At 35.6% G+C, this 115,343-nt stretch carries 122 protein-coding genes and 1 riboswitch (1 of these 123 running past the window's edge); of the genes, 87 read left to right on the top strand and 35 right to left on the bottom strand.

What is annotated here, in order from left to right; genetic code table 11:
• Positions 1–758, top strand: the 3' portion of a protein-coding gene (locus tag HCJ45_RS09395; RefSeq protein WP_187124629.1) for an AI-2E family transporter. Its footprint begins 289 nt before the window's first position; 758 of the gene's 1,047 nt are visible here — the last part of the coding sequence; its start codon lies off the left edge, out of view; its stop codon occupies positions 756–758.
• An 8-nt stretch (positions 759–766) separates the two neighbouring features.
• Here the strand turns inward: HCJ45_RS09395 and HCJ45_RS09390 are convergent, their stop codons facing one another.
• Together HCJ45_RS09390 and HCJ45_RS09385 are read right to left on the bottom strand one after the other, a co-directional pair.
• Positions 767–1,678 (bottom strand): alpha/beta hydrolase, encoded by a 912-nt coding sequence (locus HCJ45_RS09390; protein ID WP_187124628.1) that lies wholly within the window; start codon positions 1,676–1,678, stop codon positions 767–769.
• 19 nt (positions 1,679–1,697) lie between these two features.
• The gene (locus HCJ45_RS09385; protein ID WP_187124627.1) at positions 1,698–2,519 is read right to left on the bottom strand and encodes an alpha/beta hydrolase; all 822 of its coding nucleotides are present in this window, start codon (positions 2,517–2,519) and stop codon (positions 1,698–1,700) included.
• Between the two features lie 156 nt (positions 2,520–2,675).
• Between HCJ45_RS09385 and HCJ45_RS09380 the strand changes: the two genes are divergently transcribed.
• The 15 genes from HCJ45_RS09380 (at position 2,676) to HCJ45_RS09310 (ending at position 16,084) form a co-directional block, all read left to right on the top strand.
• On the top strand, positions 2,676–3,134 hold the full coding sequence (locus tag HCJ45_RS09380; protein ID WP_187124626.1) for a DUF4064 domain-containing protein: 459 nt from the start codon (positions 2,676–2,678) through the stop codon (positions 3,132–3,134).
• A gap of 94 nt (positions 3,135–3,228) precedes the next feature.
• Positions 3,229–3,453 carry a hypothetical protein gene (locus HCJ45_RS09375; RefSeq protein ID WP_187124625.1) on the top strand — a complete coding sequence of 75 codons (225 nt, stop codon included), beginning with the start codon at positions 3,229–3,231 and terminating at the stop codon, positions 3,451–3,453.
• A gap of 230 nt (positions 3,454–3,683) precedes the next feature.
• Positions 3,684–3,998 (top strand): lmo0954 family membrane protein, encoded by a 315-nt coding sequence (locus tag HCJ45_RS09370; RefSeq protein WP_185346424.1) that lies wholly within the window; start codon positions 3,684–3,686, stop codon positions 3,996–3,998.
• 15 nt (positions 3,999–4,013) lie between these two features.
• Complete coding sequence (locus HCJ45_RS09365) at positions 4,014–4,859, top strand: PspA/IM30 family protein (protein WP_187124624.1); 846 nt, start codon at positions 4,014–4,016, stop codon at positions 4,857–4,859.
• 311 nt (positions 4,860–5,170) lie between these two features.
• Positions 5,171–6,304 (top strand): N-acetylglucosamine-6-phosphate deacetylase, encoded by a 1,134-nt coding sequence (gene nagA / locus HCJ45_RS09360; RefSeq protein ID WP_187124623.1) that lies wholly within the window; start codon positions 5,171–5,173, stop codon positions 6,302–6,304.
• A 16-nt stretch (positions 6,305–6,320) separates the two neighbouring features.
• Positions 6,321–7,025, top strand: a complete 705-nt coding sequence (gene nagB / locus HCJ45_RS09355; protein WP_187124622.1) for a glucosamine-6-phosphate deaminase — start codon at positions 6,321–6,323, stop codon at positions 7,023–7,025.
• Between the two features lie 15 nt (positions 7,026–7,040).
• Positions 7,041–7,763: a GntR family transcriptional regulator gene (locus HCJ45_RS09350; RefSeq protein WP_187124621.1), complete on the top strand. Its 723-nt coding sequence runs from the start codon at positions 7,041–7,043 to the stop codon at positions 7,761–7,763.
• A 146-nt stretch (positions 7,764–7,909) separates the two neighbouring features.
• Positions 7,910–8,965, top strand: a complete 1,056-nt coding sequence (locus tag HCJ45_RS09345) for a glycosyltransferase family 4 protein (RefSeq protein WP_187124620.1) — start codon at positions 7,910–7,912, stop codon at positions 8,963–8,965.
• A 113-nt stretch (positions 8,966–9,078) separates the two neighbouring features.
• Positions 9,079–9,987 (top strand): peptidase U32 family protein, encoded by a 909-nt coding sequence (locus HCJ45_RS09340; RefSeq protein WP_187124619.1) that lies wholly within the window; start codon positions 9,079–9,081, stop codon positions 9,985–9,987.
• Between the two features lie 13 nt (positions 9,988–10,000).
• The gene (locus HCJ45_RS09335; RefSeq protein WP_187124618.1) at positions 10,001–11,227 is read left to right on the top strand and encodes a peptidase U32 family protein; all 1,227 of its coding nucleotides are present in this window, start codon (positions 10,001–10,003) and stop codon (positions 11,225–11,227) included.
• 84 nt (positions 11,228–11,311) lie between these two features.
• Complete coding sequence (locus HCJ45_RS09330) at positions 11,312–11,869, top strand: LemA family protein (RefSeq protein WP_185346408.1); 558 nt, start codon at positions 11,312–11,314, stop codon at positions 11,867–11,869.
• A gap of 22 nt (positions 11,870–11,891) precedes the next feature.
• A complete protein-coding gene (gene htpX / locus HCJ45_RS09325; RefSeq protein WP_185346406.1) occupies positions 11,892–12,806 on the top strand; it encodes a zinc metalloprotease HtpX in 915 nt (304 codons plus the stop codon).
• A gap of 141 nt (positions 12,807–12,947) precedes the next feature.
• Positions 12,948–14,177 carry an efflux RND transporter periplasmic adaptor subunit gene (locus HCJ45_RS09320; protein ID WP_187124617.1) on the top strand — a complete coding sequence of 410 codons (1,230 nt, stop codon included), beginning with the start codon at positions 12,948–12,950 and terminating at the stop codon, positions 14,175–14,177.
• Positions 14,161–14,847 (top strand): ABC transporter ATP-binding protein, encoded by a 687-nt coding sequence (locus HCJ45_RS09315; RefSeq protein WP_185397598.1) that lies wholly within the window; start codon positions 14,161–14,163, stop codon positions 14,845–14,847. Before HCJ45_RS09320 ends, HCJ45_RS09315 begins: the two co-directional genes overlap by 17 nt.
• Positions 14,840–16,084 (top strand): ABC transporter permease, encoded by a 1,245-nt coding sequence (locus HCJ45_RS09310; RefSeq protein ID WP_187124616.1) that lies wholly within the window; start codon positions 14,840–14,842, stop codon positions 16,082–16,084. Before HCJ45_RS09315 ends, HCJ45_RS09310 begins: the two co-directional genes overlap by 8 nt.
• A 41-nt stretch (positions 16,085–16,125) precedes the next feature.
• Here the strand turns inward: HCJ45_RS09310 and yjbH are convergent, their stop codons facing one another.
• From yjbH to HCJ45_RS09295, 3 genes are all read right to left on the bottom strand, one after another.
• Complete coding sequence (yjbH, locus tag HCJ45_RS09305; RefSeq protein WP_185346396.1) at positions 16,126–16,947, bottom strand: protease adaptor protein YjbH; 822 nt, start codon at positions 16,945–16,947, stop codon at positions 16,126–16,128.
• Positions 16,948–17,191: 244 nt separating this feature from the next.
• On the bottom strand, positions 17,192–17,776 hold the full coding sequence (locus tag HCJ45_RS09300; protein ID WP_187124615.1) for a CYTH domain-containing protein: 585 nt from the start codon (positions 17,774–17,776) through the stop codon (positions 17,192–17,194).
• A 15-nt stretch (positions 17,777–17,791) separates the two neighbouring features.
• Complete coding sequence (locus HCJ45_RS09295; protein WP_187124614.1) at positions 17,792–18,259, bottom strand: tetratricopeptide repeat protein; 468 nt, start codon at positions 18,257–18,259, stop codon at positions 17,792–17,794.
• Positions 18,260–18,418: 159 nt separating this feature from the next.
• Here HCJ45_RS09295 and yjbM point away from each other — a divergent pair, with 159 nt between their 5' ends.
• The 4 genes from yjbM (at position 18,419) to fabI (ending at position 21,687) form a co-directional block, all read left to right on the top strand.
• The gene (gene yjbM / locus HCJ45_RS09290; protein ID WP_187124613.1) at positions 18,419–19,084 is read left to right on the top strand and encodes a GTP diphosphokinase; all 666 of its coding nucleotides are present in this window, start codon (positions 18,419–18,421) and stop codon (positions 19,082–19,084) included.
• A 34-nt stretch (positions 19,085–19,118) separates the two neighbouring features.
• Positions 19,119–19,913: an NAD kinase gene (locus HCJ45_RS09285; RefSeq protein ID WP_185346383.1), complete on the top strand. Its 795-nt coding sequence runs from the start codon at positions 19,119–19,121 to the stop codon at positions 19,911–19,913.
• A 17-nt stretch (positions 19,914–19,930) separates the two neighbouring features.
• Entirely contained in the window at positions 19,931–20,821 is an 891-nt protein-coding gene (locus HCJ45_RS09280) for an RluA family pseudouridine synthase (protein WP_185346381.1), read from the top strand.
• Positions 20,822–20,898: 77 nt separating this feature from the next.
• Positions 20,899–21,687, top strand: coding sequence for an enoyl-ACP reductase FabI (gene fabI, locus HCJ45_RS09275; protein WP_185346379.1), 789 nt, complete (start codon positions 20,899–20,901; stop codon positions 21,685–21,687).
• Between the two features lie 31 nt (positions 21,688–21,718).
• Here the strand turns inward: fabI and dltD are convergent, their stop codons facing one another.
• From dltD to HCJ45_RS09250, 5 genes are read right to left on the bottom strand one after another with little or no spacing between them, the layout of a single operon-like run.
• Positions 21,719–22,993, bottom strand: a complete 1,275-nt coding sequence (dltD, locus tag HCJ45_RS09270; protein WP_187124612.1) for a D-alanyl-lipoteichoic acid biosynthesis protein DltD — start codon at positions 22,991–22,993, stop codon at positions 21,719–21,721.
• Positions 22,993–23,229 carry a D-alanine--poly(phosphoribitol) ligase subunit DltC gene (dltC, locus tag HCJ45_RS09265; RefSeq protein WP_011701783.1) on the bottom strand — a complete coding sequence of 79 codons (237 nt, stop codon included), beginning with the start codon at positions 23,227–23,229 and terminating at the stop codon, positions 22,993–22,995. Before dltC ends, dltD begins: the two co-directional genes overlap by 1 nt.
• 24 nt (positions 23,230–23,253) lie before the next feature.
• Positions 23,254–24,438: a D-alanyl-lipoteichoic acid biosynthesis protein DltB gene (gene dltB / locus HCJ45_RS09260; protein ID WP_187124611.1), complete on the bottom strand. Its 1,185-nt coding sequence runs from the start codon at positions 24,436–24,438 to the stop codon at positions 23,254–23,256.
• A complete protein-coding gene (gene dltA, locus HCJ45_RS09255) occupies positions 24,435–25,967 on the bottom strand; it encodes a D-alanine--poly(phosphoribitol) ligase subunit DltA (protein ID WP_187124610.1) in 1,533 nt (510 codons plus the stop codon). The genes dltB and dltA overlap by 4 nt, the downstream gene beginning before the upstream one ends.
• Positions 25,968–26,003: 36 nt before the next feature.
• On the bottom strand, positions 26,004–26,150 hold the full coding sequence (locus tag HCJ45_RS09250; protein WP_185346371.1) for a teichoic acid D-Ala incorporation-associated protein DltX: 147 nt from the start codon (positions 26,148–26,150) through the stop codon (positions 26,004–26,006).
• A 205-nt stretch (positions 26,151–26,355) separates the two neighbouring features.
• On the opposite strand from HCJ45_RS09250, the gene rpiA reads away from it, so the two are divergent.
• On the top strand, positions 26,356–27,030 hold the full coding sequence (gene rpiA / locus HCJ45_RS09245) for a ribose-5-phosphate isomerase RpiA (RefSeq protein WP_187124696.1): 675 nt from the start codon (positions 26,356–26,358) through the stop codon (positions 27,028–27,030).
• A 37-nt stretch (positions 27,031–27,067) separates the two neighbouring features.
• Here rpiA and HCJ45_RS09240 read toward each other — a convergent pair whose 3' ends face one another.
• Positions 27,068–27,502, bottom strand: a complete 435-nt coding sequence (locus HCJ45_RS09240) for a GNAT family N-acetyltransferase (protein WP_187124609.1) — start codon at positions 27,500–27,502, stop codon at positions 27,068–27,070.
• Positions 27,503–27,518: 16 nt separating this feature from the next.
• Complete coding sequence (locus HCJ45_RS09235) at positions 27,519–28,268, bottom strand: alpha/beta hydrolase (RefSeq protein WP_185380926.1); 750 nt, start codon at positions 28,266–28,268, stop codon at positions 27,519–27,521.
• 218 nt (positions 28,269–28,486) lie between these two features.
• Here HCJ45_RS09235 and HCJ45_RS09230 point away from each other — a divergent pair, with 218 nt between their 5' ends.
• Positions 28,487–29,506 (top strand): branched-chain amino acid aminotransferase, encoded by a 1,020-nt coding sequence (locus HCJ45_RS09230; RefSeq protein ID WP_185397603.1) that lies wholly within the window; start codon positions 28,487–28,489, stop codon positions 29,504–29,506.
• 45 nt (positions 29,507–29,551) lie between these two features.
• Here the strand turns inward: HCJ45_RS09230 and HCJ45_RS09225 are convergent, their stop codons facing one another.
• Positions 29,552–31,021, bottom strand: a complete 1,470-nt coding sequence (locus HCJ45_RS09225; protein ID WP_185397604.1) for an LM6179_1298 family efflux MFS transporter — start codon at positions 31,019–31,021, stop codon at positions 29,552–29,554.
• A gap of 140 nt (positions 31,022–31,161) precedes the next feature.
• On the opposite strand from HCJ45_RS09225, the gene HCJ45_RS09220 reads away from it, so the two are divergent.
• The 12 genes from HCJ45_RS09220 to HCJ45_RS09165 all read left to right on the top strand — a co-directional run bounded on the left by HCJ45_RS09220 (position 31,162) and on the right by HCJ45_RS09165 (position 42,357).
• On the top strand, positions 31,162–32,214 hold the full coding sequence (locus tag HCJ45_RS09220) for a M42 family metallopeptidase (protein ID WP_187124608.1): 1,053 nt from the start codon (positions 31,162–31,164) through the stop codon (positions 32,212–32,214).
• A 12-nt stretch (positions 32,215–32,226) separates the two neighbouring features.
• Positions 32,227–32,703, top strand: a complete 477-nt coding sequence (locus HCJ45_RS09215) for a glutathione peroxidase (RefSeq protein ID WP_187124607.1) — start codon at positions 32,227–32,229, stop codon at positions 32,701–32,703.
• A gap of 132 nt (positions 32,704–32,835) precedes the next feature.
• Entirely contained in the window at positions 32,836–33,282 is a 447-nt protein-coding gene (locus tag HCJ45_RS09210; RefSeq protein ID WP_187124606.1) for a LytTR family DNA-binding domain-containing protein, read from the top strand.
• Positions 33,279–33,704: a DUF3021 family protein gene (locus HCJ45_RS09205; protein WP_187124605.1), complete on the top strand. Its 426-nt coding sequence runs from the start codon at positions 33,279–33,281 to the stop codon at positions 33,702–33,704. The genes HCJ45_RS09210 and HCJ45_RS09205 overlap by 4 nt, the downstream gene beginning before the upstream one ends.
• Positions 33,704–34,615 carry an ABC transporter ATP-binding protein gene (locus HCJ45_RS09200; RefSeq protein WP_187124604.1) on the top strand — a complete coding sequence of 304 codons (912 nt, stop codon included), beginning with the start codon at positions 33,704–33,706 and terminating at the stop codon, positions 34,613–34,615. The genes HCJ45_RS09205 and HCJ45_RS09200 overlap by 1 nt, the downstream gene beginning before the upstream one ends.
• Positions 34,608–35,462 carry an ABC transporter permease gene (locus HCJ45_RS09195; protein ID WP_187124603.1) on the top strand — a complete coding sequence of 285 codons (855 nt, stop codon included), beginning with the start codon at positions 34,608–34,610 and terminating at the stop codon, positions 35,460–35,462. The genes HCJ45_RS09200 and HCJ45_RS09195 overlap by 8 nt, the downstream gene beginning before the upstream one ends.
• 81 nt (positions 35,463–35,543) lie before the next feature.
• Positions 35,544–37,112, top strand: a complete 1,569-nt coding sequence (locus tag HCJ45_RS09190) for a peptide chain release factor 3 (RefSeq protein ID WP_185380918.1) — start codon at positions 35,544–35,546, stop codon at positions 37,110–37,112.
• 106 nt (positions 37,113–37,218) lie between these two features.
• Positions 37,219–37,644, top strand: coding sequence for a MarR family winged helix-turn-helix transcriptional regulator (locus tag HCJ45_RS09185; RefSeq protein WP_187124602.1), 426 nt, complete (start codon positions 37,219–37,221; stop codon positions 37,642–37,644).
• A 53-nt stretch (positions 37,645–37,697) separates the two neighbouring features.
• Positions 37,698–39,059, top strand: coding sequence for an MATE family efflux transporter (locus HCJ45_RS09180; RefSeq protein ID WP_187124601.1), 1,362 nt, complete (start codon positions 37,698–37,700; stop codon positions 39,057–39,059).
• A gap of 79 nt (positions 39,060–39,138) precedes the next feature.
• Positions 39,139–39,243, top strand: a riboswitch (yybP-ykoY riboswitch).
• Between the two features lie 98 nt (positions 39,244–39,341).
• Positions 39,342–40,109, top strand: a complete 768-nt coding sequence (locus tag HCJ45_RS09175; protein ID WP_187124600.1) for a TerC family protein — start codon at positions 39,342–39,344, stop codon at positions 40,107–40,109.
• A gap of 102 nt (positions 40,110–40,211) precedes the next feature.
• On the top strand, positions 40,212–40,979 hold the full coding sequence (locus tag HCJ45_RS09170; protein ID WP_187124599.1) for a TerC family protein: 768 nt from the start codon (positions 40,212–40,214) through the stop codon (positions 40,977–40,979).
• Positions 40,980–41,031: 52 nt separating this feature from the next.
• Positions 41,032–42,357: a TrkH family potassium uptake protein gene (locus HCJ45_RS09165; RefSeq protein WP_185346541.1), complete on the top strand. Its 1,326-nt coding sequence runs from the start codon at positions 41,032–41,034 to the stop codon at positions 42,355–42,357.
• Between the two features lie 81 nt (positions 42,358–42,438).
• On the opposite strand, the gene HCJ45_RS09160 is transcribed toward HCJ45_RS09165, so the two are convergent.
• Positions 42,439–42,807: a DUF4064 domain-containing protein gene (locus tag HCJ45_RS09160; protein WP_185346339.1), complete on the bottom strand. Its 369-nt coding sequence runs from the start codon at positions 42,805–42,807 to the stop codon at positions 42,439–42,441.
• Between the two features lie 30 nt (positions 42,808–42,837).
• Positions 42,838–43,869 carry an acyltransferase family protein gene (locus HCJ45_RS09155; protein WP_187124598.1) on the bottom strand — a complete coding sequence of 344 codons (1,032 nt, stop codon included), beginning with the start codon at positions 43,867–43,869 and terminating at the stop codon, positions 42,838–42,840.
• A 183-nt stretch (positions 43,870–44,052) separates the two neighbouring features.
• Between HCJ45_RS09155 and HCJ45_RS09150 the strand changes: the two genes are divergently transcribed.
• Positions 44,053–44,520 carry a methylated-DNA--[protein]-cysteine S-methyltransferase gene (locus tag HCJ45_RS09150; protein ID WP_187124597.1) on the top strand — a complete coding sequence of 156 codons (468 nt, stop codon included), beginning with the start codon at positions 44,053–44,055 and terminating at the stop codon, positions 44,518–44,520.
• A 133-nt stretch (positions 44,521–44,653) separates the two neighbouring features.
• On the top strand, positions 44,654–45,178 hold the full coding sequence (locus tag HCJ45_RS09145) for a GrpB family protein (protein WP_187124596.1): 525 nt from the start codon (positions 44,654–44,656) through the stop codon (positions 45,176–45,178).
• 108 nt (positions 45,179–45,286) lie between these two features.
• On the opposite strand, the gene HCJ45_RS09140 is transcribed toward HCJ45_RS09145, so the two are convergent.
• Both HCJ45_RS09140 and HCJ45_RS09135 read right to left on the bottom strand, forming a co-directional pair.
• Positions 45,287–47,455: an ATP-dependent Clp protease ATP-binding subunit gene (locus HCJ45_RS09140; protein WP_187124595.1), complete on the bottom strand. Its 2,169-nt coding sequence runs from the start codon at positions 47,453–47,455 to the stop codon at positions 45,287–45,289.
• A 159-nt stretch (positions 47,456–47,614) separates the two neighbouring features.
• Entirely contained in the window at positions 47,615–48,226 is a 612-nt protein-coding gene (locus tag HCJ45_RS09135; protein WP_187124594.1) for a CPBP family intramembrane glutamic endopeptidase, read from the bottom strand.
• 144 nt (positions 48,227–48,370) lie between these two features.
• Here HCJ45_RS09135 and HCJ45_RS09130 point away from each other — a divergent pair, with 144 nt between their 5' ends.
• Positions 48,371–49,162: a carotenoid biosynthesis protein gene (locus tag HCJ45_RS09130; protein WP_187124593.1), complete on the top strand. Its 792-nt coding sequence runs from the start codon at positions 48,371–48,373 to the stop codon at positions 49,160–49,162.
• A gap of 4 nt (positions 49,163–49,166) precedes the next feature.
• On the opposite strand, the gene HCJ45_RS09125 is transcribed toward HCJ45_RS09130, so the two are convergent.
• Together HCJ45_RS09125 and HCJ45_RS09120 are read right to left on the bottom strand one after the other, a co-directional pair.
• Positions 49,167–50,633, bottom strand: a complete 1,467-nt coding sequence (locus HCJ45_RS09125; protein ID WP_187124592.1) for a phytoene desaturase family protein — start codon at positions 50,631–50,633, stop codon at positions 49,167–49,169.
• 107 nt (positions 50,634–50,740) lie between these two features.
• Positions 50,741–50,956, bottom strand: coding sequence for a YkvS family protein (locus tag HCJ45_RS09120; RefSeq protein ID WP_185346326.1), 216 nt, complete (start codon positions 50,954–50,956; stop codon positions 50,741–50,743).
• A 369-nt stretch (positions 50,957–51,325) separates the two neighbouring features.
• Between HCJ45_RS09120 and HCJ45_RS09115 the strand changes: the two genes are divergently transcribed.
• The 4 genes from HCJ45_RS09115 (at position 51,326) to HCJ45_RS09100 (ending at position 55,327) form a co-directional block, all read left to right on the top strand.
• The gene (locus HCJ45_RS09115; protein ID WP_003719221.1) at positions 51,326–51,592 is read left to right on the top strand and encodes a phosphocarrier protein HPr; all 267 of its coding nucleotides are present in this window, start codon (positions 51,326–51,328) and stop codon (positions 51,590–51,592) included.
• Positions 51,592–53,310, top strand: a complete 1,719-nt coding sequence (ptsP, locus tag HCJ45_RS09110; RefSeq protein ID WP_185381214.1) for a phosphoenolpyruvate--protein phosphotransferase — start codon at positions 51,592–51,594, stop codon at positions 53,308–53,310. The genes HCJ45_RS09115 and ptsP overlap by 1 nt, the downstream gene beginning before the upstream one ends.
• A 109-nt stretch (positions 53,311–53,419) precedes the next feature.
• Positions 53,420–54,454, top strand: a complete 1,035-nt coding sequence (locus HCJ45_RS09105) for an ElyC/SanA/YdcF family protein (protein ID WP_187124591.1) — start codon at positions 53,420–53,422, stop codon at positions 54,452–54,454.
• Positions 54,455–54,466: 12 nt separating this feature from the next.
• A complete protein-coding gene (locus tag HCJ45_RS09100; protein ID WP_187124590.1) occupies positions 54,467–55,327 on the top strand; it encodes an NAD(P)-dependent oxidoreductase in 861 nt (286 codons plus the stop codon).
• Positions 55,328–55,443: 116 nt separating this feature from the next.
• Here HCJ45_RS09100 and HCJ45_RS09095 read toward each other — a convergent pair whose 3' ends face one another.
• Entirely contained in the window at positions 55,444–56,589 is a 1,146-nt protein-coding gene (locus tag HCJ45_RS09095) for an aminotransferase class I/II-fold pyridoxal phosphate-dependent enzyme (RefSeq protein WP_187124589.1), read from the bottom strand.
• 219 nt (positions 56,590–56,808) lie between these two features.
• Between HCJ45_RS09095 and HCJ45_RS09090 the strand changes: the two genes are divergently transcribed.
• From HCJ45_RS09090 to HCJ45_RS09065, 6 genes are all read left to right on the top strand, one after another.
• Positions 56,809–57,030 (top strand): hypothetical protein, encoded by a 222-nt coding sequence (locus HCJ45_RS09090; protein ID WP_185346309.1) that lies wholly within the window; start codon positions 56,809–56,811, stop codon positions 57,028–57,030.
• Positions 57,031–57,336: 306 nt separating this feature from the next.
• Entirely contained in the window at positions 57,337–57,570 is a 234-nt protein-coding gene (locus tag HCJ45_RS09085) for a YkuJ family protein (protein ID WP_003719227.1), read from the top strand.
• Positions 57,571–57,771: 201 nt separating this feature from the next.
• A complete protein-coding gene (gene cbpB / locus HCJ45_RS09080) occupies positions 57,772–58,224 on the top strand; it encodes a cyclic-di-AMP-binding protein CbpB (protein WP_187124588.1) in 453 nt (150 codons plus the stop codon).
• Positions 58,221–59,099 (top strand): transcriptional regulator CcpC, encoded by an 879-nt coding sequence (ccpC, locus tag HCJ45_RS09075; RefSeq protein ID WP_185346305.1) that lies wholly within the window; start codon positions 58,221–58,223, stop codon positions 59,097–59,099. Before cbpB ends, ccpC begins: the two co-directional genes overlap by 4 nt.
• Before the next feature lie 47 nt (positions 59,100–59,146).
• Entirely contained in the window at positions 59,147–59,857 is a 711-nt protein-coding gene (dapD, locus tag HCJ45_RS09070) for a 2,3,4,5-tetrahydropyridine-2,6-dicarboxylate N-acetyltransferase (RefSeq protein WP_187124587.1), read from the top strand.
• Positions 59,858–59,920: 63 nt separating this feature from the next.
• Complete coding sequence (locus HCJ45_RS09065; protein ID WP_187124586.1) at positions 59,921–61,036, top strand: N-acetyldiaminopimelate deacetylase; 1,116 nt, start codon at positions 59,921–59,923, stop codon at positions 61,034–61,036.
• Positions 61,037–61,080: 44 nt separating this feature from the next.
• Here the strand turns inward: HCJ45_RS09065 and HCJ45_RS09060 are convergent, their stop codons facing one another.
• Entirely contained in the window at positions 61,081–61,926 is an 846-nt protein-coding gene (locus HCJ45_RS09060; protein WP_187124695.1) for a mechanosensitive ion channel domain-containing protein, read from the bottom strand.
• Positions 61,927–62,298: 372 nt separating this feature from the next.
• Between HCJ45_RS09060 and HCJ45_RS09055 the strand changes: the two genes are divergently transcribed.
• The 12 genes from HCJ45_RS09055 (at position 62,299) to HCJ45_RS09000 (ending at position 72,758) form a co-directional block, all read left to right on the top strand.
• Entirely contained in the window at positions 62,299–63,492 is a 1,194-nt protein-coding gene (locus tag HCJ45_RS09055) for a quaternary amine ABC transporter ATP-binding protein (RefSeq protein WP_187124585.1), read from the top strand.
• Positions 63,485–64,333 (top strand): ABC transporter permease, encoded by an 849-nt coding sequence (locus HCJ45_RS09050; RefSeq protein WP_187124584.1) that lies wholly within the window; start codon positions 63,485–63,487, stop codon positions 64,331–64,333. Before HCJ45_RS09055 ends, HCJ45_RS09050 begins: the two co-directional genes overlap by 8 nt.
• A gap of 13 nt (positions 64,334–64,346) precedes the next feature.
• Positions 64,347–65,249 (top strand): glycine betaine ABC transporter substrate-binding protein, encoded by a 903-nt coding sequence (locus HCJ45_RS09045; RefSeq protein ID WP_185346295.1) that lies wholly within the window; start codon positions 64,347–64,349, stop codon positions 65,247–65,249.
• A 114-nt stretch (positions 65,250–65,363) separates the two neighbouring features.
• Complete coding sequence (locus HCJ45_RS09040; protein ID WP_185346293.1) at positions 65,364–65,855, top strand: PTS sugar transporter subunit IIA; 492 nt, start codon at positions 65,364–65,366, stop codon at positions 65,853–65,855.
• Positions 65,856–65,969: 114 nt separating this feature from the next.
• Positions 65,970–66,665, top strand: coding sequence for a copper homeostasis protein CutC (locus HCJ45_RS09035; protein WP_187124583.1), 696 nt, complete (start codon positions 65,970–65,972; stop codon positions 66,663–66,665).
• Between the two features lie 78 nt (positions 66,666–66,743).
• The gene (locus HCJ45_RS09030) at positions 66,744–67,616 is read left to right on the top strand and encodes a S1-like domain-containing RNA-binding protein (RefSeq protein ID WP_187124582.1); all 873 of its coding nucleotides are present in this window, start codon (positions 66,744–66,746) and stop codon (positions 67,614–67,616) included.
• Positions 67,617–67,752: 136 nt separating this feature from the next.
• Complete coding sequence (gene liaF, locus HCJ45_RS09025; protein WP_187124581.1) at positions 67,753–68,466, top strand: cell wall-active antibiotics response protein LiaF; 714 nt, start codon at positions 67,753–67,755, stop codon at positions 68,464–68,466.
• Complete coding sequence (locus tag HCJ45_RS09020; RefSeq protein WP_185346285.1) at positions 68,463–69,521, top strand: sensor histidine kinase; 1,059 nt, start codon at positions 68,463–68,465, stop codon at positions 69,519–69,521. The genes liaF and HCJ45_RS09020 overlap by 4 nt, the downstream gene beginning before the upstream one ends.
• A complete protein-coding gene (locus HCJ45_RS09015; protein ID WP_185346283.1) occupies positions 69,518–70,156 on the top strand; it encodes a response regulator in 639 nt (212 codons plus the stop codon). Before HCJ45_RS09020 ends, HCJ45_RS09015 begins: the two co-directional genes overlap by 4 nt.
• A gap of 17 nt (positions 70,157–70,173) precedes the next feature.
• Entirely contained in the window at positions 70,174–70,833 is a 660-nt protein-coding gene (locus HCJ45_RS09010; protein ID WP_003719245.1) for a potassium channel family protein, read from the top strand.
• A 156-nt stretch (positions 70,834–70,989) separates the two neighbouring features.
• On the top strand, positions 70,990–71,910 hold the full coding sequence (locus HCJ45_RS09005; RefSeq protein ID WP_187124580.1) for a hypothetical protein: 921 nt from the start codon (positions 70,990–70,992) through the stop codon (positions 71,908–71,910).
• The gene (locus HCJ45_RS09000; RefSeq protein WP_187124579.1) at positions 71,907–72,758 is read left to right on the top strand and encodes an FUSC family protein; all 852 of its coding nucleotides are present in this window, start codon (positions 71,907–71,909) and stop codon (positions 72,756–72,758) included. Before HCJ45_RS09005 ends, HCJ45_RS09000 begins: the two co-directional genes overlap by 4 nt.
• A gap of 42 nt (positions 72,759–72,800) precedes the next feature.
• Here the strand turns inward: HCJ45_RS09000 and HCJ45_RS08995 are convergent, their stop codons facing one another.
• The 3 genes from HCJ45_RS08995 to HCJ45_RS08985 all read right to left on the bottom strand — a co-directional run bounded on the left by HCJ45_RS08995 (position 72,801) and on the right by HCJ45_RS08985 (position 75,758).
• Positions 72,801–73,766, bottom strand: coding sequence for an LCP family glycopolymer transferase (locus HCJ45_RS08995; RefSeq protein WP_187124578.1), 966 nt, complete (start codon positions 73,764–73,766; stop codon positions 72,801–72,803).
• Positions 73,767–73,874: 108 nt separating this feature from the next.
• The gene (gene rnjA, locus HCJ45_RS08990; protein ID WP_187124577.1) at positions 73,875–75,542 is read right to left on the bottom strand and encodes a ribonuclease J1; all 1,668 of its coding nucleotides are present in this window, start codon (positions 75,540–75,542) and stop codon (positions 73,875–73,877) included.
• Between the two features lie 6 nt (positions 75,543–75,548).
• A complete protein-coding gene (locus HCJ45_RS08985) occupies positions 75,549–75,758 on the bottom strand; it encodes a DNA-dependent RNA polymerase subunit epsilon (protein ID WP_003722652.1) in 210 nt (69 codons plus the stop codon).
• Between the two features lie 500 nt (positions 75,759–76,258).
• On the opposite strand from HCJ45_RS08985, the gene HCJ45_RS08980 reads away from it, so the two are divergent.
• Entirely contained in the window at positions 76,259–77,029 is a 771-nt protein-coding gene (locus HCJ45_RS08980; RefSeq protein WP_185381207.1) for a Cof-type HAD-IIB family hydrolase, read from the top strand.
• 52 nt (positions 77,030–77,081) lie between these two features.
• On the opposite strand, the gene HCJ45_RS08975 is transcribed toward HCJ45_RS08980, so the two are convergent.
• Positions 77,082–78,110 (bottom strand): LacI family DNA-binding transcriptional regulator, encoded by a 1,029-nt coding sequence (locus tag HCJ45_RS08975; RefSeq protein ID WP_187124576.1) that lies wholly within the window; start codon positions 78,108–78,110, stop codon positions 77,082–77,084.
• Between the two features lie 264 nt (positions 78,111–78,374).
• On the opposite strand from HCJ45_RS08975, the gene HCJ45_RS08970 reads away from it, so the two are divergent.
• The 6 genes from HCJ45_RS08970 to HCJ45_RS08945 are packed head-to-tail and all read left to right on the top strand — an operon-like array spanning position 78,375 to position 86,163.
• Positions 78,375–79,778, top strand: coding sequence for an L-fucose/L-arabinose isomerase family protein (locus tag HCJ45_RS08970; RefSeq protein WP_187124575.1), 1,404 nt, complete (start codon positions 78,375–78,377; stop codon positions 79,776–79,778).
• A 15-nt stretch (positions 79,779–79,793) separates the two neighbouring features.
• Entirely contained in the window at positions 79,794–80,618 is an 825-nt protein-coding gene (locus tag HCJ45_RS08965) for a transketolase (RefSeq protein ID WP_185348924.1), read from the top strand.
• Positions 80,611–81,564: a transketolase family protein gene (locus tag HCJ45_RS08960; protein ID WP_187124574.1), complete on the top strand. Its 954-nt coding sequence runs from the start codon at positions 80,611–80,613 to the stop codon at positions 81,562–81,564. Before HCJ45_RS08965 ends, HCJ45_RS08960 begins: the two co-directional genes overlap by 8 nt.
• Positions 81,561–83,024, top strand: coding sequence for an FGGY-family carbohydrate kinase (locus HCJ45_RS08955; RefSeq protein WP_187124573.1), 1,464 nt, complete (start codon positions 81,561–81,563; stop codon positions 83,022–83,024). The genes HCJ45_RS08960 and HCJ45_RS08955 overlap by 4 nt, the downstream gene beginning before the upstream one ends.
• Entirely contained in the window at positions 83,021–84,877 is a 1,857-nt protein-coding gene (locus HCJ45_RS08950; protein ID WP_187124572.1) for a PTS beta-glucoside transporter subunit IIBCA, read from the top strand. Before HCJ45_RS08955 ends, HCJ45_RS08950 begins: the two co-directional genes overlap by 4 nt.
• 20 nt (positions 84,878–84,897) lie before the next feature.
• Complete coding sequence (locus HCJ45_RS08945; RefSeq protein WP_187124571.1) at positions 84,898–86,163, top strand: glycoside hydrolase family 140 protein; 1,266 nt, start codon at positions 84,898–84,900, stop codon at positions 86,161–86,163.
• 104 nt (positions 86,164–86,267) lie between these two features.
• Here the strand turns inward: HCJ45_RS08945 and HCJ45_RS08940 are convergent, their stop codons facing one another.
• The 4 genes from HCJ45_RS08940 to HCJ45_RS08925 all read right to left on the bottom strand — a co-directional run bounded on the left by HCJ45_RS08940 (position 86,268) and on the right by HCJ45_RS08925 (position 89,048).
• On the bottom strand, positions 86,268–87,083 hold the full coding sequence (locus HCJ45_RS08940; protein WP_185397619.1) for a DUF817 domain-containing protein: 816 nt from the start codon (positions 87,081–87,083) through the stop codon (positions 86,268–86,270).
• A gap of 66 nt (positions 87,084–87,149) precedes the next feature.
• Positions 87,150–87,740 carry a molybdenum cofactor guanylyltransferase gene (locus HCJ45_RS08935; RefSeq protein WP_187124570.1) on the bottom strand — a complete coding sequence of 197 codons (591 nt, stop codon included), beginning with the start codon at positions 87,738–87,740 and terminating at the stop codon, positions 87,150–87,152.
• Entirely contained in the window at positions 87,712–88,374 is a 663-nt protein-coding gene (locus HCJ45_RS08930) for an ATP-binding cassette domain-containing protein (protein ID WP_185348938.1), read from the bottom strand. The genes HCJ45_RS08935 and HCJ45_RS08930 overlap by 29 nt, the downstream gene beginning before the upstream one ends.
• 2 nt (positions 88,375–88,376) lie before the next feature.
• Positions 88,377–89,048: a molybdate ABC transporter permease subunit gene (locus tag HCJ45_RS08925; RefSeq protein WP_187124569.1), complete on the bottom strand. Its 672-nt coding sequence runs from the start codon at positions 89,046–89,048 to the stop codon at positions 88,377–88,379.
• Between the two features lie 107 nt (positions 89,049–89,155).
• Here HCJ45_RS08925 and modA point away from each other — a divergent pair, with 107 nt between their 5' ends.
• The 7 genes from modA to moaA all read left to right on the top strand — a co-directional run bounded on the left by modA (position 89,156) and on the right by moaA (position 93,888).
• A complete protein-coding gene (modA, locus tag HCJ45_RS08920) occupies positions 89,156–89,926 on the top strand; it encodes a molybdate ABC transporter substrate-binding protein (protein ID WP_187124568.1) in 771 nt (256 codons plus the stop codon).
• A gap of 95 nt (positions 89,927–90,021) precedes the next feature.
• On the top strand, positions 90,022–91,245 hold the full coding sequence (locus HCJ45_RS08915) for a molybdopterin molybdotransferase MoeA (RefSeq protein WP_187124567.1): 1,224 nt from the start codon (positions 90,022–90,024) through the stop codon (positions 91,243–91,245).
• Positions 91,224–91,709, top strand: coding sequence for a molybdopterin-guanine dinucleotide biosynthesis protein B (gene mobB, locus HCJ45_RS08910; RefSeq protein ID WP_185348946.1), 486 nt, complete (start codon positions 91,224–91,226; stop codon positions 91,707–91,709). Before HCJ45_RS08915 ends, mobB begins: the two co-directional genes overlap by 22 nt.
• Complete coding sequence (locus tag HCJ45_RS08905; RefSeq protein WP_187124566.1) at positions 91,706–92,128, top strand: molybdenum cofactor biosynthesis protein MoaE; 423 nt, start codon at positions 91,706–91,708, stop codon at positions 92,126–92,128. The genes mobB and HCJ45_RS08905 overlap by 4 nt, the downstream gene beginning before the upstream one ends.
• A complete protein-coding gene (gene moaD / locus HCJ45_RS08900; RefSeq protein WP_187124565.1) occupies positions 92,112–92,360 on the top strand; it encodes a molybdopterin converting factor subunit 1 in 249 nt (82 codons plus the stop codon). The genes HCJ45_RS08905 and moaD overlap by 17 nt, the downstream gene beginning before the upstream one ends.
• Before the next feature lie 15 nt (positions 92,361–92,375).
• Positions 92,376–92,858 carry a cyclic pyranopterin monophosphate synthase MoaC gene (gene moaC / locus HCJ45_RS08895; RefSeq protein WP_187124564.1) on the top strand — a complete coding sequence of 161 codons (483 nt, stop codon included), beginning with the start codon at positions 92,376–92,378 and terminating at the stop codon, positions 92,856–92,858.
• A 28-nt stretch (positions 92,859–92,886) separates the two neighbouring features.
• The gene (gene moaA, locus HCJ45_RS08890; RefSeq protein WP_185397622.1) at positions 92,887–93,888 is read left to right on the top strand and encodes a GTP 3',8-cyclase MoaA; all 1,002 of its coding nucleotides are present in this window, start codon (positions 92,887–92,889) and stop codon (positions 93,886–93,888) included.
• 38 nt (positions 93,889–93,926) lie between these two features.
• On the opposite strand, the gene HCJ45_RS08885 is transcribed toward moaA, so the two are convergent.
• From HCJ45_RS08885 to def, 3 genes are all read right to left on the bottom strand, one after another.
• Positions 93,927–94,415, bottom strand: a complete 489-nt coding sequence (locus tag HCJ45_RS08885; RefSeq protein WP_187124563.1) for a MogA/MoaB family molybdenum cofactor biosynthesis protein — start codon at positions 94,413–94,415, stop codon at positions 93,927–93,929.
• Between the two features lie 13 nt (positions 94,416–94,428).
• Complete coding sequence (locus HCJ45_RS08880) at positions 94,429–95,433, bottom strand: ThiF family adenylyltransferase (protein ID WP_343068881.1); 1,005 nt, start codon at positions 95,431–95,433, stop codon at positions 94,429–94,431.
• 303 nt (positions 95,434–95,736) lie between these two features.
• Positions 95,737–96,288, bottom strand: a complete 552-nt coding sequence (gene def, locus HCJ45_RS08875) for a peptide deformylase (RefSeq protein WP_187124561.1) — start codon at positions 96,286–96,288, stop codon at positions 95,737–95,739.
• 816 nt (positions 96,289–97,104) lie between these two features.
• Here def and pdhA point away from each other — a divergent pair.
• The 11 genes from pdhA to HCJ45_RS08820 all read left to right on the top strand — a co-directional run bounded on the left by pdhA (position 97,105) and on the right by HCJ45_RS08820 (position 107,756).
• Positions 97,105–98,220, top strand: coding sequence for a pyruvate dehydrogenase (acetyl-transferring) E1 component subunit alpha (gene pdhA / locus HCJ45_RS08870; protein WP_185348962.1), 1,116 nt, complete (start codon positions 97,105–97,107; stop codon positions 98,218–98,220).
• A gap of 2 nt (positions 98,221–98,222) precedes the next feature.
• A complete protein-coding gene (locus HCJ45_RS08865; protein WP_185348964.1) occupies positions 98,223–99,200 on the top strand; it encodes an alpha-ketoacid dehydrogenase subunit beta in 978 nt (325 codons plus the stop codon).
• Between the two features lie 111 nt (positions 99,201–99,311).
• The gene (locus tag HCJ45_RS08860; protein ID WP_187124560.1) at positions 99,312–100,940 is read left to right on the top strand and encodes a dihydrolipoyllysine-residue acetyltransferase; all 1,629 of its coding nucleotides are present in this window, start codon (positions 99,312–99,314) and stop codon (positions 100,938–100,940) included.
• Between the two features lie 4 nt (positions 100,941–100,944).
• Positions 100,945–102,348 (top strand): dihydrolipoyl dehydrogenase, encoded by a 1,404-nt coding sequence (lpdA, locus tag HCJ45_RS08855; protein ID WP_185348966.1) that lies wholly within the window; start codon positions 100,945–100,947, stop codon positions 102,346–102,348.
• 161 nt (positions 102,349–102,509) lie between these two features.
• A complete protein-coding gene (locus tag HCJ45_RS08850) occupies positions 102,510–102,821 on the top strand; it encodes a hypothetical protein (protein ID WP_187124559.1) in 312 nt (103 codons plus the stop codon).
• A 129-nt stretch (positions 102,822–102,950) separates the two neighbouring features.
• Positions 102,951–103,904, top strand: a complete 954-nt coding sequence (locus HCJ45_RS08845) for a Rossmann-fold NAD(P)-binding domain-containing protein (protein ID WP_185348968.1) — start codon at positions 102,951–102,953, stop codon at positions 103,902–103,904.
• Positions 103,904–104,176 carry a UPF0223 family protein gene (locus HCJ45_RS08840; protein WP_185348969.1) on the top strand — a complete coding sequence of 91 codons (273 nt, stop codon included), beginning with the start codon at positions 103,904–103,906 and terminating at the stop codon, positions 104,174–104,176. Before HCJ45_RS08845 ends, HCJ45_RS08840 begins: the two co-directional genes overlap by 1 nt.
• Positions 104,177–104,197: 21 nt before the next feature.
• Positions 104,198–104,728 carry a DsbA family protein gene (locus tag HCJ45_RS08835; RefSeq protein WP_187124558.1) on the top strand — a complete coding sequence of 177 codons (531 nt, stop codon included), beginning with the start codon at positions 104,198–104,200 and terminating at the stop codon, positions 104,726–104,728.
• A gap of 384 nt (positions 104,729–105,112) precedes the next feature.
• On the top strand, positions 105,113–106,390 hold the full coding sequence (locus HCJ45_RS08830) for a helix-turn-helix transcriptional regulator (RefSeq protein ID WP_187124557.1): 1,278 nt from the start codon (positions 105,113–105,115) through the stop codon (positions 106,388–106,390).
• 12 nt (positions 106,391–106,402) lie between these two features.
• Complete coding sequence (locus tag HCJ45_RS08825) at positions 106,403–107,206, top strand: hypothetical protein (protein WP_187124556.1); 804 nt, start codon at positions 106,403–106,405, stop codon at positions 107,204–107,206.
• A 43-nt stretch (positions 107,207–107,249) separates the two neighbouring features.
• Entirely contained in the window at positions 107,250–107,756 is a 507-nt protein-coding gene (locus HCJ45_RS08820; RefSeq protein WP_187124555.1) for a hypothetical protein, read from the top strand.
• Between the two features lie 67 nt (positions 107,757–107,823).
• Here the strand turns inward: HCJ45_RS08820 and HCJ45_RS08815 are convergent, their stop codons facing one another.
• Both HCJ45_RS08815 and HCJ45_RS08810 read right to left on the bottom strand, forming a co-directional pair.
• Positions 107,824–108,768, bottom strand: a complete 945-nt coding sequence (locus HCJ45_RS08815; protein ID WP_187124554.1) for a magnesium transporter CorA family protein — start codon at positions 108,766–108,768, stop codon at positions 107,824–107,826.
• 202 nt (positions 108,769–108,970) lie between these two features.
• On the bottom strand, positions 108,971–109,585 hold the full coding sequence (locus HCJ45_RS08810) for a YktB family protein (protein ID WP_187124553.1): 615 nt from the start codon (positions 109,583–109,585) through the stop codon (positions 108,971–108,973).
• A gap of 130 nt (positions 109,586–109,715) precedes the next feature.
• Between HCJ45_RS08810 and HCJ45_RS08805 the strand changes: the two genes are divergently transcribed.
• The 3 genes from HCJ45_RS08805 (at position 109,716) to HCJ45_RS08795 (ending at position 113,578) form a co-directional block, all read left to right on the top strand.
• The gene (locus tag HCJ45_RS08805) at positions 109,716–110,489 is read left to right on the top strand and encodes an inositol monophosphatase family protein (RefSeq protein ID WP_187124552.1); all 774 of its coding nucleotides are present in this window, start codon (positions 109,716–109,718) and stop codon (positions 110,487–110,489) included.
• A gap of 191 nt (positions 110,490–110,680) precedes the next feature.
• The gene (gene typA / locus HCJ45_RS08800) at positions 110,681–112,519 is read left to right on the top strand and encodes a translational GTPase TypA (protein ID WP_187124551.1); all 1,839 of its coding nucleotides are present in this window, start codon (positions 110,681–110,683) and stop codon (positions 112,517–112,519) included.
• Between the two features lie 177 nt (positions 112,520–112,696).
• The gene (locus HCJ45_RS08795) at positions 112,697–113,578 is read left to right on the top strand and encodes a DUF5068 domain-containing protein (RefSeq protein WP_187124550.1); all 882 of its coding nucleotides are present in this window, start codon (positions 112,697–112,699) and stop codon (positions 113,576–113,578) included.
• A gap of 1,087 nt (positions 113,579–114,665) precedes the next feature.
• Here the strand turns inward: HCJ45_RS08795 and HCJ45_RS08790 are convergent.
• On the bottom strand, positions 114,666–115,343 hold a 678-nt coding region (locus tag HCJ45_RS08790), incomplete at its 5' end, for an SH3 domain-containing protein (protein WP_187124549.1).

Genomic DNA, 115,343 nt, shown 5'->3' with positions numbered 1-115,343 from the left:
CGTTAGTGAAAATTTATAATAATCCAAGTGATAATGCGGTAGTGAATTGGATAATTGGATTTTTAAAAGAATCTAATATTCAAAAATACTTACAAACTGGCGTTGATTTTATCATCGCTTCGCTTTCAGGGATAGGATCAATTGGATTATCTTTCTTTTTAGCACTAATACTAAGTTTATTTTTCTCACTTGAAAAAGAACGTGTCGCTTCTTTTACTGGACAATTTTTATCAAGTAAGATTGGCTTTATTTTTAAAGAAGCAGCATTTTTTGGGAAGAAATTTGTTTCCACTTTTGGAGTGGTACTAGAGGCACAATTAATGATTGCACTTGTAAATACAGTTATTACAACTATTGCGTTATATTTAATGGATTTTCCGCAATTATTAAGTCTTTCTATAATGGTGTTTGTTCTTGGATTAATTCCAGTAGCTGGAGTTATTATTTCTTGTATACCACTCGTTCTTATTGCATATTCTGTTGGTGGATTTCAAGATGTTTTCTATATTTTAATTACAGTTGTGATTGTTCATGCAGTGGAAACGTATATTTTAAATCCAAAACTAATGTCTTCCAAAACCAATTTGCCCGTCTTTTATACGTTTATCGTATTAATTTTTTCTGAAACATTTTTTGGCGTATGGGGATTAATTGTAGGGATACCAGTATTTGTATTTTTATTAGATATTCTAGATGTGAGAAATGCAGAGGACAAAGAAAAACGTACGATATTTGGGCGTAAGAAAAAAGTAGATTAAGCCAGTGCTTAATCTACTTTTTCTGTTTTCCAAAGAAATTCTGCTACCATTGTATCAACATCGTTATTTTCGTGGAGTTTACTATGAGCAGCATTTTTTCCAGTAAAAACTTTCTCTTCATAACTGGCTACTTGGTTTTCAAAGATAAATTTACCAGAAAGAGCACTTGCAACCGAAACACTACCATCGCTTTTAGTCCCATCCAGTGTATCACCGGCAATATTTAAAACATTTAACTGAGTAGGGATATTTTGTTTATTCTTGATAAAATTGCTATAGCGTTCAGAAGATTGCTTTGGTCCATCTTCTGTTAAGTCATAAGCTGTAATACCATTATCACCAATGACTAGCCCATTTAGCGGCGCACCTATCAAAATAAGCTTTTCAATAACCGGATAAGCTGTATCATTCCCTGTTTTTTCAATATAGTTAGTTAAACTCACACCTCCCATGGAATGACCAAGCGCATTAACTTTTTCAATGTGATAATTATGTTTCAGTTCTTTCATAACGCTTTCTATCCATAGTGTTTGATTAACCATCGAACTTTTATTATTTTCAAAAATAACTTGAATGGTAGGGTTGTGGCTAAATTTATCATAAGTACCTGTTGTCGAAATCTCACCATCAGTTGCTACTGTCATAACTAGTGATTTTGTCACATCACCATTACTTGCAAAGCGATTAATCATCCCTCCAAGTGAGTTTTCTGTACCTGAATAGCCGTGAACAAAAAGTGTTGGTATAGCTATTTCTGATGTAGATGTTGTCTCTTTAGTAGCTGTTTCTTTTTTCTTTGTCTCAGCAGTTGCTGTATTTAGAGTTGCATTCTTTTTAGTTGGTTCGAAATGAAGGAATATCACACCAAAACCAGTAATAATTACGGCAAGCATCATAATTCCGATAATAATTTTTTTCATAATAAACTTCCTTTAACTTTTATTTCCGTCCCCATAAAAATGAGCCAACATATTTATCTACAACAGTAGATTCATGCATGCTACTATGAGTTGCTTGTGGTCCTTTAATTACATGAGTAGTCACTTTTTGATGTGCAAATAATTTTTGACCATATAGCACACTATCTAATTTAACTTCTCCGTCACTATTAGAACCATCTTCTAGGTTTCCTCCAATAATCATAATTTCTGTATTAGTAGGCAATACTTTTGCCATTTTTTCAGCAAATTTTGTATGCACATTGTTGGCATTTTTAATATCCACTTGTTGATCGCCGTTGACATACTCTTCTGGATAAAATGGTACAGCTAGAAATACAATTTTATTTACTTGTGGATAGGATTTGTTTTTTTCATAACTTGCTAAATAAGCTACCCAAGCGCCCCCGCCCATCGAATGACCAACTGCATTAAATTTTTTGATTTCGTAGTTTTGCTGTAGGTAGGACATAACTTTTTTCGTCCACATAGATTGTTGTGGTAAAGTTGCCCGATTATCTTCAAACACAATATTTATAAGTGGATTTTTTGTTGATTTATCATATGTACCTGTAGTCGAGATATTTCCATCAGGGCTTACATTTACAGTTAATGTCTCTTTTGCCCAATCATATTTTTGATCAAAGCGACGTATCATTCCATGAAGTGAGCGATCAGTACCACGATAACCATGAATAAAAATCGTAGGAATGGTGTCTTGTGCTGCTTTTGGATAGGAAGTATTGATGGTTAATAGTATAAATAGTGCTCCAACTAAACAGCCTAGTGGTAAGATAATGGAGAAGAACACACGCTTTAGCATTATTTTACGCCCCTTTATATTTCGTTATGAACAAATTATACATTTTTTTACTTAAAAACGCACGATTGGTCTTCTTTTTCTGTAAAATTAATGGTTTATTCTCAGGAACACATATAGTATACTGTAAAAATAAGCGAAGAAACGGAGGCATTTAGAATGATTAAACGAACAGGTGAAGTTGTACTTGCTATTATTGGTCTAGTTTTTAGTGTATTAATGCAAGCTGCAATTGCTACTATAGGATTTTTAATGGTAAATGGTTCTAAAGCCAATGAAGGATTAACTACTTATTATAATAATTACTATCAAACAATGGCTGAATGGGATATTCCAAAAAGTGAAATTCCAGATGCTGATAGAGTATTAGATTTTGTACATACGTTGTCGTGGGTAGCTTTATCAGGTGGAATAATCACTTTAATTCTTGGGATAGTTGGTATATTCTACATTGTTAATAACAAAAAGCCCGTTCTATCTGGTTTTTTATTCTTATTAGCGGGAATTGTATCGCTTGTTTCAACTGTTTTAATAGGCTTTTTCCCAGCATTAATCTTTGTAGTTGCAGCAATGCTTTGTTTTATTCGCAAACCAAAAAGCAACTATTTACATTTTTAGCAAGAAAGAGGGAGTTGGAATTTCCAGCTCCTTTTTGTTTTGCCTTTCTTTTTTTAGGGAATAATATAGAGGATTTCAAGAGGAGGTTGATAGTGTGAAAAGTAAAGTTGGTATTATTGCTGGAACAATTGCTGGGGTGGTTGCCTGTGTAGCAGTTTATGTGGTGAAAAAACAACATCCACCTACCCCTTTTGATGAAGTAAATGATATTAGGTCGCGCTATGAGGAAGCCGATATTTCAGAAACGGAACTTGAAGAAGCCAACATGGTTTCAGAAGGTGGGGTTTCATCCATCCAATATGAAGAAAAAATTAAATAGTTCTTAAAACAGTTTGTTTCTTGTGTTTAGCAAGAGACAAACTGTTTTTTACTTGGAATGTTTCCTAATTGTCATGAAAATATGTTATCCTTTAAGTAGATAATAGGACTCAGGTTGTAGGTGAATTTCCTTCTACAGCGGGTTCTTCAAGTTGATACATAGCGTTATGATAAGTACAGTAATAAAAGAAAGATAAATTAGCTACTCTTGGAAGTAAGGAGGTAGACGTATTGAGAGCAATTTTGATCGGTGTATTAATAGTTTTACTAATTTCAATGATACTTATAGTACTATGGCCAGCAATTATGGCAACAATTGGTGCAGTACTAGGCTTTTGGTCATTAAAGAAACTTCTCGAAGCACGTTCTTTAGGAGAGAAAATCTTATATGGAGTTTTAATCGGCGTTGGTGCCTTGATTATTCTAGCTAACTTAAAAGGAATTTTGGTTGTCGTGATTATTGGCGCAATTATTTACTTCCTAACTAGAAATAAAAATAAACCTAAAAAAAATGATGATATCTTTGACTACCCATACAATAAATAATTGGAGGAGAAAAAAATGGCAAACCTTTTTGAAAAAATGAAACAATGGAATAAAGAAGTAAGCGAAAAGATTGAGAAACGTGAAGAAAAACGTCGTAATTCAGTGAGCTACTATATGGATAAAACCAAACAAGAAATGAAAGATGCAGAACGTATGGTTGAAAAACAACGTGAATTAAAATCTCTTTTCTACAAAGAATATAAAGAAATGGAAGTTTATGTTGAAAAACGTCGTCACCAAGCTGAAATTGCAAAAGAAGCAGGTGAAACTAAGTTAGCAGATTTTGCTCTAGAAGAAGTGGCTCAATATGAAGAACAATTAGAAGCTACAAAAGGTCATTATGAACAAGCATCAGAGCAACTTGAAAAATTGGAATTACGGATGCACGAAATGCGCTTAAAATGGAAAAATCTTAAAACACAACATCTAGCTGAAATGGCGGAAAAAAATGCCACAGAAACATCTGAAAAAATGGATAAAGTAATTCATGATATGAGTTGGGGTAGCGTAAGTGATTACCATGAAGCGCAAAAACAACGCGATTTAGCAGATGAAGCTGAGAAAAAAGCAGATATGAACAAAGAACTTTCTCAATCCTTTGATGATCTTATGGATGAGTTAGAAAAGAAAACGAAGAAAAGTAAAGAAGTCATCAAAGATAAAGCACAAAACTTTACAACAATGGTAGATGAAATTATTGAACGCGAAAAACAAAATTTCAAAAAGCCTGAAAAAGCATCTATGGAAGATCAATTAAATGAGCTGGAAAAAGAAGCAGCAAAAGAAAAACCAAAAGAAGAAAAAGAAGTGCTTATTCCAGAATTAGAGAAAAAAGAAGAACCAAAAGAAGAAGATAAATAAAAAGTGCGACACTTAAGATTGTTGGCAAAGTGAGAAATCATTTTGCTTACAATCTTTTTTTATATTCGAATGTAGGGGTTGTTTTCAAACTAACTAGAAATTGATACAGCTAGTATTTTACCTAAATAAGCGCTATATCATTTTTTATAATATGGAATAGGCTAGCTATAATGCTTGAAATTATTTTTTCAAAGTTTTATTTTTGCTTATTTTTATATCGTTCGGGGTAAATAGGAAAAGATAAGTTGCATTTTAATAGATACATGTTATAATAATTGGTATAGACCGATTTAACGAGGAGGCAATATGTAATGGCTAATAAAGTAATTACAAACGCTACAATTTATACTGGTAAAGGAGTTCTTGATAACGCTTTTGTTAGGTTTGACAAACAGATTTTGGAAGTTGGTTCCATGGCTGATTTTCAAGCAGATAATATAGAAGAAGTCATTGATGCTAAAGGACAAAAAATTGTTCCAGGATTTATTGATGTTCATTCCCACGGTGGTTATAGTTTTGATGCAATGGATGCAGATCCAGAAGCGCTTAGAAAACAAGTGAATGGTATGTTAAATGAAGGGATTACTACTTACTTCCCAACAACAATGACACAATCACATGAAAATATTGAAAAAGCATTAAAAGTAATCAATGAAGTAGCACAAACAGAGCCAGTAATTGGTGGAATTCACTTAGAGGGTCCATTTGTTTCAAAGGTCTTTAAAGGCGCGCAACCAGAAGAATACATTCAAGCACCTGATTTAGAACTTTTTAAAAAATGGTTTGATATTTCTGGTGGTTTAATCAAATTAGTAACCTATGCACCAGAACATGAAACTTCTGCGGACTTTGAGAATTTTTGTTTTGAACTAGGTGTTGTTCCGAGTATTGGACACTCTAATGATGTTCGGGAACACTTGAAAACAAGTAAAGCAACCCATGCCACTCATTTATATAATGCTTGTCACCGAATGACGCACCGCGAGCCAGGTGTTCCAGGGCACGTTTTACTTGAGCAAGGTATTAATGCTGAAATAATTGTTGATGGAATTCACGTTCACCCCGATATGGTGAAATTAGCTTATAAAATGAAAGGTGCAGAACATCTTTGTATCATTACTGATTCCATGCGCGCAAAAGGTATGCCAGAAGGAAAATCTGAACTTGGCGGTCAAACAGTAATCGTAAAAGATAAACAAGCTCGTTTAGAAGATGGAACACTTGCAGGCAGCGTGTTAACTTATGATGATGGTTTCCGTAATATGATTAAATTTACTGGTTGTACTGTGGAAGAAGCAGTTCTTATGTCTTCTGGAAACCAAGCTCGGGAGTTTAATTTAACACAAAAAGGTGCTATTCAAGCAGGTAAAGATGCAGATTTCAATATTTTAGATGATGATTTACAAATAACTGCCACATATTCATTCGGAAAAAAACATTCTTGAGAGGAAGATAATTACTATGCAACTTATCACAACAGAAAATAAATTAACAGGTTCAAAAAAAGCTTTAGAATTGATTGAAAAAGGCATTACCTCTGGTGAAGTAAAAACATTAGGGCTAGCAACAGGAAGTACGCCAGAAACCCTATATGCAGAGCTTGTAAAGAGTAATGTAGATACTAAAAATGTAACAACAACTAACCTAGATGAATATGTAGGTCTTGCAGCAGACGACCCAAACAGTTATCATTACTATATGAACGATTTATTATTCTCTAAAAAAGCATTTAAAGAAAGTTTCTTACCAAATGGAGAAGCGACCGATGCAGAAGCAGAATGTTCTCGTTATGAAGATATTTTGTCAGAGCATCCAGTAGATATTCAAGTATTAGGTATTGGTACAAATGGCCATATCGGCTTTAATGAACCAGGAACTTCCTTTGATTCACTTACACATAAAGTCGTGTTAACTGATTCCACTCGCGAAGCCAATAAACGCTTTTTCGAAAGAGAAGAAGATGTACCGACGCATGCTTATTCTATGGGAATTAAATCTATTATGAATGCAAAAAAAATTATCCTACTTGCTTTTGGTGAAAACAAAGCACAAGCAATCAAAGAAACTATTAAAGGACCTGTAGATGTGAATTGTCCTGCTTCTGTACTTCAAAATCATCCAGATGTTACAGTGATTCTTGACAATGAGGCGGCGTCACTTCTATAAGAAGAGGGCGGGAAAATGATCGATAAACAATCAGGAATACCGATTTACATTCAAATTCAAAGTGAAATTAAAAAGAAGATGGAAGATGGCATTTGGAGTGTTGGAACTTCTATACCTGCTGAACGCCAACTTGCAGAAATGTTCCATGTTAGCCGGATGACAGTTAGACAAGCAATTCAAGGCTTAGTGGATGACAATATTTTGCAAAGACGTATTGGTGCAGGCACATTTATTGCGGAAAAGAAATTGACAGAACGACTGGAGGCAGTCACGAGTTTTACTAATTTGATGCTGCAAGAGGGTAAGGTTCCTTCGACACGCATTGTATCATATGGGATTCGTCCAGCAAGTACGCAAGAACAAGAAGCACTACAACTACCAGAAAACAGCAATGTGATGAAAATTGAGCGGATTCGTTACGGCGACCGCGTTCCAATACTTTACGAGGTTGCTGCAATTCCAGAAAAAATTGCTTCACTGCTTACAAAGGAAGATATTATGGACTCCCTTTATAAAGCGATTGAATTAAAGCTTGGTCAACCAATTGGAGAAGCAGAACAAATCATGGAAGCTTCTTTAGTCTCAGAAAAAATTGCGCCATATCTTGATGTAAAACTCGGCTCACCTGTTATGAAACTTCGACAAATCACTATGCTAGAAGATGGTCGACCATTTGAATTCACACGTTCCCAGTATGTTGGAAGTAGATTTCAGTTTGTAGCAAGGATTAAACAATAAAAAAAAGCTTGAAATGATTTTAACTCGTTTCAAGCTTTTTTGTATAAAAATGAGTTAAGTGTAGCAAGAATAATGATTTTCGTTGTTTTTTTATAAATAAAAAAGTATAATGAGATGAATGAAAAATTTGGCGGGGAGGACTAGCCATGAACTGGATGATTATAGTGATTTGTTTTGGCGTGTCCGTGTTAATTACACCGCTAATTCGAAAAATAGCGCTTTATTTTGATATTACAGATAAACCAGATAAGCGACGAATTAATATTAAACCTATTCCAAGTTTAGGTGGTTTAGCTATATTTATTAGTTTTGTGGTAGGGATGCTACTACTCCCGATTGATAATATGTTTTTATGGCCACTTCTGATTGCAGGATTTGTTATGGCATTAACAGGCTTTTTAGATGATATTTTAGAATTAAAAGCAAGATATAAATTAATTGGTCAAGTGTTAGCAGCCTTTATTATTGTTTTCTGGGGCGGGATTAGCATAGATTTCATTAATTTACCATTTGGTGGCGAGATTCATTTTGGGGTATTAAGTATTCCTTTAACGATCATTTGGATTGTTGCGATTACTAATGCAATTAACCTAATTGATGGACTAGATGGTCTTGCAGCGGGTGTTTCAACCATTGCCTTACTGACTATTTTAGGAATGGCATTTATTATGGGAGATGCACTTGTAATTATGATTGCCAGCGTATTAATAGCAGGCACACTTGGATTTTTACCATACAATTTCAACCCAGCTAAAATATTTATGGGTGATACAGGGGCACTTTTTTTAGGTTTTATTATCTCTGTGTTATCAGTGATGGGTTTCAAAAACGTTACCTTTATCTCACTTATCGTACCAATTTTAATTTTGGGTGTACCAATTTCAGACACTGTGTTTGCAATCGTTCGAAGACTAGTTACCAAACAACCAATTGCAATGGCAGATAAATCTCATTTACATCATTGTTTATTACGACTTGGCTTTACACATCGACAAACGGTAATTTTAATTTATGCGATAGCAGCATTGTTTTCTTTATTCGCCTTTATTTTTACGATGTCAACGTTGTGGGGTTCCATGCTATTAATAGGTGTGTTATTACTTTTAATCGAAATAATGATCGAAACACTTGGATTAATAGGAAGTACATATCGCCCTTTACTTAAACTTTTCAAAATTTCAAAAGAAGATAAAATAGATTAGAGACTAAAAGCACTTCTTAGTCTCTTTTTTCTATGCCAAAATTCTTATTGAGTAAGCACTCATCTTGTGATACATTTATCAAGTAACGTTTTTGTAGAAATGAGGAGAAAATCATGGAAATCATTGCGACAGCAGATTCAATTATTCAAGCTGAAAAATTGCTTCGCGCGGGGGTAGACAGATTATATGTAGGAAATAGCCAATTTGGCTTGCGATTACCACATTCTTTTTCTGTCGAGGAATTACGTGAAATAGTTAATTTAGCGCATCAACAAGGAAAGAAGGTAACTGTAGCTGTTAATTCGCTGATGCATAATGAGCATATGGAGTTATTGCCGCCATTTTTGGAACAACTTGCAGAAATGGACGTTGATACTGTGGCGTGTGGCGATCCGGGAGCAATTATGCTTTTAACAGAAATGAATAAGCCGCTACCATTTATTTATGATGCCCAAACATTTGTGACTAGCGCAGAGCAAATTGCTTTTTGGGAAAAACAAGGAGCAGTTGGAGCAGTACTTGCTAGAGAATTAACAGAAGGCGAAATAAAAGATATTACTAAAAATCTTTCAATTCCAACTGAAGTTTTGGTTTACGGACCAACGTGTATTCATCAATCTAAGCGCAAATTGGTGACGAATTATAATCGGATTGTAGAAATGGAAGAGGATACTTCTCGAGAACGAGGTCTTTATTTACGTGAGCCTAATGATGAAACGAGTCAATTGCCAATTTATGAAGATGAATCTGGAACGCATATTTTTGCTTCTGAGGATATTTCATTGGTGCCATATTTGGCCGATTTATATGAAGCGGGTTGTAGAACGTGGAAATTAGATGGGGTTCTTGCTAATTCAGATAACTTTGTTGAAATTGCTGCGCTTTTTGTTCAAGCAAAAGAAGCAATTATTCACAACCAGTTCGTTGCAGAATATTTTGTGAATAAATTAACGGAATTACAACCGTCGACAAGAAAATTAGATGCTGGATTTTATTTGAAAAATCCGGATGATGTGAAGTAGGGGGAATAGCATAATGACTAGAATAATGAAAAAACCAGAAGTGCTAGCTCCGGCTGGTAACTTAGAAAAATTAAAAATCGCCATTCGCTATGGGGCGGATGCTGTTTATATTGGTGGTCAGGCATTTGGTTTAAGATCACGAGCTGGAAATTTTACTTTTGAAGAAATGGAACAAGGTGTTAGTTTTGCACATGAAAGAGATGCCAAAGTATATGTAGCTGCTAATATGGTAGCTCATGCAGGGGATACAGAAGGTGCAGGGGAATTCTTTCGGACACTTCGAGATATTGGTATTGATGCAGTAATCGTTTCTGATCCTGCTTTAATTAGTATTTGTTTTGAAGATGCTCCAGGTTTACCAGTACACTTATCAACACAAGCTTCTGCTACAAACTATAAGACACTCGAATTTTGGAAAAAACAAGGTTTAGAACGTGTTGTACTGGCACGTGAAGTGAGCATGCAAGAAATCCAAGAAATTGGCGCACAAACAGATGTTGAAATGGAAGCTTTCATTCACGGAGCTATGTGTATTTCCTATTCTGGACGTTGCACGCTATCGAATCATATGGCAAACCGAGATGCAAACCGTGGAGGCTGTGCGCAAAGTTGTCGTTGGAAATATGATTTATTTGAAATAGATAATGGCGTATCAAAAAATTTGGTGGATTCAGATGAAGAACCATTTTCGATGAGCGCAGTAGACTTATCAATGATTAAGTATATTCCTGATATGGTGGATGCGGGTGTAGATAGCTTAAAAATTGAAGGGCGAATGAAATCCATTCACTATGTTTCGACGGTTGCAAGTGTTTATCGTCGTGCTGTAGATGCTTATTGTGCCGATCCAGAAAACTATGTATTTGATCCAGCTTGGGAAGAAGAGTTATGGAAAGTAGCACAACGCGAACTTTCCACAGGCTTTTTCTATAAAGAACCTACTGAGGACGAACAGTTATTTGGGAAAACGCGTAAAATTCCACAATATGCTTTTGCTGCCCAAGTGTTGGAATATGATGAGGAAACCAAAATTGCTACTTTACAACAACGAAATAATTTTGGTGTTGGAGAAGAAATTGAGTTTTATGGACCAGGGGATACTGGCTTTAAACAAGTTGTAAAAGAGCTTTGGAATGAAGATGGAGAAAAAATTGATCGCGCACCAAATGCGATGATGACAATAAAAATGCCAGTGGACAAACCTGTAAAGCCATTTTATTTTATGAGAAAGAAAAAATAAAAAAGCTCATTCTGCAGTAGGATTGTTGTCTTTCCTTAAAGTAAGGTATAATGAAATAGACTATATTAAAAGGAGGAGATTTATATGATAGGATGGATTATTACTATTGTTGTAGTGGTTGTTCTAGTCTTAATTTACTTTGGACTTTACAATAGCCTTGTAAAATATCGCAACCGTGTAGATGAAACATGGGCACAAATTGATGTACAATTAAAACGTAGATTTGATTTAATTCCTAATTTGGTGGAAACTGTTAAAGGATATGCTAAACACGAAAAAGAAACATTAACACAAGTAATTGAAGCACGTAATAAAATGATGGAGATGCCTGCTGATAATCGTCAAGGTCAAATCGAAGCAGATAATATGCTAAGTGGTGCATTAAAATCTATCTTTGCATTAGGTGAGGCTTATCCTGATTTAAAAGCAAATACATCATTTATAGAATTACAACATGAATTAACTACTACGGAAAATAAAGTAGCTTATTCTCGTCAATTGTACAATACAACAGTTATGAGCTATAACACAAAAGTTCAATCTGTACCGACAAACATCATTGCAAAACTGCATAACTTTACTGAACGTGAAATGCTTTCTATTCCAGAAGTAGAACGTGTTGCTCCTAAAGTAGAGTTTTAAGCCGTGAAGGAGAGCGAAAAGCATGCTATTTGAACAAATCGCAGCAAATAAGCGAAAAACTATTTTTATTGTAATTGGCTTTTTTATTTTCGTTCTTATGGTGGGTGCTGCTATAGGGATTATTGTTTGGAATAATTATCTAAATGGGCTTATACTTGCGGCTGTTATCGGTGTGTTTTATATTTTGATTATGATTATGAGCAGTTCATCTGTGGTTATGGCGATGAACCGTGCGAAAGAAATAAAATCAAAAGATCAAGCTCCTATTTTATGGGATACTGTAGAAAGCATGGCTCTAGTTGCCGGAATTCCAATGCCAAAAGTATATATTATTGAAGATGAAAGTCCAAATGCCTTTGCTACAGGTATTTCACCTGAAAAAGGGGCAGTTGCAGTTACTCGAGGATTATTAAATAAACTAGAACGATATGAACTTGAGGGCGTTATTGCCCATGAAGTTTCTCATATTCGTAATTATGATATCCGTTTATCCACAATTTCGATTGCCCTTGTTGCAGTAGTTGCTATTCTTAGTGATTTAGCTATGCGTCTGATTTTTTGGGGAAGTATAACAGGGAGTCGAAATAGTCGTAAAAGCGATAATAATAATGGTGGCGGGGCACAGATAATTATTTATGTGGTTGCACTTATTTTCGTTATATTGGCCCCGATTATCGCTACTGCAATTCAGTTTGCTCTTTCTAGAAACCGGGAATATTTAGCAGATGCAAGTGCAGTTGAATTAACTCGAAATCCAGATGGACTGATTGAAGCATTAAAAAAAATTAGTGGTGATTCAAAGAAAATGGAAGAAGTTAGTGCATCTAGTGAGTCTATTTATTTCGCTTCACCGCTTAAATCTAAAAAAGATAAACCAGGATTATTTGATTCTCATCCGCCAATCAGTGCGAGAATTGAACGTCTAACCAATATGTAAAGAAAAGCAATCTAGCAATAGGTTGCTTTTTTATGTCATTTTATTGTAATTTATGTCATTTTTTTGTAATAAAGTGATTGACTTTTTATTTTCTATCAGCTAATCTTAAATAGTAAGAATTTTTTAAAGGGAGTGAATATGGTGAAGAATCAACAACAAAAAAAGAACAAGAAAAAAATCATCCTCATTATTCTTTCTGTTGTACTATTAATCGCTGCAATAATGATAGCTATTTTTATTACCAACATAAAAAAGAGTGATGAAACCGTTGACGGGGACGAAACGACCATCATTGCAATGCAAGTCAAAGATATTTTAGGTGAAGGTGACGTGGATTCAGGAAGTTATTTCACAGGTGTCATCGAGCCAAAAGCAACAAGCAAATATAATATTGATAGTTCTAAAGGTACCGTAAATAAATGTTACGTCAAAGTGGGAGATACAGTCCAAAAAGATCAAAAATTGTATAGTTACTCTAATCCTGAGGGTGATTTAGAAGTTCGAGAAGCTGAACTAGAATTAGAAATGCAAAAAGCAACAGTTAGCCAACAACAAGCGGCTATAAATAAGTTAACTAAACAAATAAAAGAGGCAACACCAGAAGAGCAGGAAGAATTAAAACAAGAAAAAGGACAAGCCGATTTAGAATTAAAACAAGCCACTTTTGGTGTTGAAAAAGCAGAGGCGGCACTAGAGGCAGTTCGCTCTAAAAATAATAACAATATTGTTTATTCGACTGTAAGTGGTGTAGTAAAAAAATTAGATCAAACACAAATGAATAAAACCGTTACAACAGAAGAAACTAATCCAGCCATTTTTATGGAAATTGTGGATATGTCTACATACTACATCAAAGGTTCTGTTGATGAATTCCGTCGTGATGAACTAAAAAAAGACCAAAAAGTAACTATCATAAACCGTCAAGATGAATCGGAAACATGGCAAGGTAAAATTAGTGAAATTGGTGAGCTACCGAATGAAGGCATGGAAGAGAATGCTGGAACAGAAGATATGGAAGCGGAAGAAAATCCTAATTTAACAAAGTATCCTTTTACAGTGGAGTTAAGTGCAGCTAAAGGATTAAATATTGGAAGACACGTCTTTATTAGTTTAGATGTGGAAGCAAGTGAAGGTAAAAGTAGTGTTCCTTCTATCCCGTCTGATTTTATTGCTAAACAAGATGGTAAATCCATTGTTTGGACGGCAAATGATGGTGTAGCTAAGGCGACAGAAGTTAAATTAGGAAAAGAAGATAAAGAAATGATGACAGTAGAAGTAACAGAGGGACTTAAAAAGGACGACTATATTATCTACCCAGATTCATTTGTGAAAGAAGGAATGGAGGTCCAAACGGATGCTCCAACTGAATAATGTCTATAAATCGTACTGGCAAGGAAAAAATGAGATTCCGATATTAAAGAATATTAGTTTAGAAGTACAAGAAGGGGAATATATTTCTATTATGGGTCCTTCTGGTTCGGGAAAATCTACTTTAATGAATATTATCGGTTGCCTTGACAAAGCGACAACTGGAGATTATTTGCTTTATGGTAAAAATGTTCGGTTGATGTCAGAAAAAGAACTAGCCAAATTACGTAATCATTCCATTGGCTTTGTCTTTCAAACATTTAATTTGATGCCACGGTTGACGGCGCTACAAAATGTGGAGTTACCATTAGTTTATGCAGGTGTATCGAAAAAAGAACGGACAGAAAGAGCTCGGATTGCATTACAAAAAGTTGGTTTAGAAGATCGAGAAAGTTTTAAACCGCCAACGCTATCTGGTGGTCAAAAACAACGGGTAGCAATTGCTCGAGCATTAGTGACAAATCCAGCTTTTATTTTAGCAGACGAACCAACTGGCGCACTTGATACAAAAACCGGGGAACAAGTGATGTCGCTTTTCTCTAAATTGAATAAAGATGGTGTTACAGTTATCGTCATTACTCATGAAGCGGAAGTCTCTGCATATACTAATCGGAAAATAATGATTCGTGATGGAGAATTAACGCATGACGAGGGGAGCGAAATCCATGCTTGAAAATATAAAGCTCTCTTTACAATCTATTTGGGCACATAAACTTCGCTCCATTTTAACCATGTTAGGGGTAATTATTGGGCTAGCGGCGATTATTGCTATTGTTAGCTTGATTCAAAGTAGTAGTGAAGCGTTAAAGAAAGAGATAGTTGGTGGCACGAATAATTCATTAGAACTTTCCTTTGCACCGGAAGCGGAATTCAGTGGCGCAGGGGGAGAAGGGTATACTGGTGAAGAACGCCCACCAGAATATATGACAGAAATAAGCCAAGAAAAAATAGATGAAATGAAAAATATTCCAGGAATGAAAAATGTGGTAGTTTCTTATAATAGTTGGGGATCGGTTTTTCGGGAAAATATATCTTCGGAAGTGGATATTCGAGCAGTGAATTCGGATTATTTTCACTTAAATACGATGAAAATAACAACAGGACGTGGCTTTAACCAATCAGATTATGCGAGTGGATCTCAAGGAATCGTATTAAATCAATTTGCTTATGATACACTTTTTCCAGAAGGTGATGGTATCGGGAAAATAATTGAGTATGCGGGCTATCCTTTCCGTATTATTGGTGTAATGGAGCCAACTGGTGATACTGCAAAAGAATGGTCAATGATGAATGGTGATGAGGAAATGGGAGCGGCATATGTGACAACAAAAAATTGGCCACTTATACAAGAAAGTATTAACCCTTCACCAACAGTAATGATTCAAACTGAAAAAACGGATGATTTACAAAGGATAGCTGAGGAAGCAGCAGCCCTTTTAAATGCAGATTTGCCTGAATCAGATTTTATTTATGGTGTATATAATATGGGAAATATTGATGAAGAAATTGAGGAGTTTAATAAAGCACAATTTTATTTACTTGGAGGGATTGCGAGTATTTCTCTATTAGTAGGGGGAATTGGTGTGATGAATATTATGCTTGTTTCAGTAACGGAACGAACTCGAGAAATTGGTATAAAAAAGGCACTTGGAGCAAGACGAGGCACAATTTTATGGCAATTTTTAGTAGAAGCGATGGTACTGACGTTATTAGGTGGGTGCATCGGTATTGGGCTTGGTATTGGTATCGGTGTGGGGCTTACCAATATGACGGGGTATCCATATATTATTTCTATTCCTGCAATACTAGGCGGGTTGAGTTTTTCCATTTTGATTGGAGTAATATTCGGTCTTGTGCCAGCAATTAAAGCTTCTAAATTAGACCCAATTGAAGCATTGCGTTATGAATAAAAAAATAGACATCCGCTTGGAAAAGTGCGGATGTCTATTTTTTATTGAACGTTGCCGATATATTTCCAATGAGACTGTCCGTCTGCTGTATCGATTAATTCTACTTTTTGTTGAAGACGCCATTTTTTCATTTGCCGCTCGATTTGTTGTTCCGTTACACCATAAAAATCTGCCATGGAAGCAACAGAAGCAATTTTCACTTTAGCTAAATATTCTTCCATTTGCGGGCGTTTTTCTGGTTCTGGATAATGGTTTAAAAGCTCAGATAAAACATGAACATACACTTCATAACGATGAAGCCCACTAAGTTTTAAGCCAGCATCTTCTATATTTTTATTGAAAAAAACGACTGTAGGGTTTTCGCGAATTTCCATTTCTTGCGCAACTTTTTGATCACCAATGTAGGCGCGTTTAGCAGCTGTTGAAGCTAAATCTTTTTTGAATTCAGCTAAATCTAGCCCAGTTGCCACTGCAATTTCATATAGGATATCATCATTAGCGATATCTTTATTTTCAAGAAAATAAGCTTCTTGGATTTTACGCAAGAATGTGATACCTTGCTTCTTTCCTTGAAGTTCAGCAGCTTTTACAGCAAGACAAGAAATATAGGAAAGGTGCGCCCCTATCTGTTGTTCTTTTAAGCTTAAATTACTATTTCCAGCTCGTCTTTGTTTACATACAAATGTTTGCAAATTGTTATGTAAAACATAGCGTAGTTTAAAATAGTTGCCATATTCAATTTGCAATCGTAGCATATTGGCTTCAATATTCCAACAGTCATCACAAGCCGGATCGAAAAATAGATAAATTTCGATTGGTTTAGAATTAGCTACGGACTGATAGTATAAATTTTGGTTAATCATTTGTTATCACCTGATTTTCAAATTCTAAATATCTTTCAGCAGATATTGATTTCAATGTACCAGTGTGAAAAAACAATTCACTGCAAAGTAAAAGCTGATACAAAATTTAGTGTTATATTTATATATCTATTTTATCAGCGTAATGTAAATTTAACAAATAATTGTCATTGACTTAACGTAGATATTCATCATATTTCAATAATTTGTGACATTTAAAGCGATAAAAACCATTTTAGATACAAATTTAATCATTATTACGGTAGACATGGTTATAAAAACGAGCAACTTTATTTTCTGCAGGTTGATTAGGTATTTGGTAATCATTCAATAATTTAGCGAAAATTTCTTTACCTTTGTCATAATCAGCCACTTCATATTCTAAGTCGAAGTCAGAAATTGTCCCATAAAAGTTTTTATCAAATACTAGAAGTCCTTTTTTGTACTCTTTTTCCGCACGAATCGTTTTTAGAGAACCAAAGAGTTGCAATGCTTCGTGATTGATGCCAATTTCTTTTAGGCTATCTCGAACTGGACCAACTGGAATATTGGCACCATCTAAAATGGCAGTTGCTTGATCTGCCCCTAAGATTTGTGTTGTTTCCATTAATCCACGTGATTCAGGGGTTTTAAGTGTTAGTTGGAATTGTGTTTCTAATTTGCGAATACGAAGCGCAGACTGCCGTTCTTTTAACCCAAATTCAGCTGTGTCTAGATAATAATTTGTTTGTTCAAAATAATCATCCTCTTTTATGTGAAAAGCATCAATAAGTCTAATATATTCATCTTGTGTTAAAAGATTGCGAAACTCGATTTCTAATTCTTTTACCATGTGGTTCAGCTCCTCTTAATGAAATAATGCATCCAAATCTTTGGCATAAAATTGAATAGCTTTTTTATAATTTAATATATCTTTATTTTCTGTGGTCTCTGTAAGTAGCATTAAGGCATCTTCTAGTGCTTCTTTCGCAAGACCTTGGCTATATTTTGTCATAATGAAAAAGGTTTGAAGTGCTTTGTTTTCAGGGAATTCTAGTAAGGCTTTTTGAAATAAGGCAGCAGCTTTTTCAGGAGATCCAGTGATACGATAAGTACTGCCAAGACCAACATAGGCTTCCTGACGATCAATTTCAGATAGCCCATTATGTAGTGCTTTTTCATAAAAGGGAATGGCGGATGATTCTTTTCCAAGGGCATCATGCGCCCATGCAGCAAAATAGTTTAGTTCAGCGTTTTCTGGATCAGCTTGAAGTTTTAGAAGTGATTTCGTACGAGCGGATTCATATTCGCCGTTTTGAAGTAACAAACGTATCAATTCAGCTCCTCCTTTTTTTGGTGGATTTAGCGCTTCGGTTTTATTTTACCACGGGAAAGAAAAAAAGGTTACTTTTAGCAAGCTGGATGGTGTGCTTTTGTGTTAAAATATAACTGATGTTGCATTAATTTAATCAGGAAGATACTTGAGGTGAGCAATTTGAACCGTTGGGAAGATTTTTTAGCGCCGTATAAACAGGCTGTTGAAGAACTGAAAATTAAACTTAAAGGAATGCGTTCACAATTTGAGCTTGAGAATAACCATTCACCAATTGAATTTGTTACAGGTCGAGTGAAGCCGGTTGCGAGCATATTAGACAAAGCGAATCAAAAGAAAATTGCGTTAGATCATTTAGTAGAGGAAATGCAAGATATTGCCGGGCTTAGAATGATGTGTCAATTTGTTGATGATATTGAGGTGGTGGTTCGTCTTTTACGGCAACGAAAGGATTTTCGGATTGTGGAAGAGCGAGATTACATTACAAATAAGAAACCTAGTGGATATCGGTCATATCATGTAGTTATTGAGTACCCAGTAGAAACAATTCAAGGGGAAAAGAAAATTCTTGCGGAAATTCAAATCAGAACTTTAGCAATGAATTTTTGGGCAACTATTGAACATTCAGTAAACTATAAGTATCAAGGAGAATTTCCAGAAGCAATTAACACTAGATTAAAACGGGCGGCAGAAGCAGCTTTTCAACTTGATGAGGAAATGTCTCAAATTAGAGAAGAAGTACAAGAAGCGCAAGTCTATTTTTCGCAAAATAAAGATGTAGCTAAAGATAAAAAATCAGCACATCATGAAATGCCAAAAAAAAAATAAGTAATAGGCGTAAGAATAGGGGCGAATAGGAATAATGAAATATATGATTACTTCCAAAGGGGACGAAAAGTCTGATTTACTTCGATTAAACATGATTGCTGGTTTTGGAGAACACGATATGGAATATGACGAAGAGGAGCCAGAAATCGTTATTTCAATTGGTGGAGACGGAACATTTTTGTCCGCTTTTCATCAATATGAAGCTAGACTTGATGAGATTGCTTTTATTGGAATTCATACCGGGCATCTTGGGTTTTATGCAGATTGGCGTCCGGCAGAAGCTGAAAAATTAGTAAAACTTTTAGCTAAAGGAGAATATCAAAAAGTTTCTTATCCACTTTTAAAAACGACAGTAAAGTATGGTATTGGCAAAAAAGAAGCAGAGTATTTAGCGCTAAATGAATCTACTGTGAAGAGTTCTGGAGGGCCTTTTGTTGTGGATGTAGTTATTAATGATATTCATTTTGAGCGTTTTCGTGGGGATGGACTTTGCATGTCAACACCAAGCGGAACAACGGCTTATAATAAGTCATTAGGTGGGGCATTAATGCATCCATCCATTGAAGCAATGCAGTTAACGGAAATGGCTTCCATTAATAACCGTGTATACCGGACGATAGGTAGCCCGCTTGTTTTTCCAAAGCACCATATGGTTAGTTTGCAACCAGTAAATGATAAGGACTTCCAGATTTCTGTGGATCACTTAAGCATTTTACACAGAGATGTACAGGAAATTCGTTATGAAGTATCGCCAAAGAAAATTCATTTTGCCAGATTTCGTTCATTCCCATTTTGGCGCCGTGTACACGATTCATTTATTGAAGATTAAATAGCAGGAGGAAGCATGTGTTTTTAGAATGGCGAGTAGATAAGGAAGAAAATGACTTACTTCTTAGGACTTTTCTTAGAAATAAGCATATTTCAAAACAATTATTAACTGCAGTGAAATTTAGTGATGATGGAAAAATAGAAATCAACGGCAAAGAACAAAACGTGCTTTATCAGGTGAAAACAGGAGATGAAGTGCGGCTTACTTTTCCAATGGAGCAGAAAAATGAACGGCTGCTAGCAGAACATACTGAGCTGGAAATTGTTTTTGAAGATGATTTTTTGTTAATTATTAATAAACCAGCAGGGATGGCGTCTATTCCTTCGCAGTATCATCCTAGTGGCTCGGTAGCAAATTTTGTCAAAGGGCATTATGAAGCGCAAGGACTTACTAGTGCCATTCATATTGTAACTCGATTAGACCGAGAAACTTCTGGTTTAATGCTAATTGCGAAAAATAGATTTTCTCATGCAAGATTAAGCACTTTTTTACAACAAGGTTTACTAAAAAGACGTTATCAGGCGTTTACTTCCGGGGTTTTAACAGACCAATTAGGATCTATAGAAGCACCTATTGGGAGGAAAGCAGTAAGTATTATGGAGCGTTTTGTTACTCCAGAAGGAAAATATGCCAAAACAAATTATGAAGTGATAGAGCGTTATGATACATTTGATCATGTGGCTATTCAGCTGGAGACTGGACGAACGCACCAGATACGTGTCCATTTTTCCTATATTGGTCATCCATTAATTGGTGATGACATGTACGGTGGGGACACCACTTTATTAAAAAGACAGGCACTTCACTCTTGTCATCTACATTTAATCCATCCACTTACAGAAGAATATTTAGCATTTGATTTACCATTACCCAAAGATATGGAAGAGATTATTCCAAAATCGAAGTAATAAGAGTTTGAAAAAGTTATTGGGTCATGTAAAATAAAAGAAGCGAACGAAATCGCATCAATTTTAGGAGGAATAACATGAATTTATCATTAGAGGGAAAAACATATGTAGTAATGGGAGTTGCGAATAAACGTAGTATTGCTTGGGCTATTGCTCGCTCATTAAACGAAGCGGGAGCGAAATTAGTATTTACATATGCAGATGATCGTGCGAAAAAAAGCATTACTGAGCTTGTACCATCTTTAAATGAAGTAAATCAATCACCGCTAATTTTGGCATGTGATGTGACTAGTGAAGAAGCAATCACAGAAACTTTTGAAACAATTAAAAATAAAGTTGGTAAATTAAGTGGGTTAGCACATTGTATCGCTTTTGCCAATAAAGATTTCTTAACTGGGGATTATTTGGAAGTAGATCGTAAAAGCTTTTTACAAGCGCATGAAATTAGTGCTTATTCGTTTACAGCAGTTGCTCGCGCCTTAAAACATTTAGAAATGCTTACAGAAGATGCAAGTCTATTAACACTAACTTACTTAGGTGGGGAACGTGTTGTGGAAAACTATAATATCATGGGTGTAGCAAAAGCTTCCCTTGATGCAAGCGTTAGATATTTAGCAATGGATCTAGGTGCAATTGGAGTTCGTGTAAATGCTATTTCAGCGGGACCAATTAGAACAGTTTCTGCACGTGGAGTTAGCGGTTTCTCAGATTCTATTTCTTTAGTAGAAGAAAGAGCACCACTAAAAAGAGCGACACAGGCAGAAGAAGTTGGCGATACAGCCTATTATTTATTTAGTAATTTATCCCGCGGTGTCACAGGTGAAGTGATTCATGTGGACAGCGGCTATCATATTATCGGATTCTAAAAAGCAAAAAAATCCAGAAGTAGTTTCATAACTATTTCTGGATTTTTTTTGGTTCAAAGTCAGGATGATTTTTTATATAGAATTCATTTGCTGTTGGTGTATAGTTTGTTTTCACAGGGGCTTTGACAAAGTTAGCAAGAACTTGGTCGATTTTTACCCAACCTCGCCAGCTTAAATGGATTGGATCTTCTAAATAAAAGGGTTCATTTTGGTAGGATTCTAGTGAGTAATAGTGGAAACCTTGACTTTCAATTTGTTGTTTTGTTTTTGCATAATAGTTTTCCAATCCTTGTTTATTTAAACCGATATAGTCCACCCATTTTCCGTTGATAGGAGGATTGATGAAAATAACATCAGCACCAGCTTTTTTGAAGGCATCCATTAAAAGTTGTAAATCACCATATTCAGGCGATTCATCGTAGCGTAAGTTTATTCGGCTGTTTTTTAATTTGGCTTCAATTGGTTGGATTTTCTTTTTATAATATTTTTCTTTTACTTGAAAAATATTGGGACCAGTTCCTTTTTCGCCAAAATCTTTTGCTAATTGATCCAGTTGATAATAGTCTAGTTTTTCAGGAAGTTTTTTTACTTCTTTATCAACACGATCTTGCTTGGAGCCAGCTATGATTTTAGATTCTAAATCATCTTTGCGTTCTAAAATTTTAAGCTCGATATTGCCAGCTAAGTTAGTAAGCTGGCTATCATGTGGCTTTTTAGGACCTTTTGTAACTATATTTTCTAATAGATTTTTTAAAGTTGAATCGCTTTGTACTACTTGGAAACTTAATAATCTTTTGGCTGCATATATTCGTTCTGGTGTGTTTGGTGTATCCTCTAATGCAAATTTGTACGCATGAAGTGGAGAGAAATTTGCTCCGAAAGAGGGGTCAGAAACTCCTTTTGGTCCAAACCATTGCGGAGATAGGATAACAGCCACTTTTTTACCTTTAAGTTCATTACCAAGTGCATTTACATCTAGAAAATGACTTAGACTTTGTGTTCCTGGACGCCCAAGAAGAAAGGGAGTATAGCCTTGATTGTATTTTTTTGAAACGACGCTAGGATGAAAAGGATCGACACGAGAAAGCTCAGATGAACCAAAAATTGGTAAATAATTTCCTTCTTGCATCGCTTTTTCTTGGATGTCTAGACCTTGGATGACGGATTCGTTCATAGAAGTAGCGCTTTTTTTCACCGTATCAGAAGAAACATGTGAAAATAGGCTGCTAGGTCCAAATAGAACGAAAAGGAAAACCGCGAATGCCACCAATAATGGGCCAAATGTCATCCACAGCTTTTTTTTCATTATTTAAGCGCCTCAAGTTGTGTAATAATCATTTCAGGAGTAGCCCATTCATCGCGGTCAAATTCGGAAACGGGTACGGTAATATCTAATTTTTCTTCTATCTCAATTAAAAGCTGAACGGTCGCCATTGAATCAAGCAAACCTTCATCAAATAATTTAATATTTGTATTTTGTACTACTTCTTCTGTTTCTGTAATTTCTTCTAAGATTTCTAATACATTTTCACGGAATGCCATTTAAATTACCACCTTTAGTTAGTTTTAAAAATTAATTTTATCTAAAATACCTGAGAAAATCAGGAATCCGAAACAAACAAAATGAAACGTTAGGATAATACTGATAACATAGGTTACCTTGTTTTTTGGATAGATCTTATGTTTTTTATTCAATCGTTCGAAAAGATCAAATCCGACAATTAGAGTCGCTTGATAAAGTCCATAAACAATGTAATACCAATGAAGTCCATGCCATACACCCATGATAAAAAAGTTAACAAAATAGGCTAGGTAGGCGATGGTAAACTTGCTTTTAAACCATTTCTTTTTTGTTAGCCAAAAGACAAAACGCATAAATACATAATCACGGAACCAAAACGAAAGCGTCATGTGCCAACGATTCCAGAATTCTTTAATATTTCGTGCGGCAAACGGCTTGTTAAAGTTCATCGGGGTTTGAACACCAAGCAAATAACTAACTCCGACTGCAAAGGCACTATAACCAGCAAAATCAAAGAAAAGATACATACTATAAGCATACATATAACCAAATAAACTTAGTGTTGTGTCAATATGATGTGTAATCGCAAAATCTAATGGAACAACAAAATGTTTATTCACTAAATAGGCGATGATGAATTTATAGAGAAAACCGAGGAAAATAAGGAATATTCCCCGATTTAGTAAAGCCAGATAAGCTTCCTTACTAGGTGGGTTATCTATATCTTTTTTAAAGCGACGAAAACGATCGATTGGACCTGATGAAATGGTTGGGAAGAATAGTAAGAAATGAACAAAATCCCATGCGTTGTATTGCTTAATTAAGTTATCACGTATTTCCATAATCATTTGTGCTGCTTTAAAAGTTAAGTAGGAGATACCCAAGAAGCCAATCATCGTAACATGGTCTCCTAAAATTGGAACGACTTTAGAGATAACTAACGGAAGAATAGAGAGAACTATGGCAAGAATAAATACGCCACCATGATTCTGTTTTCGTTCTTGCCGGTAATGAAAGTAAAGTCGAACGAGTGCAAGCTGCCAGAAGACAAAAACAATAAAAGTGACAGCTTGAACAGTACTAGTTGAAAATAAAAAATATAAGAATACAAGTGTGACAAAAGCATTATAAATAGGTAATCTCTTTCCTAACAAACCAGCTACAATGATAGGAAGTAAAAATAGGAGAAGTACACCAAAATAAAGAATTGTACCGTAGGGTGTGCTCACTTGTTAACCTCATTATGCAGCATTTTGCGATCAATTTTACCGTTCATTGTAAGCGGGAATTCTGTCTTATATATCCACTTTCTTGGAATCATATATGCAGGCATAAATTTTTTTAATTCTTTTTTGATTGCTGCACTTAGCTGGTATTCTTTTTCAAAGTCGTTAGTAGAAGGAGTGACCTGAGCGACTAACATTTCGACTTTATCATCTTTTATTTTAGGAATGATGGCGCAGTTATGAATCAAACTTACTTTTTTTAAATTATTTTCAATATCTTCTAGCTCAATTCGGTAACCATGAAGTTTAATTTGGAAATCAAGACGTCCTTGGAAGAAAAGATAGCCATCTTTTATTAGTCCTGCATCGCCCGTATGATAAGCTTGGTAGCCTTTATAATCAAAGAATACTTGGGCTGTTTTTTCCGGTTCATTTAAATAACCTTTAGAGACGCTTGCACCAATTAAGACGATTTCGCCTTTTTGACCATCTGGAACTAGTTCACCAGATTCTTGATCAACAATGTGAAGACGCATATCTGGCTTAATAACACCAAGCGGTAAGCTAGGATAAGCCTCGAGTAGCTCACGTGTAACTTTCACCTGAGTTACAGCAACAGTTGCTTCTGTTGGGCCATACGTATTATAAATTACTGCATCTGGAAAACGATTTAAAAGTTCGAGTGCGGTTTTCTTTGCAAGGACCTCGCCGCAAAATAAAAAGCGGGTTAGGTTTGGATTGTTCTCCTGATTGAAATTGGCGTCTAGTAAGCATAATTCTGCAAAGGAAGGAGTTGAAATCCATACATCTAAATTTTGTACGGGTATTTCAAAATATAAATCTTTCAAATTAGCAGAAATTGTTTTATCAAGAGGTACAAGAGTTCCGCCTGAAAGTAAACACGGGTATAAATCCATCACGGATAAATCAAATGAAAAGGGGGCTTGATTTAAGAAGCGCAACCCTTGCTCTAAAGAAAAATCTTGTAAAATCCAGTTACTAAAACTAACTAAATTATTTTGACTGATTTGAACCCCTTTAGGATTTCCAGTACTTCCAGATGTGTATATAATATAGTAATTATCATCATTCTTTACACATGCTTCTGGATGGGGTATTTCATCTAAATGGTTTTGCAAGGAATCTACTAGATTTTCAGAGCTTAAAATAGGGCAATCTGAAATAATTAGATTACTTGGAAGCGCCTCTGTACAAATAAATAACGCTGGATTAGCAGCCTTTTTTATTTGTTCTATTCGTTCAACTGGCATCGAAACATCTACGGGTACATAAGCTCGACCTGATTTGATAGAGCCTAAAAATGCGATTATCATGAGTGGCGACATATGTCCATAAACAATAATGGGTCTTTGTTTGTCAGTTGTCACGTTTTTAAGTAAATAAGAACCTAATGCATCAGATTGACGCTTTAATTCTTGGTAGGAAAGACGTGTTCCGGCATATTCATAGCAAGGGAAATTAGGTGTATTTTCAGCCCATGCATCAATTCTCTCTATAATACTTGTCGTCATTATCGAAGTTCCCATTCTTACACAGTCCTTTCTTTTTTAAAATTCATTGTAAATAAATTTAGCGCCTTCAGGGTTTTTGAAGCCATAAAACCATAGTAATCCAAGCAATATTGCAAAGTAAAAACAAGTTTTTAAAGTGAAAATGGTTGCCGGATGATTTAGAAATAGCTTTATTTTATTCATAAATCCACCTCATTATTATTTCATTTGTGTAACAAATATTAAAATTAAACCTTAATACTTAGTTTACTGTAATACATTTGACTTCAAATGTCTAATTACATTTTTGTAAGGTTGAAATAATTTACTTGTTTTGCGTTTGAAAGCAGTGAGGGTATAATAAAAACCATAGAGAATACTGTGTTTTTGGTAAGAATGGAGGAGAAAAATAATGGATCAGAAAAGAATTGCTGGTGAGAAGGCGTGTGAATGGATAAAGGATGGAATGATTATTGGTCTTGGCACTGGGAGTACGGTTTACTACACGATTGAAAAATTAGGGGAAATGGTGCAAAATGGTTTGAATATAACAGGAGTCGCTACTTCAGAACAAACAGCAGAGCAAGCAGAAAATTTAGGAATACCGTTAAAATCGTTAAATGATGTATCGATGATTGATCTAACTATTGATGGAGCCGATGAAGTGGATACGCAATTTCAAGGAATAAAAGGCGGGGGTGGGGCACTTTTACGTGAAAAAATGGTGGCAGAAGCAAGTTTGTTAAATATTTGGGTTGTCGGTGAAGATAAGCTAGTTGATACCTTGGGCAAATTTCCGTTACCGATAGAAGTTGTTCCTTTTGGTTGGAGACAAATCGAACAAACACTGAAAAAAGAAGGGATTCAAACTAAACTTCGCAAGCAAGAAAATGAAGAAATCTATCAAACTAATAATGGGAATTATATTTTGGATATTATCAATCAAACCTATACGAATCCAGTGAGTTGGCAAGAAAAGTTAGCGCAAATTCCAGGAATTGTAGAACATGGGCTATTTTTAAATTATGTGGATATTGTAATTTGTGGAAAGGAAAACGGAGAAATAGAAATCATAAAAAAATAGTTATTTCTTCTATAATAAAAGAAATAACTACTTTTGATTAATTTAATGTTTTTTTCATTTCTTTATGTTTAATACCTGCATCTAGAAAAATATCTGAACAAGTTTCATAGCCAAGTTTTTCATAGAAAGGGATGGCAGTTAGTTGTGCGCCTAGCTTTAATTTAGTTAAGCCGCGCATTTTTGCTTCGTTTTCAATTGCCTCCATAATTCTACGTCCGCTACCAGATTCCCGAGCGATTTTTTGTGTACAGATACGCTCGATTTTGCCATAGCCGTCTTGCTCGCGAAATCTGCCGGTTGCAAGTGGGGTGCCGTCCTTTGCATAGTCGACAAACATAACAACGGAATCCATTTCATCAAATTTGTCCCATTCTAGCGCTGGATCAACATTTTGTTCAACAACAAAAACATCATTTCTGATTTTGAGTGCAGCTTGTTTACCTACTTCATCTATTACTTTTTTTACAGTCAATATATTTCGTCCTTTCTTATGCACGCATGCTTTCTAAGTCAAATGTATTTACTGGCAACATAAATTGAAGCGATTCTTTGATGAAAGGCTGCCAGTATTTCCAGCGATGATCGCCATTAAATACATGGAAATAATAATCAAACCCACGAGAGGTTAATATTTGTTCTAATGATTTATTTGGTGAAAGAAAATCTAGTACTTCATTACCGGTTGTTTCCACTGCGGTTTCTTTATCACCGATGATATGATAAATTTTCACTTTGGAAGGATCTGCTTTTTTTGCTAGCGTTAGAATGGCCTCATCCACGTAAGGTGAGTGTAAAATAACATTACCGAATGTGAACGGGAATAATAAGGCTGCTTTTAATGATACAGAAGCACCTAGTGAGTCACCCATTAGGAATCTACTAGTTGGCATTTGGAAAGAAGGAAAGCGCTCTTCAAGATAAGGAATGAGTTCAAAAGCTAAGAAGCGGATATAAGCATCGTTTTGTTTACCATCTGGATGATATTTTTCCCGACGATCTATGACAGTTTTGTAAGGAATACCAATGAAAATAGCTTTTTGAATTTGCTCATTTAGCGCAAGTTCTTCTGCGTTTCTGGCTAATTTCCCAAACTGAAAATAATCTTTGCCATCTTGCACGATAAATAATGGGTATTTATATAGAGGCGAAAAATCTGGCGGTAAGCAAATAATTAAATCTAGTTCCTCTCCTAGCGTCTTACTATAAAATTTTTCATCGAACATTTTGTGAGCTGTCATTTTCATTCTCTCCTTTCTAGAAATCTTTCCTGTTAAGTGGATTGTTTTTTGAAAAGTTACTCTATTTTAGCATGAAACTAATAAAAAGAAAGAACATTTTGCCTATTTATAGAAAAAAACTTTTCTTTTGTCCTTACTTCACTGCAATATTGCTATGTAATGTGCTATACTGGAACGTACAATAATTCAGTTTTTATGATAGAAAGTGGGGATTTTGAATGAGTAAAGATATTGACTGGAGCAATTTAGGATTTAGTTATATTAAAACGGATAAACGTTACATTTCTTATTGGAAAGACGGGGAATGGGATGAAGGTTCACTTACAGAAGATAACACGCTACATATTAGTGAGGGATCTACAGCACTTCATTATGGCCAACAGTGCTTTGAAGGCTTAAAAGCATACCGCTGTAAGGACGGTTCGATTAATCTTTTCCGCCCAGACCGTAATGCTGCTCGAATTCAAAAAAGTTGTGAGCGTTTATTAATGCCGCATATTCCAACTGAAAAATTTATTGATGCTTGTATGCAAGTTGTTCGAGCAAATGAAGAATTTGTACCTCCATATGGTTCAGGTGCAACGCTTTATTTACGTCCATTTGTTATCGGTGTTGGTGATAATATTGGTGTACATGCTGCACCAGAATATATTTTCTCTGTTTTTTGTTCGCCAGTAGGACCTTATTTTAAAGGAGGAATGGCGCCAACGAACTTTATCGTTTCGGATTATGATCGTGCGGCTCCAAATGGTACTGGTGCAGCAAAAGTAGGTGGTAACTATGCTGCTAGTTTGTTACCAGGGAAAAATGCACAAACTCGTAATTTTGGTGATTGTATTTACCTAGATCCAGCTACACATACAAAAATTGAAGAGGTTGGAGCTGCGAATTTCTTTGGAATTACAAAAGACAATAAATTTATTACACCATATTCTCCATCCATTTTGCCAAGTATTACAAAATATTCATTGCTTTATCTAGCAGAGCATCGTTTAGGGCTTGAAGTAGAAGAAGGCGATGTATTTATTGATAAGCTAGATGAATTTAAAGAAGCCGGGGCTTGCGGGACTGCAGCTGTTATTACGCCTATTGGAGGAATTCAAACAAAAGATGACTTCCACGTTTTTTATAGTGAAACAGAAGTAGGACCAGTAACAAAACAATTATTTGATGAATTATACGGAATTCAATTTGGGGATATTGAAGCACCTGAAAACTGGATTTATAAAGTGAAATAAGAAAACAGGGTTGGCGCACACGTAGCGCCAACCCTGTTTTTAATTTTAACCCGAAATATGTTTTTTAGGTAAGATGAAATGTAAAATATAGCTAACAATACAACAAGCAAACATTACCCAGAAAACCATATGAAGTCCACTATATAGAATGTCTCGAAGTGGTTCAACAAGATCGGCACTGACATTTCCAGAAGTTTGTGGACTGATTAATTGGTTTAAATTGTCACGGTTTACTTCACTTCCAGCAACTTCACGGAATTGACTAGTTAGTACAGAGTTGAAAATGGTACCAAAGACTGCTACACCAATTGTTTGACCAACTGTTCTAAAAAGCGTATTGGAGGCGGTCGCAATACCTGTTTGAAACCTCGGTACAGCATCTTGAACTGTCACTGTAGTGGTAGTAAAGATAATTCCAAAGCCAAATCCCATAAAGGCACTATTTAAATAGAAGAAAATATCATTTGTACTAGCTGGGAATAAAGCAAGAATTAATCCACTCATGGCAGTAATTATAACCCCAAGTCCAACAGTATGGCGGTTTCCTAGGGTCATTAATAATTTTCCACCTATGAAAGAGCCAATAATCCAGGTGACAGAAAGTGGTGCTAACATAAATCCAGCGATGGTCGCACCGTGTCCAAGCATTCCTTGTGCCCACATAGGAATATAAACATTGATTCCAATTAAAAAGGCGCTAATTAAAAAGCCAATTAAATTACCGATTAAAACAACGGGATTCTTAAATAAAACAAATGGCATAATTGGATCTTGAGCCCTTTTTTCCACAAAATAAAAAGCAATAAATAATCCTATAGAAATGACAAACAATATAACAACGAGTGGTTCTGTCCAGTTGAGCGATTCGCCTGCTCGTTGAAGGGCAAATAACAATCCAAGTAACGCAACTGTAAATAACGAAGCGCCAAGAAAATCAATGGGTAGCTTCACATGCTCCACATTTTCACGTAAGTAAAGTAAAATGAGTAAAATAGTTAAAAGTCCGATTGGTACATTAATAAAGAATATCCAGTGCCAAGAAAGTTGATCTACTAAAAACCCACCTACTAACGGTCCAAATACGCCAGCGATTCCCCATGCAGAACCCATAAATCCAAGTACTTTTGCTCGTTTTTCAAATGGGTAGACATCGGCAATAATCGTCATAGTCGAAGGTAAGATCCCGCCTGCACCAATACCTTGAATTGCGCGAAAAATAATTAATTGTTCCATATTTTGTGCAAATCCACAAAGTGATGAACCAATAATAAAAATAATTGTCGCAATCACAAAAATATTTTTTCGTCCATACAGATCAGATAGTTTTCCATAAATCGGAACTGTCACTGCTGATGTTAGTAAATAAACAGAAAAAATCCAGTTCATTAACTCTATACCGTCCAACTGACTTACAATCGTTGGCATCGCAGTACTTACGATGGTACCCTCAATAGCTGCCATAAATGTGGCTACAAATACGGCGATGGTAACGGCTTTCACTTTTGTTTGTTCCAAAAAATTCCCTCCCTTTTCATCTACCGAATTATAGCATAGAAAAGAAGGAAAGTGGGAAAAAAGTTGGTCATTAGAAATGCGATTTATTCGGATAAGCGCTATAATATAGTAGAGAAAAGCGAACTAAAGGAGGAATTTTTTTGACTTACGAACCAAATACAAACAAAACAATGGAAAGAATTACTAAATTAACATCTATCCCAAGTCCAACTGGAAATACTGGGAACATTATTGAAACGATTGCGAAGGACTTAGCTGCCTCCAAAATCCCATATAAATTAAATAATAAGGGTGGTTTAATTGTCACTCTTGCTGGTAAAGATGATACAAAACAGCGGATGTTAACTGCTCATGTCGATACGCTTGGTGCCATGGTGAAAGAAATTAAAGCAGATGGTCGCTTGCTTTTAAGTTTAATTGGTGGATACCGTTTTAATGCGATTGAAGGAGAATATTGTACGATTGAAACAAGTAATGGCGATGTATATAGTGGAACGATTCTAATGCATCAAACCTCTGTTCATGTATATAAAGATGCAGGAACAGCAGAGCGTAATGAAAAAAATATGGAAGTTCGTTTAGATATGCGAGTTTCGGATGCAGAAAGTGTTCGTGCACTAGGGATAGAAGTGGGAGATTTTGTTTCCTTTGATCCAAGAACACAAATAATTAATGATGAATATATTAAATCTCGCCATTTAGATGATAAAGCAAGTGTCGCGATTTTATTACAAGTAATTGATTTTATCAATGATAATCAATTGGAATTACCGCACACAACCCATTTTTTAATTTCCAATAATGAAGAAATTGGTTATGGTGGAAACTCTAACATTCCAGAAGAAACGGTGGAATATTTGGCTGTAGATATGGGGGCGCTAGGAGACGGACAAACATCTGATGAGTATACAGTATCCATTTGTGCCAAAGATGGTAGTGGTCCATATCATTTAGGATTACGTAAACATTTAGTGGAACTTGCTGAAAAAAATAACATTAATTATAAAGTAGATATTTACCCGTATTATGCTTCTGATGCAAGTGCTGCAATCCATGCTGGAAATGATATTGTACATGGTCTAATCGGCCCAGGTGTTGATGCAAGTCACGCATACGAACGAACTCATCGCGATTCACTTTACCATACAGAAAAATTAGTCTATGCATATTTATTTTCGAATATATTAAAATAGGAGGAACAAATCATGAATGTTCACGATTTTTCTGAAAAAGCAATGAATGGCAAAGATATACCGCTAAGTGATTATAAAGGAAAAGTATTATTAATCGTTAATACAGCCAGTAAATGTGGTTTAACACCTCAGTTAGAAGGTCTTGAAGCAATGTACAAAAAACTTGGCGGGGATCATTTTGAGATTCTTGGATTTCCGTGCAATCAATTTTTACACCAAGATCCAGGTAGTGACGAAGCAATTTTGGAATTTTGCCAAATGAATTATGGAGTGACATTCCAAATGTTTTCTAAAATTAAGGTTAAAGGCAAAGACGCAACACCACTTTATAAATATTTAACAGAGCAAACTGGTGGAAAGAAAATAGAATGGAATTTTGCTAAATTTCTAATTGACGAAAATGGGAATGTAGTCGAACGCTTTCCTTCAAAAATGAAACCAGAAGATTTTGAGGACAAAGTTGCAGCATTGGTTGCAAATGTAAAATAATAGATAGAAAAACTCGGTAGCAACATTATACCGAGTTTTTTTGCATCTTAAGGAGGATAAAATGCAGGTTACTAATATTAGCTTGTAGTTTTTATAAGACTATTTATAATGAAATAGAGAGGCGGTGGCCAGATGGAATTTCGGGTGAAACAGGATAATAGCAGGACGGTTGGCGAAGTGGATATACATTGCCACCCAAATGATGTCGATAAGGTAACTAATATTGTTTCCAATTTAAAAGAAAAAATTTCTGTGAAAAAAGATGCGGAAACCTACTTGCTCGAACCGAATGTTATTTTATATTTTGAAGCTGTCGAAAATAAAATTTTTGTTTACACTGAAACAGAGGTTTATGAAACCAATTGGAAATTGTATGAATTAGAAGAACGATTTAAGGAAAGCTCTTTTTTTAGATGTTCCAAGTCAATGATTTTAAATATTAAATGGATTGAAAAAGTTGCCCCTGGGTTTAATGGCCGATTGGAAGCGCGCTTGTTAAACAATGAAAAAGTCATTATTTCTAGGCAATATGCGAAAGTGTTAAAACAAAAATTGCAGATTGGAGGGAAAAAGAAATGAGTGGAAAAGTCGTACAACTTGTCCAAACTTTTAGTATTATTTTTACAGGCTCTATTTTAACAACAATTTTTTCTTATACTTTTCTGGCTAAAATGGATGGGGTACCAATTCAAGACATTTTTGTATTAATTCTTTTTAGTATTATCGTGGTTGTTGTGGATGAACTACTTTTTAAAGAATCAAAGAAAGTAAAAGAAACTTTCCGTTTTCGCATAATTATTTTCTTTCTTTTTATTGAAGCAGCGATTTTAGGAATTGGCTGGATGCTTAATTGGTATGATTCAATTAATGGATTTCTGATTATTTTCGGATCTGTTTGCATTACCTTTTTTATTATGTATCTTTTTTTCCATATGCAAGCAGTGAAAGTAAGCAATGAAATCAATCAAAAACTAGCAGCAATGCGAGAAAAGGAGAAATAATGATAAAACTAGTAAATGTCGTTAAAAATTATGGAAAAGTGGCAGCAGTAAAAGGAATTGATTTGGAAGTTGAAAAAGGAGAGTTATTCGCCTTTCTTGGTGAAAATGGTGCGGGTAAATCAACAACGATTAGTATGATTTGTACCGAAAGTGAACCAACATCGGGAGCCATTTTTATTGATGGTGAAAAATTAACTGCAAAAAATAGAACTGCTTTCCGGCAAAAATTAGGGGTTGTTTTTCAGGAGAATGTTTTGGATGATTTATTGACTGTTAAAGAAAATTTGTATAATAGAGCAAGTTTATATGGAAAGACTCAAGTGGAAATTTCCGAACGACTTAAGTTAGTTTCTGCGATTATGGGGATTGAGGATATTTTAAATCGTCGTTTTGGAAAATTATCTGGTGGACAAAAACGGCGGGCGGAAATTGCTAGGGCGATTATGCATGATCCAGAAATTTTACTACTGGATGAACCAATAACTGGTCTTGATCCGAAAACAAGAGTGAGTGTCTGGAAGATTATTGATTATTTACGGGAACAATTTGGAATAACTGTTTTCTTGACAACTCATTATTTAGAAGAAGCAAGCGATGCCGACCAGTTGGCTGTTATTAATAAAGGGAAAATCATTGCACAAGGGACACCAGCTAATATTAGAAATCGTTTTTCCATGGATAAAATTTTCTTTTATGAGGCTAATGTAGCGGGACTTCAGCCAATTATTGAAAAAGCCAATTTGCCATTTCAGTTATCAAAAGGAACTATGCAGGTAGATATTACAGAAGGAAAAGTCGGAATTTTGGAACTATTAAACCGAACAGCTGGCTTGTATAGCTCTTTTGAGGTGATTAAAGGGAATTTAGATGATGCTTTTATTTCGATGATTAAGGAGGATTCTAATGATTAGTCGAAATTTAAAACTATATTTTCGTGATCGAACTTCTGTTTTTATGTCGTTACTGACGATTTTAATTATTATTGGCTTATATGCGATTTTTTTAGGAAACAATATGGAACAAATGTTTAAAGAAGCATCCGAGAAAACGATAGGAGTTGCAGAATTAGTTAATTCTTGGGTAATTGCTGGGATTTTATCGATTACGCCTGTGACTGTATCGTTAGCCGTGTTTTCTTTGAAAGTTCACGATGAAGAATTAAGTATCGCTCGAAGTTTTGCGATTTCTCCTGCATCAAGATGGCGAATTGTTTTAAGCTATATTGCTAGTGGGCTGATTGCTTCTTTTTTGCTTTCGTTAGTGACTTTATTTGTTGGAGAAATGTATATTTGGTTGACAGGTGGAGCAATTTTACCACTGGATAGTTGGCTGAGTTTAATTGGTATTATGTTGATTAATGTGCTTTGTTGTAGCAGTATAATGTTTTTTATCACTAGTTTGGTAAAAAAAGCGAGCGCGTTTAGTTCTGTTTCTACTATTGTAGGTACAGTTATTGGTTTTATCGCTGGGATTTATTTGCCAATTGGTTCACTTCCAGATACTGTACAAACAATTATGAAGTGTTTCCCGTTTACATACGGAGCATCGGCTATTCGTGAAATTATGACGAAAGAGCCATTGCAACAAGTTTTTTCAGGTAATGCGGAAGCTCTCAAAACGACGAAAGAAATGATTGGTGTGACAATTTATTGGGGGGATAATAATGTAGCAATGGCGCTAAGTTTGCTTATTTTAGTAGGGTTTGCACTCATTTTTGGTATATTATCAGTGATTCTAATGAAACGACAAACAAAATAATTTTTGGATAAAAAAACAGCCGAAATACTCCTAATTATGCTATACTTATGAAATGTGAATGAATCTAGGAGGAAAATAACAATGAGTCAAGATTTGCAAAAAGAAGTTGCTTCACGCAAAACATTTGCGATTATTTCTCACCCGGATGCTGGAAAAACGACCATTACAGAGCAATTATTGCTATTTGGTGGCGTTATCCGTTCAGCAGGGACAGTAAAGGGAAAGAAATCTGGAAAATTTGCGACAAGTGATTGGATGGAAATTGAAAAACAACGTGGAATCTCCGTAACGAGTTCTGTGATGCAATTTGATTATAAAGGATCAAGAATTAATATTTTAGATACACCAGGTCACTCTGACTTTAGTGAAGATACGTACCGGACTTTAATGGCAGTTGACAGCGCAGTAATGGTAATTGATGCGGCGAAAGGTATTGAAGCACAAACACTAAAACTATTTAAAGTTTGTCGAATGCGTGGAATTCCGATTTTTACTTTTATTAATAAAATGGACCGTCAAGGGAAAATGCCACTGGAATTACTTGCGGAGTTAGAAGAAGTTCTTGGAATTGAATCATATCCAATGAACTGGCCGATTGGTATGGGGAAAGAGCTTGCTGGGCTGTATGACCGCTATCACCAGGTGATTGAGCAATATCGTTCAGAAGAAGAGGAGCGTTTCTTGCCACTTGGGGAAGACGGTGATTTGAAAGAACCGCATGCTATTCAGAGTTCCCTTTACTATGATCAAGCTTTGGAAGAGATTATGCTACTAGATGAAGCGGGTAACGATTTTAGCCGTGAACGAATTATTTCAGGAGAGCAAACGCCAGTGTTTTTTGGAAGTGCGCTTACTAATTTTGGAGTAGAAACATTCTTACGGACTTTTGTTGACTTTGCCCCATCCCCATCAAGCCATGAATCAAACGAGGGTATTATTGAAGCGGATAATCCGAAGTTTTCAGGTTTTATCTTTAAAATTCAAGCAAATATGAATCCAGCTCACCGTGATCGTATCGCTTTTATTCGGATTTGTTCTGGGGAATTTGAGCGTGGGATGAATGTGACGTTAACTCGAACTGGAAAAAATATTAAGCTAGCTAACTCTACTCAGTTTATGGCAGATGATCGGGAAACTGTTAATCGGGCTGTGGCTGGTGATATTATTGGTTTGTATGATACAGGAAATTATCAAATCGGTGATACTATTACGAATGGTAGCAAAAAATTAGAATTTGAGAAACTACCACAATTTACACCAGAATTATTTATGCGTGTTTATGCAAAAAATGTCATGAAACAAAAACATTTTCATAAAGGTGTTGAACAACTCGTTCAAGAGGGCGCCATACAGTTGTTCAAAACTTGGCGTACGGAAGAGTACATTATTGGAGCTGTTGGTCAGTTGCAATTTGAAGTATTCGAACATCGGATGCGCGGGGAGTATAATTCGGAAATTCGGATGGAGCCAATCGGGAAGAAAATTGCTCGTTGGGTAAAAGAAGAAGATGCGGATGAAAAACTTTCCACTGCAAGAAGTATGCTAGTGAAAGATCGCTTCGACCAACCATTATTCTTATTTGAGAATGAGTTTGCAATCAATTGGTTTAATGATAAAAATCCAGATATTGAATTAACTTCTTTACTATAAAAGTCGCAACCTATTTGTTTTTAGCAAATAGGTTGTTTTTTTGCTTGACAATTTTAAAAATCGCGCTATAATTAGTTAGAATTCTAATTAATAAGGAGGCAGCTGTATGAGAAGAGAGAAGACGATGGATACACTTATTCGCTCGATAATGATTAAATCAAAGCGCAAAATGGATGCCAAAGTGGCTCAATTTGGATTAACAGCACAACAGGCTAGAGTACTTGGATTTTTAAATGATAATGATGCGAATGAAATTATCCAAAAAGATCTTCAAAAAATCTTCCAAACACGTGGCGCGAGTATTACTAGTTTGATTCAAGGCTTGGAAAAAAAGAAGCTAATCACGCGTAAGTCAAGCCTCCGCGATGGCCGAGAAAAAGTCGTGATATTAACAAAAGAAGGGAAGGAGATTGTAGATGAATTTAATGCATTCTTTCCGCGGGAAGATGATAAGGCAAAAAAAATATTATCAGCCGAGGAATATAAAACGCTAATCGCACTACTTAGCAAAATTGATGATAATTCAGATTGAAAAAATTTAACTATATAGTTAGAATTCTAACTAATTTAACAGGAGGAAATAACATGAAACAAACAGATGAATTTTATTTAACAAAAGCGAGCATCCCAAAAGCAATCGCACATTTATCCATCCCGATGATGCTTGGGATGTCAGTCGGTGTTATCTATAATATAATTAATGCCTTTTTTATTGGCATGCTTCACGACACCTCAATGCTAACTGCGGTAACACTTGGACTTCCGATGTTTACGATTTTAATGGCAATTGGAAATATGTTTGGTGTTGGTGGCGGAACTTACATTTCTCGCTTACTTGGTAAAAAAGAAAACAGCAAGGCTAGAGCGGTTTCGGCGTTTGTACTCTATGGTAGTTTAGCGTTAGGAATACTTTGTGCAATCATCTTGGGATTAATGATTAATCCAGTAACTCACTTTCTTGGAGCAGATGCAGCAAGCTTTTTACACACCAAAAATTATACGTTAGCACTATTAATTTGTAGTCCGTTTATTATTGCCAATTTTGCGCTAGAGCAGGTGGTTCGTGCGGAAGGTGCTTCGAAAATTTCGATGAATGGAATGTTTATTAGCACTATCGTTAATTTGATTTTTGATCCGCTATTGATTTTGTATTTTGATTTTAATGTGGTTGGTGCTGCGGTTTCGGTTGGCTTAGCAAGTGCCGTTTCTCTTGTTTACTACGCTTGGTACTTAGAGAAAAAAAGCGCTTATTTATCAATTCATGTTAAATGGTTTCGGGTTACTAAAGAGATTATTAGCAATGTATTTAAAATTGGCATTTCTGAACTACTTTTATCGTTATTCTTAATTGTAACTACCTTAGTTTTAAACTATTATTCGATTGGTTACGGAGAAGGAGTTGTTGCTGGTTTTGGGGTAGCACTTCGCGTCGTACAATTACCTGAATTTATTTGTATGGGTCTTTACATGGGGATTATTCCACTTTTAGCTTATAATTATAGTTCGGGTAATATTGCAAGGTTTGAAAAGGCCATTCGCTTTACCGCAATAAGTATTGGACTTATTGTCTTGGTTATTTCAAGTCTAGTATTTTTATTCCGTTTTCAAGTGATGCATTTATTTAGTGAAAGTCCAAGTGTCATCATGCTTGGTGTGCACATCATGGTTGCAATGCTAATTTCCTCACTATTTAGCGGGTTTACTGGTCTCTTTACTAGTACATTTCAAGCAATTGGAAAAGGGATTCCGGCAACAATTATGTCTGTTTCACAAGGAATTATTTTTATTCCTGTAATTATGTTAGGACAGCACTATTTTGGCTTAGTTGGTGTTATTTGGTCATTAACTGCAACCGAAATTCTTACTTGTATTCTTGGTGTGACACTTTTCACAATTTACAATATAAAAATCGCTAGTAGCACAAAAACGAAAGATTTAGCCGTTTAAAAAGATTGTGAGAAAATATAGTTGACGAGTGCTTCTACATTATGGTATTATTCTCTAGGTAATCATATATCGTTCTTTGACAAATGTCAGAGGGGAGTAGCGCTGATTAGCTTTTTAATCAGGATAAAGTCGTCATTACATGGTAGAGATATCATCGGTTTTATCACATTTAATTTTAAATGTTAGCGAGACCTTTGCCTTTACGGGCAGGTCTCGCTTTTTTGTTTCTTTAAATTAGGGGATCTTTGACATTTATTATAGAACAAAGGAGGAGAAGATTTAGTGGATACAGCGATGATTTTAGAATACGGTTGGGTTTTACTTGTCCTAATCGGTTTAGAGGGGATTCTTGCAGCAGATAACGCCGTAGTTATGGCAGTTATGGTAAAGCATCTCCCAGACAAACAACAGAAAAAAGCATTATTTTATGGACTTATGGGGGCATTTGTCTTCCGGTTTGGGGCACTATTCCTTATTTCCTTTTTGGCAAACGTTTGGCAAGTCCAAGCCCTAGGTGCCGCATATTTACTATATATTGCGATTAGTCATATTTGGAAACATGCAAAAGGAAAAGATGGCGAAAAAACAAAGAAAGAAAAAGCAGGTTCTGGTTTTTGGATGACCGTTTTAAAAGTAGAAATTGCGGATATTGCATTTGCGATTGATTCCATGCTTGCCGCTGTGGCACTTGCAATTACACTTCCAGAAACTGGTTGGGGACATATTGGCGGGATTGACACAGGACAATTTGCGATTATGTTCTTAGGCGGATTAGTTGGATTGATTATTATTCGTTTTGCAGCAACACAATTTGTAAAATTACTGAAAAATTATCCAAGTCTAGAAACTGCCGCATTTTTAATAGTTGGTTGGGTAGGAGTGAAGCTAGTTATTTACACATTAGCTCATCCAAGTCTTGGTGTTATTCCACATAGCTTCCCTGAGTCAACGCTTTGGAAACTTATTTTCTGGGGTGTAATGATTCTAATTATTATATGGGGCTGGTTTGTATCATATCGTAGTAAGAAAAAGACAGAAACCACTAACTAAATAATAAAAAACCAGAAGTGCATTTTTGTACTTCTGGTTTTACATACAACAAGGTGCCGAAAACACATTTTTATGATAGAGTAGAAGGATGGTGGAGGAAAGATGGATGTTTCTATTTGGGGTGAATATGCCTTAGTATTCCTTGTGTTAGTTATTTTAGAAGGAATTCTTTCAGCAGACAATGCTGTAGTGATGGCTGTAATAGTTAAAGGTTTACCACATGAAAAACAACGAAAAGCATTATTTTATGGGCTAGTTGGTGCATTTGTTTTCCGGTTTATTGCACTTTTTTTAATTTCATTTTTAGTAAAAATATGGGAAATTCAAGCCATTGGCGCCATTTATTTGTTGTATTTAGCAATTAAACATATGTGGAAACTGAAAAAAGGTAAGCAAGAGGATGTCAAAGAAGTGGCGAGTGCAAAATCTACTTCTTTTTGGGGTGTAGTAGCCCGAGTGGAGTTAACAGATATTGCATTTGCGCTAGATTCGATGTTAGCGGCAGCTGCGTTAGTCGTTACTTTACCAGATTTGGGCAACTTTGAAATAGGTGGAATGAATGGTGGGCAATTTATTGTTATGTTCCTTGGGGGAATTGCTGGGTTAGTTGTTATTCGTTTTGCAGCTACCCAAGTAGTAAAATTATTAGAACGCTATCCTACCTTAGAAACAGCCGCATTTTTAATTGTTGGTTGGGTAGGGGTGAAAATGGCAGTTTTAACACTTGCACATCCTTCAGTTGCCATCATTCCAGAAGATTTTCCAGATTCAGCTGTTTGGAAGCTGACATTTTGGTCGGTTATGATAATAATAGGTTTGGGTGGTTATATCATTGCGAGAAAAAAAGAGAAACAAAACAAAAGAATTTGAATATGATCAAGAAGTAAAATTGCGTAGAAGATTAAAGCTTGTGTTAGCACGTATGACACCAGTTCAAGTCATTATCACATATTACTTTTTTGCTGTTACAATTTCAACCATTGTTCTTAGCATGCCGTTTACGCTACAAAAAGGGGTTAAAGTGTCATTTATTGATACGCTTTTCACGGCGGCAAGTTCTGTTAGTGTAACGGGTCTTGCAACAGTGGATGTTAGTCAAACTTACAGTACAGCCGGAATATGGGTCTTAATGGCGATTTTCCAAATTGGCGGACTCGGTGTGATGATGATTAGTACTTTCTTTTATTTAATCTTAAAAAGACGTATTGGGTTAAAACAAAGACAGCTTATTATGACAGATACTAATCAATTTACAATGAGCGGTATGGTAAGGATGTTACGAGAAATTCTAATGCTTATTTTTGGGATTGAGTTAATAGGTGCACTTATTTTGGGGATTTATTTTGTTCCACTTTATCCTAATGTTGGTGATGCGATGTTCCAAGGATTGTATAACTCGGTTTCGCTAGTAACAAATGCCGGAGTTGATATTACTGGGAAATCACTGATTCCATTTGCGAATGATTATTTTGTACAATTTGTCTCTATTTTACTCATTATTGCCGGAGCGATTGGTTTTCCGGTATTACTGGAAACTCGAAAATTTTTATTTGAAAAAAATACATTAATTCCATTCCGCTTTTCTTTATTTGTAAAAGTAACGACATTGACTTATTTTGTGTTACTAATTGCTGGAGGTTTATTAATTTGGCTATTTGAGTACAATCATTTCTTTAGTGGGAAGACTTGGGACTTTGGCTTCTTTAATTCCATGTTTTTATCTGCGACTTCTCGAAGTGCCGGATTACAAACGATTGACAATGGGGCGCTCTCCGTCTCCACTTTGCTACTCGTATCTTTCTTGATGTTCATCGGTGCTTCACCAAGTTCTGTCGGGGGCGGGATACGAACGACGACTTTCGCTATTACGATTTTATTTATTTATTCAGTGATTCGCGGTCGCAAGCATGTTTATATTTTTGGGCGTGAATTGCATCAAGAAGACGTGAGAAAGTCGCTTGCAGTAACACTTGTTGCAGGCTTCCTATGTATCTCGGCAATGGTTATTTTAATGCAAACAGAGCAAGCGCCACTAAGTGCTGTGATATTTGAAGTATTTTCGGCTTTTGGTACTAGTGGCTTATCAGTTGGATTAACGCCAGATTTATCAACACCAGGGAAAATAATTATCATAATATTAATGTTTATCGGTCGGGTTGGAATTATGTATTCAATGCTAAGTTTAAGAAATAAAAATCAACCTAAAAATGCTATTCGTTTACCGAAAGAGAAGATAATTACTGGTTAATAAAAAAACCTTTCTGCCGTTCGCAGCAGAGAGGTTTTTTGCATGAAAAAATCCCTGACCAATGAGATCAGGGATTTATCTTTAATATTTTGATTTAGGTGTTGGTTGTCTGAAAATGCCCATTAAACCAGTTAAAGTAATTAAAATACCAGATACTACCCATGCTGTACCGATAATAAAGAATAATACAATTCCAATAATAACTAAGATAACTCCCCAACCACGCGGCGCTGATTTAATTAGCAATGAAGCAATTAGCGCAACAACAGATGCAATTAAGGTAATCCACCCAAGATTTGCTAATTCATCACCTATATTACCGGGCAAATAAGTAAAAGTTTGAATATAATCTGTTACATTATCTCCATAATTAATAATCCAAAATCCAACAAAAATACCAATAATAGAGCCAATCAATCCAATAATAATTTCTGGTTTTCTCGATTCCATAATAAAGCCTCCTTTTTTCTTTCTATATCTTTAATAACTTTCCCGCTTTGTAAGTCTACTAAACACATCATGTAGCATAGAAGTTCGAAGTTCAATTATTGGCTGAACAAATGTTTTGACTAGTCGACTGGATAGTAAAATAGTTAAAGCAAAAGTGGAAGCAAATAATAAGAAAAAAGTAGACGGACTATGTCGGAACTCTATTTGACCTCCTTCACGAAAGAATTTAATAAAGAAACCGTGAAGTAAATAAACATAAAGCGTATTTTTACCCCATTTAGTGAAAAATAGCTTTTTCTTTGGAACTAAACTAAAAAAAGCAGCGATGGAGCAAAAACTTATGAAGTAAACTAAAAAGCGGATAAACAGTCCTAAAGATTTTACTTCAACAAAATTTGCATAAGGCTTAGAACCTAAAAACCATTTATCATTTAAACTGGGATTTAAAGCAATAAAAATAAGTAATAATATAATGAAAATCCCGCTCATAATAGTAACAAAATGTGTTTTAAGAAAGTAAAAATGTTCTTTTGTTAAAAAAAAGCCTACTAAAAAGAATGGGAAGAAAACAAGTGTCCGGGATAAACTAAGATATCCACCAATGACATCAAAATATCCCGCTGCTAGTCCAATAAATAAAGCTAATGAGACCGATTTCCATGGTTTCATTCTAGCAAAAACAAGCAACATTAAATTCCAAAAAAATAAACTAAGCAAAAACCAAAGAGACCATTCAGGATCTAAAAAAGTAATAGATAGGTTATCTTTATTTAGTAAAAAATAATAGAAAATACTATAAATCAATTGAAAAAAAGCATAAGGTAAAATTAGCTTTTTCATCATTTTTTTCAAGTAACCGGGCTTACCAAAACTTTTGGCGAAAAAGCCAGATATAAGAATAAAGGCAGGCATATGAAAAGTGTAAATATAAATATATAAAACACGAACACTAGCATATTCTGCAATAAATGTTTGAAGAAAATGGCCAAAAACCACTAAAAAAATCAAAATGAATTTGGCATTATCAAAATAGCTTTCCCGTTTTTGTGCGGTGCTTACCATAACGAACAATCCTTTCTATGTTGAACTTACCTGTTTTTGTTTTCCCTAAATTCTGTAACGATTAACCAACAGTTGGATAACAAAATATCTCAAATATTAATGAATGATGACACTTGTTTGCGGATTTTTTTAAGGCATGCTATCGTTATAGAAATAAAAATGAACGGGAGGTATGACTATTTTATGCTAAAACAAACAATGGCTTCACCAGTAGGAACTTTATATATTAATATACAATCAGAAGGAATAAAAAGCATTTCATACGATGAACCGTCTAATTGGGAGATAGTTGCTGGAGGACAAACCGAGCAAGCAATCTATACGAATTTAGTGATGCAGTTAGAAGCTTATTTTGACGGTGCATTAAAGCAGTTCGATTTACCGTTAATACTTGTTGGGACACCCTTTCAAAAACGAGTGTGGCAATCCTTAAGTGAGGTACCATATGGAGAAGTGGTGAGTTATAAAGATATTGCCATTTCCGCTGGGAGTCCTAAAGCGGTTCAAGCAGTAGGGCAAGCAAATCGCGCCAATCCAATTCCGATTATCATTCCTTGCCATCGGTGTGTAAAAAGTAACGGGGAACTTGGCGGATATAATGGAACTGATATTGATAAAAAACAATATTTATTGGCACTAGAAACCTGCTAAAATCAGTGAATAGTGTAATTTTTGATAATAAAGTTGTTTAATTACTTTTTTTTGAGCCATTTTCTTTATGGAGAATTTAGAGTAAAATGAAAAGAAATTCTATTACAAAAGTAGGAGAGAGGGGAGACGTCTAATGAAAGTAGAAATAGTTGACTATCAAAGTGACTGGAAAACGCTTTTTGAAGAAGAAAAGAGCATTATTAGAGAAATTATTGAAAAAAATGAAGTGCTAATTGCTCATATTGGAAGTACTTCCGTAGAAAATTTAAGTGCCAAACCAATAATTGATATACTATTGGTTGTAAATGACCTAGCCAAATTAGATAATGCAAGAACAGAATTTGAAAAAATCGGGTATGAATACATGGGAGAGTTTGGTCTTCCTGGCAGGAGATATATGAGAAAAGGCGGAGATTCTCGAACACATCAAATCCACGCATATCAATTTGATAGTATATCAGAAATACAACGCCATCTTTCTTTTAGAGATTATTTAAGAGAAAATAAAGAGATTGCTAATGAATATGCAGAATTAAAAAAGGCCCTTGCTCAAAAATACGCAACTGATATTGAAGGATATTGTGATGGAAAAGATTTATTCATAAAAAATCATGAAGCATTGGCATTAAAAAAACATTGGAAAACATATCAAAATTAAAATAAACATAAAAAAGCAAGAATCATTGTATAGAACCATTTCGGAAAATGGAATAGACAAGATTCTTGCTTTTTTTCTTGCTGTTTTCGTTTCTATTTTAAGCTTGCATTATACAGTAGCTTGTTCGCTTATTACAATATTTTTAGCATCATCAAGCGTTGCGCTAAGTTTTTTTGCTTCTGGTTGGTCGATTAATTTGTCTGCAATTACATCTTCTAAATGTTCTTGGATTGTCCGGCGAAGAGGTCTAGCACCAAATTTAGGATCATAACCAAGTTCAATTAAATGTTCTTTTACTTCTTGGGAAACATCGATAGCCACATCTTCTGTTGCAAGCATTGTATTTAAATCAACAAGCATTAAGTCGATGATTTGTACTAAATCAGCTTTTTCGAGTGATTTAAATTCGATGACACTATCTAGACGATTTAGAAATTCTGGTTTAAAGTAAGCACCTAATTTTGCAAGAATGTCCGAACCTTTTTCAAGTTTAGCATCAGTTGTTGTGTTAAAGCCGACAGAAGCTTCTGTGTCAGTGGTTCCGGCATTACTTGTCATAATGATGACAGTATCTTTAAAACTAACTGTGCGACCTTGAGAGTCAGTTAAACGACCATCTTCTAAAATTTGTAAAAACATATGTTGTACGTCTGGATGGGCTTTTTCAATTTCGTCTAATAGAATAATACTGTACGGATTACGACGAACTTTTTCGGTTAATTGTCCTGCTTCTTCATGACCAACATAGCCTGGAGGAGAACCGATTAATTTAGAAACGCTGTGTTTTTCCATGAATTCACTCATATCTAAACGAATCATTGCTTCACTCGTACCGAATAATTCACGTGCAAGTGTCCGGCCCAATTCTGTTTTTCCGACTCCGGTAGGTCCAACGAAAAGAAATGAACCAATTGGACGATTTTTTGCCTTTAAGCCAACACGGCTACGACGAATAGCTTTTGCTACTTTTTTCACGGCATCCGCTTGTCCAATTACTTTTCCAGATAGGTTGCTTTCTAAGTTTTTCATTTTTGATTGTTCATTTTCTTGTAAACGACCGACTGGAATTCCTGTTTTTTCTTCAATAATTGCTTGGATATCGGATGCTTGAATTACAGGGCGCTCGGAGAAATTGTTATTTGTTTTATTTTCTTCTAAGCGAGAAATTTCATCACGAACTTTTGCTGCTTTTTCGTAGTCTTCCATTTGAAGAGCTTGATTTTTTTCTGCTTCTAGACGTGCAACACGTTCGCTTATCGTATTTTCATCTAGTTTTTCGATAGCAAGATTATATTTAGAACCAACTTCATCCATTAAATCGATTGCTTTGTCAGGCAAATGACGATCTTGAATATAGCGTGTACTTAGTTCTACGGCTGCTTTTAAAGCTTCTGGAGAGTATACAACCTCATGGAATTCTTCATATTTATCCTTTAAACCATTTAAAATAATTAAAGTTTCATCAGTAGTTGGTTCATTTACAGTCACTGGTTGGAAGCGACGTTCAAGTGCTGCATCTTTTTCAATGGTGCGATATTCTTTAAGCGTAGTTGCACCAATCATTTGTAGATCACCTCGTGCAAGCGCTGGTTTTAAAATATTTCCAGCATCCATTGAACCTTCCGCAGATCCTGCACCAACAATAGTGTGCACTTCATCAATAAACAAAATTGTATTTTTACGATCTTGTAATTCTTTGATTAATTGTTTCATTCGTTCTTCAAATTGACCACGGATACCAGTACCAGAAACAAGAGAAGCTACATCAAGTAAAATGACTTCTTTGTTTAGTAATTTAGTAGGTACTTCTCCTAAATTGATGGCATTCGCAAGACCTTCAACAACGGCAGTTTTACCAACACCTGGTTCACCAATTAGCACAGGATTATTTTTATTACGACGATTCAATATTTCGATGACACGTTTAATTTCTTTATCCCGACCAATGACTGGATCTAATTGATTGTTTTTTGCCATATCTGTTAAATTGGTACCAAATTCATCTAGTAAACCATTGCCACCATTTCCAGTTTGGGTTTGCACTTGTGCTTGATTTCTTTGCGCTTGGTTTGCTTGATTAGCAGCACCACTTAGTTGGCGGAAAATATCATCGAACGGTGAGCTACCACCTGTTGAAAACTCATTTCCTCCAAAATTTGCTTGATTTCTAACTTCGGCATAACAAGACGCGCAAAGTGGCATTTCAACACGTTTGCCGTTAATATTCATATATAATTGGACTGTCGCTTGATTTTGATTACATCTTTCACAATTCATAAATTAACTTCCTCCTTTAAAAATGAGAATAGAAGGTCTTGACTTTGACTAACTTTGACCTTATGTACTTATTATATACTGACCTATTTTGACTTTCAAGTATTTTGCTTATTTTTTCCAAAAAAAAAGCCTCTGAATTAGGAGGCTTTTTAGGTATTATTAATAAATAGGTAGTGCTGCCAATAATAAAAATGCAAAAGTTAGATGAGAAAGATAAACCATGAGTAAGCTAGGACGATAGGAATACATCACATTCCAAACGAGGGAAGCGACAAATATGCCGATAATAGCAGCAAAATTACCACTTGGGAGCATCATTACCATACATAATAATGCAGCAAATATATTAGCAAACCAAGGATTAAAATAGTTATTCAAGCGTTTTAAAACAAAACCACGCCAAAATATTTCTTCACCTGGAATAATAGCAACAACTAAAAGTAGCCAAATCACCCAGGAATCTGTTGCATATTTATGGAAAGCGGCTGCCACAGAATTTTCTAAACTTCCAGGCATAATTTTAAGAAGAAACGCACCTATGTAAAAGACAATATAGAGAACTATTCCAGAAAAAATACCGGGTAATATTCCTTTAGTAAAGGAATATTCTTTTTTTAAATCATCATTAAAAATCACAAAACTAAGTAAAAATAACATCCCAGCCCCATATAAATACCAAAAAACACGAGGAAACTGATATGTTAATATAACAAGTAGGGCACATAGAATAAGTCCCAGTACGAGTTTATAATCGATCTTGATGCTCTTCAAATACTTTACACCTCTTCTTAACAAATACTTATCATACTACTTTAAAACAAAAGAAAACGTTTGGCAACAATTATACTAAAGATAAGATAAAAGTTGTAGAATTTCATAATTCCTTTATAATGAAAAAATAGGAGTGGTTAACAGATGCTAGAAAAAAACTACAAATTTTTACTATGGATTTATATTTTTTGGTTTTTAGGTAACGTACTACTAGTTTCCTTAAATATTGTTCCACCAAATTTAACAACTATCCAATCGCTGTTTCTTGTTTTTACAGGTATTTTTGCAGCTGTTTTCTTTATTATGCAATATGGCAAATGGCTCGGCTCGGCGATAACATTACTCGTGTTTGTTGTAAGTACTTGTATTGAATGGATGCAGTTAAGTTATACAGATGAATATGTTGGTTCTACACTTGGAGGAAGTATTTACGGAATTCCAATCACAATGGGCTTTATTTGGGTGGGAATGATTGCTGGGACCCATATTATAGCACGTGAAATTACCCTAAAAATTAATATTGATTGGATTCGTGGCGGTATTTATTCCTTTATTGCTGCAACGATGGTGATGATTTTTGAAGTTTTAATTGAACCGATTACCATGCAATCAAAACAGCTTTATATTACACAAAATGGTTTCACGATTATGCAACTATCGGATTTTATTAATTGGTGGTTATTAGGTCTTATTTTACATTTAATGATTTACTTTATTTTAAGTTTAACGGATAGCTGGGAACGGCTCAAATATCCCGATTTAAAATCAGAAATTGTCATTGTTTACTGGATTATAATTGCTTTTTTCGTGTTTTTATCTTTCTATCTTGATTTATGGACATCGATTGCAATTATTATTGTTTCAAATATTATTTTTACGATCTGTTATTTTTTCAGTTTGGAAAAAGAACCCAAAAAAATAAAGAAATCTGAGTAATTAACTACTTGGATTTCTTTTCTTTTTGTAAAAATTTCTTTGTTGCGATTTGCGCATTTTCGATTATATATGGAAGCGAACTACCAGTCATTGCGCCAGCACCAATGACAAATAAATTTTTATAAGTAGGTATTTTTTTAGAGAAATGCAGAAAACCGTGTTGATTCCAAACATGTTGTAAGCCAAATACTGCACCATGTTTGATATGGTATTTTTCTTCCCAGTCAGCAGGCGTGATAATAAATTCTTCTTCAATAAAATCTTCTAAATCTGGAATATCCAGTCTCTCTTTTACAGTATCTAAAATCAATTGTCTAAAAGCCGGTGTTTCTTTTTCCCAATCGATTTGACTGGAATTATTTGGAACAGGAACCATGATTCGAATACTAGAATGATTAATTGGCGCCATGGTGTTATCTGTTGCAGAAGGGTTTGTTAAATGGATGGCCAAATCTTTTGAGAGGGCATTCTTTTGCATTATATTGGTAGAAAATTCTCGGTAATTACTAGGAAAAATAATAGACTGATGTGATAAGGATAATTCTGTATTTAATCCTAAATAAAGCATGAAAGCAGAAGAGGAATATTCCTTTTTTTCAATATGCTTATTTTTTTCATTTGTCAGCGAATACATAAAATCCAAATTTGTAAAATAATAATCTGCTTCAATTACTTGACCATTTGCCAATCTAGCGCCAGTAATCTCTTTGCCATTTATTTCAAATTCTGTTACTTCTGAGTTGAAATAGAACTTACCTTTATTTTCGGTAATTACTTGTTGCATCGCTTCAACAATTTTATTTTGTCCACCAATAGGATGATAAGTTCCGTAGTAATATTCGGAAAAGGGGATAATACTGTAAGCTGCCGGAATATCCCATGGTGACATTCCTAAATAACGCATCTGAAGCGAAAATGCCAAACGAAGATGTTTACTATTAAAATATCGCGCTAAATCATCCATTAATGATCTGCCTAACGTTAAACTTGGAATTGCACGAATAGTGGTGGGGCGGAAAAAGTCAAATAATGAACTATAATTAAATTGATTGAGAGGTGTTATATACAGCATTTTTTTAGTATTTTCTTTCATAAAACGATCAAAACCTTCTTCTTCACCTGGGAAGTAAGTTGCGATAACCGATTTAGTCGCTGCATAGTCACTGTATAGTGGAAAAGTAATATCTTTAAAATAAAGGGTGTGTATTGGATTAATTGGTAGTAAAGAAACATAATCTAGTATATCTCGTTTGCAATCCATAAAAAGAGAAGTAAGAACGTGTGGCATTGTCAGCGCGGACGGACCAATATCAAACGAATATTTCCCCATTTTATGTAAGGCAGTTCGACCACCTATTCGATCATTTTTTTCATAAATGCTCACTTCATAATCTAACTGACTAAGGAGCATAGCAGCAGCTAGACTTCCAGGACCAGCGCCAATAATCGCGATTTTTGTTTTACTTTCCATAAATAAGCCCTACTTTCCCGATTTTCACACATATAAAAAACGCAAAAACATAAAGCAAGCGTACTTAAAATGCTTTATTTTTGCGCACTGAAAATGTAATTTGATTTTTATTCTTCGGTTTCTTCTTCATCCGTATCTTCTTCAACAGAATGAATAATTTGATAATTTTTGTGGTTCACAACGGTTTTTTCTTCAATGCCTAAATCTTTGAAATTTTCCATATAAGTTAAGTCGACTATAACAGAGTTTTCGTTTAGTTTTTCAACGATTCCAGTTAAGCCATCCTTAAATTCAATAATGTCTCCAACGTGTGCTTTTGCCATTATTATCACTCCTTCCAATTTCGGTGTTGCCACTATCTTGCTGAAAAAGAATGTATGCTTTTTTGAACCTTCCTTAAATTTTGCACTAAAAAACGATGAAAATCAACTATAAGCCTTCCAAAAGTACTATTTTATTCTATAAAAGCGACGATTTCGTGACAATTTTTAAGAAAGTGGTTGCATTTTTATCTATAGAAAATAGAGAAGGGAAGCACGCGCATGAAAAAACAATCTAAAAAATTTTAATCAAATAGTTGTAACAAAGGGTAAAACATGGTACTCTTTTTAATTGAGGGATAGTCTTTTTTGCTGAAAATTTTTTGGCTTAAAAGGTTACAACAAATTTCTTTACAAAGGAGAATGTAAATTATGGAACAAGCAAGTTTTGTAGTAATCGATGAAACAGGAATTCACGCACGCCCAGCAACTCTATTGGTGCAGGCTGCAAGTAAATACAGCTCGGATGTTCAAATTGAATATACTGGCAAAAAAGTAAACCTTAAATCAATCATGGGTGTTATGTCCCTTGGTATTGGTAAAGGCGCTGACATCACTATTTACACTGAAGGTAGCGATGAAAAAGAAGCAATTGAAGGACTAACTGAAGTTCTTAAGAAAGAAGGATTGGCTGAATAATGGCTAAAGAGTTGAAAGGTATCGCAGCATCTGATGGGATTGCCATTGCGAAAGCTTATCTGCTCGTTGAACCTGATCTTTCCTATGAAAAGGTAGAAGTTACGGATGTTGAAAGTGAAGTCAAACGTTTTGAAAGCGCGTTAGAAGTTTCTAGAACTGAACTTTCAATGATTCGTGAAAAAGCAGCTAAAGACTTAGGCGAAGATAAGGCTCAAATTTTTGATGCGCATCTTTTAGTTTTAAATGATCCTGAATTAACAGGACCAATTGAAGAGAGCATCAAAACTACGAATACCAATGCAGAAACAGCTTTACAAGAAACAACAGACATGTTTATTGGCATGTTTGAATCTATGGACAACGAATATATGCGTGAACGTGCAGCTGATATTAAAGATGTGCGCAAACGTGTTCTTTCACACTTACTTGGTGTAACTATTCCTAATCCAGCTTTAATTGATGAGGAAGTAGTTGTTGTAGCAGCAGATTTAACGCCTTCTGATACCGCGCAACTTAACCGTAATTTTGTTAAAGGTTTTGTAACGGATATTGGTGGACGTACTTCTCACTCGGCTATTATGGCACGCTCACTTGAAATTCCAGCTGTAGTTGGAACAAAAGAAGTTACTGCTAGTGTAGCAAAAAATGATATTGTTATTATTGATGGTTTGGAAGGTAATGTTATCATCCACCCAACAGAAGAACAAATCGCTCATTATAAAAAAATTAAAGCCGATTTTGCTTTACAACAAGCAGAATGGGATAAACTTAAAAATGAAAAAACCGTTTCTAAAGATGGTGTTCATGTGGAGCTTGCAGCAAACATTGGAACGCCAAATGATTTAGAAGGTGTAATTTCTAATGGTGGGGAAGCAATTGGACTTTATCGTACAGAATTTTTGTATATGGGTCGTGAGAATTTCCCAACAGAAGAAGAGCAATTTGAAGCGTATAAAGCAGTGATTTCTGGAATGGACGGAAAATCTGTGGTTGTTCGTACTTTAGATATTGGTGGCGACAAAACGTTACCATACTTAGAACTTCCAGAAGAAATGAATCCATTCTTAGGCTTCCGTGCTATTCGTCTTTGTTTTGCTAATGAAGAATTGTTCCGTACACAACTTCGCGCCTTACTTCGTGCAAGCGTATACGGCAATTTAAAAATTATGTTCCCGATGATTGCAACAGTAAATGAATTCCGTCAAGCACGTGATATTTTACTAGATGAAAAAGCAAAACTAAAAGCTGCTGGGACAGAAGTTTCTGATTCCATTGAACTTGGAATTATGATTGAAATTCCTGCTGCCGCTGTTCTTGCTGATCAATTTGCAAAAGAAGTTGATTTCTTCTCTATCGGAACAAATGACTTAATTCAGTATACAATGGCTGCTGACCGTATGAACGAACGCGTTTCTTATCTTTACCAACCATACAATCCATCCATTCTTCGTTTAGTGAAAATGGTAATTGATGCTTCTCATAAAGAGGGTAAATGGACTGGTATGTGTGGAGAAATGGCTGGAGATCAAACGGCTGTACCAATTCTACTAGGTTTAGGCTTAGATGAGTTTTCTATGAGCGCATCCAGTGTCTTGAAATCTCGTTCGCTAATTAAACGTCTAGATCAAGCGGAAATGGTGAAATTAGCAGAAGAAGCATTAAACAAATCTACAGCAGAAGAAGTTGTAGAATTAGTTGAAAAATATACTGCAGAGTAAAATCTGACTATTGACCTGGACATTTATTTGTCTAGGTCTTTTTGTGTTGTATTAAAGAAGTTCCCCAAGTATAATTAAAATGGCAATGAGTAAAAAGGGGGCAACAAGAGTGGTTATCTATTTTTTAGCGGGATTTTTCTTACTTCTCTTTATTGTTTTATCTATAATTGATAGACGAAGAATCAGCAATGGGATTTTTTTAACAATTGCTTTATTTTTTATATTACTTTCAATTGTTTATGCCGTTTTCTCCAAAGGAAATGAATTAATTGTTATGATAATGGGGACTGTGTTACTTTTATTGCTACTTCTTACGCCATTTTTTGTCATTGGCTTGGCAACGATGTTAATTGTTAACGGACGATTAATGCTCCAGCGTGAAGGGCGAAAATTAGCTAATATGTTACCATTATTTATTGGGTTAGGAATTATTTTGCTTATTATTATTTGGATTGGTAATATTTCACGGGCGAATAGTCCAGTCCTTGCAATTCTAATTGTATTTATTATGACAATTGTAGGTTATTTCTCGTTCTTATTTTTATCCTTTCTATTGTCGACTTTTATCTACCAATATAATTTCCCTAGGTATCACCAAGATTTTCTAATTGTGCTTGGAAGTGGCTTAATAGGCGGTGATAGAGTACCACCATTACTTGCAAATAGACTTGATCGAGCAATTTTGTTTTATCAGAAACAATTTAACAAAAATGGAAAACGAGCTACTTTTATTGTTTCTGGTGGACAAGGTGCGAATGAGACTATTTCAGAAGCAGAGGCAATGAGAAGTTATCTAATAAATAAAGGAATTGATGAGACCTTTATTATCATGGAAGATAAGTCGGTTAATACATTTCAGAATATGCAATTTTCGAAAAAGAAAATGGATGCCATTATGTCTAGTTATTCTAGTCTATTTGCAACAAATAATTTTCACTTATTTCGAGCAAGCTTGTATGCAAGAAAAGCTGGCTTACAAAGTCAAGGTATTGGCGCAAAAACCGCGCTTTATTATTTACCCAATGCACTTATAAGAGAGTTCATTGCGATTGTAGTTATGTATAAAAAAGTACACCTTATATTTGTTGGATTAATTAGTATTTGTTTTGCGATTTTGTCAGTTATAGGAATTAGTTTTGGATAGGAGTTTTTGGAAATGAAAAAAATTGGATTTGTTGGTATTGGTGTCATGGGAGAAAGTATGGCTTCTCACTTGCTTAAGGCGGGTTATGAGATTTTTGTGTACACGCGCACTAAATCAAAGGCAGAAGCACTATTAGCTAATGGTGCGCACTGGGAAGAGGAACCAAGTCAGCTGGCGGCGAAAGTTGATGTGCTTATTTCGATGGTAGGCTATCCTAAAGATGTGGAGGAACTTTATTTAGGGGATAATGGGTTTTTAAATCATTTAAAAGCTGGCTCGATAGCTATTGATATGACAACTTCATCACCATCTTTAGCTCGAGAAATAGCAGAAAAAGGAAAAGAAAACGGTATTGGCGTTCTTGATGCTCCAGTTTCTGGCGGAGATATTGGTGCAAAAAACGGTACTTTAGCGATTATGGTTGGAGGAGAAGAAACGATATTCCAAGAAGTGAAGCCTATTTTTGACATTTTAGGCAGCAGTATTATATTACAAGGAGCTGCTGGTTCTGGACAACATACAAAAATGGTTAACCAAATTGCGATTGCTTCCAATATGATTGGTGTGACCGAGGCCATTATTTATGCAGAGACTGTTGGACTGGATCCAGCGCGAGTACTTACATCTATTTCAGGTGGCGCGGCAGGGAGTTGGTCACTAACTAATTTAATTCCTCGTGTATTAGCGGAAGATTTCTCTCCTGGTTTCTTTATTAAACATTTTATTAAAGATATGGGAATAGCGATTTCAGAAGCAAAACAAATGGGACTTGAATTACCAGGTCTTATCTTAGCAGAAAAAATGTATCAAACGCTTGCTGATCGTGGCTTAAGTGAAGAAGGCACCCAAGCATTAATCAAATTCTATCGTTAAATCGAGACTAGGTTTCATCAGAAAAGCAGAAATCGTATCTAAAGCCATTTTAAAATGAGCTATAGAAGATTTCTGCTTTTTGTTTTAAGAATAATTTAACCAAAGTAATGGATTTATTATTTTGCTAAAAAAGCGGCCATTCGGTCAAGTGCTTCTGCAAGTTTATTAAAAGATGTTGCATAAGAAAGCCGGAAATAGCGATCTCCATTTTCTGAAAAAGCATTACCAGGAACAACGGCTACTTTTGCTTCTTCCGCAAGTTTAACTGCCCAATCAAAAGAATTATCGGTAATGTTATCTGGAAGTTTTACAAAGAAATAAAATGCTCCATCTGGTGGAACTACCGTAAATCCCATTTTTTCTAAACGATCTTGCGTGAAGCTTGCTCTTGTTTTATATTCTGTACGCATTTGAAAAGCATCATCTCTACCGTTTGTGATTGCTTCTAAAGCTGCTTTTTGAGAAATAGAACTTGCGCAAGTAACAGAATACTGATGAATTTTTAGCATTTCTTTTGTGATTGATTCTGGTGCGAGTAGAAAACCAATTCGCCATCCAATCATCGCATGAGATTTTGATAGGCCATTAATCACAATGGTTTGTTCTCGCAGCATTGGAGCGATACTAACATGTTCTTTGTGATAAGTTAATTCACTATAAATTTCATCTGCAATGACAAAAATGCCAGTTTCACGTAATACTTCTGCTAAATCAGCTAATTCTTCTTTCGTTAAACTAACACCAGTTGGATTAGAAGGATAAGGAATAATTAATGCTTTTGTGTTTGGTGTGATGTGTTTATGTAATTGTTCTGCAGTTAATTTGAAATTTGTTTTAGTTGTGTCTATTTTTATAGGTGTTGCTTTGTTTAAGGTAATTAGCGGTTCATAGCCAGGATAAATTGGGTCCGGTAAAATAACTTCATCACCTGGTTCAAGGATGGTTTGAAGTGCAACGGAAATAGCTTCTGTAGCACCCACAGTAACGATAATTTCATTTGTGCTATATTCTAAATTGTATTTATCTTGAAAATAGCTTGAGGCCGCTGCTAATAGTTCAGGCATGCCAGCATTAGGCGTATAGTTGGTGAAATTAGCTTGAATAGCTTGAATGGCTGCTTGTTTCACATGTTCAGGAGTCGGAAAGTCTGGTTCACCAAGTGTTAAGCGAATCATATCAGGAATGGCGCTCACTCGATTATTAAAAGTTCTAATCCCACTTACTTCAATATCAAATAATTCTGGACGAATAGATTTAGTCAATGTTATCACCTTTCTTTAGAAGAAAATCCCGATAAATTCAGGCGGGAGTAAGCTTTATAGTTTCATTCCATTATAGCTTAAAACAGGCGAAAAGCAAAATATCTGAAAATTTTCTTAAAAAGCCTTGCACTTTCAAGTAGAATGCTATAAGATAGTTTTAATAATGATAATCATTTTCAGTTAGAAATGATGGGTTGAATTTGGAAGGAGCCAGTGGATATGACGAAAACAGGTAAATATGAAGCTCTCTTTTTTCCAACGAAAGACGGCTTATTGAAAATACATGCATACGGTTTTAATCCCTGTGGTTCTTGGGGTGAGGTTTTTGCTACTATCGGTGACCAAACGATTTGCGTGAAGGGATTTAATCGTCATAAAACGATTGTTCGTGCGACAAAAATGATCATAAGTACTACCGCCAATCGTAAAAATGAGTTTTAATTATAGAAGACTATAAAAAAGTAGAAACCTTTTTTATAGTCTTTTTTTGGGATTAAATGAGTGTAATCAATAATAAAAAGTGATTTTCTAGTCAGCTTAAAAAAATTACTTTTTCTGAATATTTCCAGAACCCTTGCGTTATACGTGCGGTTTGCGATAAAATTTGGTAGTATAGTGAAAGAAATAAGATATGGCGAAAAAAACCAGTTTTGAGGAAGTATGTAAAAAGCATTGCCATGCCAGTAAAACTGCAAGGTATGCAATATTTTTGCACGTCAGTTGGTGGATTTGAGAGGAGAGTGTAAGATGTCTCAGTTATTGGGAATTATTCAACGGTTACATGCAATGCAAGAAGATGAGTCTGCTGAAACACAAGCAAGACGCTTTGAAAAAAATGGTACGCCCGTGTGCGAAGTGAAGTTTTTTCAAGCCTCTAACTCATTTGAAGTAGAAATTTACGGCGACAATAGTAAATATCAATTTGATGATATTGATATGACAGCTATCGAAATTTTTGAAACATTACAAGAAAATGAATAACGTAGCCTTGTTTTTTAGGTTAGAGCTGTGAATTGTTTTCACAGCTTTTTTTATGTAAAAAATTAACTTTTAAACACTAAATGTAAGAAATCATGCTTAATTGTATGATAGAATAGAAGATGGAAAAAGTTTCAATATCTTTTTTTAGTTGAAAGTAACTTCATAAAGAACATGAAAATACAAGGAAGAGGAAGATTCTAAATGATCTCTAATAGATTTGGACAATTTATTGATAGCGAATTAGCTGATTCGATGATTTCTGCTGAAAAAGTAGCTCACGTACAGCTTGGTAATAATTTAGAACATGCACTACTTGTTTTAACTAAATGTGGCTACTCTGTTATTCCTGTACTAGACTTTGAATTTAAACTTCACGGCTTAATAAGTGCAGCAATGATTACAGATGCAATATTAGGACTTGAACGTATTGAATTTGAACGCTTAGAAGACCTAAAAGTAGAAGATGTCATGCAAACAGATTTTCCAGTGATTAAAGATTTTCTAAATAACGAAAGAATTGTTCATCTGCTTGTTGACCATCCTTTTGTATGTGTAATTGATCATGAGTTTCACTTTGAAGGAATTGTTACAAGACGGGTTGTTTTAAAGCAAGTCAATCGTTATATTCATTCGCAGGTGGAGGAAAATAGATGATTGTAACGGAATATGAACTACTTGTTTGTCTAGCAGAAGAGCTTAATATGCGTAAAAGCGCGGAAAAACTTTTTTTAAGTCAGCCTGCTTTATCACAGCGCCTACAAACTATCGAAAGTAGATGGGATACAAAGATTTTTATTCGTACACAAAAAGGTCTATTACTCACACCAGAAGGAGAAGCAATCGTTCGTCATGCTTCGAGTGTGATTGAGCGAGAACATACGATTCAAGAAAAATTAGAAGCAATGGAAGGTGTCGTCCGTGGAACTTTGCGAATTGCCTGTGCAAGTGTTGTAGCCCAAATGTGGCTTCCACGAGTTTTAAAAACATTCACTAGCGCCTATCCAAATGTACAAATTTCGCTTGTAACAGGTTGGAGTAGCGAAGTCACACAACAACTAGCTGCTGGAAATGTTCATATTGGTATCGTTCGCGGAAACTCTAATTGGAAAAGTGTCCAAAAACCACTTTTTAATGATAAATTAATTCTCGTAGATACTGAAATTACGAAAATTGAAGAAGTTTTCCAAACAAACCGACCTTTTGTGCAATTTCGAAGTGATTCCAATTATTATCAGGTAATTCAAGATTACTGGCAACGCAATTTTGGGAAAATGCCACGCCAAGCAATGCTTATGGATCAAATGGAAACATCCCGTCAGATGGCTCTTAACGGTATTGGTTTTGCCATTTTACCTGAAGTTACCATGTTAGGCTACCCAGATAAAATCAATAAAATTCCACTAACAGAAAAAAACGGATCCATTCTTAGCAGAGAAACCAATTTACTGACATATGAACAATCGCTTGGCTTACCACAAGTGAAGGCGTTTTTAGAAATAATAGATAAATTCCTTGAACAAGTGAAATAGCTATGGCAAAATAGAAAACAGAACGTATTGGAAGGGGACAATTATTCATGAAACAAATGGATGCACACCAAATTATTTCTTTTATTCAAAATAGCAAGAAAGCAACACCGGTAAAAGTTTACCTAAAAGGAAATTTAGAAAAAATAGCTTTTCCAAGTGATGTAAAAACATTCATTACTGGAAACGCGGGAACTATTTTTGGAGAATGGGCAGTTATTGAACCACTTTTAGAAGCAAACAAAGCGAATTTGGAAGATTACGTTATCGAAAACGATCGTCGTAACTCGGCTATTCCTTTGTTAGATATGAAAAATATTAACGCGCGTATTGAGCCAGGTGCTATTATTCGCGACCAAGTAACTATTGGTGATAATGCTGTAATCATGATGGGAGCGAGCATAAATATTGGTTCTGTTATCGGCGACGGTACTATGATTGATATGAATGTTGTGCTAGGCGGTCGTGCAACAGTAGGTAAAAATTGCCATATCGGTGCTGGATCTGTCCTTGCCGGCGTAGTAGAGCCACCATCCGCACAACCAGTTATTGTAGAAGATAATGTTGTAGTGGGAGCAAACGTGGTTGTTTTAGAGGGTGTGCGTATTGGAGAAGGAGCCGTTGTGGCAGCTGGAGCAATCGTAACAAAAGACGTAGCACCAGGGACAGTTGTAGCTGGTATTCCTGCACGCGAACTAAAAAAACTAGATGCAAAAACGGCTTCTAAAACAGAAATTATGCAAGAACTTCGCCAACTTTAAAAAATGAAAGGAACTGTTTCGTCTGTTGGCGGAGCAGTCCTTTTTTAGAAGGAGAGAATAACCATGTTAAATGAATTTATTGCCATTCGACGTGACTTACACCAAATTCCTGAAACTGGATACAAAGAATTAAAAACCCAAGCTTATTTATTAGAATATATTAGCAAATTGCCAACAACATATTTAGAAATTAAAAAATGGCGCACAGGAATTTTAGTTTTAGTAAAAGGAACCAATCCTGAAAAAACAATTGGTTATCGCACGGATATAGATGCACTTCCAATTACCGAAGAAACTGGTCTGCCTTTTGAATCGAAGCATCTTGGAAATATGCATGCTTGTGGTCACGATTTACATATGAGTATAGCGCTTGGTGTTTTGACGCATTTTGCAAGTAAACCAACAAAAGATAATTTACTCTTTGTATTCCAACCTGCAGAAGAAGGGCCTGGTGGAGCAAAACCAATCATGGAAAGCGCTGAGTTTGCGGCGTGGCGTCCAGACACTATTTATGGACTTCATATTGCACCAGAGTATAAAGTTGGAGAAATTGCGATTAAACCTGGCTTACTATTCGCCAATACATCAGAACTTTTTATCTCATTTAAAGGAAAAGGTGGGCATGCGGCATATCCTCATTTGGCAAATGATATGGTTGTAGCAGCGAGCGCCTTTGTTGGACAAATGCAGACGATAATTAGCAGGAATATTGATCCAATGGATAGTGCGGTTATTACGATTGGACGAATTCGCGGTGGAGAAATTCAAAATGTAATTGCGGAAACTGCCTATTTAGACGGTACGATTCGGACGCTTTCACCAGAAACAATGAAAACAGTGTGGACGCGTTTAAAACAACTGGCAAAAGGGTGGGAAGAAGCTTACCAATGTGAAGTAGAATTTCATCCTGGCTCGAATTATTATCAAGTAGATAATGATCCAGCTGAGACAGATGAATTTATCCAGTTTTTAAAGGAAAACTATCCTGAAAGCTATACTCCAGCTCGTTCAGCAATGACAGGGGAAGATTTTGGCTACTTTTTATCAGAAATTAAAGGTTTTATGTTTTGGTTAGGTGTGGACTCGGAATATAGTCTTCATCACGCAAAATTAAATCCAAAAGAAGAAGCGATTCCATTTGCAATAGATGTATTAATCCGCTTTTTAGAAAGCAAGTAAAAAAGACGTAAATTCGTTCAATAAATGAGCGAATTTACGTCTTTTTAATTGTTGTTAGGTCCAAATGTACTAACAAAGCGAAGTGGAAGCTCGATTTTGTTTTCTGTTAAAGCTTCGCGAATATTTTTTAGTAAATCTCGTTGAACGGCATATTGTTCGCCGTTCACAGCTTTACCTACCACGCGGATTACCATATTGGTGGCATCAATATTTTGGACACCAAGCACAACCGGTGATTCCACAATATTTTTGTTTTCTTTTGCTTCTTTTATACAAACTTCATTGATGATTGCCATTGCTTTTTCTGGATCTTCTGTTGGACTTATTTGAATATCCACCATAACACGCATATTACCGCGGGAATGGTTACTAACAATCATAATTTGTCTGTTAGGAATAAAATGTAATGTACCATCAAAATCACGCACCTGTGTTGTTCGTAGACCGAGCGCTTCGACTGTTCCGTTAACCAAGTCAACAGTAATCGTATCTCCAACATCAAGTTGCCGTTCGAGAAGAATAAAAAATCCAGTTACGACATCACTAACTAGTCCTTGTGCTCCAAAAGCGATTGCCAAACTTGCAACTCCAGCGCTTGCGATAATGGCGGTAACATCCATAAAGTTCTGTAATAATAAAATCGCAAAAGTGAAAAATAAAACATAACCATAAAAATTTGAAATTAAGCTTTCAAGTGTATCCGCTCGGCCGGCTGAAACAGCTTGTTGTTGCCGATACTTGCGAAAGAAGCTACGAATAATTTTATTACCAACCACGCGAAGTATAAAGTAAAGAACGATTAAGATAGCAATTTTTATTCCAAGTGAAATAATATAATTCCAAAATTTATCCCAATCAATTGAATCGAACCACTGTTTTAGTAAGTTCACTTTCTGGTTCACATCCTTTGAAAGTTCTCCATCCATTTCATTCACCCCTTCCTAATGAAATGTCCTTTTCTATTCTAACAAATATTTAATAAAATTGCTTATATCAAAAATAATTTTTTTGAAATTAAAGCCGTATTTTGCATTGAAATTACTACTTTTTTTAAAACTTTTTTTAAAATCTGTCAGCCGCTGTTGTTGTAAGATGGTGGCGCTTCCTTAAAAGTTTAAAATAGCCCAAATTAAACTGTAAGATGTGAAACATGAGAGAAACTTGTGTACAATGGTTAATGTTATTGCTTTTTTAAAAAGTAATTTGGGCCAAATTTTTGCCTAGTAAAAAATGTAGTTTAAAAAAAGAAAGGGGATTTTATTTTGAGCAAGATTAAAGTGGAAGAGCTAACGAAAATTTTTGGAAAAAAAGCTTCTAAGGCATCTTCTTTACTTTCTCAGGGAAAATCAAAAACAGATATTTTGAAGGAAACAGGAGCGACAATTGGTGTTAATAAAGCATCTTTTAGCGTAGAAGAAGGAGAAATTTTCGTTATTATGGGGCTTTCTGGTAGTGGGAAGTCCACTTTGGTGCGACTTTTAAACCGTCTAATTGAGCCATCAAGCGGAAAAATTTGGCTAGACGGAAAAGAACTTTCTAGCTTAAATAAAAAAGAACTTTTGGAAGTTAGAAGAAAAAGTATGAGTATGGTCTTCCAAAATTTTGGCTTATTTCCAAATAGGACGATTAACCGTAATGTAGAATATGGTCTTGAAATTCAAGGAATGGACAAAGAAACGCGTGAGAAAAAAGCAGCAGAATCGCTTGCACTTGTTGGCTTAGCTGGTTATGGTAATCAATATCCTTCGCAACTTTCTGGTGGAATGCAGCAACGTGTTGGTCTAGCAAGAGCACTTGCTAATGACCCAGATATATTGCTAATGGATGAAGCTTTCTCCGCTCTTGATCCGCTTAATCGGAAAGATATGCAAGATCAATTGCTGGATTTGCAAGATAAAATGAAAAAGACCATTATTTTTATTACCCATGATTTAGATGAGGCGCTTCGTATTGGCGACCATATTATGATTATGCGCGACGGTTCTATTGTTCAAACTGGTTCTCCAGAAGATATTTTGGCGCATCCGGCAAATGAATACGTAGAAAAATTCATTGAAGATGTCGATCGTTCCAAAGTTTATACAGCGAGCAATGTAATGATACGTCCAGAAATCGTTAATTTTGAAAAAGATGGCCCTCGAGTTGCTTTAAAACGGATGCGTGAAGCTGGAACTTCCAGTGTGTTTGTTGTTAAACGTAATCGTGAATTAGTTGGAATTGTCCATGCTGCGGAAGTATCTAAGCTTGTAAAAGAAAACATTACTTCTCTTGAGTCGGCAATACACAGTGATGTTCCAACAACTGGACCAGATACACCACTAGCAGAAATTATGGACACTATCTCAACTACTACAATTCCAATTGCCGTAACAGAAGACGGGAAACTGAAAGGAATCATTATTCGCGGATCAGTTCTGGCCGCACTTTCTGGAAATGAGGTGAATGTTAATGCTTAATATTCCAACGATTCCATTAGCTGACTGGATTGATAAATTGGTAGACGGCTTAACGCAATTTGAAGGATTTTTTAATGTTATTACAAATATCATTGGCGGCATTGTCGATGCATTCCAGTGGGTCTTTGACTTAGTTCCACCATGGTTATTTATTATTTTACTCGTACTTGGAACATTTTGGGTTAACCGTAAAGGAAAAAAATGGGGTTTAATCACATTTGAAGTTGTTGGTTTACTATTAATTTGGAACTTAGATTTCTGGCGCGATATGACCCAAACATTAACACTGGTACTTACAAGTAGTTTAATTGCCTTAGTTATCGGTGTGCCACTCGGTATTTGGATGGCGAAAAGTAATATTGTCGAAAGTATCTTTAAACCGATACTTGACTTTATGCAAACAATGCCAGCCTTTGTTTACCTTATTCCTGCTGTAGCATTTTTTGGAATTGGAATGGTTCCCGGGGTTGTTGCTTCTGTTATATTCGCAATGCCTCCAACTGTCCGAATGACTAATCTAGGTATTCGCCAAGTATCTACGGAGCTAGTGGAAGCAGCAGATTCATTTGGTTCCACCCCTTGGCAAAAACTTTGGAAAGTACAACTGCCAATGGCGAAATCCACAATGATGGCAGGAATTAATCAAAGTATTATGTTAGCTCTTTCCATGGTGGTCATTGCTTCTATGATTGGTGCAATGGGACTTGGAACACGTGTTTACTTTGCAGTAGGACGTAACGATGCTGGTGGCGGATTTGTAGCTGGGATTGCCATTGTTATTGTAGCGATTATCCTAGACCGTTTAACACAAGCTTTCAATAAAAAAGCGAAATCTGAGTAAGGAGGAGAGTAGATTGCTAAAAAAATTAATCACCACTGCAGTTTTGACTATGCTTATTTTCACTTTAGCAGCCTGCGGGACAACCCTTGCTCCTTATGATGCGAAAAAAGATTTAGGCGAACAAATCAATTATACAATTACAGGAATTGATGCTGGGGCAGGAATTATGCTTGCAACACAAAATGCGATAAAAGATTACCATTTAGATGATGACAATTGGCAGTTACAAACAAGTTCCACTGCGGCAATGACTAGCACACTTCAAAAGGCAATGAAAGATAAGCGCCCCATTGTTGTCACTGGTTGGACACCACACTGGATGTTTACAAAATTCGACTTAAAATTTTTAGAAGATCCTAAAAATGTTTATGGGGACGCAGAAAATATTCACACAATAGTGCGCAAAGGCTTAAAAGAAGATAAACCTTCTGCGTACCAAGTGTTAGATAATTTCTTTTGGACGGCTGAAGATATGTCTGAAGTAATGCTAGAAGTTAATGATGGCGTAGATCCAGAAGAAGCTGCTAAAAAATGGATTAAAAAGCATCCAGAAAAAGTCGCCAAATGGACTGATGGCGTAGAAAAAGTAGATGGGGATGAAATTAAGCTAACTTATGTAGCTTGGGATTCTGAAATAGCATCTACTAATGTCGTCGCCGAAGCATTAAAACAAGTTGGCTATAAACCTACTATTCAAGCGATGGAAATTCAGCCAATGTGGGCATCTGTTGCAACTGATGCAGCCGATGGTATGGTTGCAGCATGGCTTCCAAACACTTCCGGAGTCTACTATAAAGATTACAAAGGAAAGTTTGAGGATTTAGGAGCTAACTTAAAAGGCGCCAAAATTGGTCTAGCAGTACCTAAATATATGACAAATATAAATTCGATTGAAGATTTAAAAGTAAGTAAATAAACGTGAAAAAAGGCAGGAAGAAGTTCAAAAAATATTTGATACTTTCTTCGTGCCTTTTCTTCTTTAAAAAGGTAAAATAGTAATCGACTCATGAATTTGCTAGGAGGATGACGGATGTTTAAAAAATTATTAAAAAAGAATAAAAAGGAAGAAGTATTTGCACATGTAACAGGACAACTTATTGCTCTTGAAGATGTGCCAGATCCAGTTTTTAACCAAAAAATGATGGGTGAAGGTATTGCGATTAAACCAGAAACAGGAACCATTGTGGCTCCAGTTGATGGAAAAATTATTCAACTCGCAGAAACAAAACATGCTTTTGGGATTCGTACGGATATGGGACAAGAAATTCTTGTGCATATTGGTTTAGAAACAGTGGCTCTAAATGGAGAAGGCTTTAACGTATTAGTAAATATGGGGGATAAAGTTAAAGTAGGGGACCCAATCGTGGAAGCGGACTTTGATTTTATTGAAAAAAATGCCGCAAGTACTGTTGTTCCTATGGTTGTAACAAATAGTTCAGAAGGTATATATGATTTTGACTTCCATTCAGTTACCAATACAACTGCTGGAAAAACAGAAGTATTTACAACTAATTTAAAATAATTTACATCAAAAATCCATGAGAAGGTAATTTTCTTTTCATGGATTTTTTAGTATTCTTTTGTCTAGTAAAAGGGTAGAATGAAGGTAATTAGATATTAAAAGGAGCGAAATAATATGTTAGAAGTGATAGTTCAAAATCCAAGAGATGCATACTTAGCAGAAAAATATCATGCAAGTAGAATGGAAGTAGTCTCAGCTATAAGTGAAGGTGGATTAACTCCTAGCTATGGTACTATAAAAGAAATAGTGCGCGCTTCTAAATTACCGGCAATGATGATGATTCGTCCACATAGCTTTTCTTTTATATATGATGAAGCAGCAAGGACTGTGATGGAACGAGACATTGAGCTTGCAAAAGAAATTGGTGTGCAAGGAATTGTTTATGGTGGAATAACTGAAGATGGCAATATTGATCAAGCACTTTTAGAAAAAGTAATTGGCTGGAAAGGTGATTTAGACCTTACTTTTCACCGTGCGCTTGAGACAACTAAAGATATTGAAGCAAGTTATCAAGTTTTACGCACATATGGAAAAGACATTAACCAATTATTAACTTCAGGTGGGACAAATAGCGCGCTTGATTCATTGCCACGTCTTAAACGTTGGATTCAAGATAGCGAAGAAAACCCAGATTCTTTTCAAATTTTGGTTGGAAGTGGCGTTAAACCAGAAAATATCGCCACCTTTCAAGCCGCATTAAATCATACCGACTATCATGTAGGAAGTGCTGCTAGAGAGGCAAATGATTTTTCAAAGGATATTCTAAAAGAAAATATGGATACTTTAAAGCAATATATTAATCAAGTTTGATTCAATATAGCAGGTAGCTTAACTTACATAGATACGCTATAATAAAACAAGACTATTATTAAAAAAGGTGGAAAAAAAGTGAATAACTATATTGGCAAAAGCCAAGTAATGACAGTAAAAGAAATTCAAGCTACAGGTTGGCTTCTTGAGAAAGAGGGCGTAACTGTTTTTTTAGCTAAATCAAATACACATGAAACGGAGCTTGCTGTTGGAACAGAAGTAACCGTATTTATTTTTGTAGACTATGATCGTGAAATTGCAGCAACAACAATTATTCCCAAAATTCAAGTAGGACATTATAGCTGGGGAACAATAACCGAAGTGCGTAAACATCTAGGGGTTTTTGTAGATATTGGTATTGAAAAAGATGTCGTTGTCTCTTTAGATGATTTACCCGCATTACCGCATTTATGGCCGAAAAAAGATGATCGAGTAATGATTGCCCTTCGAGTAGATGAAGAAAATCGTGTTTGGGGAGTTCTAGCAGAAGAAGATGAATTTCGAGCAATTGCTGTTCGCGCAGACCAAACTTTATTTAATCAAAATATCGAAGGCACTATTTATCGTTTATTAAAAGTAGGTTCATTCGTTTTTACAGATGATTTCCATATTGGTTTTATTCATGAAAGCGAACGTACATCTGAACCTCGAATGGGTGAACGTGTGAAGGCGCGTGTAATTGCCGTAAAACCAGATGGCTCTCTTAATTTATCGCTTCGTGGTAGAGCACATGAGGTATTAAATGATGATGCAGAAATGATTTTAACCTATTTGCGAAGTGTTGGTGGAGAAATGCCATTTGGAGATAAGTCGGACCCAGATGCGATTCGTGCCAAATTCGGTATTAGTAAAGCGCAGTTTAAGCGTGCAATTGGCACACTGTTAAAAGCAAAACGAATTACCCAAGAAAATGGGATTAATACAAAACTAACAGACGAAAGCTCCGACTAAAGTAGTAGTAGATGTTCCAACTAGCGCGGTTTGTTTCATTTGGCATATGCTCGCTATAATAAATACAGCATGTACAAAGTAGCGCAAAAACAAGAATTAACTTTGTCTAAAGATTGACTTAAGGAGGTGTGTCAGCTTGAAAAAAATGGAAAGCTCGGTTGTTTTTGTATTTTTAATTGCGATTATTGTTGGTGTTGGTCTTGAAATGCTGTTTCAGTGGGAGTTACTAATTCTTTTTGCACTTGGAATATTCTTCTTATTTACATCAAGAAAAGCTAGTGCAACAAAGAAAAGTGCTAGAAACTCCTTGTTTATTGGAGTAGTATTTATTATTATTGCGGTACTTTTAACAACCACTTTTAAAGTAGGACTCGTTGTTGCTGGGATTTATGCAATCATCCATTATGTAAGTCGAAAGCGGGCCCCCCAATTATTAATGCTTAAAGTAAGAGAACCCGAAAGTAAAATGGATCGTACGGATAAATTTATTCGTAATCAGTGGTTTGGTAATCAACGGATTCTAGATTTAGTGTACGAATGGGATGATATAAATATTCAAACAGGAATTGGCGATACGATTATTGATTTAGGAAATACAGTACTTCCAACTGGCGAAAGTGTTATTATGATTCGCAGTGTCTCAGGGAAAATTCGGTTACTCGTACCGTTTGATATTGGAATTTGTATTGAACATTCGGCTATTTTTGGAAATATACAATATGATAAAGAAAGTACCTCCATTCAAAATAATAGCATCAAGGTATACTCGGATAATTATGAAAGTTCCGCGCGTAAAGTAAAAATCATGACGTCTGTTATCTTTGGAGATTTAGAGGTGATTCGACTATGAGTTTTTCTAGAGTGATGATGGTAGTTTGCTCAGGGCTACTGCTTATAGCTTCGATTATCGGGACAGTGGGCTATTACTTTTTAAGTGAAGCCTCATGGTATAAAATTTTAATTGAGCAAAAGATTTTTTACATTCCGTTTGTTGTTTTTGTTCCGATAACTGCCATTTCCATTGGGCTGATTATTGGTGGATTACTTGGCTATTTCATCAAGCAAAAATTCGAATCAATTGATTTTTCTATCCGTTTGCTTGGACAAGGCGACTTAGAAAAAAAAATTACTAGCGAAGAAGACGAGAATTTTATTGAGGTGCAGCAAGTATACAAGCAAATCGACCGTTTACGTGATAAAATGAAAGCACAAACAATTTTAACGCAAAAATTAGCGAATGAACGATCTGAATCTTCTGGTCAAACAAAAGAAGCTATTTTATCCGAAGAACGGCATCGTATTGCTCGCGAATTACATGATTCTGTCAGCCAACAATTATTTGCGGCGATGATGCTTTTATCGGCATTAAATGAACAAAGCGAGAAAAGCGCCACACCTGCAATGCAAAAACAATTGAAGATGGTAGAATCTATCGTTAATGAATCGCAGTCGGAAATGCGTGCGTTATTACTTCATCTGCGCCCAACACAGCTTGAAGGGAAATCGCTTAAAATTGGCATTGAACAATTATTAAAAGAGTTAACAACAAAATTGCCAATCGAAGTAGATTGGCAAATTGAAGATATTTGTTTGCAAAAAGGCATTGAGGACCATCTCTTTCGAATTGTGCAAGAGCTATTATCTAACACATTACGCCATTCAAAAGCCAAATTACTAGAAGTTCGACTAGTCACAATGGACAATTTGGCAGTGATGAAAGTTGTAGATGATGGAGTAGGATTTGATATGAGCAATGTTCGACAAGGCTCTTATGGTTTACAAAATATGCGTGAAAGAGTTGCCGAATTTGGTGGCACAATTAAAATAATTAGTTTCCCAGGTAGAGGAACTAGTGTAGAAATAAAAATCCCACTTGTTGCGAAGAAGGACGTGGAAAGCGAATGATAAAAGTATTGCTAGTAGATGATCACGAAATGGTACGTATAGGTGTCTCAGCTTATCTTTCTGTACAAGATGATATGGATGTAGTCGGAGAAGCAGAAAATGGTCGACAAGGTGCTGATATGGCCTTAGAATTACGTCCAGATATAATCTTAATGGATTTAGTAATGGATGAAATGGATGGTATTGAAGCGACAAAAGAAATTATGAAAAACTGGAAAGAAGCAAAAATTATTATTGTAACCAGCTTTATTGATGATGAGAAAGTTTATCCAGCGCTTGAAGCAGGAGCAAGCAGTTACATGTTAAAAACATCTACTGCCAGTGAAATTGCCGATGCGATTCGTGCTACATATGGTGGAGATTCTGTTCTAGAGCCAGAAGTAACGGGCAAAATGATGCAGCGTCTAACTGCCAAACCAGAAAAAAACTTACATGATGATTTAACGAATCGTGAAAATGAAATTCTGCTACTTATTGCAGAAGGAAAGTCTAATCAAGAAATTGCTGATGAACTTTTCATTACACTTAAAACAGTGAAAACGCATGTAAGTAATATTTTATCTAAGTTAGACGTGCAAGATCGTACTCAAGCGGCGATTTATGCATTTAAACATGACTTAGTGGAGAAGAAGTAACAAGGAGGTAGTAGGACATGAAAGAAGGGTTTGCAGTCATCGGTCTTGGGCGGTTTGGTGGAAGCATTTGTCGCTCTTTAGTAGAGCAAGGAATGGAAGTACTTGCAATTGATTCTGATGAAGAAAGAGTCAATGAATATATGTCGATTGCAACACATGCGGTCATCGCTAATTCTACGGATGAAAATGCGCTACGTCAATTAGGAATTCGTAATTTTGAACATGTGATTGTCGCAATTGGAGAAGATATTCAGTCAAGTATTTTAACCACACTGATTTTAAAAGAAATGGGTGTTAAATATGTTACTGCAAAAGCAACAAATGATAAACATGCCAAACTATTAGATAAAATTGGTGCAGATAGAGTAGTACATCCTGAGCGAGATATGGGACGAAGAATTGCTCATTATATCGTATCTAAAAATATGCTTGATTATCTAGAATTATCTGATGAGTATAGTCTAGTCGAAATTTCTGTTTCCGATCCGCGCTTTCTCGGGAAAAGTTTGGTCGACCTAGATTTCCGTAATTCATTTGGTGTTAATATTGTCGGAATTAAAAAAGATAAACAAATGATCATTACACCAGAAGCGAATGATGTGCTTCACGAAGGCGATATTTTAATTGTTATTGGTTCGGATGATGATATCGAACGACTACAAGAAAAAATCCAATAAAAAAAGAGACCTTAGCAATATATAGTGATGTTTGTATAAATCCTTTATATTTCTAGGCTTTTTTTATTTGGAACATTACTCAAATTTGCTATCTAGCCATTTCTTTTCTATTATAGTTACAGAGCTTAAATTGAATAATGGAAAGAGGGAGGAACGATGAAAAAGTTTTTACTTGATAAAATTGGGGCACGCGGGTTGATTCAAATGTTACAAGTTTTTATTTTTGCTAGTATTTGTGTAGTGTTCCATACAGTTATTTTTCCAGATTTATCTGGTGTACTACCTATTGTAGTTTTGATAGGAATTCTTTCCATGCAGCCAACTTATGCGATTACACGAAAAGCCCTACCGAAAATTGCTTTAGCTTTTACCTTAGCATGTGTTTTTGTTATAGCTAGCACTATTTTACTCCCTATAAATGTGTATATTTACTATCTTGTTATGGTGATTTTAATATTAGCAGTGAATTTTACTATGCCGCAAAAATACATGGTTATGACACTTGCTATTGGGACGGCGCTTTATTTTTTAGGAACAGAAGATTTACCAATGCCGCTTTATACAATGGTTATTGTCGCTCTTATAGATGTACTTATTTTTTTTATTTTAGTTAGGTTGGTTGTTAAATACATACATTTGCCGCTAGAAAAAACAATTCAAACAATTATGAAACAATTAATAGGCTTATTCGAAAAAGAAATCGAAAGCGTATTTAAAAATAATGGAACTTTTGTGAAAAAACCGCTGTATAATATATTTGTTCAATCACAAATGTTTATTAAAGAATATAGTGCTAGTAAAAAAGCAGATCCACACCATGTGAAGTTATATCAAGATTTATTGCCCAGCTATTTAGCGCTCTTTTTCCATGTTCAAACAGTACAAGATATTGGTAGAGCGGGTTTGTCGGCAGAAGCTAAACAAGCGCTTCAACAAATGAATATCGCAGTTTCAAATGAGATTAATTCAAGTGAGGCTAACCCGGTTGTATCATATCACGTGAAAAAAATTGTGGAGAACTTTCAAATTATCCAAAATGGCATGTCGGAACTCTTGCAAGGAGGGCCTGAGAAATGAAAAAGATTTCTTTAAAAGAAAGATTAGCTCTTGATCCTCGTGTTGCCAAAAGCCTTATAAGTATAACGATCGCCATTCTATTATTTCCGATTATGGGGGATTGGATTGTTTATCCGACATATGTGTTTAATGCTATTTATATTACCTCTCAAATGACAAAAGGAGCAACTTATAAATCAAGCATCGAACGGATTGTTGGAACGATTATTGGTGGGTTACTTGCGGCATTTGTTTACTTATTAGTTCCAAACCATCATTTTATTATGATTCCAATTGGTGCAGCGCTGGCAGTAATGTTGAGCTATCTTTTTACAAAAAAATTTACGATGGTTATTGTTGTTATTACTGTGATGGTACTTGTTGGAAAAGGAAACGGCGAGCCAATTGTCTTTTTAAGGGACCGATTATTAGATACAATGATTGGTTTAGTCATAGGTTTTCTTGTATACGCACTATATCCACGAAATAAAACTAAAAAAATGAATCAAGTTTTTACAACACATGAAACAACTATTTTAGCGCAAATAAAAACGATAAATATTACTTCTGAAAATGTGAAACAGTTAGCACCAAACATAAAATCATTATGGAAACAGCTAATTGATTTAAGAAACTTGAGAGAACAAATTATTACGGATAGTAGTTTTGTACCGAGCACGACTTTTGATGACCCAATGTTCCAGTTTACAAGTTTATTTGAAAAAGCTATTAATCATATTGAAATTCTTTATCACGTAACTTTAGAGAAGGATGAAGAAGCGGATTATGAAGTCGTTTTTGAGTATCATCAAAAAGCATGTGCGGAAGTAATAAATGAAATGGAAGCTTTAGTGGAAGAGCATAAATAAAAAGGATAGTGAAAGCACTGATTTGCTTTCACTATCCTTTTATTAATCAGTAATATCTAAGCTTTTTTTGAACATGGCGATGACTTTTTCTAATGCTTCTTCATCCGGTACAAAATAATATAAATCAAACCCATATGACTCGCTATATATCATTTCTCCTTCACCTTCTAGTTCTTCGGAGTCTACATTTTCAAGAACGGAAGCGTAATTTGTTGCGATTGCAGTAATATCCGTTAAGGTCATATTGGTTTGAAAGTTATCACCAACCGCCTTCATAATACTTTCAAAATTAGAAACACCAGAAGTACTTACCACTTTATTGGCGATTCCGATTATGACATCACGCTGTCTATCTTGTCGGCCAAAGTCGCCTCGAGGATCTTCATGACGAATTCGAACATATTGTAAAGCTTCCGTACCATCTAAAGTGATATTTCCTTTAACGAATTTACTATTTACAGAGGTTAAGTCAATATCGTTATAAACAGTAATTCCTCCAACAGCATCCACTAAATCTTTAAACCCTTCCATGTTAATAGAAATAAAGTAATCTACTGGAACACCGGGCATTAATTTTTCTACTGCTTCAACGGTTCCTGATGGGCCACCGTTTGAATAAGAGGCATTGATTTTCCCAATATCTCCATTACCATAATCAATTTTAGTATCACGTGGAATACTTACCATTTTTACATTGTTTTGTTGTTTATTAGCTGTGGCAAGGATAATTGTATCAGCACGACCATTTTTTTCACCGGAACGAGCATCGGATCCCATTAATAAGACCGAAAATGGTTTTTTCTTCTCTAAATCGGAACTGGTTTTATTGCTCGTATCTAGAGGGACATTGATTTTTGACATAGTATTTTGAACCGCAATATAATACTTAGTTGCTAATCCTGTAATAGAGAAAAAAATAAGTCCTAATAAAGTAATACTAGTAATTTTTATAATTTTAGTAAAAAGGGACGTTTTTTTGTGATGCATTTCTTTGCGAGAGTTTGTCATAAAGTTTCCTCGTCTTTCTATTTGGTTTGTTTTAAACATACCATCGTCTTTCTAGGAAATCAATAAAAAACGATAAATGAATCTCTAGACCCATTTATCGCTTTCGAACTATACTTCCATGATAATTGGCAATATCATTGGACGACGTTTTGTTTTTTCATATAAGAAAGGTTGCAAAGTATCGGTAATTTCATTTTTGATTTCAGACCATTGTGTAGTTTTTTGCTCCATTACTTTATTTAAGTGGCGTGTAAGCAAACCTTGTGCTTCTCCAATTAAATTACCAGATTCTCGCATATAGATAAAGCCACGAGAAATGATGTCAGGACCGGCCATAACACGGGAGTTTTTCATATCAATAGATACAACTACAATGACAAGACCTTCTTCAGAAAGAACACGACGATCACGAAGGACAATGTTTCCAATATCGCCAATGCCGCTACCATCAATATAGACGCTTGCTGCATTGATTTTGCCAGCAATATGAGCGGATTCATTGGTTAAAGCTAGGACATCTCCATTTACCATAATAAAGCTATTTTCTTCAGGGACACCACATTCTTCAGCAGATTGTGCATGAATTTTTTGCATTCTAAATTCACCGTGAATAGGCATAAAGAATTTAGGTTTCATTAGTCGAAGCATTAGTTTTTGTTCTTGTTGACCACCATGACCAGAAGTATGGATATTGTTAACTTTTCCATGAATAACTTCTGCTCCTGCTTGATATAGCAAATTGATAGTGCGGTTGACACTAGTTGTATTACCAGGAATAGGGGAGGAAGAAAATACGACCGTATCGCCTGGTTGAATTTGGATTTGACGGTGGGTTCCGTTAGCAATTCTGGAAAGAGCTGCCATTGGTTCACCTTGGCTTCCGGTACAAAGAATAGTGACATTGCCAGCCGGAGTTTTATTTAGTTGATGTACGTCAATAAACGTATCTTTTGGTGCTTGAATATAGCCCAATTGTTTACCAATTTCGATAGCTGATTCCATACTACGACCGAAAACCGCAATTTTACGCCCAGTTTCGATGGAAGATTCAACTACTTGTTGTAAACGATAGATATTAGAAGCAAAGGTTGCAAAAATAATTCGCCCTTCCACATCTCGGAAGATATTTTTAATGCTTTCTCCTACAACACGTTCACTCATGGTAAAATTAGGAATTTCTGCATTGGTACTATCGGATAGTAGACAAAGAACGCCTTCTTTACCAATTTCAGCCATTTTTGTTAAGTTAGCTGGTTCACCAACAGGAGTGAAGTCAAATTTGAAATCGCCTGTATGAACAATATTACCAGATGGTGTTTTTATAACAATGCCATATGTGTCTGGAATACTGTGGGTTGTACGGAAGAAAGAAATACTCGTTTTTCTAAATTTAAAAACGTCATCTTCTTCATATTCATAAATTTTCGTTTGACGAAGCAAACCGTGTTCTTCTAATTTATTACGGATAAGCGCACTAGCAAGTTTACCAGCATAAATAGGAATATTTAATTCGCGAAGTAAATAAGGGACCCCGCCGATATGATCTTCGTGACCATGGGTGATAAAAAGTCCTTTAATTTTATCTTTATTTTTTACTAGGTAACTGTAGTCCGGAATAACATAATCAATCCCAAGAAGTTCGTCTTCTGGGAACTTGATACCTGCATCAATTAGAATAATTTCGTCTTGAAATTGTACGCCATAAGTGTTTTTGCCGATTTCGCCTAGTCCACCAAGGGCGAAAACAGCTGTCTCATTATTTTTTACGAATTTCATAGGAGCTTATTTTTCCCAGAGCGCGAAGTCTGGGTTTTCCTTTTCATAAGCTAGATGTGCGTCACTGATTTTTTCAACAAATTCAATATGGAAAGGCTCGTCTTTTAAAAGTTGGCGTACTTTTACTTCGCTTTCTGCTTCTACATATAGAGATTGTGTTTTTTCGCGTACGGGTGTTTCTGTAAGTGTTTCTTGATAAAATACTTTAAAAATCATTTTTTTCTCTCCTTAAAATTAAAGTTTAGTGTTTAAAAATAGATTCTCATACAAGCTGAAAATCTAATATTTATTTAATAGTTGTTAGCGCTGCTTGTTAGTTGTGGACGAATTAGCAGGCGGATATGGGTGTACAAGATACGAACAATTTGGCATAAAAAAGACAAAGAAAAATTACCACAGACTACTTGTATAAAAATAGCTGTGCATTTAAGTCAGTTTTCTTATCTGTTATAATTGCATACCTTTATTTTGGGAATTTGAAACAAATTTCCGAGTAAAAGATACAATTATAATCTTTTTTTAACGTTCTATTGTCATTCTAAAAATGTTCATCCGATCTATATCCTTCATTCTAATATACCATAAATCCTAATAATTGCTACTAGAAAGTATAATTAATTTTGTTTATTTAAGGGAATTGTGATTTTCTGGTGTTTTTCTGCTATACTTTAGTTAATTATGTTTTTAAAATGGATAGAGGATAGAGGCGTTTATCAATGAGTAAAATTGTATTTTTTGATGTAGATGGAACACTTGTAGGCGAAACAAAAGAAATTCCAGCATCTGCCAAACAAGCTATCACTAAATTAAAAGAAAATGGTGTTTATATAGCAATTGCAACCGGGCGTGGACCATTTATGTTAGATGAAATCAGAAAAGAGTTAGGAATAGACTCTTATATTTGCTATAACGGTCAATATGTTATTTTTGAAGGGAAGGAAATATATGCGAAACCACTTCCAACAGAATCGCTTGAACGACTTATTAGTGTAGCATCAGAGCATGAACATCCGATTGTTTTCTCAGGAAAAGAATCAATGCGTGCCAACTTGCCAGACCATGATCGTGTAACTAGAGGGATGGATTCAATTAAACGAGGCTATCCGAAAGTGGACGCTAATTATTATAAAGGACGAGATATTTTTCAATGCTTACTTTTCTGTGAGGAATCTTTTGATGCCTATTACCGGAAAGAATTTAAACAATATAGTTTTCTTCGTTGGCATGAGGTCTCTGTGGATGTTTGTCCTGCAGATGGTTCAAAAGCAGAGGGAATCAAACAAATGATAAATCAACTGGGCTTTTCGATGGAAGATACGTATGCTTTTGGTGATGGGTTAAATGATATTAAGATGTTAGAGGCTGTTGGTACTGGAGTGGCAATGGGAAATGGTCGTGATGAAGTAAAGGCAGTGGCGGATTATGTCACCAGTCATGTGGATGACGACGGTGTTTATAACGCATTAAAACATTTAAAACTAATTTAATCAAAGTGAAAAAAGGCCTGTGCTCGAAAATAGAGCGCAGGCTTTTTAATGTTTAATTTTGGAATGGAATACAACTAGTTCGTTCAATTAAGCTAGTGTTTACTTGGATTTGTCTTGTTTCAAACTGTGTATCAGCTTTAATTTGTTTAGATAAAAGCGCAAGTGTTTGTTCAGCAATGTCGCGTTTTTTAACATGTACGGATGTGAGTTCGGGTGTAATTACTTTGCTTTCATTAATATTATCAAAGCCTAAAACAGAAATTTGTTCAGGTACTTTAATGGATTGGCTTTGAAGCATTTTAATCATACTTATAGCCATATAATCATTTTCACAAAAAATGGCAGAAGGTAATTCAGGCAATTGTGCAATGGCTTCTTTGACTGAAGGGTCTTCTTGAATTTGCATTGCTGGTAAATGGAAAATATGTTGTTCGGAAACCGTAATTTCTGCTTCTTTTAAACGTGCAAAAAATCCGTTTTTTCGTTCTTCAAAATTCTTAATTCGTGGTAGTCCCATTACATAGCCGATTTTTTTATGGGATAGTTGTAAAAGATAGTCAGCTGCTGTATAACCGCCAAGAAAATTATTAATAGAGACAAAATTTGCAGGAATATGTGGGTGATGTGTATCAAGGATGACTATTTTAGGATATACCTGCTGCACTCGACTAATTTCTTCTGCGCCTAAGTTGGTACCGAGCAAAATTAAGCCCGCCGATGTTTGTTCTTTTTCGGCTTCGGCAAGTTCATCTAATATGGTTGTTGCATCAAAGGTAGAGATAATTAAATCATAAGGATAGCTAGCGATTTCAGCGGATAAGTAACTAAGTAATTCACTGAAAAACGGTAATGTCTGATATTGATCTGTAATTAAATCAGGGCTTTTGCAAGCAATAAAACGAATGACGGATTTCTTCTGTCTTTTTTTATTTGTGTTGCGTAGAGGGATGTAATTATTTTCCTCTACAATTTTTAGAATATGTAAACGGGTTTCTTCACTTACGCCGGTTTTTCCGTTCAGCGCAAGGGAAACTGCCGATTTCGAAACATTTGCAAGTCGTGCTATATCTTCAAGCTTCATTTTCATTTCCCCTTGTTTACTAAATTTACTTTATTTAGTATATCATGTTTAGTAAATTAAAACAAAAAAACAGCCGAATAAGTGGGTTTGACCGCTTTGTTTAGTTAAATAACATAAAATAAACTAAAACAAAACATAAATTAATCTAAATATTTATTGACTTAGTTTAGGGGTGGGGCTATAATGAAATGGAAGAAAGCGATTACTAATTGCTTTTTCTAAGAACTAAAATATTTACTAAACTAAAATAAAGGTGGTTAGAAGATGGAGGCGATTAAGATTGGTTTTGCTCCGACTAGACGTAGCATATTTAGTGCACCAGATGCGGTTAAATATGCTAACCTCACACGAGAAAAACTAAACGAACTAAACATTGAATTTGTAGATATTGCAGAATTTAATGAAGACGGATTGCTGTATGATGACGCGGATGTTTCAAAAATTGCTGGAAAATTTAAAGCGGCAGGTATTCAAGGTTTATTTTTGCCACATACTAATTTTGGAACAGAATATGTTTGTGCAAGACTTGCAAAAGAGTTAAATGTACCTGTTCTTTTATGGGGACCTCGTGATGAACGTCCAGATGAAAATGGTATTCGACTACGTGATACACAATGCGGGTTATTCGCAACTGGGAAAATTTTGCGTAGATTTCAAGTACCTTTTACATACATGACGAATTGCCGATTATCTGATCCTGAATTTGAACGAGGTATTCGAGATTTTATTGCAGTTTGTAATACTGTAAATACTTTTCAAAACATGCGGATTTTGCAGATTGGTCCTCGCCCGTTTGATTTTTGGACAACGATGTGTAATGAAGGTGAGTTGTTAGAAAAATTCAATATTCAACTTGCGCCAATTCCGTTACCAGAATTAATCAAAGAAATTCGAAATGTATCGAAGGAACAAATTGATGAGGTAGACGGCACGGTGGAATACTGTGAGGGATGCGCCATCGTTAAAATTAAGGATGTTGATTTACGGATGGTTGCGGCACTTAAAGTTGCCATGAAAAATTTAGCTACAAAATACGGTTGCAGTGCGATTGCAATTCAATGTTGGACAGCGCTTCAGGATGAAATTGGTATTATGCCTTGTGCAGCAAATGCCATGTTGATTGATGAAGGAATTCCTGTAGTTTGTGAAACAGATATCCACGGAGCAATTTCTTGTTTATTAATTGAAGCGGCAAATGTAGGCAAAAATAAAAGCTTTTTCGCTGATTGGACTGTTCGTCATCCAGATAACGAAAATGGCGAATTACTCCAACACTGTGGTTTATTTCCATTTTCCGTCGCGAAAGAAAAACCAGCAATTGGCTATCCACTAGCATTTGACTCACCAGGAGCAGTAGAAGCAGAAGCGAAAGGTGGGGAACTGACTTTATGCCGCTTTGATGGTGATAATGGGGAATATTCTTTATTACTAGGAAGAGCAAAAGGTATTGATGGTCCTTACACAAAAGGAACGTATCTTTGGATTGAAGTTGATAATTTAAAACGTTTAGAAGAAAAAATTGTTACAGGACCTTATATTCATCATGTTAGTGGCATTCATGCTGACGTGGTTCCAATCCTCTATGAAGCATGTAAATACATTGGTATAAAACCAGATTTCTATGATCCTATTGAAGAAGAAGTAAAAGCTTATTTGCGAGGAGAATAGTGAAAGGAGTAAATAATGAGTGAATTAAAGGTAAAGTCGTTTGAAATTAGAAAAGCTGTTATAAAAATGATTTATGAGGCAAAAACAGGACACACAGGCTCCGATTTGTCTTGTGCTGATATTCTTGTCGCCCTTTATTATGGTGGAATGAATATTGATCCAAAAAATCCGGAAGATACGAATCGTGATCGTTATGTGCAAAGTAAAGGTCATGCGGTGGAAGTTCTTTGGGCAGTTTTGGCAGACAAAGGATATATTGAAAAAGAAGAATTAGCTAGTTTTTCAGCATTTGGAACACGGTTAATTGGACATCCAAATAATAAAGTAGCTGGAATTGAGATGAATACAGGCTCACTCGGTCATGGATTATCTGTTTCAGTTGGTATGGCACTTGCAGCAAAAATGGATAAGAAAAGTTATCATACGTATACATTATTAGGAGATGGCGAACTTGCAGAAGGTTCCGTTTGGGAAGGCGCAATGGCCGCGGCAAATTATCAATTAGACAATTTAACCGCTATTATTGACCGCAATTCCTTACAAATTTCTGGTCGTACAGAAGATGTGATGCGTGTAGAACCTTTAGCAGATAAGTGGCGTGCGTTTGGCTGGGACGTAATCGAAGCAGATGGCAATGATCCTGATAAATTATTAGCGATTTTTAAAACAGCAAATAAATCAGGAAAACCGCGCCTAGTAATTGCAAAAACGATAAAAGGTTACGGTGTTAAAATGGCTGAAAATGTTGCTAAATGGCATCATTATGTACCATCTAAAGAAGAATATGAAATGGCTATAAACGATTTAGATGAAAGAATGGAGGCGAGCCGTCATGAATAAAATTGCGAACCGCCAAGTAATGTGTGAAGTCTTAATGAAAGAAGCAGAAAATGAAAGTGATTTAGTCGTATTAACAAGCGATTCAAGAGGTTCTGCATCATTAGGAGCATTTGCTGAAAAATTTCCAGAACGATTAGTTGAAACTGGAATTGCAGAACAAAATATTGTTGGTATTGCTGCTGGACTAGCCCATAGCGGTAAAAGACCATTTGTTGCTTCACCCGCCTGCTTTCTAAGTATGCGTAGTATTGAGCAGGTAAAAGTAGATGTTGCCTATTCAGGTATGAATGTAAAATTAATCGGAATCAGTGGGGGCGTAAGTTACGGAGCGCTTGGTATGAGTCATCATTCTCTTCAAGATATTGCAGTAACGCGAGCTATCCCTAATTTAGAAGTCATTTTACCAGCTGATCGGTTAGAAACAGAAGCGATCTTTGAATATTTGCTTACATCTGACAAACCAGCATATATTCGTCTTGGAAGGAATGCTGTAGAAGATTGCTATACAAAAAAGCCGACTTTTGAAATTGGTAAGGCAGTTACACTTCGAGAAGGTAATGATGTGGCGCTTTTAGCAACGGGTGAAATGGTTCGTGTTGCATTAGATGCCCAAGAAGCATTAAAAGCGAAAGGGATTCAGGCGCGAGTAATAAACTTTCCGACAATCAAACCTTTTGACCAAGCAGTGGTTAAGCAGGCATTACTGGAAACAAAACTATTAATTAGTTTGGAAGAGCATAGCATTTATGGCGGCTTAGGTGCAGCTGTGAGCGAAGTCGCAAGTAATACGTCAACTAGTATTCGTCATTTGATTCTAGGTATTCCAGATGAACCAGCTATTGCGGGAACAAGTCAGGAAATTTTTGCACACTATGGTTTATCAGCAGAGGGAGTCACAGAAACAGTTATACAAAATTTACCAACTGATAAAGAGGATAAGAGATGAAGAAACGTTATCAAATAGCAATAGATCAAAGCACATCGGGGACGAAAATTTTATTATTTCGAGCAGGGGAACTGATAGATCGTTTAGACAAAAAGCATCAACAACTTTATCCCCAAAAAGGGTGGGTAGAACAAAATCCGGAAGAAATTAGTCAAAATGTCCGCACGTTAATTGCGGACATCTTGGCAAAACACGGACTGGTTGCAGCTGAAATTGAGCGACTAGCCTTAACCAATCAACGGGAAACCATTATTGCTTGGGATAGAGAAACCGGAAAACCTCTGTATAATGCGATTGTTTGGCAATGTGATAGAACGAAAGCGATTTGTGCTGCACTAAGAGAAGCTGGACATGAAAAACGAATTAAACAAATTACTGGACTGAAAATAGATTCTTATTTTTCTGCTCCAAAAATGAAGTGGTTACTAGAAAATGTTCCAGCGGTGAAAGAGGCCAATGAAAATAATCGATTAGCATTTGGAACGATGGATGCTTGGTTGTTATTTTCTCTGACTGACGAGCGGCACTTCTATACAGATCGAACCAATGCGAGCCGTACTTTGCTTTATGATATTGAAAAGAATGATTGGTCAGAAGAGCTACTCGAACTTTTTGGTATTTCTCGCTTTCATTTACCAGAAGTGAGGCAATCGGTTGCTGCTTTTGGGAATTATCAGGGGATGGCAATTCAAAGTGTTATGGCAGATTCTGAGGCGGCACTTTATGGACAGGGCTGTCGGGACTTTGGAACGGTGAAAGCGACACTTGGAACAGGTTGCTCGGTTATGATGCAGACGGGAAATAAACGCCTACCTGAAAATGATACTATTTTGACCACACTTGCATGGGATGAAGCTGGCGTGAATAAATATGCGCTAGAAGGGATTATTCGTTCTTGCGGGGATACATTAGTTTTTTTATCTGAACAACTCGAACTATTTGATGATTATCGAATTGCTTGTAAACGAGCATTCCAACTGCCGGATAGCGGGGGAGTCGTACTAATTCCTGGGCAATTAGGTCTAGGTGCTCCTTTCTGGAATACAGATATTCAAGCTGAAATTCTCGGTTTGACTCGCGAGCATACCAAGTGGCACATCATTCGCGCAGGCTTCACAAGTATTGCGTTTCAAATTAAGGCGGTTATCACACAAATGGAATTAATTACAGGTCATAAAATTAAGCGCTTACAAGTGGATGGCGGTTTAACGAAACAACTTGAACTTATGCAATATTTAGCAGATGTTATTAATGCAGAAGTATGTATTAGTCCAGCAGAAGAACTCTCGGCAATTGGTGTATTGCAGATTGCAGAGAAAAATCAATTAGAGAAATCCAAAATAGAAAGAATTTATCAACCAGGAATTAATCAGTTACAAGCCACGGATGAATTTAGGGAGTGGGAAACACAAGTAAAAAGCAGTATTTTAAAATTACAGAAGGTGAGGAACATTAAATGAATAATTCGGATCTTGCAAAAGAGATTGTAAAACTTGTTGGTGGAAAAGAAAATATTTTGAGTGTCATTCATTGTGTAACACGGCTGCGCTTTAAGTTACGTGATGAAAAAATGGCTGAGACAGAAAAAATTAAAGAATTAAAAGATGTGATGACAGTTGTTAAAAGTGGCGGGCAATATCAAGTGGTTATTGGCGACCATGTCAGTTATGTGTATGATGAGGTTATTCAAGTATTAGGTATTAAACCAGATGATGCAGCTCAAGAAGAGGAAGAACCAGAGAATAAAAGTATTTTTAACAAGTTTGTTGCATTAATTTCTGGAATTTTTATGCCAGTTCTTGGTTTAATGGCAGCATCTGGTATTCTTAAAGGATTTTTAACTGCAGCAGTTACAGTAGGTTGGGTTGATACTTCGGCTGGTATTTATGAAGTTCTTTATGCAGCAAGTGATTCTTTATTCTATTTCTTGCCAATTATTCTCGGTTTCTCAGCTGGGAAAGTATTTAAAACGAATCAATATCTTTCAGCTGCAATTGGGGCGGCGCTTGTCTACCCAACATTAGTTGAAATGTACAATAATGGGGCACATTTAACATTTTTACATATCCCTGTTATTTTGATGAATTATACAATGTCGGTTATTCCTGTTATTATAGCTATTTATTTTATGAGCAAAGTAGAGAAATTACTAGTAAGATTTATTCCAAAAAGTTTGCAATTGATTTTTATTCCACTGTTGTTACTTTTAATTGTTGTTCCAGTGTCTTTGATTATTATTGGGCCAGTTTCAACCTATGCAAGCCAACTACTTGCTAAAGGAGCATTAGGTCTTTACTCACTTAGTCCGATGATTGCAGGATTTTTCCTTGCTGGTATTTGGCAAGTGGCTGTTATGTTTGGGCTTCACTGGGCGTTTATTCCGATTTTCATTAACAATATTTCTGTATTAGGTTATGATCCAATTAATGCGATGCTTTATTGTACTGTTTTCGCGCAAACGGGTGCTGTTTTAGCGGTAATGCTTAAAACAAGAAACAAAGAATTACGCTCACTTTCTGTTACAGCGACTATATCTGGATTTTTAGGAATTACAGAACCGGCAATTTATGGTGTAAACTTACCTTATAAAAAACCATTTATTATGGCATGTGTTGGTTCAGCGTTTGGTGGAGCGATTGCAGGGATGAGTGCTGCAAAGATGTTTGGTGGATTTGCTTCAGGTGGGGTATTCGGGATTCCAATGTTTATTAATCCAGAGGGGTTAGGTTGGGATTTCTGGGGCTTCTTGATTTCCCTAGTTGTAGCATTTAGTATCTCGCTTATCTTAACTTATTTCTTTGGATTTAAAGATAAAATAGAAGAACCAGTCATTCAAACAGAAAAACCAGCTATTTTAGATGAAGCAATTTATAGCCCAATTCAAGGAGAGTTAATTGCATTAAAAGATGTAAACGATGAAGTGTTCTCAGGTGGGATTATGGGAGCGGGTGCGGCAATTATTCCAGAAAACGGAGAAATACGTGCTCCATTTGATGGAACGGTTGTAAGTATTTTCCAAACAAAACATGCTATTGGTCTTATTTCAAAACAAGGTGTAGAGTTGTTAATTCATATCGGACTTGATACAGTAAACTTAAATGGACAATTTTTCGATATTAAAGTAACTGAATCAGATGAAGTGAAAAAAGGAGATTTACTCGGAATGTTTGATTTGGCAGCAATTCAAAAGGCTGGGTATGATGTTACAACGCCAATCATTGTTACAAATAGTGCGGCTTTAGCAGATGTTATCGTGCTAGACTTAGGAAGTAAAGTGGATAATAGTCAAAAGATTTTAGATGCAAAAGCTTAAGAGAGAAGGGAAGAAATAAGATGTTAAAACTAAGTGCGGATAAGCGTCGGATAGAGAAAAATGAAGAACCGTTTTTCTATCTAGCTGATACAGTGTGGAGTGCATTTACGAATATTGATTTAGCGGACTGGGCTTACTATTTAAAAATTCGCAAAGAACAAGGTTTTAATGTTCTGCAAATAAATATTTTGCCGCAGTGGGATCGTAGTGTTTTAGGAGAGGTGGCAGAACCTTTTGAAGTAAAAGATGGTTATTTACATTTGCCAACTAAAAATGAAGCTTATTTCACTCATGCGGAAAAGATGTTAGAGATGGCTGTTTCTTATGGTTTTACGCCAGCACTTGTTTTACTTTGGTGTAATTATATTCCAGAAACTTGGGCTTCCAAATTCGGCTTTTCGCCAACATTTCGTAAGGAAGATATTAAACCCTATACAGAAATGATGTTAACGCATTTTGATCGTTTTAATCCAATTTATATTATTAGTGGGGATACAGACTTTCCAACTGAAAATGTAACTAATTACTATTTAGATGCGCTGGAAACTGTAGCGGAAAAAGCGCCACAAGCCCTGAAAGTATTGCATATTTGCGGACGCTTAAAAGAAATTCCTGAAAAACTTCAATCACATCCAGCACTTGATTTATATTTCTACCAATCTGGTCATAATTCGGAGCATCAAGCAATGGCGTATACTCTTGCGGAACATTTTAGCCAGCTTACTCCTGTTAAGCCAATAATAAATTCAGAACCCTGCTATGAATTGATGGGATACAGCCGACAAAAATATGGTCGCTTTAGTCGTGAAGATGTAAGGAAAGCAGCTTGGCAGAGCGTTTTATCAGGAGCTGTAGCAGGAATTACTTACGGTGCACATGGGGTTTGGAGTTGGCATGAAGTAGGAAGTACGTTTGGCTCTAATCTTGGAGAGGGATTTGTCGCTCCGTATAATTGGCGGCAAGCTGTTCGTTTTAAAGGTGCGGACGATTATGCGTTCTTAAAATCCTTTATATTGGCAAATGATTTAACCAATTTAATGCCAGTAAATAATATTTTAAATAATACGCCAGAAATTCGTGCAGCAGAAACAGATAAATTAGTCCTAATTTATGTACCTTCTAATGTGCCGATTTATGTAAAAGGGCAATTTTTGTCTGAGGCAGATTATGCAATTGATTTAGAGCAAGGCACACAAGTGAAACTTATAAAAAAACAACATACAGATAAAATAGAAATTCAAATGACTCCATTTCTAAAAGACAGTATTTATGTAATACACAAATAATCGGCACTTTTTTTAGCAGAACATCTTTTCATTAAATGATATAGATGTTCTGCTTTTTTGATTACTAATTTGAAGAGAAATTTAAATAACAGCATAGTTACTCACTATTTTGGTGTAGTTTCCCCTTTTTTCGTTTTGACTGCATGGATTTCTTTTTCGGCAATAGTTTCTTTTATAAATTTTAATTGAGCAACGATGATAATGCTTATAATGACAAGTAAATACCAACTCGTTATTTTAGAAACATGCACTGGACGCCAAGCAATCAGTTGATCTGGATAAGCCCAAGCGCCGTAAAAGCTAGCGATGTTTTCGGCAACATATATAAAGAAAGCAATACATAAAAAAGAAAATGATAATGGCATTTTTAGTTGAGTGGAATTAACTTTAAAATAAACATACGTCTTTCGAAAAAGTACTAAAACTAAAACAATTAACAGCCAACGAAAATCTACTATATAGTGATGTGTAAAGAAATTCGCATAAATAGCTACACAAAGGCAAATAATCAGCCAAATATTTGGCCAGTTCGTCATTTTTAAATCAAATCTTTTCCAAGCCTGACAAATATAACTAGCTATACTAGCATACATAAAACCACTATATAACGGAACTCCTAGTATTTTTGCGAAACCTGGTTCTGGATAACTCCAAGAACCCATATGTACTTTATAGATTTCAAGCATAAGTCCGATTACATGGAAAACCATAATTACTTTAAGTTCGTCCCAAGTTTCCAGTCTAAATTTAATTAATAGTAACTGGGTGAGAATGCAAATCAATAAAAGTAAATCATATCGGGCTATAAAAGGAATTTCTAGTAGTTTGGTCAGAGCAAGTGAAATAAAAATAATTCCTGGGAAAATACAACACAATGCTTGTTTGTAAGTAAACGTCCATAGTAATCGGAAAAATGCCATAAAAAAACCTCTTCTCATTTTTTCTCTAGTTTAACAAAAAAAGCTAAAGAAATGGATAAGAAAAGGTTAATTTAAGTCATCTGGAAAATTAATGTTCCGAAATGGGTGTTCATTTTCAAAAAATAAGGGATGAGAATGAAGTTTCTGTAGGAGTTTTATTACTTGGTGTTCCTTATTATGAAGTATTTCAGTGAGTGCGGGCAAGGAGTAAGGGATATTAGCGACTAAATAATGATCAGCTTGCTTAGTTTGCGCAAAACTATTCGGATTTGCTTCAAGGTGCGCTATTTCTTTGGTGGTTAAAAAAGGCATATCTGTAGGTAGTATGAGGAAATTAGCATGTGCATATTGATTTGCGGCAAGTGTTACTGCATAAATACCTCCAAGCGGTCCATAATCTGAGTAAGTTGGAATGTCTGGAATAATTCGAATAGTTGATGAGGTCTGGAATAATTTTGTTAGTTCCATATAATTAGTTGAATTAGCTGAAATAAAAATCATCTCGCAAAAAGGGGTTAATTTATCCGCAGTTAGTTCTATCCAAGTTTTTCCAGAAGCCTTATCTCGGAAAAAGGTTTTTGATTCGCCAAAACGGCTAGATTTACCACCAGCGAGAATAATTCCAACGTTAACTTTTTCGTTTTTCGATTTGTCCATCACGCATCACCACTATTTCGTTTGTCATCATTTCTGCTTCCGAGGCATAATGTGTGACAAAAATAACTGGAATATGAAAATCTTTTGCCATTTGTCCAACTAGCCTCATGCAAATTAGTCGCGTTTCTTCATCTAGTCCATTAAAAGGTTCATCTAATAACAATAATTTTGGCTCAATTATCATAGCTCGAGCCATTGCCACTCGTTGTTTTTCTCCACCAGAGAGTTTTTGGACGGAAGAATAAAGTAAATGTGAAATTTGCAAGTAGTCACTCATTTTTCTCACTTGTTGCTGGATTTCAAGTTGTGCTTTTTTCTTCGTTTTTTGTACTTTTAAACCAAAGGCGATATTTTCATATACATTCATATTAGGAAATAAGGCGAGATTTTGGAATAAGTAGCCAACTTTTCGTTCCGCGGCAGGAAGATGTAAGGAAATCGTGGAATCATCCCATGCGGTTCCATCAAATTCAATTGTACCACCATCAATTGTTTTCAATCCGCTGACACACTGAAATAATGTTGACTTTCCAGAACCGCTTGCACCCATCATTGCGGTAACTGGTTGTTCAAAAGCGTAGTCAATATTTAAATCATGAAAAGGAAGTTTTTTATGAAATTGTAATCGAAGCATATTTACATCCCCCTCATTAGTTGGCTTTGGCGCATTGTAAGGATATGAATAACTAATAATGCAAAAACGCCAATAATAAGATTAATTAAACCTAGATAAATGGCGGTACGCATATCTCCTTGTTGCACCATAAAATAAATACTAGAAGCAATCGTATCGGTTTTCCCTTCAATATAACCAGCTACCATCAGACTCGCTCCAAATTCTCCCATAGCTCGGCAAAAACTAAGGAGCACACCAGCTAAAATAGGTTGCCAACAATTCGGTAAAATTATTTTAGTGAAAATTTGTTTTTTATTAGCGGAAAGCGTTTCTGCTGCCCATACTAATTCATGATCAATCGATAAAAATGCTGCTTTTAAGCCCTGATACATAATTGGTAAAATAATAATGCTCGTTGCAACAATTGCCCCACTAAGTGAAAAAATAAAACTAAAATCAAATACATTCCATAAAAAGCTGCCAATAAAGTCATTTCGCCCTAAAACATTTAATAATACAAGCCCAACCACAGTAGGCGGCAAAACAAGCGGAAGTAAAATCAAAATTTCAATAAATAATTGAAAAGGCGATTTTCGTCGAGCAAAATAATAGCTAAGTGGAAGCATCGTTATAAATGCAATAAATGTAGAAATAGTGGCAATTAGTAATGTATGCCAAACAGATGTAAACATAACATTCCTCCTGATAATTCCTCTTATACTTCTATTATTATTGTTCTCTCTGGTATAAATTGTCAAACTTAAGTACAATAAATTTAGAGAAAAAAGGGGGAGGAAAGATGAAAAAAATCGGATTCTTTGTAGCATGCAGCCTATTATTTTTACTTACAGCATGTGGCAGCACCCCAGAAAAGCAAGAAACAACAACCATACATATCTCGGCAGCAGCAAGTTTGAAAGACACAATAGATGAAGTGAAGCCAATCTTTGAAAAAGAGCATCCAACAATTAAATTATCTTTTGACTTTGGTGGTTCTGGTCAAATTCGGGAACGTGTGGAAAGTGGGGCACCCATTGATGGCGTTCTATTAGCAAGTAAAAAAGATATAGACACATTAGTAAACAAAACGTTGGCTGAAAAAGAAAAGGAGTTCGCGCATAATCAACTGGTCTTAATCATACCTAAAAGTGCTAAAAAAACAGCAGATGAAAATTTAGAACGACTATTAGATAATGTGGATAAAATTGCTATTGGCGATCCGGAATCAGTCCCAGCTGGCGCCTATGCAAAACAAACGTTAGAAAATTTACACCTTTATACTGCGGAAAAAGAAAAACTAATATTTGCTACAGATGTCCGACAAGTACTAGCCTATGTAGAATCGGGAAACGCAGACGCGGGTTTTGTATACCAAACAGATGCTAAACTAAGTAAAAATGTACAAGTTAAAGCTAAAATAAATAGCAAATTTCATAAACCAATTGCATATTATAGTGCGTTTATAAGTAATTCAGAACATAAAAAAGCTACAACTACTTTTTTGGATTTTATGAATCAGCAAGAAGCGCAGGAAATTCTTGAAAGATATGGATTCCAAACAGTTAACTAAAGAAAAGCCGCTTTACTTTTTAAAACAAGAAAACTCCTGTATATTGGTACTAAAGAAAACGCATACATATATAGTTAGAAGGGAAGTGCGCCCAGATGATTGAAAAACGAAATACAATAAGAATGGAACAAGCGAGAGAAATCCTATGTAATCAAGTTACTCATCTTCCTGCTCGAAAAATGAGGATAGGAGAGGTGCTAAATCACGTGCTACAAGAGCCAATTTTTGCTCCATTTCCCGCCCCTTACTTTCGACGATCGGGATATGATGGTTTTGCTATCACAGAATTAGATGATCAAAATTATCCGATTACTTTACGTGTTGTTGCTGAAGTTCCTTGTGGTGAAACCTATAATAAACCATTGAAACAAGGTGAAACAGTACGAATAATGACAGGCGCAAAAGTACCAGATAATGCAAGTAAAATTATTATGCTCGAACAATCAAAAGAAACAAATGATCCGAACGAAATAATGCTTATAAATACGCAAAAATCTAGTAATATTACTGAAGTTGGTGCTGAATTTGCTAAAGGAGATTTACTTTTAGATAGAGGTCATTTGCTAAATGCTGGATCAATAAGTTTACTTGCTGCATTTGGAGTTAACGAGGTTCAAGTTATTCAAAAGCCTAAAGTAGCTATTTTATCCACTGGAAGCGAATTGATAGCAGCTGGGAATCCCCTTCCAGACGGTAAAATATATAATAGCAATCAACCATTACTCGAAAGCTTATTACATATACATCATGCAGAAGTTTGTGTGGCTGAACAACTACCAGATAATTATCTTGATACAAAAAATCGATTGTTAGAATTAACAAACATAGCAGATATTATTGTAACAACTGGTGGAGTATCGGTAGGTGATTTTGATTTTATAGCTGATATTGCAACACAAGAAGCTGAATTGCTATTTAATAAAATTCAAATGCGCCCAGGTAGTCCGACAACAGGAATGTGGTTAAATAATACATTAATTATTGCCCTTTCAGGAAATCCAGGTGCTTGTTTTACAGGATTTTATTTGCTAGTAGAACCAGTTCTGGCAGTTTTAATGGGAAAAGGTGAAACGGCAACTAAAAAGGTTCAAGCAAAAATGGCAACAGATTATACGAAAAATAATGGTTATGATCGATTTTTACGTGGAGTATATCATTTATCAGAAACTGGCGAATATTTAGTAGAACCTGTTGGAAGTGACATGTCAAGCGCACTTGGCAACTTGCATTTAACAACTTGTTTACTTAAAATTCCACGAGGGAAAATTGGAAAACGGAAAGGAGAAGAGGTCGAAGCATGGCTACTATCCTCCAAATAATCGGGTTTAAAAACAGTGGAAAGACAACACTACTTAATGCTTTAATTAAAGCAAGTCGCAAAGAAAATTATACAGTTTCGGCTATTAAACACGATGCACATGACTTTTCCGTCGACCATGAAAAAACAGATTCTTACTCTTTTCAAGAAAGTGGTGCAGAAGCTGTCATTATTGCTAATTCTCGCCAATATGCTGTGATTGAACAGAATGGAATAGACTTAAAAACAGCAATTCAAAAATTACCAAAATCAGATATTATTTTAGTGGAAGGGTATAAACAGGGACCTTTTCCAAAAATTATCCTTATCCGTGAAAAAGCAGAAATAGAACAACTAAAAAATAGCAAAGCGATTCACAAAATTGCGACCTACCATTCTGAGTTGCAACAAGACGCCGTTTTTATTGGTAATGAAGAAAAGTTGCATCAATTTGCAGAAATGATTATCAAGGAGTTCTTACAATGAAATATATTGCACTTCAACGGGATAAAATCGAAATACAAGCACTTTCGGAAAAACTTATTAATAAAAATCACGGAGGTATCAATATTTTTATTGGAACAATTCGTGAGTGGACTGGTGATATTCAAACAGAAGAAATGAATTATACTGCTTACGAAGAGATGGCGTTGAAAGAATTAGACAAGTTAGCACAAGTGGCAGAGGAGAAATGGGGAGCAGATGTTGTTATTGTTCATCGATTAGGACTCCTACAAATAACTGATATTGCTGTCTTTATAGGTGTTTCCACGCCACATCGAGCAGCTTGTTATGAAGCTTCTAGATATATTATTGAACGTTTAAAAGTACGAGTGCCAATTTGGAAAGAAGAAAAAGAGCAGGATAAATCAAGGTGGGGTGGCGCTAATGTTAACAACCGTTAAATTTTTTGCTTTTTTAGCAGAGAAAACACAAAAAGATGAAGTGAAATTAAACTTGCAACAATGCCGAACAGTTGGGGAAGTAAGAGAGCTCATTAGCAGTGAATTTCCAGAGATTGCAGTAGATCTTGCTGCTTGCATGTTAGCTGTTAATATGGAGTTTCAACAAGATAATGATTTATTACCTAAAGAATTAGAAGAAATTGCGGTTATTCCGCCAGTAAGCGGTGGATAAGGAAGGAGGATGGCAATGGAAAAAGATGATCTAACACATTTTAATCAGGAGAAAAGAGCGAAAATGGTCGATGTTACCGGAAAATCGGAAACAAAACGTCGAGCAATTGCTAGTGCAACGATACATATGCAGGAAGAAACATTAGCAAGGATTCATGCTGGTAAAATGGAAAAAGGCGATGTTTTGGCAGTTGCTCAAGTCGCGGGAATTATGGCCGCTAAAAAAACGAGTGAACTTATCCCAATGTGTCATCCGATAATGACAACGAAAGCAGATATTTCCTTTCAAGATGATACAAAAAATAAGCTAACTGTTATATCGGAAGTAGTAACTGTAGGAAAAACAGGCGTTGAAATGGAAGCGCTCACTGCTGTAACAGTTGCTGCACTGACTATTTATGATATGTGTAAAGCGATGGATAAAGGAATGCTTATAGAAAAAACACATTTAGTAGAAAAAACAGGTGGAAAAAGCGGGACATTTAAAGCAAACATGTAACTATTTTGTAGGATAGGGGTTATGTTTTATGCAATTATTAATGGATAAATTTGGTCGGGTACATGATTATATTCGCATTTCGGTTACAGATCGGTGCAATTTAAGGTGTGTATATTGTATGCCCGAAGAAGGTCTAACATTTTTACCCCATGATAAAGTGCTATCCAAAGATGAAATTGTTGGTTTTATGGAAACAATGGTTAAATTTGGTATAAAAAAAGTACGTATAACTGGTGGTGAGCCATTACTAAGAACGGATATTGTTGAAATTGTTCGAGGTATAGGGGCCATTCCAGAAATCGAGGATATTTCCATTACAACCAATGCAATGTACTTAGCGAAAAAAGCCGAAGCACTAAAAGAAGCAGGGCTTACACGAGTAAATATCAGTCTGGATTCCCTTCATGCTGATCGTTTTCAAGCAATTACACGTGGGGGACGATTGCAAAAAGTATTAGAAGGTATTCAAAAAGCCGAAGAAGTAGGGCTTTTTCCAATCAAACTAAACGTGGTATTAATAAAAGGACAGAATGATGATGAAATAACAGATTTTCTGCAGTTTACTAAAGATAAAGATATTAATATTCGTTTTATTGAATATATGCCAATAGGTCATGCTGGAACAAGCTGGAAAGAAAAATACTTGTCGCTAGATACTATTTTTGAAGCATGTGAGCAGGCAGGTTTTATGTACGAACCAGTTAATACTATCCGTGGTAATGGTCCTTCCGAAAATTTTCGCATTAAAGGAGCGAAAGGGACTTTTGGTGTAATCCACCCAGTAAGCGCTCATTTTTGCGATAGCTGCAATCGGCTTCGATTAACAGCAGATGGTTATATTAAAGCTTGTCTATATTGGGATGAGGAAATGAATATTCGACCATTTATTAATGAACCAGTAAAATTAATGCAATTAGTACAAAAAGCGATTGATAATAAGCCGGAAAATCATGAAATGGCACTAAAATTACAAGATGAAGTACAATCCAATAAGCCAACTTGGCGGCGAATGAGCCAAATTGGTGGTTAAAAAAATAAACCGATTTGAGATTATTAACTCAAGTCGGTTTATTTTTCACGTTCAGCAACTAGATGAGGAAGCTCAGGGATAATTAAGCTTTCCATCGCTAAACGACAGGCGTTAGTTGATCCGGGTAATGCAAACATTAAAAGACCATTTTCTGTAAAGCCTGCAAATGCACGTGATACCATAGCACGACTACCAACATCTTCATAACTAAGCATCCGGAAAAGTTCGCCAAATCCTGGTATTTCTTGATGTATGGTTGAAAATAAAGCTTCATAAGTAACATCTCTTTTTGCTATTCCAGTTCCACCATTTGTTATTAAACAAAATGGGTTATCCGCCACAAGTTCTTCCATTTTTTTAGCTATTAGCGTAGCATCATCTGCAACGACTACACGCGAAATTACTTGATGATCAGCTTCCTCTAAATATGTTTGAATTAGTTTTCCACTTTTATCGGTATTTAAATTTCTTGTATCACTAATGGTTAATATACTGCAACTTGCAGGGATAAATGTTGTTTGTTGCATAATAAGCGCTCCTTTAATTAAAAAATAGCTGATATATTTTTTTCGCTTCTAAAATATTCTCTGTTCCATGAAGTAAAACACGACCATTTTTAAAAATAATAAATTGGTAATGCAGGTAGTCGAAACTGAGTAGCGCGGGATTTTCAAGATATGTTATTTTCTCCGCTAGAAGTCTGCGTTTGATTATGTCAAAATTACTTTTTTGCGATAAATGAAATTGGACTGTGTCGCGCCCGCAAAGTGCAATAGTTTGTTTAGAAAACGGCTTTTCGATAATAGCTTTAGAAGAACAGCCTGTGCAATTTGAACGCTTTTTCACTTGAAAGGAACGAAATATAAACTGCCAATTATCTAGTTGGTAATAAGTATTAGCAGAGAAATCTGGTTTTAAAATCATCTGTGTAAGCAGCGAGACTTGCATGCCAGCAACGATAGGGATAAGTGCCCCGTCGACACCGATTACATCACAACTAGCTGTATTCGTTTGCGGCAAGTCGCCCATTAAACAATGCAAACAGGCGGAATCAGGTGGGATAATTGGCATGATATTCGCATAATTTCCTGCACAAGAAGTGAAAATCCAAGGAAGTTGATATTTAAAAGAAAACTGATTCAACATTTCCCGCGTTGCAAAATTATCCGTACAATCTAACAGATAATCCACTTCCTCAGCAAAAGGAATAAGGCTCTCCATATTTGCATCATCTACTATGTATTCAATCGTAATATCACTGTTAATTAATTGAAGCGCTTTATATGCAGCGTATGCTTTTGCTTGTTTTTCTCTTGCATCTTGTTCAGTAAAAAGTGATTGTCGTTGCAAGTTACTCCACTCAACATAATCACGGTCCATGAGAATTAATTTGCCAAACCCCATACGTGCGCATATTTCTGCCGCATAAGAGCCAATTGCACCAACACCAATAATTAAAATCGTTTTTGTTAGCAGTTTAGCTTGACCAGTTTTGCCAATAGTTGTAACACGCATTTGGCGATCGTAACGTTCCAAATTTTTCACCAACTTTCTTACTATATTTTACCAGAAAATAATAAAAAGAGCCTGTAATAGAGGTTTTGATTAATATTTGTAAATTGTTTCAGTTACCATACGATTTTTGCTGAAATTAATGAACGCCTGTTTGAGTCCGAAGTGATTGCCGATGATGGAATTTTTTTCATGAAGCGCTTGATTTAGTCCATTTTTTTAGGTGATGCAAATAAACGAAACTTTAGACAATTAGCTAGTAATATGGAAACAGTTGGTGGACACTAATTTCTAATAAAAAACCCCCGCAGAAAATAAATTCTGTGAGGGTTCGTTTTAACCAAATACATCTACATCAGGTGGTAAATAAGAGGGGTTATCTTTATTAATGTGATCATAAAACATAATACCATTTAAATGATCAATTTCATGTTGGATTACGATAGCTGGATAACCTTTAAAACGTAATTTTAAAGGTGTACCATTTTCATCAAAAGCATCAATAGTAACACGTTCACTGCGAACAACATAACCTGGAACTTCACGATCAACCGAAAGACAACCCTCGCCGCCAGATAAGCAAGCTTGTTGAACGGAATGGCTACGAATTTTGGGATTATAAAGTACATAACTATAAAGCCGATCTTTTTCATCATGCACGTGAATGGCAAGGAAGCGTTTTGTTACAGCCAGTTGTGGAGCAGCAATTCCAACGCCACCGCGTAAACCGTATTTTTCAGCTAGCTCTTCATCTTGACTATTAATTAGAAATTCGAGCATATCTCGCCCTAATTTTTTTTCTTCATCTGAAAGTGGAAATGTCACTTCATTAGCAACTTCTCTAAGCGCTGGGTGACCTTCTCGCACAATATCGTCCATTGTAAGCATGATTTGATTCTCTCCTGTTCTTTATTAACATACTTTCATTTTAACAAAAGAACGAAAAAAAAGGAATGAAAGAATACTTTTGTAAGAAGAATCAAGTATTTTTATAGGACTAAAGGCATATTTGTTAAAAATAGCCAAGATTAAATAACGAACAATTATTCATATTTATCTTATAATGTTCGTCTAATATCAGGAGATAAAAATTTTTTAAGTTTGTGAATTCACAAACTAATTAAAATCAATAAAAGAAAAGATGAAATAGGTGTGATAATGCGATGGTTGCAATATTATATAACAGTTCATATAATTTTAAACTTTTTTTAATACAGAAGTGGAAAGCGAATGATTTAAGTAATAAAGCCATTGTAAGCGATAAAACAATTAGAGATTAACTTATTGACTTCATAATCTGGGTAGTGTAAATTAAAAGAGAAGATTAGTGTATTAATATATTTCTTGTTTCTAACTAAAACAGAAATAAAGTTATAATATAAAAGGAATATTCCTATTTTCCATAAAATATTGTGAAAGAATGAAACTTTTTTCACAAACTCTTCTAAATGCAATGTTTTTATTAAAGAATTTGTGGTAATAACTGGAGAGGCTGTGGAATTAGTTTATAGGAAATTAGAAAAAGCTTCCGGAATTCGCTTCTTTCTATAGAAAAACTTTTCTTTTACTACGCTACTATATTTAATACACAATCAGGATGGCAGTTGTAGCTATATTTTTTAAGTTGGATATGATGAACCGGACAAGCCCACTTAAAGATATAACGAAACTGTACAATGTAAATGACGAAAGGGTGGATACGAAATGGCTTCTAAAACAAAGAAGGCTATTATCGACGTAAAGAAACAATTTGAGGCTGTTCATAAACAATTTGAATTAGTTCAAATTTTAAATGAAAAAGGAGAAATCGTAAATCCAGATTTAATGCCGGATTTAACAGATGATCAATTAGTAGAGTTAATGACTCGTATGGTTTGGACTCGTGTACTTGACCAACGCTCTATCTCACTTAACCGTCAAGGACGTTTAGGTTTCTATGCTCCAACAGCTGGACAAGAAGCTTCACAACTTGGAAGTCACTATGCACTTGAAAAACATGACTATATTCTTCCAGGTTACCGTGATGTGCCACAACTTATCTGGCACGGTCTTCCACTTACAAAAGCATTCTTGTTCTCTCGTGGACACTTTGTAGGAAACCAATTCCCAGAAGATTTAAATGTATTATCACCACAAATCATCATTGGTGCACAAATCGTTCAAGCTGCTGGTGTTGCTCTAGGTCTTAAAAAACGTAAAAAAGATGCTGTTGTAATTACGTATACTGGTGATGGCGGTTCTTCGCAAGGGGACTTTTATGAAGGAATGAACTTTGCAGGTGCTTATCATGCTCCAGCAATTTTCGTAGTACAAAATAATAAATTCGCTATTTCTACACCACGTGAAAAACAATCAGCTGCTGAAACACTAGCTCAAAAAGCTGTTGCAGCCGGAATCCCAGGTGTGCAAGTAGACGGAATGGATCCACTAGCAGTTTATGCGGTAACTAAATTTGCTCGTGAACGTGCAGTTGCAGGTGAAGGTCCAACACTTATCGAAACAATGACTTACCGTTATGGCCCACATACACTTTCCGGAGATGATCCAACTCGTTACCGTACAAAAGAGCTTGACGGAGAATGGGAACTTAAAGATCCAATCGTTCGTTTCCGTACTTTCTTAGAAGGAAAAGGTCTTTGGAACGAAGAAAAAGAAAATGCTGTAATTGACCAAGCAAAAGAAGAAATTAAAGTGGCTATTAAAGAAGCAGATGCTACACCAAAACAAACAGTGACTGATCTTCTTAAAAATATGTATGAAACACCAACTGCTCCTGTCAAAGAGCAACTGGCAATCTATGAAGCGAAGGAGTCGAAATAATCATGGCGCAAAAAACAATGATTCAAGCGATTACAGATGCGCTTGCAGTAGAACTTGAAAAAGACGAAAACGTATTAGTTTTTGGGGAAGACGTTGGTAAAAATGGCGGCGTATTCCGTGCAACTGAAGGATTACAAGAAAAATTTGGCGACGAGCGTGTATTTGATACGCCCCTAGCAGAATCTGGTATTGGCGGTCTTGCTATTGGTCTTGCGCTTGAAGGTTTCCGTCCAGTTCCTGAAATTCAATTTTTTGGCTTCGTATTTGAAGTAATGGATTCCGTTGCTGGTCAAATGGCTCGTATGCGTTACCGTACAGGCGGAACTCGTACTGCTCCAATTACGATTCGCGCACCTTTTGGTGGTGGTGTTCATACACCAGAAATGCATGCGGATAACTTAGAAGGCTTAATGGCTCAATCACCTGGCTTAAAAGTAGTTATTCCATCCACACCATACGATGCAAAAGGATTACTAATCTCAGCAATTCGTGATAATGATCCAGTTATCTTCCTTGAACATATGAAATTATATCGTTCTTTCCGTGAAGAAGTTCCAGAAGGCGAATACACAGTAGAAATTGGTAAAGCGGCTGTTCGTCGTGAAGGTACAGATGTTTCCATTATCACTTATGGTGCGATGGTACAAGAATCAGTAAAAGCAGCAGAAGCACTTGAAAAAGAAGGCGTATCTGTTGAAGTTATTGACTTACGTACAATTAGTCCAATCGATGTAGATACAATTGTTGCTTCTGTGAAGAAAACGAATCGTGCTGTTGTTGTGCAAGAAGCTCAAAAACAAGCAGGTATTGCAGCGAACGTTATTGCCGAAATCAATGACCGTGCAATCCTTTCTCTTGAAGCACCAGTTATGCGTGTAGCTGCTCCAGATAGCGTATTCCCGTTCTCTCAAGCAGAAACAGTATGGTTACCAAATCATAACGATATTATTGAACGCGTCAAAGAAGTTATTGCATTTTAATCTATCATACTCATTTTAAAACTTATGGGGAGTTTTAAAATGTAAAAGAATTATTTTCATACTAAGGTTCAGTTTAGCTGGACCTTAGAAATTACAGGAGGCTTAATAAAAATGGCATATTCATTTAAATTACCGGATATCGGTGAAGGTATCCATGAAGGTGAAATCGTTAAATGGTTTGTTCAACCAGGTGATAAGATTGAAGAAGATGAGTCCCTTTTTGAAGTACAAAACGACAAATCGGTGGAAGAAATCACTTCTCCAGTTTCCGGAACAATTAAAGAAATCAAAGTTGCAGAAGGAACCGTTGCAACAGTTGGACAAGTATTAGTAACATTTGATGGCGTAGAAGGTCACGAAGACGGCGCCGAAGAAGAAAGCGCAGCACCAAAAGCAGAAAACACACAATCAGCTCCTGCTCCAGCAAAATCTAGTGGAAAAGGAATCTTTGAATTTAAATTACCAGATATTGGTGAAGGAATTCATGAAGGCGAAATTGTTAAATGGTTTATTCAACCGGGCGATAAAGTAGAAGAAGACGAATCCATTTTTGAAGTGCAAAATGATAAATCAGTGGAAGAAATTACATCTCCAGTAGATGGAACTGTAAAAGACATTCTAGTGAGCGAAGGAACCGTTGCGACAGTAGGACAAGTACTAGTAACTTTTGAAGGCGATTTTGAAGGCGGACAAAGCCATGAATCCACACCGGAATCTCCAGCAGAAGATGCTGCTCTTGTAAATAATGACGCAGCTTCCGCACCGACTACAGGAGGAAATGGAACTCCATCATCTAAAAAAGATCCTAATGGCCTAGTAATTGCCATGCCTTCCGTACGTAAATATGCTCGTGAAAAAGGCGTTAATATTGCTGAAGTAGCCGGATCTGGAAAAAATAATCGTGTAGTAAAAGCGGATATTGATGCTTTCCTAAACGGCGAACAACCAGCTGCAACAACTTCTGCACAAACAGAAGAAAAAGCAGCGCCAAAAGCAGACAAAGCAGCTGCAAAACCTGCTGTTACAAGTTCCGAAGCTTATCCAGAAACACGCGAAAAATTAACACCAACTCGTCGTGCAATTGCAAAAGCGATGGTAAACTCGAAACATACAGCACCACACGTTACTTTAATGGACGAAATCGAAGTAACTGCACTAATGGCTCACCGCAAACGTTTCAAAGAAGTGGCTGCCGAAAAAGGTATCAAACTTACTTTCTTACCTTATATGGTAAAAGCGCTTGTTGCAACGCTTCGTGATTTCCCAGTGCTTAACACTACTTTAGACGATGCGACAGAAGAACTTGTTTACAAACATTACTTCAACGTTGGTATCGCAGCAGACACAGACCACGGTTTATATGTACCAGTAATCAAAAATGCGGATAAAAAATCTGTATTTGCTATCTCTGATGAAATTAACGAACTAGCTGGAAAAGCACGTGATGGTAAATTAACAGCTGACGAAATGCGCCATGGCTCCGCAACTATTTCAAATATCGGTTCTGCCGGCGGACAATGGTTCACTCCAGTAATTAACTACCCTGAAGTTGCTATCCTTGGTGTTGGTCGTATTGCACAAAAACCTATCGTAAAAGATGGCGAAATCGTAGCTGCACCAGTACTAGCTCTATCACTTAGCTTTGACCATCGTGTAATTGACGGTGCCACAGCTCAAAAAGCAATGAACAATATTAAACGTTTATTAAACGACCCAGAATTATTACTAATGGAGGTGTAACAAAATGGTAGTAGGCGATTTTCCAGAAGAAAGAGACACCATAGTCATCGGTGCAGGCCCAGGTGGGTATGTAGCCGCAATTCGAGCAGCACAACTCGGACAAAAAGTAACCATTATTGAAAAAGAATATTACGGCGGTGTTTGTTTAAACGTTGGATGTATTCCTTCTAAAGCACTTATCACTGTAGGTCACCGTTTTAAAGAAGCAAATCATTCTGATAACATGGGAATCACAGCTGATAACGTAAGCTTAGATTTCACTAAAGCACAAGAATGGAAAGGAAGCGTCGTTAACAAGCTTACATCAGGAGTTAAAGGCCTTCTTAAGAAAAATAAAGTAGAAATGTTAGAAGGAGAAGCTTTTTTCGTGGATGATCATTCTTTACGTGTGATCCATCCTGATTCCGCTCAAACTTATACATTTAATAACGTTATTATTGCAACAGGATCTCGTCCAATCGAAATCCCTGGTTTCAAATATGGTAAACGTGTATTAAGCTCAACTGGTGCACTTGCCCTAACAGAAGTTCCGAAAAAATTAGTCGTTATTGGCGGCGGATATATCGGAACAGAACTTGGTGGCGCGTTTGCTAACTTAGGAACAGAATTAACCATCCTTGAAGGCGGTCCAGAAATCTTACCAACATACGAAAAAGATATGGTTTCGCTTGTAAAACGTAATCTAAAAAGCAAAAACGTTGAAATGGTTACTAAAGCACTTGCAAAATCCGCTGAAGAAACTGAAAACGGCGTAAAAGTAACTTATGAAGCAAATGGTGAAACAAAAACTATTGAAGCTGACTATGTGTTAGTAACAGTAGGTCGTCGTCCAAATACAGACGAAATCGGTTTAGAACAAGCTGGCGTAAAAGTAACAGAACGCGGTTTAGTAGAAGTTGACAAACAAGGTCGCTCTAACGTTTCAAACATTTTCGCGATTGGCGATATTGTTCCCGGTGTTCCACTTGCACATAAAGCAAGCTATGAAGCGAAAATTGCGGCAGAAGCAATTGCTGGCGAAAAAGCTGAAAACGACTATACTGCACTTCCAGCAGTTGTATTCAGTGATCCAGAACTTGCAACAGTTGGTTTAACTGAAAAAGAAGCAAAAGAAAAAGGCTTTGACGTAAAAGCTGCTAAGTTCCCATTCGGCGGTAACGGTCGTGCACTTTCTTTAGATGCACCTGAAGGATTTGTTCGTTTAGTTACCCGTAAAGAAGATGGCTTAGTTATCGGTGCACAAGTTGCCGGAATGAATGCTTCTGATATTATTTCAGAAATTGGCTTAGCAATCGAATCAGGCATTACTGCGGAAGATATTGCACTTACTATTCATGCTCATCCATCACTTGGAGAGCTAACAATGGAAGCTGCTGAACTCGCTTTAGGTCGCCCAATTCATATGTAATACTAACGAAGCGGAAATATCCTTTGATGGGTATTTCCGCTTTTTAATTAAAGAATTATTTTTAGTTCATTTTTTGAAATAAATTACCTGTTTTAGAAAAAAAGTAGTATAATATAAAAGGTAAACTTAACAAGTCAAATCTAATTGAATCAGGTGAAAAAATGGAGAAACAAACAGCAACTTGGAAGAAAACGCTATTTTGGTGTGGTTATGTGATTGCAGGAATTTGCTTTCTATTAACTATTGTTGCTTTTATTGTGGGATTTATACACCATATGCATGATACGGGTGGATGGAGATCTGTTATTCAAATTCTTGAAACGCCCATTACAGGTTTTATAAAAATGACTGGCGGCTACATTGGGAAAGGAATTTTGGAAGTTATTATCTTAATTATCGTAAGTTATATACTACCGATTTTTTTCTGTTTTGCAACCTATCGTATCAAAGCAAAACGGCGTGAAATGGTTTGATAATGAGTATATTTTGTAAAAAGCAAAGCGAATTAGGCGATGCTTTTTATTTATGTGGTCAAGTTAGTTTATTCTAGCAAGTAAGCATGCTAAAATAATATTAGTAGACTTGATGAGGGGGAGATAATCGTGACATCTAAGAAGAAGAAAATTGTCATTATTGGAAGAAGCAATTTACAAAGCCTCTATATTCATACAATTCTTCTGAAAAAAATTTCTGCAGAGATTTACTTAATAGATGAGCTAGCGAAGTCAAGCGTTCAAGATTTTCAGTATGCTAGTTATTATCATCCTGCTGCAACTATTGATATAGGTAGTTTTAACGAGTGTAGAAATGCTGATTTAATGATCTTTTTTCAAGAAGAAATGTCTGATTCTACTATCTCAAAAGAAGAAAACCTGGCTTTAATCAAAGAAAAAGTGAAAAAGATGATGGCAACTGGTTTTCAAGGGAATGTTATTATCGCAACGGCAGAAAGTAATACAGTTGCTTCACTAGTTAAACGTTTTTCGGGTTTACCAGCAAGCCAAATTATCACGCTTGGAACCATTCTCGCGACATCCTATTTTCAAGTAGAAATAGCAAAATTATTTAAAATTAGTCCCAAAAATGTTCATGGTTATATTATAGGGGATCATTCGAACGATGTCATTCCAGTATGGAGCAGGGCATTTCTTGGCGGAAAACCAATTTTAAGTTATTTAGCGGAAGAGCCAAAAAGAATCACTTCCGAAGATTTACAAAACCTTGCGCAAAGAATGACAAAGATTCCTGATTTTCCTTTTGAAAATAAAGATGATTGCACGTTTCAATTTAGTACAGTGACCGTGCTTGCAGAATTAACAGAAGTGATTTTACGAGATGAGGCGCGAGTGCTTACAGTAGGCGTGGAGGTTAAGACAGCTTATGGATTAGATGAACCAGTCTTTATTAGCGTACCAGCCGTTATTGGCGCTTCTGGAGTACAAGAATTATTAGAACTTAACCTTTCAGAGGACGAACAAAAAGAATTGAAGCAAATTGCGATGAAAACAACGAGTAAATTAGAAGCAATGCAACTTGATAAAGGAGGAATAAATTAATGGAATATAGTTATCCGCTAAATCCAGACTGGACAACGGAAGAAATGACGATTGTTGTCCAATTTTTAGAGGCTATCGAACGCGCATATGAAAAAGGCATTGATACGTTAGAACTTAAAGAAAAATACCATAATTTTAAACAAGTGGTTCCTTCTAAAGGCGAAGAAAAACGTCTTGGTCTAGACTTTGAAAAAGCAAGTGGCTATTCTGCTTATAAAGTCATGCAATTAGTAAAAGATGCAACCACAAGCAAAATAAAAATGCAACCGTAATTAAAAAGGAGGAAATTTTTCATGGATATTAGTCAAATTAAAGCAAGCATTGTAACACCAGAAGTAGGGATACACGTAGGAGATAAGGAAGCTCCGGTAAAAGTAATGTCATTTATTAATCTGCGTTGCCCATATTGTCGTGAGTGGAACGAAAAATCAAAAGATGTTCTAACAGAGTTTATTCAAGCTGGCAAAATCGAGCTTATCATTAAACCTTTTGATAAAGAAAAAGAATCACTTCAACGTGGAAATGTGGCGCACCGTTATTTAGACTATTCCACACCAGAAAAAACACGCGAAACAATTAATAAAATTTATAGTACACAAGGTGAGTGGGGAAATCTATCTTTAGAGGAAGTAGCGACCTATATGGAAGCGACTCTAGGATTAACAGAGCAGGATAATAAAGAAGCATCTGAAAAAATTATCCGTGAAGCAAATGAAGCAAATATTGTATTTGTTCCAACTGTTATTGTTGGTGAGCATATTTTCGATGAACACATTAGTCCGGAACAATTACGAACTTTATTAAACGACGAGTTAACTAAATAAAAAGAAGACATCATAAATAAAATTAAGTTTAACCAATTAAAAATGGATTTGTTTATTCTCTGTATAGAGGATTCCGAATCCATTTTCTATTGATTGGGATTTATCGCGTTAGTTATTTTTTATCACCAAAGAACCTATTGTTTAGTTGGAAATAAGAAAAAGTGATTTTTACCCAAATAAATCTAGAGAAGAAAAGAAAGGTACAAAAAGAGTTATCAATTCTAGCAAAAATTTTGCGGGAAATAGGTTTATTAACAAAATTTTTCTTCTTTTTTGAAGTTAAAAGAACCTGGTTATCATGCTGTTTTGTATGTGTGAAAACAGCTTAAATATAGCAATTTAATGTGTTAAAATATAGAGGTGGTAAGGGGAAGGAGTGAAAAGTTGTTAAAAGAACGGATTAATTTTTTGATACAGCAAAAGGGGATATCAAGAAAAACACTTGTTAATGGACTTATAACATTACCTCATTTTTCAAATATTCTAGCAGGACGTTATTTGTTAGCAGATGATATAGCAAAACAACTTGGAGAGCGCTTGGGTGTGACAACAGATTATATACTGCACGCAGAAGACAACTCTTTTGAAATTAACAACCAAGCCGAAAAAACTTTCCGTCGTATTGTGTTATTTCAACAGTTGGATGATGCATATGTGGCTTCGATACCAGAACAAAACGATGCGCTTGTACTCGAACTTTCAACAGCATTGATGAAAGCATGTTATTATCAGGCGACGAACAATCAGGAAAATTACCAAGCATTGCATAAAAATTATTTAAATTTTTATCTGGAAAATTTTGATGATGTATCCATTTTAAAATTACCGCTCCCGTTAAGAAAAGCTTTTTTCTATTACAAGTTACAATTTTATCGGTCCATTTCAAAATTAGAAGAAAGTAGCAAATATATGGAGTTGTTGTTACCTATCCTGGAAGATGATGCAGAGGTTTGGATTGCTATAAAGAAGATTGAGATGGAAGTCTTGGTAGCACTGAAATTATACGATAAAGCAAAAAAAAGTTTTGAAGACACACTGCATCGTGTTCAAAGTGAAAATCTATCACATCACCTTTCTAGCCTCTATATTGCAGAGAGTGCGTATTGCTTTTATTTGAAGCTTTATGAAGAGGCATTTGTTAATTTAGCTAAGGCAGAAGAATATTTAGTTTACATGGATGATTCAGCTGGTACGTATCTAGTCACTATTTTTAATAATCGTATTTTAATGCTGATTGCAACAAATCGATTGGGTGACGCCGCGCAGGAAGTGGAACGCTTTGAAAAATATCTTCAGCAACAAAAGAATATAGATACAACATTTTGGACATTAATTGAACTACATAAAGCGGATATTGCATTAGCTGGTGGTGCAGTTGCGAAATTAGAAGAAATACTGGCAGGCTTACAAAAAGCGAATAAAACACCTGATCAAGTATACGCAGTAAAATTTTATCAATGCCAGTTAGCGCTTTTACAAGAAAATTTTAAAACAGCAGAAGCGATAGCGGAAGAATGCTTACCATTTTTCGAACAAGCAAATAGTGCTAATAGGCTAATTTTGATTTATGAAACGATTGCTATCTGCGCAGAGCAAACAAGACAATATAAGAAATCTTCGGATATGTATAAAAAAATGACACAATTATTAAAAATGAATTGAGGGGAAATAACAATGAAAATAGTAGGAAGTTTAGGAAGAGCAATTGGTTTTATAATGATTTTTGGTTCAATGGCATATATATTTTTTAATCGAGATAATATGGAGGTTTTCTCTTCATCGGCCTTTCGGTATACACTATATGGCGGAATAGCAATCCTCGTTATCAGCAGTATTTTGCCATTGGTGTTATCAGGATTTGGCGGACGAGTTAAAAATGGAGTTCCTGCATTAGGGATTATTGAATCAGTTAGGCAAACGGGAACATATATAAACGAGCAACCGCAAGTAGAATTAAAAGTACAAGTAACAGAGGAAAGTGGCGAACAATTTGATACAACGATAACCACGATAATCCCATTAACACAATTGGCGAGTTTTCAAATAAATTCCCCAATCAATGTTCTCGTAGGTGAAAATCGAAAAGTAGGGTTGCCAAAAGCTGGAGATCCAACACTGTCGCAAGAAAAAATGCAGTCCATATTTAATATGGTAGCTGTGAAAAAAGGATTGATAAGTAAAGAATCACTAGAGATTAGTCAAAATGGTGTAGAAAGTTATGCGACTGTAAAAGCAATGAGACCAAGGGGTTCACTTACAGCAGAACGTGTGGAGTTAGAGCTAGATTTGGACTTAACGAAAGTAGATCAAAGTATCGTACCTGTTAGCGTAGTAAAAACTTTTCCTGGCTCCAGCGTAGAACAACTACAACCTGGTCGTGTGGTTTCGGTTATTTATCTACCAAATCAACCTGAAAAATTAGTAATTAAAACGGTAGCCGATGCAAATACAGCTCAGTCGGCTTTCCAAAGAGGCTAAATAGGGATTTGTATTAAAATAAACGAATAAATGAGGATTAGAAATGAGCAATAACTCAAAAGCAAATCTGGCTATTTTTATCGCAATTTTATCTTTCATGAGTATCAACTTTTCTTTTATAGCTGTACCGAGTTTAATTGGTATTATTTGGTTAACTACTAGTATTATAGTATTAGTAGTAATGATTATTCTACTCATTCTGCTTAATAAACAAGCTAAAAACGACATAGAGGCAGCCTCAATTCCTTTAGAAACAACCATCACATGGTGGGAAACAAGTGGTAGTGTAGAAAGAGGAATCATATTCTATTTAGTATTATCTATTCCTCAAAAAGGAAAACAAATAGAACGCGCTTATTCTACTTCTGGGGGCATTGGTATTGTTGAACTAACACAATTTTTAAATCAGCATCCATTTGGTTCAAAACTAACTATTTTAACAAGTAGCAAAGACTTAAAAGTGATTGTGTTAGAAGAGATACAACTTGTTATGTCGAATCATGGAGAAAAGCTGATATTAGAACGTTTTCACAACTCTAAAAAACATTAATCGATAAGAAAAAACGAATGTACTGTCTAACAAATGGTTAGATAGTACATTCGTTTTTTTGTCCTAGTTAAAAGAATTTTCTCCGCCAAAATACAATCGCAAGTGCGCCGGCAATTCCAAACGCAAATCCAAGCGTTAGCATCCACGCTAGAGGAGTATTCATAAAGGGTAATTTAACATTCATTCCATAAAAACTAAATACCATGGTAGGAATAGTCAAGATGATAGTAAAAGAAGTTAGGAATTTCATCACGATATTCATGTTGTTGGAGATAATCGAGGCATATGCATCCATCATCCCACTTAGAATATTCGAGTGAACTTCCGCCATTTCGATTCCTTGGCGATTTTCAATTATAACATCTTCCAGTAAGTCTTGATCTTCCTCGTACATTTTAACGATGTTTTGGCGCATCATTTTGTCAAGGACAACTTTATTGGATTTAAGGGCAGTCACAAAGTAAACCAAACTTTTTTCAATACCCATTAAATCATACAACTGTTTATTTTTCATTGATTCATGTAATTCTTTTTCGATCTCATCTGTTTGACGGTTTAAGCGTTTTAAGTGCCGTAAGAAAGTCGTTGAAATCATATATAAAATTTGTAAGGCGAATCGTGTTTTCATATGTGTATAAAAGCCTTTAATACGGTTTCGGATAAATGATTGCACAATAGAAGAATCAATCGTACAAATCGTAATAAAGTAGTCTTTCGTAATAATTATCCCCATTGGAATGGTTTCAAATGAAGCATAATGAATATCATCTTCATCTACTACCGGAAAGTCACAAACAATTAAAACGGAATCAGAATCATCGTCACGTTCAATCCGGGCGCTTTCATCTTTATCTAGTGGATCTTCTAAGAATTCTAGTGGAATTTCATAGTTATCGGCAATTTTATTAATTTCTTCAGAAGTAGGGGCAACAATATTAATCCAACAATTGCGTGTTACTTCCTCTAATTCCATTAATTTGCCTTTTTCATCTGATTTGAAAATTTGATGCATGCTCTTTACCTCCTTTTTTTAACAGGTAAATTTCACGCGGTTTAAGTCTCGTTCCCGTGAAAAATCACCTGTATGAATACTTCGATGCGGACCAGGGTCACTTGCTGTTTGCTGTTCCTTTTTCACGTTCCTCAACTCCTTCAAACCAGTAATAATTCACAACTCTACCATTATACCTAGATTAACACTATTTGTACATCTTTTATTGTAAGGAAGCTTTATAGAACGGGATCAATTCATCTAGCACAGATTCCGCTTCTTTTAGGAAGGCTTTTCCAGGAGCCAAAGCGGCATCATCCGGCAAATATATTTTTCCTACTAAAAATTCCCCTTTTTTCACATCACGAAAACGTTCCAAAGTAGGCACTAATTCTCCACTATGTACGGGATAGGTTTTTTCTTCTGTATGATCTGGTGAAATCGCAAAACCATCTGGTAAATCAGCAAATAATTTTTTCTCTTTCAAAAAGCGATTGGCAATTTTGGCGCTTTGTTCATTTTCATAAATAAAAGCTAACCAAACAAATAAGTAGTTATCAAATAGCCCCACTTGAAAATGTGGATGTTTTTTATAACCACGTTTGTCGTGACAGATTGCTAACCAAGTGCTTTCGGGTGGGTTAACAGAACGTCTTTGGTGTCGCGCAATATGTAAAAACATTTCCTCGCCAAGCTGAGTACTTAAATACGTTGTTAATTCCTCGCCAGCTGCTTTAAATTTTGGTTGAATATCATTTTGAATCCCAGCCATTCTTGCTTCAAGCCCAGGAATTTGCATTGTTTTAAAATCTTTCTTTGTAAAGCCTTTAAAAGTCATAAGATTTCCTCCTAATTTTGCGTATAGTTTTATTATACGGAAGTTAAGTTCTGAGGGAAAGAATCTTGTTCTATTCAGATAATTCATTTTTGTGATAAAATAAACAAAACAGGTATAAAGAGGTGTGCGTATGGATAGTAAAAAAATAGATTATTTAGCACGTTTATGGATTATGGAAGCAGCGGCGAAAATTAAGCAGTCGTTTAAAGAAACATTAGATATTGATACTAAGTCTGGTAGAAATGACCTTGTAACAAATATGGACAAAGACACAGAAGCATTTTTTGTTCAACAAATCAAAGAAAATTTTCCAGAGCATCGGTTATTTGGTGAAGAGGGGATGGCAGATTCAGTAACCGATTTAACAGGTGTTGTTTGGATTCTTGACCCAATTGATGGCACACTTAATTTTGTGGAGCAACAAAGGGATTTCGCGATTTCGCTTGCTGTTTATGAAGATGGTGTTGGAAAGCTTGCTTATATTTATGATGTTGTGCGAGACGAACTCTATTTTGCGGAAAGAGGAAAAGGCGCAACAGTCAATGGCAAAACAATTCCGAAAATCAATCCAGATATAGAACTTCAAGATGCGCTGTTAATTGCAAATTTAAGTGTTACAAGAAAATTCCCAACAATGTGGGAGGCTGTGAAAGTTTCACGTGGCTTACGACTTCACGGTGCAGCTTCACTTGAATATATGGATGTCGCAACTGGACGAGCAGGAGCATATCTTTCTGCAAATTTAGAACCTTGGGATATTGCGGCGGGAAAAATTATTGTGGAGGAGCTAGGCGGAATTGTAACTAGAATAAATGGCGAAAAAATGAATCTCTTAGAAAAAGGAACTTCAATCGTTGCAGCACCTAAAATTTATCAAACGCTATTAAATAACTACCTGCCTTAAAGAAAGCGCTCAACATAAAAAAACGGCTTTTCAGAAAATAAAAATCGTGCCAAATCCGCCTAGCTATGCTATAATAGGTAAGTTGATTTAAACGAGACGATAGCGACGGAGGAAAATAAATCTATTTTCCTCTTTCTTTTGGCTAATCTTCACGATAAATGTTTGGATTTTTAATTTAGGAGGAAACAAGATTGAATTTAAGAAATGATATTCGTAATGTAGCAATTATTGCCCACGTTGACCATGGTAAAACGACACTTGTAGACCAATTATTACGCCAGTCAGGTACATTCCGCGACAATGAAACAGTTGCTGAACGTGCGATGGACAACAATGATTTAGAAAGAGAACGCGGTATTACTATTTTAGCAAAAAATACAGCGATTAAGTATGAAGATACACGTGTAAATATCATGGATACACCTGGACACGCCGATTTCGGTGGAGAAGTAGAACGTATCATGAAAATGGTAGATGGTGTTCTTTTAGTAGTAGACGCATATGAAGGTACAATGCCTCAAACACGTTTTGTACTAAAAAAAGCATTAGAACAAAACTTAACACCAATTGTCGTAGTTAATAAAATTGACCGTGATTTTGCTCGCCCAGAAGAAGTAGTAGATGAAGTATTAGAACTTTTCATCGAACTAGGAGCAAATGATGATCAATTAGAATTCCCAGTTGTTTATGCATCTGCAATCAACGGAACTTCAAGTTATGATTCCGACCCTGCAGAACAAAAAGAAACAATGAAACCACTTTTAGACACAATTATTGAACATATCCCAGCACCAGTTGATAATAGCGATGAACCTTTACAATTCCAAGTTTCATTACTTGATTATAATGATTATGTTGGTCGTATCGGTATTGGCCGTGTTTTCCGCGGAACAATGCATGTTGGGCAAACAGTTGCATTAATTAAACTTGACGGTACTGTAAAACAATTCCGTGTAACGAAAATGTTCGGTTTCTTCGGACTAAAACGTGACGAAATTAAAGAAGCAAAAGCAGGGGACTTAGTAGCACTTGCTGGAATGGAAGATATCTTCGTTGGTGAAACAGTAACACCATTTGATCATCAAGAAGCACTTCCACTTTTACGTATTGACGAACCAACATTGCAAATGACTTTTGTTACTAATAACAGTCCTTTCGCTGGTCGTGAAGGTAAACATGTTACAAGTCGTAAAATTGAAGAACGTTTACTAGCAGAACTTCAAACAGATGTATCGCTTCGTGTAGATCCAACAGCTTCCCCAGACGCTTGGGTAGTTTCAGGTCGTGGAGAACTTCATTTATCCATTCTTATTGAAACAATGCGTCGTGAAGGTTATGAATTACAAGTTTCTAAACCTGAAGTTATCATTCGTGAAATTGATGGCGTGAAATGTGAACCAGTAGAAGATGTTCAAATTGATACTCCTGAAGAATTCATGGGATCTGTTATTGAATCTATTAGCCAACGTAAAGGTGAAATGAAAAACATGATTAACGACGGTAACGGACAAGTTCGTTTACAATTTATCGTTCCTGCTCGTGGATTAATTGGTTATACAACAGATTTCCTTTCAATGACTCGTGGATATGGTATTATCAACCATACATTCGATAGCTATCAACCAATCCAAAAAGGACGTGTTGGTGGACGTAGTCGTGGTGTTCTTGTATCAATGGAAACTGGTAAATCAACTACTTACGGAACAATGCAAGTAGAAGATCGCGGTACTATTTTTGTTGAACCTGGTACGGATATTTACGAAGGTATGATTGTTGGAGAAAATAATCGTGAAGGCGATATCGCTGTTAACATTGTTAAAGCAAAACAAATGACTAACATTCGTTCTGCGAATAAAGACCAAACAAATGTTATTAAAAAACCACGTCATTTATCTTTAGAAGAATCATTAGAATTCTTGAACGAAGATGAGTTTTGTGAAGTAACTCCAGAATCAATCCGTTTGCGCAAAAAAATTCTTAATAAAAACGAACGTGAAAAAGCAGCAAAACGTTCAAAAACTGCTGAATAATTAATAATTTAAATGCCAAATAGATTTTGAGCGATGCTATTTATCACTTAAAACTATTTGGCTTTTTTATGCATTGTTTTTAGAAAAAAGGGAATAGGAACAATGAGTTTGTAACACTATTGTAATATGTGATGCTATTTGGTATATTATAAGTGAGTAGAAAAGGTGGTTATTTATATGAAAAAACGAATATTTATTTTAACAATCTTAATTGTGATTTTGATAGGCGGTGTTGTAATCGGTGCTTATGCCCTTAATGATACTCCAACAAAAGAAGCAGATAAACAAACAACTGAAACAAAGACTAAAAAATCTGCAGCTACGCCAAAAGAAGAAAATGAGCCAACTCAAACTGATAAACAAGAGACTACTAAAGATTCAGTAACTGATGACAAAGAGACAGTAACTAAAGGAAGTTCAGAAGTAGAAAAAAATACTCCTTCAAAAAATAATACAGATTCAACAAGCCCGGAAAATAATGAGAATGAGACAACACCAACATTTTCTTTATCCACAACAGGTTTTAAATATTCAAATGTAAAACCAGTTCTAGGTGGGACTGTTACAACAACATACCTTTCAAGTTCGCCATCATTTCAAAAAATATTTCAAAATTTAACAATAGAAATCAATCAATATAAGGTAGAACATGTTGTAGATGCAAACAAAACTGTTAATGCTAGTAATCCTGAAAGTTACCTAGCTAATAAAAATGGTTATGTTATTACTTTAGACTTATCAATAAAAAATACTTCTACCAAAGACAAAATGTACAAAGCAGATCAAATTAGTCTTGTTGGAGCAAATGAGTTTGTTGGAGGCAGCTTAGATAATTTTATACCTACTAATTTTCATTTGTTGGGAAGCAAGGCAGATCCCTATATTTTTACAGCTGGTAAAACAGCCCGAGGATTACTAACATTCACTATGACGGAAGCGTTATATAATGATTTGGCTATGGACCCTAAAATTGGTGTGCCAAATCCAGATAAATTCGATTCGAGTGTTTCACAAGATAAAGCAGGAGACAACATAGTTGTTGCTTTCCCAGTAAAATAGGAAGAGTCTGGGACATAAATTCTAGTAAAAAGAAAAATGGATTTGAAAATTCCTTTATAAGAGGGGTAATCAAATCCATTTTTCAATACATAAAAAAAGGCCACTTTTGAAAGAATAGCAGTGATTAAACAATAAACTAATGAGGGAATCGACGGAAAAACACCTTCAATCTCTTTAGGTAAAGTCGAAAGATTATAATCAAGGACTTTGTTCGAAATAAGAGCTCCCGAAACATGCCTTTAAGCAGTTACAATGCTTTCTAACACGCAAACGGAAATGCCAACGCTATTTTACTATTTCGGCAATCGGAATAGCTTTTCTAAAACGGAATAGGCGCAACATTTATGTGGATGAAAGAGGAGTATATACATAATAAACAAATAAAAGCTGATTATTATTTACAAATAGCGATAAACAAGCAATATATCTTAGGTTACGGTGTATTTACTAATCCCTCGTATGTTACTTCTTTTTTTGAACTAATGGAAGAAAATTTTTTTAGAATTACCGTCCTATATTGTAGTAGAAGCTGGATATGGTAGTGAACGAAACTATAAGATTTCAGCTGAATAGACGCGGTTAATAACCTATTCTATCTACTAAAAGGAGTAGATAAAGACATATAAAACAGAATCCATTTCTTTCTTGAAATTGGATGTACAAAGAACACTTAGATACTTTTCTCTGTTCAAATAACCTTTTCGTAATTTATAGCATTCGAACAGACTGTTACGGTTTTGCTTGTTATCTTAAGTACTATGAATGTGATAATTATTCCTCATGTTCGTTCCGTACAAATTGTACATAAGCTAAAAAAGGAGCGAACCAGCTTTTAGATATTTGAAGGCTTTTTTGTGCTGTACTCAATTATCTGTGCGGGGAGAAGAAAAAGTGAAAAGCGATTTAGGAGTTACTCTTTTAATGGTATTTTTAAGAAAATATACTGCTACGGATAGTCACGATAAGCGTCACTATTTTTATTCCCAATAAAAAACCAGAACCAAAAATCTATTTGCACGATTTTTGCTTCTGGTTTCTATTTTTCAAGACTTATATCCTGGCCACTTTTTTTGGAAAAATAAAATGTTTACTTTACAAAGTAACTACGTTTCATCCATCCTGTTTGGTTATTATACGTAATTTGATAAAAATCATCCGTAAGAGTTGTATTATTTAGAGCTACTTTAGCTCCTTTAGGAATACTTATAACTACTGGACTATCCCAAGATGGACTTTGACGTAAGTTTACATCACTAGCTGCATACCAAGTTTCTAAAACGGAAGAAGTAGAAAAATAACTTAGCTTCATCCAGCCAGTTTTCCCATCAGCGGCAGTAACTTGATAGAATCCATTGGTTAATGTTGTATTATTTAACTTTACTTGTGTGTTAACTGAGATTGTTGCTGAAATAGGGCTGTTCCAATCAGGTTTTGAACGTAAATTAAGTTGAGAGGAAGCATAAAGTGTTTCTAGAACTGGTTCTTTAGAGAAATAAGATGCTTTCATCCAGCCAACATTACCATTTACAGTAATTTTATAAAAGCCATTCGTTTCTGTAGTGTTATTAAGTGTGGCTTTGTCACCTTCTTTAAGAGTAAAAGCTATAGAGCTATCCCAATTAGCGGCGGATCTTAAGTCAATAGCTGATTTAGCATAAACATTTTCTAAAACAGGTTTACTTGCAAAGTAAGATGCTTTCATCCAGCCAACATTGCCATTTACAGTAATTTTATAAAAGCCATTCGTTTCTGTGGTGTTATTAAG

The organism is Listeria immobilis, assembly GCF_014322845.1.
Taxonomy (GTDB): Bacteria; Bacillota; Bacilli; order Lactobacillales; family Listeriaceae; genus Listeria; species Listeria immobilis.
This window is presented reverse-complemented; position numbering and strand designations above follow the sequence as displayed.

Coding starts and splice junctions, on each gene's coding strand:
- HCJ45_RS09390 (WP_187124628.1), bottom strand. CDS start 1,678: ATGAAAAAAATTATTATCGGAATTATGATGCTTGCCGTAATTATTACT.
- HCJ45_RS09385 (WP_187124627.1), bottom strand. CDS start 2,519: ATGCTAAAGCGTGTGTTCTTCTCCATTATCTTACCACTAGGCTGTTTA.
- HCJ45_RS09380 (WP_187124626.1), top strand. CDS start 2,676: ATGATTAAACGAACAGGTGAAGTTGTACTTGCTATTATTGGTCTAGTT.
- HCJ45_RS09365 (WP_187124624.1), top strand. CDS start 4,014: ATGGCAAACCTTTTTGAAAAAATGAAACAATGGAATAAAGAAGTAAGC.
- nagA (WP_187124623.1), top strand. CDS start 5,171: ATGGCTAATAAAGTAATTACAAACGCTACAATTTATACTGGTAAAGGA.
- nagB (WP_187124622.1), top strand. CDS start 6,321: ATGCAACTTATCACAACAGAAAATAAATTAACAGGTTCAAAAAAAGCT.
- HCJ45_RS09350 (WP_187124621.1), top strand. CDS start 7,041: ATGATCGATAAACAATCAGGAATACCGATTTACATTCAAATTCAAAGT.
- HCJ45_RS09345 (WP_187124620.1), top strand. CDS start 7,910: ATGAACTGGATGATTATAGTGATTTGTTTTGGCGTGTCCGTGTTAATT.
- HCJ45_RS09340 (WP_187124619.1), top strand. CDS start 9,079: ATGGAAATCATTGCGACAGCAGATTCAATTATTCAAGCTGAAAAATTG.
- HCJ45_RS09335 (WP_187124618.1), top strand. CDS start 10,001: ATGACTAGAATAATGAAAAAACCAGAAGTGCTAGCTCCGGCTGGTAAC.
- HCJ45_RS09330 (WP_185346408.1), top strand. CDS start 11,312: ATGATAGGATGGATTATTACTATTGTTGTAGTGGTTGTTCTAGTCTTA.
- htpX (WP_185346406.1), top strand. CDS start 11,892: ATGCTATTTGAACAAATCGCAGCAAATAAGCGAAAAACTATTTTTATT.
- HCJ45_RS09315 (WP_185397598.1), top strand. CDS start 14,161: ATGCTCCAACTGAATAATGTCTATAAATCGTACTGGCAAGGAAAAAAT.
- HCJ45_RS09310 (WP_187124616.1), top strand. CDS start 14,840: ATGCTTGAAAATATAAAGCTCTCTTTACAATCTATTTGGGCACATAAA.
- yjbH (WP_185346396.1), bottom strand. CDS start 16,947: ATGATTAACCAAAATTTATACTATCAGTCCGTAGCTAATTCTAAACCA.
- HCJ45_RS09300 (WP_187124615.1), bottom strand. CDS start 17,776: ATGGTAAAAGAATTAGAAATCGAGTTTCGCAATCTTTTAACACAAGAT.
- HCJ45_RS09285 (WP_185346383.1), top strand. CDS start 19,119: ATGAAATATATGATTACTTCCAAAGGGGACGAAAAGTCTGATTTACTT.
- fabI (WP_185346379.1), top strand. CDS start 20,899: ATGAATTTATCATTAGAGGGAAAAACATATGTAGTAATGGGAGTTGCG.
- dltD (WP_187124612.1), bottom strand. CDS start 22,993: ATGAAAAAAAAGCTGTGGATGACATTTGGCCCATTATTGGTGGCATTC.
- dltC (WP_011701783.1), bottom strand. CDS start 23,229: ATGGCATTCCGTGAAAATGTATTAGAAATCTTAGAAGAAATTACAGAA.
- dltA (WP_187124610.1), bottom strand. CDS start 25,967: ATGACGACAAGTATTATAGAGAGAATTGATGCATGGGCTGAAAATACA.
- HCJ45_RS09250 (WP_185346371.1), bottom strand. CDS start 26,150: ATGAATAAAATAAAGCTATTTCTAAATCATCCGGCAACCATTTTCACT.
- HCJ45_RS09235 (WP_185380926.1), bottom strand. CDS start 28,268: ATGACAGCTCACAAAATGTTCGATGAAAAATTTTATAGTAAGACGCTA.
- HCJ45_RS09230 (WP_185397603.1), top strand. CDS start 28,487: ATGAGTAAAGATATTGACTGGAGCAATTTAGGATTTAGTTATATTAAA.
- HCJ45_RS09215 (WP_187124607.1), top strand. CDS start 32,227: ATGAATGTTCACGATTTTTCTGAAAAAGCAATGAATGGCAAAGATATA.
- HCJ45_RS09210 (WP_187124606.1), top strand. CDS start 32,836: ATGGAATTTCGGGTGAAACAGGATAATAGCAGGACGGTTGGCGAAGTG.
- HCJ45_RS09205 (WP_187124605.1), top strand. CDS start 33,279: ATGAGTGGAAAAGTCGTACAACTTGTCCAAACTTTTAGTATTATTTTT.
- HCJ45_RS09200 (WP_187124604.1), top strand. CDS start 33,704: ATGATAAAACTAGTAAATGTCGTTAAAAATTATGGAAAAGTGGCAGCA.
- HCJ45_RS09195 (WP_187124603.1), top strand. CDS start 34,608: ATGATTAGTCGAAATTTAAAACTATATTTTCGTGATCGAACTTCTGTT.
- HCJ45_RS09190 (WP_185380918.1), top strand. CDS start 35,544: ATGAGTCAAGATTTGCAAAAAGAAGTTGCTTCACGCAAAACATTTGCG.
- HCJ45_RS09185 (WP_187124602.1), top strand. CDS start 37,219: ATGAGAAGAGAGAAGACGATGGATACACTTATTCGCTCGATAATGATT.
- HCJ45_RS09180 (WP_187124601.1), top strand. CDS start 37,698: ATGAAACAAACAGATGAATTTTATTTAACAAAAGCGAGCATCCCAAAA.
- HCJ45_RS09170 (WP_187124599.1), top strand. CDS start 40,212: ATGGATGTTTCTATTTGGGGTGAATATGCCTTAGTATTCCTTGTGTTA.
- HCJ45_RS09165 (WP_185346541.1), top strand. CDS start 41,032: ATGACACCAGTTCAAGTCATTATCACATATTACTTTTTTGCTGTTACA.
- HCJ45_RS09160 (WP_185346339.1), bottom strand. CDS start 42,807: ATGGAATCGAGAAAACCAGAAATTATTATTGGATTGATTGGCTCTATT.
- HCJ45_RS09155 (WP_187124598.1), bottom strand. CDS start 43,869: ATGGTAAGCACCGCACAAAAACGGGAAAGCTATTTTGATAATGCCAAA.
- HCJ45_RS09150 (WP_187124597.1), top strand. CDS start 44,053: ATGCTAAAACAAACAATGGCTTCACCAGTAGGAACTTTATATATTAAT.
- HCJ45_RS09145 (WP_187124596.1), top strand. CDS start 44,654: ATGAAAGTAGAAATAGTTGACTATCAAAGTGACTGGAAAACGCTTTTT.
- HCJ45_RS09140 (WP_187124595.1), bottom strand. CDS start 47,455: ATGAATTGTGAAAGATGTAATCAAAATCAAGCGACAGTCCAATTATAT.
- HCJ45_RS09130 (WP_187124593.1), top strand. CDS start 48,371: ATGCTAGAAAAAAACTACAAATTTTTACTATGGATTTATATTTTTTGG.
- HCJ45_RS09125 (WP_187124592.1), bottom strand. CDS start 50,633: ATGGAAAGTAAAACAAAAATCGCGATTATTGGCGCTGGTCCTGGAAGT.
- HCJ45_RS09120 (WP_185346326.1), bottom strand. CDS start 50,956: ATGGCAAAAGCACACGTTGGAGACATTATTGAATTTAAGGATGGCTTA.
- HCJ45_RS09115 (WP_003719221.1), top strand. CDS start 51,326: ATGGAACAAGCAAGTTTTGTAGTAATCGATGAAACAGGAATTCACGCA.
- ptsP (WP_185381214.1), top strand. CDS start 51,592: ATGGCTAAAGAGTTGAAAGGTATCGCAGCATCTGATGGGATTGCCATT.
- HCJ45_RS09100 (WP_187124590.1), top strand. CDS start 54,467: ATGAAAAAAATTGGATTTGTTGGTATTGGTGTCATGGGAGAAAGTATG.
- HCJ45_RS09090 (WP_185346309.1), top strand. CDS start 56,809: ATGACGAAAACAGGTAAATATGAAGCTCTCTTTTTTCCAACGAAAGAC.
- HCJ45_RS09085 (WP_003719227.1), top strand. CDS start 57,337: ATGTCTCAGTTATTGGGAATTATTCAACGGTTACATGCAATGCAAGAA.
- cbpB (WP_187124588.1), top strand. CDS start 57,772: ATGATCTCTAATAGATTTGGACAATTTATTGATAGCGAATTAGCTGAT.
- ccpC (WP_185346305.1), top strand. CDS start 58,221: ATGATTGTAACGGAATATGAACTACTTGTTTGTCTAGCAGAAGAGCTT.
- dapD (WP_187124587.1), top strand. CDS start 59,147: ATGAAACAAATGGATGCACACCAAATTATTTCTTTTATTCAAAATAGC.
- HCJ45_RS09065 (WP_187124586.1), top strand. CDS start 59,921: ATGTTAAATGAATTTATTGCCATTCGACGTGACTTACACCAAATTCCT.
- HCJ45_RS09050 (WP_187124584.1), top strand. CDS start 63,485: ATGCTTAATATTCCAACGATTCCATTAGCTGACTGGATTGATAAATTG.
- HCJ45_RS09040 (WP_185346293.1), top strand. CDS start 65,364: ATGTTTAAAAAATTATTAAAAAAGAATAAAAAGGAAGAAGTATTTGCA.
- HCJ45_RS09035 (WP_187124583.1), top strand. CDS start 65,970: ATGTTAGAAGTGATAGTTCAAAATCCAAGAGATGCATACTTAGCAGAA.
- HCJ45_RS09020 (WP_185346285.1), top strand. CDS start 68,463: ATGAGTTTTTCTAGAGTGATGATGGTAGTTTGCTCAGGGCTACTGCTT.
- HCJ45_RS09015 (WP_185346283.1), top strand. CDS start 69,518: ATGATAAAAGTATTGCTAGTAGATGATCACGAAATGGTACGTATAGGT.
- HCJ45_RS09010 (WP_003719245.1), top strand. CDS start 70,174: ATGAAAGAAGGGTTTGCAGTCATCGGTCTTGGGCGGTTTGGTGGAAGC.
- HCJ45_RS09005 (WP_187124580.1), top strand. CDS start 70,990: ATGAAAAAGTTTTTACTTGATAAAATTGGGGCACGCGGGTTGATTCAA.
- HCJ45_RS09000 (WP_187124579.1), top strand. CDS start 71,907: ATGAAAAAGATTTCTTTAAAAGAAAGATTAGCTCTTGATCCTCGTGTT.
- HCJ45_RS08995 (WP_187124578.1), bottom strand. CDS start 73,766: ATGACAAACTCTCGCAAAGAAATGCATCACAAAAAAACGTCCCTTTTT.
- rnjA (WP_187124577.1), bottom strand. CDS start 75,542: ATGAAATTCGTAAAAAATAATGAGACAGCTGTTTTCGCCCTTGGTGGA.
- HCJ45_RS08985 (WP_003722652.1), bottom strand. CDS start 75,758: ATGATTTTTAAAGTATTTTATCAAGAAACACTTACAGAAACACCCGTA.
- HCJ45_RS08980 (WP_185381207.1), top strand. CDS start 76,259: ATGAGTAAAATTGTATTTTTTGATGTAGATGGAACACTTGTAGGCGAA.
- HCJ45_RS08975 (WP_187124576.1), bottom strand. CDS start 78,110: ATGAAGCTTGAAGATATAGCACGACTTGCAAATGTTTCGAAATCGGCA.
- HCJ45_RS08970 (WP_187124575.1), top strand. CDS start 78,375: ATGGAGGCGATTAAGATTGGTTTTGCTCCGACTAGACGTAGCATATTT.
- HCJ45_RS08965 (WP_185348924.1), top strand. CDS start 79,794: ATGAGTGAATTAAAGGTAAAGTCGTTTGAAATTAGAAAAGCTGTTATA.
- HCJ45_RS08960 (WP_187124574.1), top strand. CDS start 80,611: ATGAATAAAATTGCGAACCGCCAAGTAATGTGTGAAGTCTTAATGAAA.
- HCJ45_RS08955 (WP_187124573.1), top strand. CDS start 81,561: ATGAAGAAACGTTATCAAATAGCAATAGATCAAAGCACATCGGGGACG.
- HCJ45_RS08950 (WP_187124572.1), top strand. CDS start 83,021: ATGAATAATTCGGATCTTGCAAAAGAGATTGTAAAACTTGTTGGTGGA.
- HCJ45_RS08945 (WP_187124571.1), top strand. CDS start 84,898: ATGTTAAAACTAAGTGCGGATAAGCGTCGGATAGAGAAAAATGAAGAA.
- HCJ45_RS08940 (WP_185397619.1), bottom strand. CDS start 87,083: ATGGCATTTTTCCGATTACTATGGACGTTTACTTACAAACAAGCATTG.
- HCJ45_RS08935 (WP_187124570.1), bottom strand. CDS start 87,740: ATGGACAAATCGAAAAACGAAAAAGTTAACGTTGGAATTATTCTCGCT.
- HCJ45_RS08930 (WP_185348938.1), bottom strand. CDS start 88,374: ATGCTTCGATTACAATTTCATAAAAAACTTCCTTTTCATGATTTAAAT.
- HCJ45_RS08925 (WP_187124569.1), bottom strand. CDS start 89,048: ATGTTTACATCTGTTTGGCATACATTACTAATTGCCACTATTTCTACA.
- modA (WP_187124568.1), top strand. CDS start 89,156: ATGAAAAAAATCGGATTCTTTGTAGCATGCAGCCTATTATTTTTACTT.
- HCJ45_RS08915 (WP_187124567.1), top strand. CDS start 90,022: ATGATTGAAAAACGAAATACAATAAGAATGGAACAAGCGAGAGAAATC.
- mobB (WP_185348946.1), top strand. CDS start 91,224: ATGGCTACTATCCTCCAAATAATCGGGTTTAAAAACAGTGGAAAGACA.
- HCJ45_RS08905 (WP_187124566.1), top strand. CDS start 91,706: ATGAAATATATTGCACTTCAACGGGATAAAATCGAAATACAAGCACTT.
- moaD (WP_187124565.1), top strand. CDS start 92,112: ATGTTAACAACCGTTAAATTTTTTGCTTTTTTAGCAGAGAAAACACAA.
- moaC (WP_187124564.1), top strand. CDS start 92,376: ATGGAAAAAGATGATCTAACACATTTTAATCAGGAGAAAAGAGCGAAA.
- moaA (WP_185397622.1), top strand. CDS start 92,887: ATGCAATTATTAATGGATAAATTTGGTCGGGTACATGATTATATTCGC.
- HCJ45_RS08885 (WP_187124563.1), bottom strand. CDS start 94,415: ATGCAACAAACAACATTTATCCCTGCAAGTTGCAGTATATTAACCATT.
- def (WP_187124561.1), bottom strand. CDS start 96,288: ATGCTTACAATGGACGATATTGTGCGAGAAGGTCACCCAGCGCTTAGA.
- pdhA (WP_185348962.1), top strand. CDS start 97,105: ATGGCTTCTAAAACAAAGAAGGCTATTATCGACGTAAAGAAACAATTT.
- HCJ45_RS08865 (WP_185348964.1), top strand. CDS start 98,223: ATGGCGCAAAAAACAATGATTCAAGCGATTACAGATGCGCTTGCAGTA.
- HCJ45_RS08860 (WP_187124560.1), top strand. CDS start 99,312: ATGGCATATTCATTTAAATTACCGGATATCGGTGAAGGTATCCATGAA.
- lpdA (WP_185348966.1), top strand. CDS start 100,945: ATGGTAGTAGGCGATTTTCCAGAAGAAAGAGACACCATAGTCATCGGT.
- HCJ45_RS08850 (WP_187124559.1), top strand. CDS start 102,510: ATGGAGAAACAAACAGCAACTTGGAAGAAAACGCTATTTTGGTGTGGT.
- HCJ45_RS08840 (WP_185348969.1), top strand. CDS start 103,904: ATGGAATATAGTTATCCGCTAAATCCAGACTGGACAACGGAAGAAATG.
- HCJ45_RS08835 (WP_187124558.1), top strand. CDS start 104,198: ATGGATATTAGTCAAATTAAAGCAAGCATTGTAACACCAGAAGTAGGG.
- HCJ45_RS08825 (WP_187124556.1), top strand. CDS start 106,403: ATGAAAATAGTAGGAAGTTTAGGAAGAGCAATTGGTTTTATAATGATT.
- HCJ45_RS08820 (WP_187124555.1), top strand. CDS start 107,250: ATGAGCAATAACTCAAAAGCAAATCTGGCTATTTTTATCGCAATTTTA.
- HCJ45_RS08815 (WP_187124554.1), bottom strand. CDS start 108,768: ATGCATCAAATTTTCAAATCAGATGAAAAAGGCAAATTAATGGAATTA.
- HCJ45_RS08810 (WP_187124553.1), bottom strand. CDS start 109,585: ATGACTTTTAAAGGCTTTACAAAGAAAGATTTTAAAACAATGCAAATT.
- HCJ45_RS08805 (WP_187124552.1), top strand. CDS start 109,716: ATGGATAGTAAAAAAATAGATTATTTAGCACGTTTATGGATTATGGAA.
- HCJ45_RS08795 (WP_187124550.1), top strand. CDS start 112,697: ATGAAAAAACGAATATTTATTTTAACAATCTTAATTGTGATTTTGATA.